Annotated in this window: 97 protein-coding genes, 2 tRNA genes and 3 pseudogenes (1 of these 102 cut by a window edge); 76 read left to right on the top strand and 26 right to left on the bottom strand. The window is 71.5% G+C overall.

All coding sequences use genetic code 11. The annotated features are described in order from the left end of the window. From IF09_RS45680 to galE, 22 genes are all read left to right on the top strand, one after another. A protein-coding gene (locus tag IF09_RS45680) for a hypothetical protein (protein ID WP_158710002.1) crosses the window boundary here: on the top strand, window positions 1-565 show its 3' portion. The gene continues 182 nt to the left of window position 1, outside the view; only the last 565 of its 747 coding nucleotides appear in the window; its start codon lies beyond the left edge, outside the window; it ends in the stop codon at window positions 563-565. A gap of 21 nt (window positions 566-586) precedes the next feature. Beyond that, window positions 587-2,035: a glycosyltransferase family 2 protein gene (locus IF09_RS0119125; protein ID WP_051832635.1), complete on the top strand. Its 1,449-nt coding sequence runs from the start codon at window positions 587-589 to the stop codon at window positions 2,033-2,035. Between the two features lie 17 nt (window positions 2,036-2,052). Next, entirely contained in the window at window positions 2,053-3,291 is a 1,239-nt protein-coding gene (locus IF09_RS0119120) for a glycoside hydrolase family 113 (protein WP_030297253.1), read from the top strand. Window positions 3,292-3,387: 96 nt separating this feature from the next. After that, window positions 3,388-4,536, top strand: coding sequence for a sensor histidine kinase (locus tag IF09_RS0119115; protein WP_030297251.1), 1,149 nt, complete (start codon window positions 3,388-3,390; stop codon window positions 4,534-4,536). A gap of 46 nt (window positions 4,537-4,582) precedes the next feature. Continuing rightward, a complete protein-coding gene (folC, locus tag IF09_RS0119110) occupies window positions 4,583-6,112 on the top strand; it encodes a bifunctional tetrahydrofolate synthase/dihydrofolate synthase (RefSeq protein ID WP_030297249.1) in 1,530 nt (509 codons plus the stop codon). A 3-nt stretch (window positions 6,113-6,115) separates the two neighbouring features. Then, window positions 6,116-6,460, top strand: a complete 345-nt coding sequence (locus IF09_RS0119105) for a DUF4233 domain-containing protein (protein WP_030297248.1) — start codon at window positions 6,116-6,118, stop codon at window positions 6,458-6,460. Between the two features lie 75 nt (window positions 6,461-6,535). Then, window positions 6,536-6,949, top strand: a complete 414-nt coding sequence (gene ndk / locus IF09_RS0119100; RefSeq protein ID WP_030297246.1) for a nucleoside-diphosphate kinase — start codon at window positions 6,536-6,538, stop codon at window positions 6,947-6,949. Between the two features lie 293 nt (window positions 6,950-7,242). Next, window positions 7,243-8,262, top strand: a complete 1,020-nt coding sequence (locus tag IF09_RS0119095; RefSeq protein ID WP_008738981.1) for a rod shape-determining protein — start codon at window positions 7,243-7,245, stop codon at window positions 8,260-8,262. A 127-nt stretch (window positions 8,263-8,389) separates the two neighbouring features. Further along, window positions 8,390-9,334, top strand: a complete 945-nt coding sequence (gene mreC / locus IF09_RS0119090) for a rod shape-determining protein MreC (protein ID WP_037635364.1) — start codon at window positions 8,390-8,392, stop codon at window positions 9,332-9,334. Window positions 9,335-9,346: 12 nt separating this feature from the next. Beyond that, a complete protein-coding gene (gene mreD, locus IF09_RS0119085) occupies window positions 9,347-10,051 on the top strand; it encodes a rod shape-determining protein MreD (protein WP_030297242.1) in 705 nt (234 codons plus the stop codon). Between the two features lie 13 nt (window positions 10,052-10,064). Continuing rightward, a complete protein-coding gene (gene mrdA / locus IF09_RS0119080) occupies window positions 10,065-12,242 on the top strand; it encodes a penicillin-binding protein 2 (protein WP_030297241.1) in 2,178 nt (725 codons plus the stop codon). A 14-nt stretch (window positions 12,243-12,256) separates the two neighbouring features. Continuing rightward, window positions 12,257-13,456, top strand: coding sequence for a rod shape-determining protein RodA (gene rodA, locus IF09_RS0119075; RefSeq protein WP_030297239.1), 1,200 nt, complete (start codon window positions 12,257-12,259; stop codon window positions 13,454-13,456). A gap of 83 nt (window positions 13,457-13,539) precedes the next feature. Continuing rightward, window positions 13,540-15,063 carry a CYTH and CHAD domain-containing protein gene (locus tag IF09_RS0119070; RefSeq protein WP_030297238.1) on the top strand — a complete coding sequence of 508 codons (1,524 nt, stop codon included), beginning with the start codon at window positions 13,540-13,542 and terminating at the stop codon, window positions 15,061-15,063. 80 nt (window positions 15,064-15,143) lie between these two features. Beyond that, entirely contained in the window at window positions 15,144-17,069 is a 1,926-nt protein-coding gene (locus IF09_RS0119065; RefSeq protein WP_030297236.1) for a TIGR03960 family B12-binding radical SAM protein, read from the top strand. Between the two features lie 117 nt (window positions 17,070-17,186). Beyond that, a complete protein-coding gene (locus IF09_RS0119060; protein ID WP_051832634.1) occupies window positions 17,187-18,119 on the top strand; it encodes a hypothetical protein in 933 nt (310 codons plus the stop codon). A 127-nt stretch (window positions 18,120-18,246) separates the two neighbouring features. Beyond that, complete coding sequence (locus tag IF09_RS0119055) at window positions 18,247-19,026, top strand: TIGR03936 family radical SAM-associated protein (protein ID WP_030297232.1); 780 nt, start codon at window positions 18,247-18,249, stop codon at window positions 19,024-19,026. A 234-nt stretch (window positions 19,027-19,260) separates the two neighbouring features. Beyond that, a complete protein-coding gene (locus IF09_RS0119050) occupies window positions 19,261-23,325 on the top strand; it encodes an Rne/Rng family ribonuclease (RefSeq protein ID WP_030297230.1) in 4,065 nt (1,354 codons plus the stop codon). A 269-nt stretch (window positions 23,326-23,594) separates the two neighbouring features. Then, complete coding sequence (rplU, locus tag IF09_RS0119045) at window positions 23,595-23,915, top strand: 50S ribosomal protein L21 (RefSeq protein ID WP_030159347.1); 321 nt, start codon at window positions 23,595-23,597, stop codon at window positions 23,913-23,915. 13 nt (window positions 23,916-23,928) lie between these two features. After that, window positions 23,929-24,183, top strand: a complete 255-nt coding sequence (gene rpmA / locus IF09_RS0119040; RefSeq protein WP_008738950.1) for a 50S ribosomal protein L27 — start codon at window positions 23,929-23,931, stop codon at window positions 24,181-24,183. Between the two features lie 177 nt (window positions 24,184-24,360). Beyond that, complete coding sequence (gene obgE / locus IF09_RS0119035; protein ID WP_030297228.1) at window positions 24,361-25,806, top strand: GTPase ObgE; 1,446 nt, start codon at window positions 24,361-24,363, stop codon at window positions 25,804-25,806. A gap of 77 nt (window positions 25,807-25,883) precedes the next feature. Then, the gene (locus IF09_RS0119030) at window positions 25,884-27,503 is read left to right on the top strand and encodes a glycosyltransferase family 2 protein (RefSeq protein WP_037635361.1); all 1,620 of its coding nucleotides are present in this window, start codon (window positions 25,884-25,886) and stop codon (window positions 27,501-27,503) included. A 79-nt stretch (window positions 27,504-27,582) separates the two neighbouring features. Continuing rightward, entirely contained in the window at window positions 27,583-28,584 is a 1,002-nt protein-coding gene (gene galE, locus IF09_RS0119025) for a UDP-glucose 4-epimerase GalE (protein ID WP_030297225.1), read from the top strand. 98 nt (window positions 28,585-28,682) lie between these two features. Here galE and IF09_RS0119020 read toward each other — a convergent pair whose 3' ends face one another. After that, window positions 28,683-29,876 (bottom strand): glycosyltransferase, encoded by a 1,194-nt coding sequence (locus tag IF09_RS0119020; RefSeq protein ID WP_030297223.1) that lies wholly within the window; start codon window positions 29,874-29,876, stop codon window positions 28,683-28,685. Continuing rightward, window positions 29,873-32,761, bottom strand: a complete 2,889-nt coding sequence (locus tag IF09_RS0119015) for a bifunctional glycosyltransferase/CDP-glycerol:glycerophosphate glycerophosphotransferase (protein WP_030297221.1) — start codon at window positions 32,759-32,761, stop codon at window positions 29,873-29,875. The genes IF09_RS0119020 and IF09_RS0119015 overlap by 4 nt, the downstream gene beginning before the upstream one ends. A gap of 158 nt (window positions 32,762-32,919) precedes the next feature. Between IF09_RS0119015 and IF09_RS0119010 the strand changes: the two genes are divergently transcribed. The 7 genes from IF09_RS0119010 (at window position 32,920) to IF09_RS0118980 (ending at window position 39,368) form a co-directional block, all read left to right on the top strand. After that, window positions 32,920-33,948: a glycosyltransferase family 2 protein gene (locus IF09_RS0119010; RefSeq protein WP_051832633.1), complete on the top strand. Its 1,029-nt coding sequence runs from the start codon at window positions 32,920-32,922 to the stop codon at window positions 33,946-33,948. A gap of 3 nt (window positions 33,949-33,951) precedes the next feature. After that, entirely contained in the window at window positions 33,952-34,374 is a 423-nt protein-coding gene (locus IF09_RS0119005; RefSeq protein ID WP_037635357.1) for a GtrA family protein, read from the top strand. An 89-nt stretch (window positions 34,375-34,463) separates the two neighbouring features. Beyond that, window positions 34,464-35,591, top strand: coding sequence for a glutamate 5-kinase (gene proB / locus IF09_RS0119000; RefSeq protein WP_030297215.1), 1,128 nt, complete (start codon window positions 34,464-34,466; stop codon window positions 35,589-35,591). A gap of 61 nt (window positions 35,592-35,652) precedes the next feature. Then, window positions 35,653-36,072, top strand: coding sequence for a hypothetical protein (locus tag IF09_RS0118995; protein WP_078613336.1), 420 nt, complete (start codon window positions 35,653-35,655; stop codon window positions 36,070-36,072). 176 nt (window positions 36,073-36,248) lie between these two features. Then, entirely contained in the window at window positions 36,249-37,526 is a 1,278-nt protein-coding gene (locus IF09_RS0118990) for a glutamate-5-semialdehyde dehydrogenase (protein ID WP_030297212.1), read from the top strand. A 76-nt stretch (window positions 37,527-37,602) separates the two neighbouring features. Next, window positions 37,603-38,151 (top strand): hypothetical protein, encoded by a 549-nt coding sequence (locus IF09_RS0118985; RefSeq protein ID WP_030297210.1) that lies wholly within the window; start codon window positions 37,603-37,605, stop codon window positions 38,149-38,151. 68 nt (window positions 38,152-38,219) lie between these two features. Beyond that, window positions 38,220-39,368 carry a hypothetical protein gene (locus IF09_RS0118980; RefSeq protein WP_030297208.1) on the top strand — a complete coding sequence of 383 codons (1,149 nt, stop codon included), beginning with the start codon at window positions 38,220-38,222 and terminating at the stop codon, window positions 39,366-39,368. Here the strand turns inward: IF09_RS0118980 and IF09_RS0118975 are convergent. Then, a complete protein-coding gene (locus tag IF09_RS0118975) occupies window positions 39,352-40,443 on the bottom strand; it encodes a M48 family metallopeptidase (protein WP_030297206.1) in 1,092 nt (363 codons plus the stop codon). The two genes, IF09_RS0118980 and IF09_RS0118975, sit on opposite strands and share 17 nt — an antisense overlap. A gap of 141 nt (window positions 40,444-40,584) precedes the next feature. Between IF09_RS0118975 and IF09_RS46370 the strand changes: the two genes are divergently transcribed. The 14 genes and pseudogenes from IF09_RS46370 (at window position 40,585) to IF09_RS0118900 (ending at window position 54,737) form a co-directional block, all read left to right on the top strand. Beyond that, window positions 40,585-40,752 (top strand): hypothetical protein, encoded by a 168-nt coding sequence (locus IF09_RS46370; RefSeq protein WP_037635354.1) that lies wholly within the window; start codon window positions 40,585-40,587, stop codon window positions 40,750-40,752. A gap of 68 nt (window positions 40,753-40,820) precedes the next feature. Beyond that, window positions 40,821-41,438, top strand: coding sequence for a nicotinate-nucleotide adenylyltransferase (gene nadD, locus IF09_RS0118965; protein ID WP_030297205.1), 618 nt, complete (start codon window positions 40,821-40,823; stop codon window positions 41,436-41,438). A gap of 24 nt (window positions 41,439-41,462) precedes the next feature. Beyond that, window positions 41,463-43,139 carry an LCP family protein gene (locus IF09_RS0118960; protein WP_030297203.1) on the top strand — a complete coding sequence of 559 codons (1,677 nt, stop codon included), beginning with the start codon at window positions 41,463-41,465 and terminating at the stop codon, window positions 43,137-43,139. A 120-nt stretch (window positions 43,140-43,259) separates the two neighbouring features. Beyond that, complete coding sequence (rsfS, locus tag IF09_RS0118955; RefSeq protein ID WP_030297201.1) at window positions 43,260-43,706, top strand: ribosome silencing factor; 447 nt, start codon at window positions 43,260-43,262, stop codon at window positions 43,704-43,706. After that, window positions 43,703-44,359 (top strand): histidine phosphatase family protein, encoded by a 657-nt coding sequence (locus tag IF09_RS0118950; RefSeq protein ID WP_030297199.1) that lies wholly within the window; start codon window positions 43,703-43,705, stop codon window positions 44,357-44,359. The genes rsfS and IF09_RS0118950 overlap by 4 nt, the downstream gene beginning before the upstream one ends. 112 nt (window positions 44,360-44,471) lie before the next feature. Then, a tRNA-Ala gene (locus IF09_RS0118945) sits at window positions 44,472-44,544 on the top strand. Window positions 44,545-44,687: 143 nt separating this feature from the next. Further along, window positions 44,688-44,921 (top strand): hypothetical protein, encoded by a 234-nt coding sequence (locus tag IF09_RS0118940; protein WP_008738908.1) that lies wholly within the window; start codon window positions 44,688-44,690, stop codon window positions 44,919-44,921. Window positions 44,922-45,093: 172 nt separating this feature from the next. Further along, window positions 45,094-45,166: transfer RNA gene (locus IF09_RS0118935), tRNA-Ala, on the top strand. A 248-nt stretch (window positions 45,167-45,414) separates the two neighbouring features. Continuing rightward, entirely contained in the window at window positions 45,415-48,285 is a 2,871-nt protein-coding gene (gene leuS / locus IF09_RS0118930) for a leucine--tRNA ligase (RefSeq protein WP_030297197.1), read from the top strand. A 132-nt stretch (window positions 48,286-48,417) separates the two neighbouring features. Next, window positions 48,418-49,173: a hypothetical protein gene (locus IF09_RS0118925; protein ID WP_030297196.1), complete on the top strand. Its 756-nt coding sequence runs from the start codon at window positions 48,418-48,420 to the stop codon at window positions 49,171-49,173. Between the two features lie 258 nt (window positions 49,174-49,431). Further along, window positions 49,432-50,277, top strand: a complete 846-nt coding sequence (locus IF09_RS0118920; RefSeq protein WP_030297194.1) for a DegV family protein — start codon at window positions 49,432-49,434, stop codon at window positions 50,275-50,277. A gap of 98 nt (window positions 50,278-50,375) precedes the next feature. Continuing rightward, a complete protein-coding gene (locus tag IF09_RS40370) occupies window positions 50,376-51,350 on the top strand; it encodes a ComEA family DNA-binding protein (protein ID WP_030297193.1) in 975 nt (324 codons plus the stop codon). Beyond that, window positions 51,317-53,719: pseudogene (locus tag IF09_RS43105) on the top strand (ComEC/Rec2 family competence protein); the annotation flags it as partial. The gene IF09_RS40370 and the pseudogene IF09_RS43105, both read left to right, overlap by 34 nt. Before the next feature lie 136 nt (window positions 53,720-53,855). Then, window positions 53,856-54,737: a YceI family protein gene (locus IF09_RS0118900; RefSeq protein ID WP_078613335.1), complete on the top strand. Its 882-nt coding sequence runs from the start codon at window positions 53,856-53,858 to the stop codon at window positions 54,735-54,737. Between the two features lie 38 nt (window positions 54,738-54,775). Here IF09_RS0118900 and IF09_RS0118895 read toward each other — a convergent pair whose 3' ends face one another. After that, on the bottom strand, window positions 54,776-55,018 hold the full coding sequence (locus IF09_RS0118895) for a hypothetical protein (protein ID WP_037635347.1): 243 nt from the start codon (window positions 55,016-55,018) through the stop codon (window positions 54,776-54,778). 76 nt (window positions 55,019-55,094) lie between these two features. Between IF09_RS0118895 and holA the strand changes: the two genes are divergently transcribed. Next, a complete protein-coding gene (holA, locus tag IF09_RS0118890; protein ID WP_030297185.1) occupies window positions 55,095-56,087 on the top strand; it encodes a DNA polymerase III subunit delta in 993 nt (330 codons plus the stop codon). Window positions 56,088-56,744: 657 nt separating this feature from the next. On the opposite strand, the gene rpsT is transcribed toward holA, so the two are convergent. Continuing rightward, window positions 56,745-57,011, bottom strand: a complete 267-nt coding sequence (gene rpsT, locus IF09_RS0118885) for a 30S ribosomal protein S20 (protein ID WP_030297183.1) — start codon at window positions 57,009-57,011, stop codon at window positions 56,745-56,747. Between the two features lie 211 nt (window positions 57,012-57,222). Between rpsT and lepA the strand changes: the two genes are divergently transcribed. The 4 genes from lepA (at window position 57,223) to IF09_RS0118865 (ending at window position 63,206) form a co-directional block, all read left to right on the top strand. After that, window positions 57,223-59,088 carry a translation elongation factor 4 gene (lepA, locus tag IF09_RS0118880; RefSeq protein ID WP_030297181.1) on the top strand — a complete coding sequence of 622 codons (1,866 nt, stop codon included), beginning with the start codon at window positions 57,223-57,225 and terminating at the stop codon, window positions 59,086-59,088. A gap of 249 nt (window positions 59,089-59,337) precedes the next feature. Further along, window positions 59,338-61,227: an AMP-dependent synthetase/ligase gene (locus tag IF09_RS0118875; protein ID WP_030297179.1), complete on the top strand. Its 1,890-nt coding sequence runs from the start codon at window positions 59,338-59,340 to the stop codon at window positions 61,225-61,227. Window positions 61,228-61,318: 91 nt separating this feature from the next. Beyond that, complete coding sequence (gene hemW / locus IF09_RS0118870) at window positions 61,319-62,551, top strand: radical SAM family heme chaperone HemW (RefSeq protein WP_030297177.1); 1,233 nt, start codon at window positions 61,319-61,321, stop codon at window positions 62,549-62,551. A gap of 100 nt (window positions 62,552-62,651) precedes the next feature. Beyond that, on the top strand, window positions 62,652-63,206 hold the full coding sequence (locus IF09_RS0118865) for a Uma2 family endonuclease (RefSeq protein ID WP_030297175.1): 555 nt from the start codon (window positions 62,652-62,654) through the stop codon (window positions 63,204-63,206). A 6-nt stretch (window positions 63,207-63,212) separates the two neighbouring features. On the opposite strand, the gene IF09_RS0118860 is transcribed toward IF09_RS0118865, so the two are convergent. Together IF09_RS0118860 and IF09_RS0118855 are read right to left on the bottom strand one after the other, a co-directional pair. After that, the gene (locus IF09_RS0118860) at window positions 63,213-64,013 is read right to left on the bottom strand and encodes a DUF3097 domain-containing protein (protein ID WP_030297174.1); all 801 of its coding nucleotides are present in this window, start codon (window positions 64,011-64,013) and stop codon (window positions 63,213-63,215) included. A 28-nt stretch (window positions 64,014-64,041) separates the two neighbouring features. Beyond that, the gene (locus tag IF09_RS0118855) at window positions 64,042-64,767 is read right to left on the bottom strand and encodes an MBL fold metallo-hydrolase (protein WP_030297172.1); all 726 of its coding nucleotides are present in this window, start codon (window positions 64,765-64,767) and stop codon (window positions 64,042-64,044) included. Window positions 64,768-64,915: 148 nt separating this feature from the next. Between IF09_RS0118855 and hrcA the strand changes: the two genes are divergently transcribed. From hrcA to IF09_RS0118825, 6 genes are all read left to right on the top strand, one after another. Beyond that, complete coding sequence (gene hrcA / locus IF09_RS0118850; protein ID WP_030297170.1) at window positions 64,916-65,932, top strand: heat-inducible transcriptional repressor HrcA; 1,017 nt, start codon at window positions 64,916-64,918, stop codon at window positions 65,930-65,932. After that, on the top strand, window positions 65,933-67,072 hold the full coding sequence (gene dnaJ / locus IF09_RS0118845) for a molecular chaperone DnaJ (protein WP_030297168.1): 1,140 nt from the start codon (window positions 65,933-65,935) through the stop codon (window positions 67,070-67,072). Between the two features lie 147 nt (window positions 67,073-67,219). After that, entirely contained in the window at window positions 67,220-68,311 is a 1,092-nt protein-coding gene (locus IF09_RS0118840) for a nitronate monooxygenase (protein ID WP_030297167.1), read from the top strand. Next, window positions 68,308-69,054: a 16S rRNA (uracil(1498)-N(3))-methyltransferase gene (locus tag IF09_RS0118835; RefSeq protein ID WP_030297165.1), complete on the top strand. Its 747-nt coding sequence runs from the start codon at window positions 68,308-68,310 to the stop codon at window positions 69,052-69,054. Before IF09_RS0118840 ends, IF09_RS0118835 begins: the two co-directional genes overlap by 4 nt. Window positions 69,055-69,154: 100 nt before the next feature. Continuing rightward, entirely contained in the window at window positions 69,155-69,514 is a 360-nt protein-coding gene (locus tag IF09_RS0118830; protein ID WP_030297163.1) for a histidine triad nucleotide-binding protein, read from the top strand. 3 nt (window positions 69,515-69,517) lie between these two features. Then, a complete protein-coding gene (locus IF09_RS0118825; RefSeq protein ID WP_030297161.1) occupies window positions 69,518-70,423 on the top strand; it encodes a ribonuclease Z in 906 nt (301 codons plus the stop codon). A gap of 156 nt (window positions 70,424-70,579) precedes the next feature. On the opposite strand, the gene IF09_RS0118820 is transcribed toward IF09_RS0118825, so the two are convergent. Further along, entirely contained in the window at window positions 70,580-71,893 is a 1,314-nt protein-coding gene (locus IF09_RS0118820; protein ID WP_051832632.1) for a hypothetical protein, read from the bottom strand. Between the two features lie 211 nt (window positions 71,894-72,104). On the opposite strand from IF09_RS0118820, the gene IF09_RS0118815 reads away from it, so the two are divergent. The 6 genes and pseudogenes from IF09_RS0118815 to IF09_RS47080 form a co-directional block, all read left to right on the top strand. After that, window positions 72,105-73,202: a carbohydrate kinase family protein gene (locus tag IF09_RS0118815; protein ID WP_030297157.1), complete on the top strand. Its 1,098-nt coding sequence runs from the start codon at window positions 72,105-72,107 to the stop codon at window positions 73,200-73,202. 150 nt (window positions 73,203-73,352) lie between these two features. Further along, entirely contained in the window at window positions 73,353-74,399 is a 1,047-nt protein-coding gene (locus IF09_RS0118810) for a PhoH family protein (RefSeq protein ID WP_078613334.1), read from the top strand. Window positions 74,400-74,412: 13 nt separating this feature from the next. Beyond that, the gene (gene ybeY, locus IF09_RS0118805; RefSeq protein ID WP_030297153.1) at window positions 74,413-74,910 is read left to right on the top strand and encodes an rRNA maturation RNase YbeY; all 498 of its coding nucleotides are present in this window, start codon (window positions 74,413-74,415) and stop codon (window positions 74,908-74,910) included. Continuing rightward, window positions 74,907-76,211, top strand: a complete 1,305-nt coding sequence (locus IF09_RS0118800; RefSeq protein ID WP_030297152.1) for a hemolysin family protein — start codon at window positions 74,907-74,909, stop codon at window positions 76,209-76,211. Before ybeY ends, IF09_RS0118800 begins: the two co-directional genes overlap by 4 nt. Continuing rightward, complete coding sequence (locus IF09_RS0118795) at window positions 76,208-76,561, top strand: MmcQ/YjbR family DNA-binding protein (protein ID WP_030297150.1); 354 nt, start codon at window positions 76,208-76,210, stop codon at window positions 76,559-76,561. Before IF09_RS0118800 ends, IF09_RS0118795 begins: the two co-directional genes overlap by 4 nt. 186 nt (window positions 76,562-76,747) lie before the next feature. After that, window positions 76,748-77,038, top strand: a pseudogene (locus tag IF09_RS47080) (cytidine deaminase); the annotation flags it as partial. 90 nt (window positions 77,039-77,128) lie between these two features. Here the strand turns inward: IF09_RS47080 and IF09_RS0118790 are convergent. Next, window positions 77,129-78,439 (bottom strand): MFS transporter, encoded by a 1,311-nt coding sequence (locus tag IF09_RS0118790; protein WP_030297148.1) that lies wholly within the window; start codon window positions 78,437-78,439, stop codon window positions 77,129-77,131. Window positions 78,440-78,510: 71 nt separating this feature from the next. Here IF09_RS0118790 and IF09_RS0118785 point away from each other — a divergent pair, with 71 nt between their 5' ends. The 4 genes and pseudogenes from IF09_RS0118785 (at window position 78,511) to era (ending at window position 82,857) form a co-directional block, all read left to right on the top strand. Beyond that, complete coding sequence (locus IF09_RS0118785; RefSeq protein ID WP_051832631.1) at window positions 78,511-79,515, top strand: GlxA family transcriptional regulator; 1,005 nt, start codon at window positions 78,511-78,513, stop codon at window positions 79,513-79,515. A 142-nt stretch (window positions 79,516-79,657) separates the two neighbouring features. Continuing rightward, entirely contained in the window at window positions 79,658-80,959 is a 1,302-nt protein-coding gene (locus IF09_RS0118780) for a beta-xylosidase (protein ID WP_037635341.1), read from the top strand. Continuing rightward, a pseudogene (locus tag IF09_RS48225) lies at window positions 80,956-81,411 on the top strand (WxL protein peptidoglycan domain-containing protein); the annotation flags it as partial. The gene IF09_RS0118780 and the pseudogene IF09_RS48225, both read left to right, overlap by 4 nt. Before the next feature lie 495 nt (window positions 81,412-81,906). After that, complete coding sequence (gene era / locus IF09_RS47070) at window positions 81,907-82,857, top strand: GTPase Era (protein ID WP_037635384.1); 951 nt, start codon at window positions 81,907-81,909, stop codon at window positions 82,855-82,857. Window positions 82,858-82,942: 85 nt separating this feature from the next. Here era and IF09_RS0118770 read toward each other — a convergent pair whose 3' ends face one another. From IF09_RS0118770 to IF09_RS0118760, 3 genes are all read right to left on the bottom strand, one after another. Beyond that, window positions 82,943-83,614, bottom strand: coding sequence for an SAM-dependent methyltransferase (locus tag IF09_RS0118770; protein ID WP_037635338.1), 672 nt, complete (start codon window positions 83,612-83,614; stop codon window positions 82,943-82,945). Between the two features lie 154 nt (window positions 83,615-83,768). Next, window positions 83,769-84,038: a protealysin inhibitor emfourin gene (locus IF09_RS0118765; protein ID WP_030297142.1), complete on the bottom strand. Its 270-nt coding sequence runs from the start codon at window positions 84,036-84,038 to the stop codon at window positions 83,769-83,771. A 28-nt stretch (window positions 84,039-84,066) separates the two neighbouring features. After that, window positions 84,067-85,131, bottom strand: a complete 1,065-nt coding sequence (locus tag IF09_RS0118760) for a M4 family metallopeptidase (RefSeq protein ID WP_030297140.1) — start codon at window positions 85,129-85,131, stop codon at window positions 84,067-84,069. Between the two features lie 365 nt (window positions 85,132-85,496). Here IF09_RS0118760 and leuA point away from each other — a divergent pair, with 365 nt between their 5' ends. Continuing rightward, on the top strand, window positions 85,497-87,260 hold the full coding sequence (gene leuA, locus IF09_RS0118755; RefSeq protein ID WP_030297139.1) for a 2-isopropylmalate synthase: 1,764 nt from the start codon (window positions 85,497-85,499) through the stop codon (window positions 87,258-87,260). Window positions 87,261-87,319: 59 nt separating this feature from the next. On the opposite strand, the gene IF09_RS40360 is transcribed toward leuA, so the two are convergent. Then, the gene (locus IF09_RS40360) at window positions 87,320-88,021 is read right to left on the bottom strand and encodes an SDR family NAD(P)-dependent oxidoreductase (RefSeq protein ID WP_234321063.1); all 702 of its coding nucleotides are present in this window, start codon (window positions 88,019-88,021) and stop codon (window positions 87,320-87,322) included. Between the two features lie 287 nt (window positions 88,022-88,308). Between IF09_RS40360 and IF09_RS0118745 the strand changes: the two genes are divergently transcribed. The 4 genes from IF09_RS0118745 (at window position 88,309) to IF09_RS0118730 (ending at window position 92,729) form a co-directional block, all read left to right on the top strand. Then, window positions 88,309-89,004 (top strand): TerB family tellurite resistance protein, encoded by a 696-nt coding sequence (locus tag IF09_RS0118745; protein ID WP_030297137.1) that lies wholly within the window; start codon window positions 88,309-88,311, stop codon window positions 89,002-89,004. A 476-nt stretch (window positions 89,005-89,480) separates the two neighbouring features. Next, entirely contained in the window at window positions 89,481-91,061 is a 1,581-nt protein-coding gene (locus tag IF09_RS0118740) for a nucleobase:cation symporter-2 family protein (RefSeq protein WP_234321062.1), read from the top strand. A gap of 85 nt (window positions 91,062-91,146) precedes the next feature. Beyond that, a complete protein-coding gene (gene recO / locus IF09_RS0118735) occupies window positions 91,147-91,893 on the top strand; it encodes a DNA repair protein RecO (protein WP_030162779.1) in 747 nt (248 codons plus the stop codon). Between the two features lie 11 nt (window positions 91,894-91,904). Further along, on the top strand, window positions 91,905-92,729 hold the full coding sequence (locus tag IF09_RS0118730) for an isoprenyl transferase (RefSeq protein ID WP_030297131.1): 825 nt from the start codon (window positions 91,905-91,907) through the stop codon (window positions 92,727-92,729). 77 nt (window positions 92,730-92,806) lie between these two features. Here IF09_RS0118730 and IF09_RS0118725 read toward each other — a convergent pair whose 3' ends face one another. The 4 genes from IF09_RS0118725 to IF09_RS0118710 are packed head-to-tail and all read right to left on the bottom strand — an operon-like array spanning window position 92,807 to window position 95,950. Beyond that, window positions 92,807-93,241 (bottom strand): Fur family transcriptional regulator, encoded by a 435-nt coding sequence (locus tag IF09_RS0118725; protein ID WP_078613332.1) that lies wholly within the window; start codon window positions 93,239-93,241, stop codon window positions 92,807-92,809. A gap of 50 nt (window positions 93,242-93,291) precedes the next feature. Further along, the gene (locus tag IF09_RS0118720) at window positions 93,292-94,155 is read right to left on the bottom strand and encodes a metal ABC transporter permease (RefSeq protein ID WP_030297128.1); all 864 of its coding nucleotides are present in this window, start codon (window positions 94,153-94,155) and stop codon (window positions 93,292-93,294) included. Continuing rightward, on the bottom strand, window positions 94,155-94,946 hold the full coding sequence (locus tag IF09_RS0118715) for a metal ABC transporter ATP-binding protein (RefSeq protein WP_030297126.1): 792 nt from the start codon (window positions 94,944-94,946) through the stop codon (window positions 94,155-94,157). The genes IF09_RS0118720 and IF09_RS0118715 overlap by 1 nt, the downstream gene beginning before the upstream one ends. Window positions 94,947-94,975: 29 nt before the next feature. Further along, window positions 94,976-95,950: a metal ABC transporter substrate-binding protein gene (locus IF09_RS0118710; RefSeq protein WP_030297124.1), complete on the bottom strand. Its 975-nt coding sequence runs from the start codon at window positions 95,948-95,950 to the stop codon at window positions 94,976-94,978. A 155-nt stretch (window positions 95,951-96,105) separates the two neighbouring features. On the opposite strand from IF09_RS0118710, the gene IF09_RS0118705 reads away from it, so the two are divergent. Next, complete coding sequence (locus tag IF09_RS0118705) at window positions 96,106-97,488, top strand: glycine--tRNA ligase (protein ID WP_030297123.1); 1,383 nt, start codon at window positions 96,106-96,108, stop codon at window positions 97,486-97,488. Between the two features lie 84 nt (window positions 97,489-97,572). Here IF09_RS0118705 and IF09_RS0118700 read toward each other — a convergent pair whose 3' ends face one another. From IF09_RS0118700 to IF09_RS0118685, 4 genes are all read right to left on the bottom strand, one after another. Continuing rightward, window positions 97,573-98,202 carry a VC0807 family protein gene (locus IF09_RS0118700; RefSeq protein WP_234321061.1) on the bottom strand — a complete coding sequence of 210 codons (630 nt, stop codon included), beginning with the start codon at window positions 98,200-98,202 and terminating at the stop codon, window positions 97,573-97,575. 246 nt (window positions 98,203-98,448) lie between these two features. Continuing rightward, a complete protein-coding gene (locus tag IF09_RS0118695; RefSeq protein WP_030297121.1) occupies window positions 98,449-99,042 on the bottom strand; it encodes a TetR family transcriptional regulator in 594 nt (197 codons plus the stop codon). A gap of 21 nt (window positions 99,043-99,063) precedes the next feature. Further along, on the bottom strand, window positions 99,064-100,092 hold the full coding sequence (locus IF09_RS0118690; protein WP_030297120.1) for an aldo/keto reductase: 1,029 nt from the start codon (window positions 100,090-100,092) through the stop codon (window positions 99,064-99,066). 58 nt (window positions 100,093-100,150) lie between these two features. Next, on the bottom strand, window positions 100,151-100,507 hold the full coding sequence (locus IF09_RS0118685) for a DoxX family protein (protein ID WP_418953058.1): 357 nt from the start codon (window positions 100,505-100,507) through the stop codon (window positions 100,151-100,153). A gap of 79 nt (window positions 100,508-100,586) precedes the next feature. Between IF09_RS0118685 and IF09_RS0118680 the strand changes: the two genes are divergently transcribed. Next, window positions 100,587-101,042: a MarR family winged helix-turn-helix transcriptional regulator gene (locus IF09_RS0118680; RefSeq protein ID WP_234321059.1), complete on the top strand. Its 456-nt coding sequence runs from the start codon at window positions 100,587-100,589 to the stop codon at window positions 101,040-101,042. 22 nt (window positions 101,043-101,064) lie between these two features. Here IF09_RS0118680 and IF09_RS0118675 read toward each other — a convergent pair whose 3' ends face one another. Then, complete coding sequence (locus tag IF09_RS0118675) at window positions 101,065-102,516, bottom strand: MFS transporter (RefSeq protein ID WP_030297117.1); 1,452 nt, start codon at window positions 102,514-102,516, stop codon at window positions 101,065-101,067. 64 nt (window positions 102,517-102,580) lie between these two features. Here IF09_RS0118675 and dusB point away from each other — a divergent pair, with 64 nt between their 5' ends. The 3 genes from dusB (at window position 102,581) to IF09_RS0118660 (ending at window position 108,251) form a co-directional block, all read left to right on the top strand. Beyond that, entirely contained in the window at window positions 102,581-103,723 is a 1,143-nt protein-coding gene (dusB, locus tag IF09_RS0118670; protein ID WP_030297116.1) for a tRNA dihydrouridine synthase DusB, read from the top strand. Between the two features lie 376 nt (window positions 103,724-104,099). Further along, window positions 104,100-106,808 carry a pyruvate, phosphate dikinase gene (ppdK, locus tag IF09_RS0118665; protein ID WP_030297115.1) on the top strand — a complete coding sequence of 903 codons (2,709 nt, stop codon included), beginning with the start codon at window positions 104,100-104,102 and terminating at the stop codon, window positions 106,806-106,808. A 390-nt stretch (window positions 106,809-107,198) separates the two neighbouring features. Then, window positions 107,199-108,251: an ArsR/SmtB family transcription factor gene (locus IF09_RS0118660; RefSeq protein WP_030297114.1), complete on the top strand. Its 1,053-nt coding sequence runs from the start codon at window positions 107,199-107,201 to the stop codon at window positions 108,249-108,251. Between the two features lie 55 nt (window positions 108,252-108,306). Here IF09_RS0118660 and IF09_RS0118655 read toward each other — a convergent pair whose 3' ends face one another. Further along, the gene (locus tag IF09_RS0118655) at window positions 108,307-109,467 is read right to left on the bottom strand and encodes an alkaline phosphatase PhoX (protein ID WP_030297112.1); all 1,161 of its coding nucleotides are present in this window, start codon (window positions 109,465-109,467) and stop codon (window positions 108,307-108,309) included. 218 nt (window positions 109,468-109,685) lie between these two features. Between IF09_RS0118655 and IF09_RS0118650 the strand changes: the two genes are divergently transcribed. Continuing rightward, window positions 109,686-110,150, top strand: a complete 465-nt coding sequence (locus IF09_RS0118650) for a group III truncated hemoglobin (RefSeq protein WP_030297110.1) — start codon at window positions 109,686-109,688, stop codon at window positions 110,148-110,150. Window positions 110,151-110,281: 131 nt separating this feature from the next. Next, window positions 110,282-110,686: a VOC family protein gene (locus IF09_RS0118645; RefSeq protein WP_030297108.1), complete on the top strand. Its 405-nt coding sequence runs from the start codon at window positions 110,282-110,284 to the stop codon at window positions 110,684-110,686. 21 nt (window positions 110,687-110,707) lie between these two features. On the opposite strand, the gene nirD is transcribed toward IF09_RS0118645, so the two are convergent. The 3 genes from nirD to IF09_RS0118630 are packed head-to-tail and all read right to left on the bottom strand — an operon-like array spanning window position 110,708 to window position 114,902. Continuing rightward, on the bottom strand, window positions 110,708-111,052 hold the full coding sequence (gene nirD / locus IF09_RS0118640) for a nitrite reductase small subunit NirD (RefSeq protein WP_030297106.1): 345 nt from the start codon (window positions 111,050-111,052) through the stop codon (window positions 110,708-110,710). After that, window positions 111,049-113,601: a nitrite reductase large subunit NirB gene (nirB, locus tag IF09_RS0118635; RefSeq protein WP_030297104.1), complete on the bottom strand. Its 2,553-nt coding sequence runs from the start codon at window positions 113,599-113,601 to the stop codon at window positions 111,049-111,051. Before nirB ends, nirD begins: the two co-directional genes overlap by 4 nt. Window positions 113,602-113,603: 2 nt before the next feature. Further along, complete coding sequence (locus IF09_RS0118630) at window positions 113,604-114,902, bottom strand: NAD(P)/FAD-dependent oxidoreductase (RefSeq protein ID WP_030297103.1); 1,299 nt, start codon at window positions 114,900-114,902, stop codon at window positions 113,604-113,606. Between the last annotated feature and the right edge of the window lie 209 nt (window positions 114,903-115,111).

Genomic DNA, 115,111 nt, shown 5'->3' with positions numbered 1-115,111 from the left:
GAACACCCTCGGGCGCGGCATCATCATCGGCGGCGCCGCCATCGAGGGCTACAACCGGGTGCGCAGCCTGACGGGCGCGCTGTTCGACGAGAAGCAGACCGACTACTTCACCTCGACCCTCCAGGGCGGGCTGAAGCTGGCGACCTTCGCCGTCGGCGTTCTCGTGACCGGCGCCCTCATCGTCCTGCTGCTGCGGGACTTCGCCGCGTACGAGCCCTGGCAGCCACCGGTGAACCCCTGGACCCAGCAGGCCCACGAGGCGCGGCAGGCCCACGAGCAGGCCCAGCGCGCGGCCGCCCAGCAGGTGCAGCAGCCGCAGTTCCCTCAGCAGCAGGTGCCGCAGGCGCCTCAACCGCCCCAGCAGCAGCACGGATTCGGGCCCGCGCCGTCCTACCCGGCGCAGCCCGGGTCCCAGGTGCCGCAGACGGGCTACGCCCAGCCGCAGCCCCAGCAGCCGCAGCCCCAGCAGCCGCAGCCCGGTTACGGGCCCGGTCCGTACGGCGGTCAGCCCGCCTGGCCCCAGCAGCCCCAGCAGCCCCAACAGTCCCCTCCGCACCAGCAGTAGGAACCCCGAAGGACCCTTCCCATGACCCTCGCCCCCTTACAAGAGGTCGTGACGACATCCCGTCGCGATGCGAAACTGGTGCAGCGCCATGCCGACTGGAAGCCCAGCGTGCTGGCCTTCCTGCTGCCCTTCCTGGTCCTCGTCAGCTTCGGCCTGTGGGTGTTCGAGCCGAACCCGACCCCGCTGGGCTGGACGCTGTCGGTGATCTGGTCGCTGCCCGCCATCGGCGTCATGGTCGGCTTCCAGGGCGTGCTGCTGATCCGCCGCCGCCTGCGCAAGGCGCACGAGATGGTCCCGCCGGCGCCGGTGGAGGAGGACTTCCTCATCGTGCTCGTGCCGACCATCGGCCGCCACGACACGTACCCGGCGCTGGAGCGGTCGGTCCTCAGCTACGTGGAGCACCTCCCGCCGTACTTCCCGTACATGCGGGTCGACGTGCTCACGGAGGAGGGCTGCGAGGCGGCCGGGCGGATCGACGACCTGGCCGCGATGAACCCCCTGATCCGCGTGGTCACCGTGCCCAAGGTGTACGAGACGGCGAACGGGACCCGCTTCAAGGCCCGCGCCAACCACTACGCGCACGAGCTGCGGATCGACGAGGGCGAGGCCCTCGACGACGTCTGGGTGCTGCACATGGACGACGACACCGGGGTCGGCCCCGACACCGCCGCGTCCATGGCCCAGTTCGTCAACCGCCAGCGCCGGGCCGGCGATGAGGGCAAGCACATGGCGCAGGGCATCCTCGCCTACCCGCGCGAGAACGCCGTGAACCGCTTCACCTGGCTCGCCGACGCGGTCCGCCCCGCCGACGACATAGCCCGCTTCCGGGCCTTCACCGGTCTCGGCACCCCCGTCGCCGGCGTGCACGGCGAACTGCTGCTGCTCCGCGCCTCCATCGAGGCGACGATCGGCTGGGACTTCGGCCCCAAGGCCATCGTCGAGGACGCCCAGCTGGCGCTGACGTTCTGCCGCAAGTACCCGGGCCGCAGCGACTGGTTCAACGGCCGCTGCTACGGCGCCTCCCCGGCCACCACCAGGGACTTCATCAAGCAGCGCGAGCGCTGGGCGTGGGGGCTGGTCGCGCTCTGCTTCAACCGCACGGTGCCGTTCAGGTACCGCTGGTTCCTGATGCTGTGCATGGTCAGCTGGGTCCTCGGCCCGCTCCAGCACGTCGCGACCGTGCTCCTCGTGGCGTGGTTCATCGGCGATTTCAACACCTCGCCCGTGACCCAGTCCGTCGTGATCATGTGGTCGCTCAGCTTCGCGTACGTCATCTGGACCTACTGGGAGGGGCTGCGGCTCAACGCCCTGGTCTCGGCGAACGGCAAGCGCCGTTGGTGGGAGCCGTTCGCGGTGCTCGGCCTCATCCCGCTGTTCTCCGTACTGGAAGGACTCGGCGGCCTGCGCGGGCTGATCAAGTTCATCAAGCGCGAGGAGAACAAGTTCGTCGTCATCGCCAAGCCCGCCTGAGAAACCGAGAGCCCCTCGTGACGAAGCGTTCCAAGGTCCCCCTGCTCGCGATCCTCCCTGTGACCGTGACCTCCCTGGTCCTCGGCCTGCCCTTCCTGATCGGCGACCACCCCCTGCGCTGGAGGTCCGGCTCCGCCAAGCCGATCCTGGTCCTGCACGACTCCGTCCCCGCCCAGGGGCACGGCGACGGCACCGTCCTCGCCGGCGGGGGCGGCGGACCGGCCGGGCAGCCGGAGCCCGCCGGGCCCCCGCCGAAGGTGGACAAGCCCTGGAAGGCGGGGATGCCCGAGTGGGGCGTCCAGATCTTCTGGGAGGACAAGAAGGAGCACAGCGACGCGTACGTCGAGAAGAAGGCGCGCGAGCAGGCCGACTACCTCGTCGGGCTGAAGGCCAATGCGGTCGCCGTCTCCTTCCCCTTCTACACGGAGGGCCGCACCTCGACGAAGCTCGCGGCCGGCAAGAACACCCCGACGCCCGAGCACCTCGAGACGGTGCTGCGGGTCTTCCGCGAGGCCGGACTGCGCACCACCGTCCGCCCGACGCTGGACGAGGCGGCGCTCGTCCCGCCGGAGGGCTGGCGCGGCAACATCAAGCCGACCGACAAGGAGGCCTGGTTCGATTCGTACGAGGCCCTGCTCGGCCCGTACCTCGACGCGGCGCAGCGGCAGCAGGCGGCGACGTTCGTGATCGGCACCGAGCTGAACTCGATGGAGGGCCACCCGGGCTGGAAGGGCCTGATCGCTGCGGCCGGGAAGCGGTTCAAGGGCGAGGTGTCCTACGACGCGAACTGGGACAACTACGTGGGCGGCCACATCGACGTGCCCGTCAAGCGGCTCGGGGTCGACGCCTACTTCCCCGTGAAGGTCGCCGACGACGCTCCCGTCGACCAGCTCGTCGACGGCTGGAGCACCTGGCTCGACAAGAAGAGCAAGGGCCCGCTGCCGCGGATCGTGCTCGCCGAGGCGGGCATCAGCGCCATGGACGGCGCCTTCCACGCCCCCGGGGACTTCTACGCGAAGCGGAGGCTGAACCCCGCGGTGCAGGCCAATTGGTACAAGGCGGTCTGCCAGGTCGTCCGGGAGCGGAAGATGGCGGGCGTCTACTGGTGGTCGGTCTACTTCGACTCCGACCCCAAGGCCGCCCCCAAGGAGGAGGAGTCCCGGCTCAACTTCGCAGGGCGCCCGGACACCGAGCGGGAGATCCGGTCCTGCTTCGGCTCCGACTACGCGGGTCCCGGCACCGATCCCGCGCCCTGATGGGTTGTGCCCCGAGTTGTCCGGAGTATCGGACATCACGTTCTCGGACCGATCGGCTGATCCGATCGCCCTCGGCGGGCACGGATGATGGAAGGCATGCACGTCCTGCCCGTCGCCCCGGCGCTCCGCCGGGCCGCGGCCACCGGCCGCCGGTTCGCCGAGAGCTGGGCCGGGTCTCCCCGGGCGCTTGACGTGCTCACCGCACTCAGCTGCCTCGCCCTGATGGCACTGGACTTGCCGGGCCTGGCCGCCGCCGACAACTCGCTCAGCGGTCCGATGGCGGCCGCCGTGCTCGCCGCCGGGTGCTCGAGCCTGGTGGTGCGCCGCCGGACGCCCTGGGCCGCGTACCTCACCGCGCTGCTCTTCATCGGCTGGCTGCACGAGCTGACGCTGATCCAGTTCGCGCTCTACTCGGTCGGCCGCTACCGGGGGCGCCGGCCCGCGGTCCTCGCCACCCTGGGGTACATCGCCTTCGCGCTGATCGTCTTCAGCGTCCCGGGCTGGCCCGAACCGCAGGCCCGGTCGCTCAGTTCGTTCCTCAGCCTGGTCGTGCCGATCGGGGTGCTCGCCTCGGCCGTCGGCATCGCCGCCTACCGGCACGACCTGGTGCGCGAGCCGGCCGCCCGGCGGGCCGAATCGGCCGTCCTGCAGGCGGTCCAGCAGGAGCGCACCTCGGTCGCCCGCGACGTCCACGACTTCGTCGGCCGGGAGCTGACGCTGCTGACGGTGCGCTCCGAGGTGCTGTCGGTGCGGGCGCGCGAGTCGTCGCACGCCAAGGACTTCGAGGAGCTGGCCGACACCGCGCGCCGGGCCCATCTGGTGCTCAACGAGATCATCGTGCAGCGCAGGGCGCGGGCCGCGACCCCGGGGGTGGACGGGCTGCCGGCCCTCGCGGAGGAGAGCGGGCGGGCCGGTTCGCCCGTACGGCTGGCCCTGGATCCGCAGGTGCACGGGCTGTCGCCGCTGCGGCAGGCCGCGGTGTACCGGGTGGTGCAGGAGTGCCTGACCAACGCGGCCAAGCACGCCTGCGGGGAGACCGTCGACGTGTCGATCGCGGCGGACGGGCCGCAGCTGCGGATCGCGGTCAGCAACGGCCTGCCCGCCCGTACGCCGACGCGCGCCCCCGTCTCGGCCGGCTCGGGCACTGCGAGCATGTCCGAGCGCGTGCGCAGCCTGGGCGGAACCCTGACGGCGACGCGCACGGACGACTCGTACACGGTGGTGGCCACCTTCCCGCGCGGATAGCCGGGGACGGCCGCGGTCCCGGGCCCCCCGTCCGTAGACTGGCCCCGTGAGTGAGCAGCAGCCCCAGAGCAACGGACCCGACGACCGCGACGAGACCTCCGATCTCTTCGAACGGATCGTGGCCGAAGAGTCCGACCGCGACCCCGACCTGGCGGTGATCGAGGCCGGCAGCCGCACCCTGCGTGCCCAGGCCGGTCCGCCCCAGGGCGACCAGGTGTCCGCGCGCCCCCTCGACCCGGAGGTGGCGAGGGCACTGCAGGAGGTGGAGCAGGAGCTCGCCACCCGCTGGGGCGAGACCAAGCTGGAGCCTTCCGTCACCCGGATCGCCGCGCTGATGGACGTCCTCGGCGAACCGCAGCGCGCGTACCCCTCCATCCACGTCACCGGCACCAACGGCAAGACCAGCACCGCCCGCATGATCGAGGCCCTGCTGAACGCCTTCGAGCTGCGCACCGGCCGCTACACCAGCCCGCACGTGCAGTCGGTCACCGAGCGGATCAGCCTGGACGGGGCGCCGATCAGCGCCGAGCGCTTCATCGAGACGTACTACGACATCAAGCCGTACGTGGAGATGGTCGACGCCGCCGAGGAGTTCCGGCTGTCCTTCTTCGAGGTGCTCACCGGCATGGCGTACGCGGCCTTCGCGGACGCCCCGGTCGACGCGGCCGTCGTCGAGGTCGGGATGGGCGGCACCTGGGACGCGACCAACGTGATCGACGGCTCGGTCGCGGTGATCACCCCGATCAGCCTGGACCACACGGACCGCCTCGGCGCCACGCCCGGCGAGATCGCCCAGGAGAAGGGCGGCGTCATCAAGCAGGACGCCACCGTGATCCTGGCGCAGCAGCCGGTGGACGCGGCGCAGGTGCTGCTGAAGAAGGCCGTCGAGGTAGACGCGACGGTGGCCCGCGAGGGCATGGAGTTCGGCGTCGTCGCGCGCGAGGTGGCGGTCGGCGGGCAGATGCTGACGCTGCGCGGCGTGGGCGGCGAGTACGACGGCATCTTCCTGCCGCTGTACGGGGCGCACATGGCGCACAACGCGGCGGTCGCGCTGGCGGCGGTCGAGGCCTTCTTCGGCGTCGGCGCGGAGCAGTCGCGGGAGCTGGACCTCGAGACCGTCCGCAGGGCCTTCGCCTCGGTGACCTCACCGGGCCGGATGGAGGTCGTGCGGCGCAGCCCGACGGTGGTCCTGGACGCGGCGCACAACCCGGCGGGCGCGCAGGTCACGGCGGAAGCGGTGACCGAGGCCTTCGGCTTCAGCCGGCTGATCGGCGTCGTGGCCGCGAGCGGCGGCAAGGACGTCAAGGGGGTCCTGGAGGCCTTCGAGCCGATCTTCGCGGAGGTCGTCGTCACGGAGAACTCCAGCCACCGGGCGATGTCCGCGGACGAGCTGGCGGCGGTCGCGGTCGAGGTCTTCGGGCCGGACCGGGTGCAGGTGGAGCCGCGGCTGGACGACGCCCTGGAGGCGGCGATCACCCTCGCGGAGGAAGAGGCCGAATACGGAGGGGCCGGGGTCCTGGTGACCGGTTCCGTGATCACGGTGGGCGAGGCCCGCCTGCTGCTGAAGAGGGGCTGAGGGATGCGCACGCTGTGTGCTTCGACGCTGATCGGCGAGTTCTTCGTGATCGGTTTCGCGGGGCTGGTCGCCATGAAGAACCCGGATCTGACCCAGGCCACGGTCTGGACGGTGTGCGGGGTCGCCATGCTGCTGTCGGTGCTGCTCTGCGGGATGCTGTCGCGCCCGGGCGCGGTGCAGATCGGCTGGGCCCTGCAGATCGGCCTGATCCTGAGCGGGTTCGTCGTCCCGATGATGTTCTTCCTCGGTGCGGTGTTCGCGGGGCTGTGGTGGTGCTCGGTGCACTACGGCGGCAAGATCGATGCGATCAAGGCCCGCTGGGCCGCGCAGAGCGAGGCGCAGGCCTGACGGGCCCGTGCGGCCGCCGTGCCCGGCCCCTGTAGCCTCGGGTAACCGCACCCGTTTGCCGCAAGGAGTTACAACATGACCCAGCGCACGCTCGTCCTGCTCAAGCCGGACGCGGTCAGGCGTGGCCTGGTGGGCGAGATCATCGGCCGCATCGAGCGCAAGGCCGGCTGGAGCATCCCGGCGCTGGAGCTGCGTACGCTCGACCGGAGCATCCTGGAGCAGCACTACGCCGAGCACGTGGGTCGCCCGTTCTACGAGCCCCTCATGGGCTTCATGGCGAGCGGCCCGGTCGTGGTCCTCGTGGTGGAAGGGGAACGCGTGATCGAGGGTGTCCGCCAGCTGGCCGGACCCACCGACCCGATCGCCGCGGCGCCCGGCTCCATCCGGGGGGACTTCGGCACCATCACCCGGGAGAACCTCATCCACGCCTCGGACTCCGAGGAGTCCGCCGAGCGCGAGCTGAAGCTGTTCTTCCCCGCCCTCGGATGAGTCCTTCCTGACGTAACATCAGCCGAATAGCGCTCATGACCTGGGGCGACCGAAGTAATTTCGGTCGCCCTTCGGTATTGCCGGGCAGTTGCGGGAACGCATGGGCAGGACACGTCGTCACCACTAAGGGGGCGGGTTTCCGTTCCGGCGGGATTGCCGGAGTCCCGTCGCGCGGTGTTCATACTTGCGGCACTACGATGGGGCCTCCACCCACACACCCACCTCGCCGACCTGACAGCAGCCGCTATCAACTGGAAGGCCAGACGCTCCTCATGGGGAACAAGGGGAACAACATGTCGTTCATCGGCCGTGACATGGCGATCGACCTCGGGACCGCCAACACGCTGGTGTACGTGAGGGGCCGGGGGATCGTCCTGAACGAGCCGTCCGTGGTCGCCATCAACACGAACACCGGCGGCATCCTGGCGGTCGGCTCCGAGGCGAAGAAGATGATCGGCCGGACGCCCGGCAACATCGTCGCCGTCAGGCCCCTCAAGGACGGCGTGATCGCCGACTTCGAGATCACCGAGCGTATGCTCCGGTACTTCATCCTCAAGATCCACAAGCGCCGCTACCTGGCCCGTCCGCGCGTCGTGGTCTGCGTTCCCTCCGGCATCACGGGAGTGGAGCGGCGCGCCGTCATCGAGGCGTCCACGCAGGCCGGCGCCCGCCAGGTGCACATCATCGAGGAGCCCATGGCCGCCGCCATCGGCTCGGGCCTGCCCGTCCACGAGGCCACTGGCAACATGGTCGTGGACATCGGCGGCGGCACCACCGAGGTCGCCGTCATCTCCCTCGGCGGAATCGTCACGGCCCAGTCCATCCGGGTGGCCGGCGACGAGCTCGACAACGCGATCATCCAGCACATCAAGAAGGAGTACTCCCTCCTCCTCGGTGAGCGGACCGCGGAGCAGATCAAGATCACCATCGGGTCGGCCTACGACCTCGACAAGGACGAGCACACCGAAATCCGCGGCCGGGACCTGGTCTCCGGACTCCCCAAGACGGTCGTGATCTCCGCGGCCGAGGTCCGCAAGGCCATCGAGGAGCCGGTCAACGCCATTGTCGACGCGGTCAAGACGACCCTGGACAAGTGCCCGCCGGAGCTCTCCGGCGACATCATGGACCGCGGCATCGTCCTGACCGGCGGCGGCGCCCTGCTGCGCGGGCTCGACGAGCGGCTGCGCCGCGAGACGGGCATGCCGATCCACATCGCCGAGGACCCGCTCGACTCCGTCGCGCTCGGCTCCGGCAAGTGCGTGGAGGAGTTCGAGGCGCTCCAGCAGGTCCTGGACGCCCAGCCCCGGCGCTGATACAGACCCCCGTCCGGGGGCCATGCGGAACACAAGGATCCGCCGTACGGGTGCTGCCGCGCCCGTGCGGCGGATCGTTGATATACAGACGAAGAACAATCCGACGAGGAAGGCACGGCCGCCGCACGTGAGGGACACACGAGAAAGCCGGCTGCTCCTGGTGCTCCTGATCGCCATCGCGTTCGCATTGATCACGGTGGACATCAGGGCAGGCGAGGAGTCACCGGTCGACGGCGCCCGGCAGGCCGCCGCAGCGGTCTTCGGCCCGGTCGAGGAGGGCGTCGCGACCGCGGTCGACCCGGTCGCCAACGCCATAGGGGCGGTACGGGACTCCGGCGAGCGCCACAACCGCATCGCCGCGCTGGAGCGCGAGAACGCGGCGCTGAAGGCCAAGCTGGGCAGCGACGACCAGACCCGCAGCCGCATCCGCGAGCTCGACGAGATGCTCAAGCGGGCCGGCGCCGGTCAGTACGGCATCAAGGGCGCCGAGGTCATCGCCATAGGAGCGGCCCAGGGCTTCTCCTGGACCGTCACCATCGACGCCGGCAGCAAGGACGGCATCGAACGCGACATGACCGTCCTCAACGGGGACGGGCTCGTCGGCCGGGTCGCCACCGTCGGCCCCGACACCGCCACCGTCGTCCTCGCCAACGACCCCGACTTCACCGTGGGCACCCGCCTGGAGAAGACCGGCGAACTGGGCTTCGCCACCGGCCAGGGCGACCGCTCCCTGTCCGTGCAGATGCTCAACGGCAAGGCCAAGGTCAGCCCCGGCGACCGGCTCGTCACGTTCGGCTCCCGCGGCAACAAGCCGTTCGTGCCCGGCGTCCCGATCGGCGAGGTGGTCAAGGTCGACCCCTCGCGCGGCGACCTGACCCGCACCGTCTGGGTGCGCCCGTTCGTGGGCTTCTCGCGCCTCGACATCGTCGGCGTCGTCGTCATGCCGCCGCGCGAGGACCCGCGCGACGCCGTCCTGCCCCCCAAGCCCGAGGTGAAACCCACCCCGACGGTCACCGTCACGGTCACCCCGTCACCGTCCGCCAGTGTGCCCGGCAAGCCGGACGACGAGTAGGAGCTGACCCTCATGCGCTTCAACCGGATCCTGCTCTCGGCCACGCTCGTCGTGGTCGCCCTCGTCGTCCAGGTCTCCGTCCTGGGCCGGCTGCAACTGCCCGGCGCCGTACCCGACCTGGTCCTGCTCACCGTCGTCGCCCTGGCCCTCGTGTACGGACACCTCAGCGGCGCGCTCATCGGCTTCGCCGCCGGACTCCTCGCCGACCTGGCCCCGCCCGCCGACCACGCCGCCGGGCGGTACGCGCTCGTCCTGTGCGTCATCGGGTACGCCGCCGGCCTGGTCCGCCCCGACTCCGGGCGGTTCCGCTCCGCCTGGGGCCCGATGCTGACCGTCGTCGCCGCCGCGATCGGCTCCACCTTGCTCTACGCGAGCGTGGGCGCCCTCGTCGGCGACACCGCCGCCCGCCACGTGGGCCTGACCGGGCTGCTGTTCACGGCGACCCTCTACGACCTGCTGCTCGCCCCGTTCACCGTGCCGTTCATCATGGCGCTCGCCCGGCGCGCCGAGAACGACCCGATGGCCGTCGAGGCGAACGGCGGACAGGCCAAGACCGCCGACGTGTCCTCCGGCTGGCTCTCCGGCGGCACCGGCCTGCGCATCGGCAGCCAGCGCGGCGGCCTGCGGCTGAAGACGGCCCGCAGCCGTGCCAACAAGGCCGGCCGGATAAAGGGCGTCAAGCCGGTCAAGGGTGTGAAGAGCATCAAGAAGCTGTGAGGGAGGAGCAGGCGTGACCAACAATCCGGAGACCGGCCGCACCTCGCGGGTGCACATCCGGCTGATGATGATCCAGGTCCTCGTCTTCTCCACGCTGTTCACCCTCGGCGGCCGGCTCTGGTTCCTCCAGATCCGCGACGGCGCGGAGTACTACCACGAAGCGAAGAGCAACCACGTCCAGCGGGTCGTCCAGCCGGCCGTGCGCGGCTCGATCCTCGACGCCCGCGGGGTCCCGCTCGCCGACAACGAGACCCGCCTGGTCGTCTCCGCCAGCCGCACCAAGCTCATGAAGATGAAGGACAAGGGCAAGGGCGTCATGACCCGTCTCGCCGACGTCCTGGACATGAGCCCCAAGGAGGTCATGGAAAAGGTCCGGCTCTGCGACTCCCAGACCCCCGCGCCCTGCTGGAACGGCTCCCCGTACCAGCCGATTCCGGTCACGCTCGAAGCCACCACGCAGCAGGCGCTGCAGCTGCGCGAACGCCCCGAGGAGTTCCCCGGCATCACCGCGGAGCCCACCGCCGTCCGCCGCTACCCGGCCCCCGGCGGGGCCCGCACCGCGCAGGTGCTGGGCTACCTCTCGCCGGTCACCGACGACGAGATCCAGAAGGCCAAGGACACCGACTCGCCGCACCTGCGCTCCGACCAGGTCGGCCGCTCCGGGATCGAACGCACCTACGACAAGCAGTTGCGCGGCAAGGCGGAAGTCACCTCGTACGAAGTCGACAACCTCGGCCGGGTCATGGGCCAGACCAAGTCCGACCCGGGCGTGGCCGGGGCCACCCTCGTCACCAGCATCGACGCCCGGGTCCAGGCCGTCGCCGAGTACGAGCTCCAGCAGGCGATGAAGACGGTCCGCAACGAGACCGACAACATCACCGGCCGCAAGTACGAGGCCGACTCGGGCGCCGTCGTCGTCATGGAGGCCAAGACCGGCCGGGTCGTCGCGATGGCCTCCCAGCCCGACTACGACCCCAACGCCTGGGTCGGCGGCATTTCCGGCAAGGACTACGCCAGGCTCACCAGCAAGAACTCCAACTACCCGCTGCTGAACCGGGCCATCCAGGGCCAGGCCCCCGCCGGCTCCATCTTCAAGGTGGTGTCGGCGAGCGCCGCCGTGCGGGCCGGCTACGACTTCGACGGCAAGTACAACTGCAGCGCCTCCTACAACATGGGCGGCCGGAGCTTCGCGAACTTCGAGTCCAAGGGGCACGGCCCCATCACCCTGGGCGAAGCCCTCAAGTTCTCGTGCAACACCGTCTTCTACGCCCTCGGGCACAAGGAGTGGCAGCGCGACGGCGGCCTCACGCCCAAGAAGGACGCCCACGACTGGTTCTACCGGACCGCCCGGGAGTTCGGACTCGGCGCCGAGACCGGCGTCGACCTGCCGAACGAGGTCACCGGCCGTATCCCCGACCGCAGGTGGAAGCAGAGCTTCTGGAAGGCCAACAAGGACTCCTGGTGCAAGCAGGGCAAGAAGGGCGGCACCTACGTCGAGCAGATCGCCTACGAGAGCTGCCTCGAAGGCAATCAGCTGAAGGCCTACGACAGCATCAACTTCGCCATCGGGCAGGGCGACGTACTCGTCACACCCATTCAGATGGCCACCATCTACTCCGCGATCAGCAACGGGGGCACCCTTTACGACCCCACGGTCGGCAAGGCCGTGATCAGCCCCGACGGCAAGCGCGTGGAGATGATCAAGCCGCGGGCGCACGGGAGGCTGCCGATCGACGCCAAGACCATCGGCAACCTGGACAAGGGCCTGCGCATGGTCGTCGAGCCCGGCGGCACCGCTGCCTGGCGGTTCACGGGCTGGCCGATGGACAAGATCCCGATGCACGCCAAGACCGGCACCGCCCAGGTCTACGGCAAGCAGACCACGTCCTGGCTGGCGACCTACACCAAGGACTTCACGATCGTCATGACGATCTCCCAGGGCGGCACCGGCTCCGGAGCCTCCGGCCCCGCCGTCCGCAACCTCTACAACGCCCTCTACGGTCTCGACATGGAGGGCAAGCAGGACCTGAAGAAGGCCCTGCTGCTGGGACCGGAGACCAAACTGCCCAAGATCGACCCCGACGGCTCCATCGAATCCCCCGAGATCCGGCCGTACGTGCCGCCGTCGCCGGAAGAGCCGGCCCCCGCGCTCGCCGGGCCGCCCGCCGCGTCCCCCGCACGGCACGACTGAGGACCGAAACCGACATGCAGACCGCCAACAAGTTCTCCGTATCCCGGTACGCGCCCGAGCGCGGCGCGATGGCCAAACTGACCTCGCGCGACTCGGTGCTGCGCCGGCTCGACTGGCCGATACTCCTGTCGGCACTCGCCCTGTCCTTCATCGGCGCCCTGCTGGTGTGGTCGGCGACCCGCAACCGCACCCAGCTCAACCAGGGAGACCCGTACTACTTCCTGGTCCGGCACGCCCTGAACACCGGCATCGGGCTCGTCCTGATGATCGGCACCGTCTGGCTCGGCCACCGCACCCTGCGCGGCGCCGTGCCGATCCTGTACGGGCTCTCCCTCGTGCTCATCCTCGCCGTGCTGACCCCGCTCGGCGCCACCATCAACGGCGCCCACGCGTGGATCGTGATCGGCGGCGGCTTCTCGCTCCAGCCCTCCGAGTTCGTGAAGATCACGATCATCCTGGTCATGGCCATGCTGCTGGCCACCCGGGTGGACGCGGGCGACCTCGCCCACCCCGACCACCGCACCGTGGTCAAGGCGCTGTGCCTGGCCGCCGCGCCGATGGGCATCGTCATGCTGATGCCCGACCTCGGCTCCGTCATGGTCATGGTCATCATCGTGCTCGGCGTCCTGCTCGCCTCCGGCGCCTCCAACCGCTGGGTGCTGGGGCTGATGGGCTCCGGCGCGGCCGGGGCCATCCTGATCTGGCAGCTCGGCGTGCTCGACGAGTACCAGATCAACCGCTTCGCGGCCTTCGCCAACCCCGACCTCGACCCCGCGGGCGTCGGCTACAACACCAACCAGGCGCGCATCGCCATCGGCTCCGGCGGGCTGACCGGCTCCGGGCTCTTCAAGGGCTCGCAGACCACCGGCCAGTTCGTGCCGGAGCAGCAGACCGACTTCGTCTTCACCGTTGCGGGGGAGGAGCTGGGCTTCGTCGGCGCCGGGCTGATCCTGGTCCTGCTCGGCATCATCCTCTGGCGGGCCTGCATGATCGCCCGCGAGACCACCGAGCTGTACGGGACGATCGTGTCCGCCGGGATCATCGCCTGGTTCGCCTTCCAGGCGTTCGAGAACATCGGGATGACCCTCGGGATCATGCCGGTGGCGGGGCTGCCGCTGCCGTTCGTCTCCTACGGAGGCTCGTCCATGTTCGCGGTGTGGGTCGCGGTCGGACTACTCCAGTCGATCAGGGTGCAACGGCCGATGTCGGCCTAGCGGGGACCGGTCTTCGGCCGCATTGCGCCGTCGATTCGCCGTTCACCCTGCCGTCGTGATCCGTTCAGGACTAAATTCGATGCATGGCGGACACGAAACGCGAGATCGAGCGCAAATTCGAGTTCACGACGAGCAAGGCCGCGCGCCGCGGAGTCCCGGACCTGACCGGCACGGCCGCGATCGCGGCCGTCGCCGAACAGGGCACCGTCGACCTCGACGCGGTCTACTACGACACACCCGACCAGCGGCTCGCCGCCGACGGCCTCACCCTCAGACGGCGCACCGGCGGCGCCGACGCCGGCTGGCACCTCAAACTGCCCGTCTCCCCGGGCGTCCGCGACGAGGTCGCCGCCCCCCTCAGCGACACCGTCCCCCGCTCCCTCGCCGCCCTCGTCCGCTCCCGCGTCCGCGACACCCCGCTGGAACCCCAGGTCCGGCTGCTCTCCTCGCGCCGCGTCACCCACCTCCTCGACGCCGACGGCGCCCTCCTCGCCGAACTCTCCACCGACGACGTCCGCGCCGAGCGCGACGAGGCCGCCGCATCCTGGACCGAGGTCGAGGTCGAACTCGCCGACGGCGTCGACCCCGCCCTCCTCGACGCCGTCGAGAAGACGTTCCGCAAGGCCGGACTCCACGTCTCCGACGCCCCCTCCAAACTCGCCCGCGCCCTCACCGAGACCGGCACCGAGCCGCCTCCCCGGCCCGAGCCCGGCCCCGCCGAGGACACCGCGGGCGCGCATGTCCTCGCGTACCTGCGCGAACAGCGCGACGCCCTCGTCGCCCAGGACCCCGCCGTCCGCCGCAACCTGCCCGACTCCGTCCACCAGATGCGCGTCGCCTGCCGCCGCATGCGCAGCGCCCTTAAGACCCACCGCAAGGTCCTCGACCGCACCGCCACCGACCCCCTCGGCGAAGAGCTGCGCTGGCTGGCCGCCGAGCTCGGCCTCGACCGCGACCAGGAAGTCCTCTTCGAGCGGCTCCAGAGCCACATCGGCGAACTGCCCCGCACCCTCCTGCTCGGACCCGTCCGCGCCCGCCTGCGGGCCTGGAACAACGCCCGCCGCTCGGGAACCCGGCGCCGGGCCCTCGCCGCACTCGACGCCAAGCGGTACGAGGCCCTGCTCGACGCCCTCGACGCCCTGCTGGCCGACCCGCCCCTGCTCCCCGGAGCGGCCAAGCCCGCCGCCAAGGCCCTGCCCAAGGCCGTCCTGCGCGACTACGAGCGGCTCGCCACCCGTGTCTCGGCCGCCCTCCGCCTGGAACCGGGCCACGAGCGCGACGTGGCCCTCCACGAGGCCCGCAAGGCCGCCAAACGCGCCCGCTACGCGGCGGAAGCGGCCCGTCCTGCCCTCGGCAAACCGGCAAAACGGCTGGCCAAGGCCGTCAAGTCGGTCCAGAGCCTGCTCGGCGACCACCAGGACAGCGTCGTCGCCCGTGACGCCCTGCACGGCCTCGGCGTACAAGCGGCCGGAGCCGGAGAATCCGCCTTCACCTGGGGCGTGCTCTACGCCCGCGAGGAGGCCCTCGCCGAGCGGGGAGAACGGGACCTCCCGGACGTATGGGCCAAGGCCTCCGACCCCGTGCTCCGGACGGACCTCGGCACCTAGCCGGTGATCTTGGCGGCAGGTGGCGGCTGCGCCTCGGGTTACGCTTGAGAGTCGCCCCCTGCCCGCTTCACGAAAGTCGCGTGATGTCCGAGTCGGTCTTCCCACAGCTCGAAGCTCTGCTCCCGCATGTGCAGAAGCCCATCCAGTACGTCGGCGGTGAGCTCAACTCCACCGTCAAGCCGTGGGATTCGTGTGACGTCCGCTGGGCGCTCATGTACCCGGACGCGTACGAGGTCGGTCTGCCCAACCAGGGCGTCATGATCCTGTACGAGGTGCTGAACGAGCGCGAGGGCGTGCTGGCGGAGCGCACGTACAGCGTGTGGCCCGACCTCGAAGAGCTGATGCGCGAGCACAAGGTGCCGCAGTTCACCGTGGACAGCCACCGCCCCGTGGGTGCCTTCGACGTGTTCGGCCTGTCCTTCTCCACGGAGCTGGGCTACACGAACATGCTCACGGCCCTGGACCTGGCGGGCATCCCGCTCGAGGCCCGGAACCGTACGGTCGACCACCCCATCGTCCTCGCGGGCGGCCACGCGGCCTTCAACCCCGAGCCGATCGCGGAATTCATCGACTGCGCGGTCATCGGCGACGGTGAGCAGGCCGTTCTCGACATGACCGAGATCATCCGCACGTGGAAGGCGGAGGGCCGTCCGGGCGGGCGCGAAGAGGTCCTCTTCCGCCTGGCCAAGACCGGTCAGGTCTACGTGCCCGGCTTCTACGACGTCGACTACCTGCCCGACGGCCGCATCGCGCGCGTCGCCCCGAACAAGTCGGGCGTCCCGTACCGCGTGTCCAAGCACACGGTCATGGACCTCGACGAGTGGCCGTACCCCAAGCAGCCGCTCGTCCCCCTCGCCGAGACCGTCCACGAGCGGATGTCCGTCGAGATCTTCCGCGGCTGCACCCGCGGCTGTCGTTTCTGCCAGGCCGGCATGATCACGCGCCCCGTGCGGGAGCGAAGCATCACCGGCATCGGCGAGATGGTCGAGAAGGGTCTGAAGGCGACCGGCTTCGAGGAGGTCGGCCTCCTGTCGCTCTCCTCGGCGGACCACAGCGAGATCGCGGACATCGCCAAGGGCCTCGCGGACCGCTACACGGACGACAAGGTGGGCCTGTCCCTGCCGTCGACCCGCGTGGACGCGTTCAACGTGGACCTGGCGAACGAGCTGACCCGCAACGGGCGCCGCTCCGGACTGACCTTCGCCCCCGAGGGCGGCTCCGAGCGCATGCGCAAGGTCATCAACAAGATGGTCTCGGAAGAGGACCTGATCCGGACGGTGGCCACCGCGTACGGCAACGGCTGGCGCCAGGTGAAGCTGTACTTCATGTGCGGCCTGCCGACCGAGACCGACGAGGACGTGCTCCAGATCGGCGACATGGCGGTCAACGTCATCGCCAAGGGCCGCGAGGTCTCCGGCCAGAACGACATCCGCTGCACGGTCTCGATCGGCGGGTTCGTGCCGAAGCCGCACACCCCGTTCCAGTGGGCGCCGCAGCTGTCGGCCGAGGAGACGGACGCCCGCCTGGGCAAGCTCCGCGACAAGATCCGCGCCGACAAGAAGTACGGCCGCTCCATCGGCTTCCGCTACCACGACGGCAAGCCGGGCATCGTCGAGGGCCTGCTCTCGCGCGGCGACCGCCGCATCGGCGACGTGATTCGCGCCGTGTACGAGTCGGGCGGCCGCTTCGACGGCTGGCGCGAGCACTTCTCGTACGACCGCTGGATGGAGGCCGCGGAGAAGACGCTGCCGGCCCACGGCGTGGACGTGGCCTGGTACACGACGCGCGAGCGCACGTACGAGGAGGTCCTCCCCTGGGACCACCTGGACTCCGGGCTCGACAAGGACTGGCTCTGGGAGGACTGGCAGGACGCCCTCGACGAGACCGAGGTCGACGACTGCCGCTGGACCCCGTGCTTCGACTGCGGTGTGTGCCCGCAGATGGACACTCACATCCAGATCGGCCCCACGGGCAAGAAGCTCCTTCCCCTGACGGTCGTGAAGTGAGAAGTAACCCTTGAGTCACGAGAGGCCCCCACCCGCAACGGGTGGGGGCCTCACTCGTGTCCTACGGGTATGGAACTCGACAAGCGACCTCCCGGTGACAATGGCGAAGGATGCCTGGTGGGCGTCATCCGGGTGCCCGTCAAGATCGTGGCGTTGATCGTCGTACTGCCCGTACGGGTGGTTTGGGATCTGCTCGTCGCGTTCGGGCAGGCCGCTGCGCGGCACGTGCTGGGGCCCTTCTCCGTGTACGTGCTGCAGCCGCTGCTGCGCGGGATCGGCTGGGTGCTGACCGTGCTGCTCAAGCTGGTGTTCGTCTGGCCGTGGGTCGGGCTGTGGCGGTACCTGCTCCAGCCCGTGCACGCGTATCTGCTCGCTCCCGTAGGCCGGGGGCTGTACGCGTACCTCCTGCGTCCGCTCGGTGAGGCACTGGCCTGGGTCGGGCGCGGCGGGATGCGGTACCTGCTCGCCCCGCTCGCCAAGGGCGTGATGTGGCTCGTGTGGGCGGTCTGCATGACCCTGTTCGTCTGGCCGTGGGTGGGGCTGTGGCGGTACCTGCTCGCGCCCGTCGGGCGGGGGCTGCTGTGGGTGGGCGCTGGTTTCCACCGGTACGTGCTCACCCCCCTCGGGCACGGGCTGGCCGTGGTGGGCTCCGTGCTCTACCGGTATCTCCTGCGGCCCCTCGGGGTCGGGGTGTACCGGTACGTGCTGGTGCCCCTCTGGCAGGTGCTCGTCTGGGCCTGGCACGTCGCCGGGCGGATCGTCCGGGCGGTGTGGCGGGGAGTCCGGCTGGTCGGGTGGGTGCTCGTCGGGTGGCCCGCGGCGCAGGTGTACCGGCACGTACTGACACCGGTCGGACATGTCGTACGGGATGTGTGGCGCACCGTCCGCGCCACCGTCCGTGAGGTCCGGGCCGATGTACGAAGGGTGCTGTTCGGGGGCCCCGGCCGGGAACCGGTGAGGTCACGGGCGCGTACTCTGGGTAGTACGACAGCCGCAGGCAAAAACACGCCCGCCCCCGAGATCTCCCTGCACGAACAGAAGCAGGGGTGAGCCGGAGGGCACGGTGTGGCCGGCAGGCTCACCAGACCTCAGGGCGACGCGCGAGCCGCGGAGCCCCGCACAAGGAGAAGAACCACTGGGCAAGCGACAGCCCGAAGGCCCGCCCCCCGCACCGGTGGTGCAGCGCATCCGACTGCGCTACACCAAGCGCGGCCGCCTCCGGTTCACCAGCCACCGAGACTTCCAGCGCGCGTTCGAGCGGGCCCTGCGCCGCGCCGAGGTGCCCATGGCGTACTCGGCCGGCTTCACCCCGCACCCGCGCGTCTCGTACGCGAACGCCGCGCCGACCGGCACCGGCAGCGAGGCCGAGTACCTCGAGATCGCCCTCGCCGAGCCCCGCGACCCCGAGAAGCTCCGCGAGCTGCTCGACGAGTCGATGCCGGTCGGGCTCGACATCATCGACGCCGTCGAGGCCCGTACCTCCGGGCTCGCCGACCGGCTGACGGCCTCCGTCTGGGAGCTGCGGCTGGAAGGCGTGGACGTCGCCGACGCCGAGCGCGCGGTCGGGGCCTTCCTCGCCGCCGAGGAGGTGGAAGTACAGCGCCGCACCAAAAACGGCATGCGCAGCTTCGACACCCGGGGCGCCGTAGTGAGCCTCGAGGCGGTTCCTGCCCCGGCTGATAGGCCGCTGGACAATGCCTGTGCGATACTGCGGCTGGTTGTTCGGCATCTGACACCTGCCGTGCGACCCGACGACGTCCTGTCCGGTCTCCGAGCTGTGGCCGACCTGGCGCCGCCGGTCCCCGCAGCGGTGACCAGGCTGGCGCAGGGGCTCTTCGACGAGGAGTCCGGCACGGTGACCGACCCGCTCGCGCCCGACCGCGAGGCTGTCACGGCCGCCCCACCCACGGCCGCCGTAGCCGCCGACGCGAAGGCGCCGGAAGGTCCCGCCGCGTAGGGATCGTCGTCGTCGCGCAGCCCTGGCACTCGGGAGCCACCTGGGTCGGGCCGCGCACTGACCTGAAGACTTCCGCCAGGCCGTACGGACCATACGTACGGAACCGGCGGCCATGGACTACAGCTCCCGTGTGGCGAACGCGCCCCGGAGGCCGGTTCCGCGCTGATCGCGCGGGGCCGTGCCGGACCGGAAGTCAGCCGCGGCGCCCGGGAGCGTGACGGGAGAACCGCCCGCATGCTCAACAACGAAACCAACAACACCACCGGTGGCGCCGACAGCGGCAGCCCGAGCGACAACCTGCCTCCGCGCAGGCGTCGCCGTGCCGCGTCGCGCCCCGCCGGGCCGCCCGGTGCGACCGTGACCCCGGCCGCCGAGGTGACCGAGGCCGCTCCGGCCGCCCCCGTCGCCCCCGTCGAGGAGGCCGCTCCGGCCGCCGCCCCGGCCCGTACCCGCCGCCGCGCGACCCGCGCCGTGGCCGCCGCCGAGGCCCCTGCCGCCGAGACCGTGGTCGAGGCCGCTGCTCCGGCTGCTCCGGCTGTCGAGGAGGCTGCTGCTCCGGCGCCGCGTGCCCGTCGCCGTGCGACCCGTGCCGTGGCCGCGCCGGAGACCCCCGCTGCAGAGGCCGTCGTCGAGGCTGCCCCGGCTGCTCCGGCCGCGGAGGAGGCTGCTGCTCCGGCGCCGCGTGCCCGTCGCCGTGCCACCCGAGCCGTGACCGCTCCGGAGGCGCCCGCCGCCGAGGCCGTCGTCGAGGCCGCTCCGGCTGCTCCGGCTGTCGAGGAGGCTGCTGCTCCGGCACCGCGTGTCCGGCGTCGTGCGACCCGTGCCGTGGCCGCACCGGAGACCGCCGCCGAGGCCGTCGTCGAGGCCGCTCCGGCCGCTCCGGCTGCTCCGGCTGTCGAGGAGGCTGCTGCTCCGGCGCCGCGTGCCCGTCGCCGTGCCACCCGAGCCGTGACCGCTCCCGAGGCGCCCGCCGCCGAGGCCGTCGTGGAGGAGGCCGCTCCCAAGGCCACCGTCACCGTCGCCGACGCCGTGGACTCCCCGAAGCGCGGCGGCCGCCGCCGCGCCACCCGCTCCGCGGCCTCCGCCGCTCCGGCCGCCCAGGCCGCCGCTCCGGTGGAGCCCGCCGCCGAGGAAGAGCCCGCCGCCCCGGCGCGTGGCCGCCGCGCCGCGCGCCCTGCCGTGGCCGTGTTCCAGGCCCCGGTCTTCACCGAGCCGATGTTCCAGACCCCGGAGACCGCCGCCATGGCCGCCGCGGCCGCCGCCGCGGCCGTCGAGGCGGAAGAGGTCGAGGAGGAGGACGAGCTCGAGGCCGAGACCGCCCAGGCCCCCGCCCCGCAGCCGGCCGGCCGTCGCCGCCGGCGTGGCCGCGGTGCGGTCGAGGCCGCCCCTGCCGCCGAGTCCGCGCCGGTGTCGCTTTCCGACGTCGAGCTCATGGAGGAGGAGGCCAAGGCCGAGGCCGCCGAGCTCGACGAAGAGGCTGCCGAGTTCGAAGAGGGTGACGAGACGGGCGAGCGCCCGTCCCGCCGCCGTCGCCGTGGCGGCCGCCGCCGTCGCCGCGGTGAGGCCGCCGACCTCGACGAGTCCGCCGAGGAAGAGGCCGAGGCCGAGGCCGGCGACCAAGAGGCGGAAGAGGAAGAGGCCGACGAGGACGAGGAGACCGGCGCCCTGGGCTCCAGCTCCAGCCGTCGCCGCCGTCGCCGTCGCCGCCGCAGCGGTGACACCGGTGCCGAGGGCGAAGCGGGCGAGGAGGACGGCGTACGCACCGTCGTCAAGGTCCGCGAGCCGCGCCCGGCACGCGAGAAGGCCGAGCCGTCCGACGAGGTCCAGTCCATCAAGGGCTCGACCCGTCTGGAGGCGAAGAAGCAGCGCCGCCGCGAGGGCCGCGAGCAGGGCCGCCGCCGCGTGCCGATCATCACCGAGGCCGAGTTCCTGGCCCGCCGTGAGGCCGTCGAGCGCGTCATGGTCGTCCGCCAGGCCGGCGAGCGCACCCAGATCGGCGTCCTCGAGGACAACGTGCTCGTCGAGCACTACGTCAACAAGGAAGAAGCCACCTCGTACGTCGGCAACGTCTACCTGGGCAAGGTCCAGAACGTGCTGCCGTCGATGGAGGCCGCCTTCATCGACATCGGCAAGGGCCGCAACGCCGTCCTGTACGCCGGCGAGGTCAACTTCGAGGCGCTCGGCATGGCCAACGGGCCGCGCCGCATCGAGTCCGCCCTCAAGTCCGGCCAGTCGGTCCTGGTGCAGGTCACCAAGGACCCGATCGGCCACAAGGGTGCCCGCCTGACCAGCCAGGTCTCGCTGCCCGGCCGCTACCTCGTCTACGTGCCCGAGGGCTCGATGACCGGTATCAGCCGCAAGCTGCCCGACACCGAGCGCGCGCGCCTGAAGACCATCCTCAAGAAGATCGTCCCCGAGGACGCGGGCGTCATCGTGCGCACCGCCGCCGAGGGTGCGAGCGAGGACGAGCTGCGCCGCGACGTCGAGCGCCTGCAGGCCCAGTGGGAGGACATCCAGAAGAAGTCGAAGCAGATCTCGACCTCTTCGCCGAGCCTGCTGTACGGCGAGCCGGACATGACCGTCCGCGTCGTGCGCGACATCTTCAACGAGGACTTCTCGAAGGTCATCGTCAGCGGTGACAGCGCCTGGGAGACCATCCACGGCTACGTCTCGCACGTGGCCCCGGACCTGGCCGACCGGCTGTCGCGCTGGACCTCCGAGGTCGACGTCTTCGCGACGTACCGGATCGACGAGCAGCTCGCCAAGGCGCTCGACCGCAAGGTGTGGCTGCCCTCGGGCGGTTCCCTCGTGATCGACAAGACCGAGGCGATGATCGTCATCGACGTCAACACCGGCAAGTTCACCGGTCAGGGCGGCAACCTCGAGGAGACCGTCACCAGGAACAACCTGGAGGCGGCCGAGGAGATCGTGCGCCAGCTGCGGCTGCGCGACCTCGGCGGCATCGTCGTCATCGACTTCATCGACATGGTCCTGGAGTCGAACCGCGACCTGGTCCTGCGGCGCATGCTGGAGTGCCTGGGCCGCGACCGTACGAAGCACCAGGTCGCCGAGGTGACCTCGCTGGGCCTGGTCCAGATGACCCGCAAGCGGGTGGGCCAGGGCCTGCTGGAGTCCTTCTCCGAGACCTGTGTCCACTGCAACGGGCGCGGTGTGATCGTGCACATGGAGACGCCGACCGCGATCGGCGGCGGTGGCAACGGCAAGCGCGCGAAGCGTCGCGGCGGCCGTGGCCACGAGCACGACCACGAGATCGAGGGCGCTGCGACCGTCGAGCACGAGGTGCTCGAGGCCGAGACCGAGGCCGAGGTGGCCGCCGAGCTCGCGGCGCCGGTGGCGCTGCCCGAGCCGGCGTTCGCCGCGGACGAGGAGCTCTACGGCAGCCCGGCGGAGGCGGAGGCCGCGGCCGGCCTGAGCGGCCGTCGCAACCGCCGCCGTGCCACCCGCAAGGCGACCGCTCCGGCGGGCGCCCCGCGCGGTGCCGCCGCCCAGGCTGCTCCGGCTGTCCCGGCTCCGGCCCCCGTGGCCGAGGCCGAGCCCGTCGCCGCTCCGGCGGCGGAGCCGGTCGTCGAGGCCGAGCCGGTCGTCGAGGCCGAGCCGGTCGTCGAGGCCGAGCCGGTGACCGAGGCTGCCGACACGGTGCTCGAGCCGGCCTCCGAGGTCGTCGTCGAGGCCGTGGAAGCGGCCGAGACGGTCGAGGCCGCGCCCAAGGGCCGCACGCGTCGCCGTGCCACCCGCAAGGCCACGGCCCCGGCGGGCGCTCCGGCTGCTGCGGCCGAGGCAGCTCCGGAGCCCGAGCCGGCCGCCCCGGCCGCCCCGGAGCCCGTCGTGGCAGCGGAGCCCGAGCCCGTCGCCCCGATCGCCGAGGCGCCGGCCGCGGAGGCCGCCGTGGCGGAGGCCGCACCGGCCCGTCCGCGTCGGCGTGCCACCCGTAAGGCCACTGCACCGGCCGGTTCCCCGGCAGGCGCGGCGGAGGCTGCCGTACTGGTCGTCGAGACCCCCGCCGCCGAGCCCGAGGCCGCCCAGGCCCCGGCCGGGGCAGCGGAGGGCGCAGAGGCCGAGGAGGCCGCCCCGGCGGCCAAGAAGGCGGTCCGCAAGACGGCCGCCAAGAAGGCCCCGGCGAAGAAGGCCACCGCCGCCAAGAAGGCGACGGCGGCCAAGAAGACCGTCGCGAAGAAGGCGACGACGGCCAAGAAGACCGTGGCCAAGCGGGCGACGAAGAAGACCGCGGCGGCCGAGCAGCAGTCGCAGCCGTCCGTCTCGGCTCCGGCCGAAGCCTGATCCGCCGCACGACCGTGGGCCCTGCCGAGAGGCGGGGCCCACGGCCGCGCGGGGCCCGGTTTGACCCTCCGGAACCGGCCCCGTAACCTAGACCGTCGGCATGTCCTAGATGATTTACGTCTAGTGCGCGTCGCGCTCCTGAGCACCTTCCTCCGGCCGGGCACCGCCCGCGGGAGAGGCCGCTCGTCCAATCCGGATCCGTACGGGCCCCAGGCCCGTCTGAGCGGCTGGCTTCAGGAGCATCCGTCCCGAGTGAGAGAGAGATCCGCGTGTACGCCATCGTGCGCAGCGGTGGTCGCCAGCACAAGGTTGCTGTTGGTGACATCGTTGAGGTTGACAAGATTTCCACTGCCAAGGTTGGCGACACGGTCGAGCTCTCGACCCTGCTCGTTGTCGACGGCGACGCCGTGACCAGCGACCCGTGGGTGCTGGCCGGGATCAAGGTCCAGGCCGAGATCGTGGACCACCACAAGGGCGCCAAGATCGACATCCTGCGCTACAAGAACAAGACCGGCTACCGCCGTCGCCAGGGTCACCGTCAGCAGTACACGGCGATCAAGGTCACCGGTATCCCCACGGCTGCGAAGTAAGAGGGACTGAGACATGGCACACAAGAAGGGCGCATCGTCCACCCGGAACGGGCGCGACTCCAATGCCCAGCGGCTCGGCGTGAAGCGCTTCGGCGGTCAGGTCGTTTCCGCTGGTGAGATCCTCGTCCGCCAGCGCGGCACGCACTTCCACCCGGGCGCGGGCGTCGGCCGTGGCGGCGACGACACGCTGTTCGCGCTGCAGGCGGGTGCCGTTCAGTTCGGCACGCACCGTGGCCGCAAGGTCGTCAACATCGTTCCGGCCGCCTGATCCAGCTCCTGCTGATCAGCGGTACGTAACTTCCCGAGGGCGGATCTCAGCTCTTCCCGGCGCAAGCCGGGAAGAGAGGTCCGCCCTCGGCGCGTTGGCACATAGGCACGCTTAGGCACGTTTAATGGGCAGCAAGGCCTGCCTGGGACATTCCCGTATGTATCTGGAGGAACAACCATGACCACCTTCGTGGACCGCGTCGAGCTGCATGTCGCCGCGGGTAACGGGGGCCACGGCTGCGCCTCCGTTCACCGGGAGAAGTTCAAGCCGCTGGGCGGCCCCGACGGCGGCAACGGCGGCCGTGGCGGCGACGTGATCCTGGTGGTCGAGCAGGCGGTCACCACCCTGCTGGACTACCACCACAGCCCCCACCGCAAGGCCACCAACGGCAAGCCCGGCGAGGGCGGCAACCGCTCCGGCAAGGACGGCCAGGACCTGGTCCTGCCCGTGCCGGACGGCACCGTCGTCCTCGACAAGGAGGGCAACGTCCTCGCCGACCTCGTCGGCCAGGGGACCACGTACGTGGCCGCCGAGGGCGGCCGCGGCGGCCTCGGCAACGCCGCCCTGTCCTCCGCCCGCCGCAAGGCCCCCGGCTTCGCGCTCCTCGGCGTCCCCGGCACCACGGGCGACATCGTCCTGGAGCTCAAGACCGTCGCCGACGTGGCCCTAGTGGGCTTCCCGAGTGCCGGCAAGTCCTCGCTGATCTCGGTGCTCTCCGCAGCCAAGCCGAAGATCGCCGACTACCCCTTCACCACCCTGGTCCCGAACCTGGGCGTCGTCACGGCCGGCTCGACCGTCTACACGATCGCCGACGTTCCCGGCCTGATCCCGGGCGCCAGCCAGGGCAAGGGCCTCGGCCTGGAGTTCCTGCGCCACGTCGAGCGCTGCTCGGTGCTCGTGCACGTCCTGGACACCGCCACCCTGGAGTCCGACCGCGACCCCGTCTCCGACCTCGACGTCATCGAGGAGGAGCTCAAGCAGTACGGCGGCGGCCTGGAGACCCGGCCGCGCCTCGTCGTCCTCAACAAGGTCGACATCCCGGACGGCCAGGACCTCGCCGACATGATCCGCCCCGACCTCGAGGCGCGCGGCTACAAGGTCTTCGAGGTCTCCGCGGTCGCCCGGACCGGCCTCAAGGAGCTCTCCTACTTCCTGGCCGAGGTCGTCGCCAAGGCGCGCGCCCGCAAGCCGAAGCAGGAGGCGACCCGTATCGTCATCCGCCCGAAGGCCGTGGACGACGCCGGCTTCACCGTCACGTACGACGAGGTCGAGGACGTCTACACCGTGCGCGGCGAGAAGCCGGAGCGCTGGGTCCGCCAGACCGACTTCAACAACGACGAGGCCGTGGGCTACCTGGCCGACCGCCTCAACCGTCTCGGTGTCGAGGACGCGCTGAAGAAGGCCGGCGCGCGCGCCGGCGACGGCGTCGCCATCGGCTCCGACGAGAACGCGGTCGTCTTCGACTGGGAGCCGACCATGATGGCCGGCGCCGAGATGCTGGGCCGCCGCGGTGAGGACCACCGCATGGAGGCCCCGCGTCCGGCGACGCAGCGCCGCAAGGAGAAGGAAGCCAAGCGCGGGGACGTGGCGCAGCAGGAGTACGACGAATTCCGGCCCTTCTGATCTGCTGCTTTGCCGTTCTTTTGCCCCGGACGGCGGAGTTGAAGTGATGTTTACCCCGGTCGCCTAGGATCCACCGGGTGAGCAGCACCAACACTCCCAGCGTTTCCGTCGTGGTGATCGCGTACAACGACGCCGTGCTCGTGGGCGAGGCCGTTGCCTCGGCTCTCGCCCAGGGCCCGGTCGTCGCCGAGGTGATCGCCGTGAACGACGCCTCGGCCGACGGCACCGCGCGCGTCCTGGACGAGCTGGCCGCAGCCCATCCCCGCCTGAAGGTCGTGCACCGCACGGAGAACAGCGGCGGATGCGGTACCCCGCGCAACGACGGGATCGCACGCGCGACCTCGCCGTACGTCCTCTTCCTCGACAGCGACGACGTCCTGCCCCCGGGGGCGGCCGACGCCCTCGTACGCGCCGCCGAGGAGCACCGCGCGCCCGTGACCGTCGGCGCGTGCGTACGCCGCGAGCTGCCGCAGTACCACGACGTGCCCTGGATGCCCGGGCTGTACACCGCGGGCGATGTGATCGAGCGGCCCGCGGACCGGCCCGAGCTGGTCCGCGACACCCTCTGCGTCAACAAGCTGTACGACCGGTCCTTCCTGGAAAAGCACGCGATCCGCTTTCCCGACGGCCGGTTCGTCTACGAGGACTTCGTCTTCACCGCGCGCGTGCTGGCCGCCGCGCCCCGCATCGCCGTCATCGGCGACCTCGTCTACGTCTGGCACGTGCGCCGCGATGCCGCCCAGGTGTCGATCTCCCTGGACCGCAAGGACGTCGGCAACTGGCGCTCCCGGATCGAGGCCCACCGCGAGGCCTGCCGGATCATCACCGAGTCCTCGCCGCAGCTGGGCCTCGCCTGCCAGGTGAAGTTCCTGGAGTACGACCTGCGCATGTACCTGCGCGAGCTCGGCAAGGACCCCGGGTACCAGGCCGCCTGGTGGACGCTGACCCGCGACTACCTCGCCGGGTTCGACGAGGCCGCGGTCGAGGCCGCCGGGGCGCACGCCCGCTGGATCGTCCGGCTGCTGCGGGCAGCCCCGGCCCCGCCCGCCGACGTGGAGCGGCTCACCCGCTTCGCCGCCGAGCCGCCGCGGCTGCTGCCCCCGTACGCGACCGGCCCGGACGGGCTGCCCGTGTGGAGCGAGGAGCTCCCGGTGGTCCTGGACGGGCTGGAAGGGCTGCCGGTGGCCGATCTGCCCGTCAGCATCGACGCCGAACCGGTCGGCGCCGGCCGGCTCCGGATCCGGGTGCGCGACCTGTACGGGCGCCTCGCCGAGGCCGGACCGCGCACCGCCCGGCTGCGCTTCGTACCCCGCTCGGGCGGCGAGCCGGTCCTCGACCGGCCGGTCGAGCTGCGCCCCGCCGCCGACGGCGACGGCTGGACCGCCGCGCTGCCGTTCCGGCTGACCGGCGTGGCCTCCGCCGGGCGCCGCCAGGGCCGCCGCGGCATGCAGGCGTGGGGCGTCCAGGTGGGCGTGGAGTTCGCCGACGGGAGCTCCCTGGTCACCTCCCCGCGCCCCCTCGACGCCCTCCTCCACCGCCGGGCCCTGCCCAGCAGCAGGTACGGTGTTCTGCTGGCGCAGCCGTTCCGCACGGGCGGAGGTTCACTGGCCCTGCGGCTCGCGCCGGGTGCCGCGGGCGCGCTGAGCCTCGTACGCAACCGGCTCCACCGGGCCCGGGCAGGCCGCGGATCGGAGTGAAGACAGGCGGCGGCCGCAAGGCCGCCCGAGATTTCGGACAGGACCCCGGACCCGGTCCGGGGACCCCAGGGAGACACGCATGACTTTTCTGATCACTGGTGGCGCCGGCTACATCGGCTCCCACGTCGTCCGCGCGATGCTCGCCGCAGGTGAGAAGGTCGTCGTCTTCGACGACCTGTCCACGGGCAACGAGGACCGCGTCCCGGAGGGCGTCCCGCTGGTGATCGGGTCGGTCCTGGACCGGCTGAACCTGGACGAGACCCTCCGGAACTACAAGATCACCGGCGTGGTGCACCTGGCGGGCAAGAAGCAGGTCGGCGAGTCCGTCGAGAAGCCGCTGTTCTACTACCACGAGAACGTGGAGGGCCTTCAGGTCCTGCTGGGGGCGGTGGCCGCCGCCGGCGTCCGCAACTTCCTCTTCTCCTCCTCCGCCTCCGTGTACGGCATGCCCGACGTGGAGCTCGTCACCGAGGAGACCCCGTGCGCGCCGCTGAGCCCGTACGGCGAGACGAAGCTGGCCGGCGAGTGGCTGGTCCGCGCCGCCGGCAAGGCGCACGGCATCTCCACCGCCTGCCTGCGCTACTTCAACGTGGCGGGCGCGGCCGCCCCCGAGCTCGCGGACACCGGGGTCTTCAACCTGGTCCCGATGGTCTTCGAGCGCTTCGACAAGGGTGAGGGCGCCCGCATCTTCGGTGACGACTACCCGACCCCGGACGGCACCTGCATCCGTGACTACATCCACGTCGAGGACCTCGCCGAGGCCCACGTGGTGGCGGCCCGCAAGCTCGTCGAGTGGGGTGCGACCGGGGACTACAAGGACCTCACCGTCAACATCGGCCGAGGCGAGGGCGTCTCCGTACGGGAGATGGCGCAGCTGCTGAACGAGGGCACCGGGCACACGTACGAGCCCGTCGTCGTCCCGCGGCGCCCCGGCGACCCGGCGAAGGTCGTGGCCTCGGCCGACAAGATCGCCGCGGAGCTGGGCTGGAAGGCCAAGCACGACGTCCGCGAGATGATCACCTCGGCCTGGGCGGGCTGGGAGGCCAACCGCAAGGGTGAACTGCCGCACGTCGCACGCTGAGCCCGTACGCCGCGGCGCACAGGACGAAGCCGCCCGCCCCGGATGCGTTCCGGGGCGGGCGGCTTCGTCCTGCGTACGCGGGCTCAGCGCTCCAGGGCTCAGCGCTCCAAGAACGTGAAGAGCTCTTCCCAGCGGTCGGTGATCTCGGCGCTGGAGTAGCGCTGCACACTGCGGAAGGCGTTGTCGCCGAGCCGGTCGCGCAGCCCGCGGTCCGACATCAGCACGTCGAGGTGCCCGGCCAGCTCCATCGTGTTGCCGAGCCGGGCCAGCAGACCGTCCTCGCCGTGCTCGACGATCTCCCGTACGCCGGGCGCGCAGTCGAAGGCGGCCACCGGCAGGCCGGCCGCCATCGCTTCCAGCAGGGTGATCGGGAAGCCCTCGGCCCGCGAGGCCTGCGCGAAGACCGAGGCCCCGCGCAGCGCGCCCAGCACGTCGTCGGTGCTGCCCATCCACTCCACGGAGTCGTCCAGGCCGAGCGTGGTCGCGTGCGCCCGCAGCGCCGGCTCCTCCACGCCCGCCCCGTAGATCCGCAGGACCCAGTCGGGGCGCTGGGGGGCGGCTTCCGCCCACGCGTCGAGCAGCAGGTCCACGCCCTTCTCGAAGGCGAGGCGGCCGACGCTGGCGACGACCTTCTCCGTGCGGGGGGCGGGGGAGTCCGGCATGAACGGCAGCGGGTTCGGCATGCTGCCCACGTTCTCCATGCCGGCCCGGATCCACAGGTCCGCGTCCTCGGGGGTCAGCACCAGCAGCCGGTCGACCTCGGAGTAGAACCGGCGGACCCGCTCGCCGCGGGTGGACTTCTGGCTGGCCTCGAACGACTCGTGGCTCATGCCGATGACGCCGAGCCCCTTGGTGTCGGCGAGCGCCACCCACTCCATCGCCCAGACCTGCGTGACGATCACGACGGCCCCGGGGCGGGCGGCGCGGAACAGCTCGTTCAGCGTCTCCGCCTTCGCCCGCATCTTCGCCCGCCGGGCCGCCTGGCGGCGCCGCTCGGGGGCGTTCAGCCGGCCCTTGATCCCGCGCAGGCGCCGGGCCTTCGGCGGGTGGGTGTCGTACAGGGTGGTCATCGCGTACGGCAGGTCCTGCGGCAGCTTCTGCCGGATCTCCTCGGCGACCGGGGCGATGCCGACGATGTGGACCCGGTGACCGCGGTCGGTGAACAGCCGGGCCATCTGGTGCGACCAGGTCGTCACGCCGCCGAGCTCGTCGACGCTGTTGGAGACGATGAAGACGTCACGGCCGCCAGGCTGTTCGTCGCGCGCGCCGGACTCGGCGGTCTGCTGGCTCACTTGCCGCTCCTGGTGAAGAACTTCTCGACGATCTGGCGGGCCGCGTCCCCGCGGTCGTACTCGCCGAACTCGGTGAGGAAGCGCTGCCGCGCCTCCGCGTACTTGGCGTCCGCCTCGTCGAAGGCGCAGAGGGCCTGGAGGAGTTCGTCGGCCGTGGCCACCACCGGGCCGGGGGCCTTCTCCTTCAGGTCGAAGTACGTGCCGCGGATGTCGGTCGCGTACTTCTCGTAGTCGTACGCGAAGAACAGCATCGGCCGGTCCAGCACCGCGTAGTCGAACATCACGGACGAGTAGTCGGTGATCAGCCCGTCGGCGAGCGCCAGCAGCGGGGTGATGTCGTGGTGCCGGGACACGTCGATCACCCGGCCCTCGACCGACGGCGGCAGCGAGACGCTGTTGAGGTAGTGGGTGCGCACCAGCAGCGTGAAACGGTCGCCGAGCCGCTCGGCGAACTCCTCCACGTCGAACGGGAACTCGAAGCCCTCCACCGCACCGTCCGCGCTCGCCCGGAAGGTCGGCGCGTACAGCAGCACCTTCTTCCCCGGGTCGATGCCCAGCTCGGCGGCGAGCGGACCGCGCACCCGCTCCCCGCTCTGCGCCTCGGCCCGTTGCGCCTCGACGAGGGCGTCGTTGCGCGGGTAACCCGTGCGCAGCAGCACCTCGTCGCGCAGCCGGAAGGCCTTGGCGAGGGTGCGGGTGTCGTGCTCGGAGCGGATCAGGAAGTGGTCGAAGCGGTTGACGGCCGCCTGGAAGCGGTCCTGGCCGGCCTTGCCCTGCGCCTTGGTGCGGGGCTCGTGGAAGCCCATGCGCTTGAGCGCGGAGCCGTGCCAGGTCTGGATGTAGGTGGTTCCGTCGCGCTTGGCCAGGGCCAGGGGGAAGCCCTGGTTGTCGACCCAGAACTCGGCCTGCGCCAGCGCGCGCAGGTACGGCCAGCTCCAGCGGCGCACCAGGGTGGCTTCCTTGGGGAAGCCGGTGGGCTTGCCGCCCGCGTACGACCAGATCGCCTCGAACGGGACGCCCTGGCGGACCATCTCCTCGTAGATCGCCTTCGGGCTGTCGCTGTACTGCTTGCCCATGTGGCTCTCGAAGACGACCGTGCCCTTCTTGACCGGCAGCTTCGAGAAGACCTCGTGGTAGACCTTCACCTTCTGCTCGCCCGAGCCGAGGTTGCGGCGGGCCCGCAGCGCCTTGCGCAGGCCCCGCTTGACCACGCCGGCGGCCTTGCCGTGCATCGCGCTGCTGATCAGCGTCTGGGTGCGGACGGCGGCGGCGCTCTCGGCGGTCAGGACGTAGGAGAGGTTCCCCTTCTTGGTCACCTCCGGCTCGAAACGGTCGGAGACCAGCCGCGTCAGCCGCGGGCGCACGCGCAGCCGGGCCGCCGACTCCAGGTCGACCCCGCCGACGGAGACACGGGTGGTGAGGCGCTCGCCGCCGGCGGTCAGCTTCAGACGGACGTCCCAGACGGCGTCGATGATGCCGAGGGGGCGGACGGTGCCGGCGATGTCGGCCGTGGCGGTCCACTCGATCGTGTCACCGGCATGGCGCACGGTTGCCACCGGGAAGCTGAAAGAGCGCACGCCGATCTGCCGGCGGGCCCGGAACTCCAGGGTGGCCCCCAGTTCCGCTTCCGGGCTGATCCGGCCCAGCGGGTTCACCACGGCGCCCGAGAGCGTGACGGTGCCGCGCCCGTCGTCCTCGTACGAGGTGAGGCGGTTGCCCAGCGAGAGGGAGGTGAGCGGGGTGGTGTGGAAGCCCTGCCCGGTGACGTCCAGTATCCGGCGGGCCTCGGCGGCCACGGCGCCGTCGGGGTCGTCGATGTGCTGCCCGCACCAGTAGATGCGCCCGTCGCGCTCCGCGAGCGGCGAGGACAGCCGGCCCTTGTTGGTCATGGCGTCGGCGGCCGGCAGCAGGTTGTCCCAGTCCTCCTTGCCCAGGAGGTAGGCACAGATCGCCTGGAGGTACGTGACGTGCTCGTACGCCGCCGGGTCGATGCCGGCCAGGTAGCCGTTGGCGAGGCGGGCGAACTCCTGGCGGTACGCATCGCCCAGCAGGGGCAGGTCGCGCAGGTGCAGCACCAGGTCGTGCTTGAGGAACTTGGCGTCCTTCGCGGACTTGATGTCCGTGTGGCCCTTGGAGGCCAGCAGCTCGTCGACCCGGCGGTGGATCTCCATCCGGTGGACGAAGTTCGCGATCTCGTGGCGCCGGTTGCTGATCGACTTGGCCGCTGCCTTCTCGACCACGTTCCAGTAGTAGACGTGGTTCGGGATCAGCGTGATGCGGCGGGCGGCGACATAGGCCTGCGCGGAGAACAGCAGGTCCTCGTAGTGGATGCCGACCGGGAACTCCAGGCCCTGCTCCAGCAGGAACGCGCGCCGGTAGCACTTGTTCGTGGAGAGGGTGTCGTAGACCAGCAGGTCGGGGTCCTCGGTGATCGACTCGAGCGTGCGGGTGCGGGAGTAGATCCAGGGGTACCACTCGGTGGTCTTGCCCCACCGGTTGTCGAGGTGCACGCGCACGCACATGCCGGAGACCAGGTCGGAGCCGGTCCGCTCGGCCGCCGCCAGCATGTTCCGGCAGGCGTTTCGTTCCAGCACGTCGTCGCTGTCCAGGAACATGACGTACGTGCCGGTGGCCTGCTGGATGCCGTGGTTGCGCGGGGCGCCGCAGCCGCCGCTGTTCTCAGGCAGCCGGAAGGCGCGCACTCTGCCCGGGTGCGCAGCTTCGAGCTCCTGGGCGACCGCATACGACCGGTCCTTGCTGCAGTCGTCGACGATCACGACTTCGACCCCGTGCAGGGTCTGGTCCAAAACCGACTGGACGGCTGTCGGCAGACGCTCTGCGTCGTTGTAGACGATGACGACCACGGAGACGTCAGGCACGTGCACCTCGATCCCTTCGTTCCATTCCGCTTAACCCGTCAAAGCTACCGTGTGCCGCGCTCGGATCCGGCAGGCCGACCCTCGGCGTGCATACTTCTTAGGAAGAGGTGTGTGGCGGGTCCGGTCGCCGACAATCACCCGTTCGGACCCAGCAGGAAGTGTTCATGACGAAGTTGTCCGTAGTCGTCCCTTGCTACAACGAAGAAGCCGTGATCGACAGCTTCGACGTGGAGATCCGCAGGGTCCTGGACTCCCTGCCCGTCGAGTACGAGGTCTGCTACGTCGACGACGGAAGCCGCGACGGGACCCTCGCCAAGCTGCGCAAGATCGCCGTCGAACACGGCGACCGTACCCGGTACGTCTCCTTCAGCCGCAACTTCGGCAAGGAGGCCGGCATGCTCGCCGGGCTGCGCGAGGCCACCGGCGACGCCGTGGTGATCATGGACGCCGACCTCCAGCACCCGCCGGAGCTCATCGCCACCATGCTCGACTACTACCGGCAGGGCCACGACCAGATCATCGCCCGCCGCACCCGTGAGGGCGACAAGAAGGTCCGCTCCGCGCTCAGCCGCCTCTACTACCGGGGCGTCAACCGCTGGGTCGACGTCGAGCTCACCGACGGCGTCGGCGACTTCCGCCTGCTGTCCCGGCCGGCCGTGGACGCGCTGCTGTCGCTGCCGGAGTACAACCGCTTCTCCAAGGGCCTCTTCTCCTGGATCGGCTTCGACACCGTCCACTTCGACTACCGCAACGCCCAGCGCGAGGCCGGCGAGACGAAGTGGAAGTTCGGCTCCCTGCTGAACTACGCCATGGACGGGCTGATCTCCTTCAACAACCGGCCGCTGCGCATGGGCATCTGGGCCGGCGTGTCGCTGGTGGCGCTGACCGCCCTGTACGCCCTGTACATCGCAGTCATGGCCATGACCAACGGGGTCGACGCGCCCGGTTACGTCACCCTCGTCGCGATCATCGTCGGTATCGGCGGCGTTCAGATGATCATGCTGGGTCTGATCGGCGAGTACATCGGCCGCATCTACTACGAGACCAAGCGCCGCCCGCACTTCCTGGTCAAGGAGGCGCACGGAGCGGACCGGCAGGCCCGGCCCGACACCACCCGGGTTCAGGCGGAACGCGAACGCGGCGGCCTGTCCGCCGCGCACCTGACGGTCTCCGCCGAGCACGAGGTGCGCTGAGGCATGCGATCCCAGCTGGGCCAGATCCTCCGCTTCGGCCTCGTCGGCGCGGTCAACACCGGCACCTTCTTCGTCATCTACCTGCTGCTGCACCCGTGGATGCCGTACTTCCTCGCCTACACCCTCGCCTTCCTGCTGGCGATGGTCGGCTCGTTCTTCATGAACACCTACTTCACCTACCGGACCAAGCCCACCTGGAAGAAGTTCCTCCTCTTCCCCCTGACGAACGTCACGAACTACGTGATCCAGTCCGCCGGGCTCTACGCCCTGGTGACCTGGGCCGGGCTCGACACCCGCATCGCCCCGCTCGTCGCCGCCGTCGTGGCCATCCCGTTCACCTACCTGCTGTCCCGCAAGATCCTGGTCCCGGGCGCCTCCGCACAGACCGAGGACCCGGAGCCGGCCCGCAGCGGATCCACGGGCTGAGTCCACCGTCTGAAACCCCTGAGCGGCCGCTCGGGGACACCCCGTAGATTGAGGTGGCAGACGTACCGGCAAGGGGCAAGGGGACAGACGTGTCAGCGGCTAGGCAAGGTGTCGTGGACGCCCGCAGGATCGTGGTCAAGGTCGGATCCTCCTCCTTGACCACCGCGGCCGGCGGACTCGACGCCGATCGCGTGGACGCCCTGGTCGACGTACTGGCCAAGGCCCGCAGCGGCGGCGAGAAGGAGATCGTCCTCGTCTCCAGCGGAGCCATCGCCGCCGGGCTCGCCCCGCTCGGCCTGCGCCGCCGCCCCACCGACCTGGCCCGGCAGCAGGCCGCCGCCAGCGTCGGGCAGGGGCTGCTGGTCGCCCGGTACACCGCCTCCTTCGCCCGGTACGGAGTCCGCGTCGGCCAGGTCCTGCTGACCAGCGACGACACGAGCCGGCGCGCCCACTACCGCAACGCGTACCGGACCCTGGACCAGCTCCTGGCCATGGGTGCCCTGCCGGTGGTCAACGAGAACGACACCGTCGCCACGGACGAGATCCGCTTCGGCGACAACGACCGGCTCGCGGCCCTCGTCGCCCACCTGGTCCGCGCCGATCTCCTCGTCCTCCTGTCCGACGTGGACGGCCTGTACGACGGCGACCCGTCGCTGCCCGGCACCACCCGCATCGACGAGGTGCGCGGCCCCGAGGACATCGCGCACGTCTCCATCGGCAGCGCCGGCAAGGCGGGCGTGGGCACCGGCGGCATGGTCACCAAGGTCGAGGCGGCGCGGATCGCGGCGGCGGCCGGCATCCCGGTCGTCCTCACCTCGGCGAGCCAGGCGGCCGACGCCCTGGCAGGGCGTCCGACCGGCACGCACTTCCACGCCACCGGCCGCCGCTCGGCGGACCGGCTGCTGTGGCTCCAGCACGCATCGACCCCGCAGGGACACCTGGTCCTCGACGAGGGCGCCGTACGCGCGGTGACCGAGCGCGGCAGCTCCCTGCTGCCCGCCGGGATCGCCGCCGTCGAGGGCGAGTTCGTCGCGGGCGACCCGGTGGAACTGCGCGCGCCCGACGGCCGCGCCGTGGCCCGCGGGCTGGTCAACTTCGACGCCAAGGAACTCCCGCAGCTCCTCGGCCGCTCCACCCGGGAGCTGGCGAAGGAACTCGGCCCGGAGTACGAGCGCGAGGTCGTACACCGCGACGATCTGGTCCTGCTGCAGGGCTGAGGTTCGGTAAAACCGCCGCGCGGCGGGCCGGGGACTGGTCAACTGTGAGGGGCGGACAGGCATGGCGCAGACAGGAGGCGGGCTGGTGAGACGAGCGCTGACCAGCATCAGCGGCGGCGGGGACGGCGAGCAGGACGAAGCCTCCCGCCTCTGGCACGTCACCCTGAGCGTCTCGGGCAAGCCGGCGCCGCTGTCGGAGGTCCGGCGCGGGCTGGAACAGCTGGCCCACGACCACCCGTTCCTCCTCACCAGCCGGTACGCCGACGACCATGCGGAGATCCGGTACTGGGAGGAGGCCCGCGACCTCCACGACGCCGCGGCCGTCGCCCTGCGCCTGTGGGGCGAACACCGCTCCTCGGCGCAGCTCCCGCCGTGGGAGATCGTCGGCCTGGAGGTCATCGACCGGGCGACGTACCACCTCCGGGTGGCGGAAGGCTACGGCCCGCCCCCGGCCCACCCGGTCGGGGTCCATCCGTACTAGCTCTGTCCGGCCCACCCCAGCCCGCCGGCATTTGAGGCGCGGGGTCCGGGGCGGAGCCCCCGGGAACGAGGGAAGGGCGGGGCGGGGAGAGGCTCCGCGCGGCGGACCCCGCGGCCGCCATCTCGCGGGATGGAATCCCGTCGGCAGGGGCCCGGGCGGGGACTACCCTGGGCGGCATGACCTCGCTCGACGCCCCCGTCTCGCCCGTGATCGCCACCGCGCAGGCGGCCCGCACCGCCGCCGCAGCCATCGCCCCACTCCCGCGGTCCGCCAAGGACACCGCGCTGCTGGCCATCGCGGACGCCCTGGAGGCCCGTACGGCCGAGATCGTCGCCGCCAACGCCGTCGACACCGGCAAGGCGCGCGCCGCCGGCACCAGCGAGACCGTCATCGACCGCCTCACCCTCACCCCGGAGCGCGTCCGCGCCATCGCCTCCGACGTGCGCGACGTCGCCGCGCTCCCCGACCCCGTCGGCGAGGTCGTCCGCGGCTCGACCCTTCCCAACGGGATCGACCTGCGCCAGATCCGCGTCCCGCTGGGCGTCGTCGGCATCATCTACGAGGCCCGCCCCAACGTCACCGTCGACGCCGCCGCCCTCTGCCTCAAGTCCGGCAACGCGGTCCTGCTGCGCGGCAGCTCCTCCGCCTACGCCTCCAACACCGCCCTCGTCGGAATCCTCCGCGACGCCATCACGGGGGCGGGCCTCCCCGCCGACGCGATCCAGCTGGTCCCCGGCGAGTCCCGCGACTCCGTGCGCGAGCTGATGCGCGCCCGCGGGCTCGTCGACGTACTCATCCCGCGCGGCGGGGCTTCCCTCATCAAGACCGTCGTCGAGGAGTCCATCGTCCCGGTCATCGAGACCGGCACCGGCAACTGCCACGTCTACGTGGACGCCCAGGCCGACCTCGACATGGCCGTGGACATCCTCATCAACTCCAAGGCGCAGCGTCCTTCCGTCTGCAACTCCGCCGAGACCCTCCTCGTCCACCGCGACATCGCCGACGCCTTCCTGCCGCGCGCCCTCGACGCCCTCGCCGACGCCGGCGTCACCGTCCACGGCGACGCCCGGGTCCTCGCGGCCGCCGAGGACTCCAAGGCCACCGCGCTCCCCGCCACCGACGAGGACTGGGCCGCCGAGTACCTCTCCTACGACATCGCCGCCGGCGTCGTGGACTCCCTCGACGACGCCGTCGCGCACATCCGCCGCTGGACCTCCGGGCACACCGAGGCGATCGTCACCACCTCGCAGGCCGCCGCCCGCCGCTTCACCCAGCTGGTCGACTCGACCACGGTCGCCGTAAATGCCTCCACCCGGTTCACCGACGGTGGCCAGTTCGGTTTCGGCGCCGAGATCGGAATCTCCACGCAGAAGCTGCACGCCCGCGGCCCGATGGGCCTCCCGGAGCTCACCTCCACGAAGTACATCGTCACCGGCGACGGTCACGTTCGGTAGTCGGGGCGCGGACACCGGGTGGCCGGATTCGGCGGACACCCTGCCCAAAGCAGCCCCCCAGGTCTAGGCTGTTGCTGTGCCGGACGACGTGGGGGGCAAGTTCCCGGACGACGGGGACCCCGACAACGACGACCGCGGAGGCGCGGATCAGGACTTCGCCTCCGTGGTGTTCGACGAGGACTTCGTCCGGAACGCCGAGATCCATGAACCGAGCGCCGCGGAACGCCAGCGGGCCGCCGACCGGGCGCGCGCCGAGGCGGAAGCCGCCCGCGCCGTGGCCGGCGGCTGGACGTCCGATGACGACTACGACGGGTACGGCTACGGCCGTCCCGACGGGTACGGCATCGACGAACCCGGCTGGGAACACGGCTCCAGCTACACGGAAGGCCCGTACGGGGCCTACGGCGGCTCCCTGCGTCCCTACCGGGGCCGCTCGCCCTGGCTGCGCCCCGTCGCCTGGGTGCTCGCCTTCGTGATGGGCCTCGGCATGGTCGCGCTCGCCTTCAGCGCCGTCTACCGCAGCGCCTCGAGCGACGCGGACCACGCTCCCGCGCCCGCCAGCACCCCGCTGACGGAAGTCAGCGGCGCCGGAGCGTTTATGTACCCCGTCGGCCGCCAACCCTGAAGGTACGACCCCACTCGCGTCAGTCGGAGCTGGGGGCTTCTCTGAAGCGGGGACAGCGGGGAGAAGCAATGGCCGTGCCAGGAGATCCACCCGACGGCACCCCCGACGGCATCGGCGGGGGCGACGAGGAGTTCCGGTCGGACGAGTACCGATCGGTTGTGTTCGACGAGGACTTCGTCCGGGCTGCCCGGCTCCAGGAGTTCTCCGCCCAGGAGCGGATGGGCGAGCACGCACGAGCCGTACGCAGCCGGTCCATCTGGTCCGGCGGCGGCTCCTCCCGGCCGCGGACCAGCACGCCCGGCCGGGGAGCCCGCCAGGGCATGCTGCTGGTGCTGCTCATCGCCGTGGCATTCGCCGCGGCCGTCTACATGGGCCTGAGCAATCCGACCGCCCCCCTGTCCACCGGCCGGACCGATCCGCTGAGCAGCACGGTCGTGCCCCTCGCCCCGAGCACCACCGTGCCCGGCGGGCGGCCCGTCGACCTGTACGCCAAGAGCCCGGCGGCCGATTACCGCGTGGGGGCGGCCGGGATCACCCTGCCGGCCGTGCGCCGCACCCACCACTTCACCGAGGGGCAGGTCGTCACCGCCCTGTCCATCGCCAAGGACTACCTGGTGCAGTCCTCGCTCGACCCCGACGTACTGGCCGGAGCCGCGACCCGGCCCGTGCGCGTCCTGCTCGACCCCGACCAGCTCGCGCAGTTCGACCGCAGCATGACCTCGCCCTCCGGCGACGGGCGGCACGCGGCCACAGGCTGGCTGGTCCGCTTCGACCCGGGCACGGCCGCCGTGGCCGACACCCGGGTCCGGGTCAGCGGAACCCTGGCCTTCGACGAGGTCTCGGCGGACATCCTCGAGGTGATCACCGACCACACCTTCGTGTACGCCGTGCGCCCCGCCACCGGATCTCCGGCCGCGGCCGACGGCGCCTCGCTCTTCACCGTTCGGCGCGAGCTGCGGCTGCGCTTCGACCGGGAAGACCTGGCGGCCCGGCGGGCGGAGCTGGTCCAGGCCTACGTGGTGGCCGGTCCGCAGGACTGCTCCTCCGACCCAGCCGAGGGCTTCCGCCCGGTCCTGGCCGGGGCGGGACCGACCACGGTCGGCCCGGCCGCGAGCGACCCTTACGCCAGCGGCAGCCCGCGGCGCACCGCCGGGCTGTGCGGGGTACTGGCGCCGCCCACGGCCGCCGGGACCGCCTCCGTCAGCCCTGCTCCGTAGCGGGGCCGCCCTTGTTCTCGGAGCTCGCGCCCGAGCCCGTACCGGCGCCGCCGGCCGCGCCCGTGAACCTGTCGCGCAGCTTGCCGCCGACATCGGCCGCGCCGCCCGCGATGTCGCCGACGAGCTTGAACAGCGGGTCCTTGCTGCTGCGCACCGCGTCCGCGTAGTGCGTGGCCGACTCCCGGAAGGAGTCCCTGACCGAGGTGTCCTTGTCCTCGTCCCGCCGCGGGTAGTGGCCGTCCATGATCCGCTGGTAGTCCCTGCTCTGCGACCACTTCTTCAGCTCGGCCGCCCGCACCGTGGCGAAGGGATGCGTCCGCGGCAGCATGTTGAGGATCTTCAGCACGGAGTCGCGGAGATCACCGCTCGACTCGTACTCCTCGGCCTGGGCCAGGAACGCGTCCACATTCATCTCGTGGAGGTGGTTGCCGCCCGCGAGCTTCATCAGGCCCCGCATCGAGGCCTGGAGGTCCTGTCCGACCAGAAGCCCCGCCCGGTCCGCCGACAGCTCCGACTTGCGGAACCACTCCCGCAGCGCCGACACGATCGCCATGATCGCCACATTGCCCAGCGGGATCCACGCCACCTTCAGCGCCAGGTTCGTCAGGAACAGCAGGATCGTGCGGTACACCGCGTGCCCCGACAGCGCATGGCCCACCTCGTGGCCCACGACCGCCCGCATCTCCTCCTCGTCGAGCAGCTCGACCAGGCCCGTCGTCACCACGATGATCGGCTCGTCGAGCCCGATGCACATGGCGTTCGGCTTGGGGTCCTGCTGCACGTACATCTGCGGGACCGTCTCCAGGTCCAGGATGTAACAGGCGTCGCGCAGCATCTCGTACAGGTGCGGGAACTGCGTCGCGCCCACCCGCACCGAGTCCGACAGGAAGAGCAGGCGCAGGCTCCGCTCCGGAAGCAGCCCGCTCAGGGCCTTGAACACGGTGTCGAACCCGCTCAGCTTGCGCAGCGCCACCAATGCCGAGCGGTCCGCCGGGTGCTCGTACGCGCGCGAGGAAATTCCGGGAAACCTCCTGCGGTCCCGCGCCGGAACCTTCTCGAACCCGGTCTCCGTCATAACGCCCTCCCCCTTGATCGGCCTGTGCGCTTGTGCGTCTATCCTCTCCAACGCCTGAGTCGGCGTGAGCGTGCCCCAGGCCCCCGCATACGATGTGAGCGAAGTCTCCGCTCGCTCCCCGACTCGATAGGTATCTGCCTGATGAGCCTCTCCACCACCGCCCACAACCTGGTCGTTCTCGCGTCGGAGGGCGCCGAGCAGCACGGCGGCAACCACGACAGCCTGAACCCGTACCTGACCGGTGGCGGCGCGCTGTTCATCCTGCTGCTGATGCTCTGGGTGACCACGCGCCTGAACCGCGACCGCTGAACCCGCGCTCGCGCACACGCTCGAATGCGGGTCCGCACCGCTCCGCCGGGCCAGTAGGCTCTGCGCTCATGGGAGAGCAGGAGATGCCTACCGGCCCGGTCAAGCGCCGGCTCGGCGTGATGGGCGGGACATTCGACCCGATCCACCACGGACACCTGGTGGCCGCCAGCGAAGTGGCCGCCCTGTTCCACCTCGACGAGGTGGTGTTCGTACCGACCGGCCAGCCGTGGCAGAAGTCGCAGCGCGCCGTGTCCCCCGCCGAGGACCGCTATCTGATGACGGTCATCGCGACGGCCTCGAACCCCCAGTTCTCGGTGAGCCGCATCGACATCGACCGCGGCGGGCCGACGTACACGATCGACACCCTGCGTGATCTGAGCGCGCTCAACGAGGACGCCGACCTCTTCTTCATCACCGGCGCCGACGCCCTCGCCCAGATCCTGACCTGGCGGAACGCCGACGAGCTCTTCTCGCTCGCCCATTTCATCGGGGTGACCCGGCCGGGCCACGTGCTCACCGACGACGGGCTCCCCGAGGACGGCGTCTCCCTGGTGCAGGTGCCCGCGCTGGCGATTTCGTCCACGGACTGCCGCGCACGGGTCGCCCAGGGGGATCCTGTCTGGTATTTGGTGCCCGACGGTGTGGTGCGCTACATCGACAAGCGTGAGCTGTACCGGGGAGCCTGAGCTTCCGGAGAGAGGGGCCCCGCGGTGAACGACCGACAGGATCCGTACGACCCGTACGCCACCCATGAGCAGCAGCTCATCGGCTACGACGCGTACGGGCGGCCGGTGTACGGCCAGGTGCCCGCGCAGCCCGCCCAGTACGAGCAGGCGTACGAGCAGCAGTACGGCTACGACCAGGGCTACGGCCAGCAGGCGTACTACCCGCAGCAGCAGCCGCAGCAGCAGCCGGCCGCCCCGGACTACGGGCAGCAGGAGTACCCCCGGACCCCCGGCTACGGGTACGACACCCAGCACACGCAGCAGAGCCAGCAGTGGATCCCGCAGCAGGCCGCCCCCGCGCCCCCCGCCCCGGCCCCCGCGGCCGAGCCGCAGCCCCCGCGCCCCGCCCAGGTCCCCGAACCGCGCCGGACCGAGGAGGACGGGCAGGACGCCCCCGACTACCGCACCGAGCAGTTCGCGTTCATCGACCAGCCGGACGAGGACTCCGAGGACGTCATCGACTGGCTCAAGTTCACCGAGAGCCGGACCGAGCGCCGCGAGGAGGCCCGCCGCCGCGGCCGCAACCGCGTGGTCGCGCTGATCGTCGTCCTCGCCCTCTTCGTCGTCGGCGGCGCCGGCTACCTCTGGTACGCGGGCAAGCTGCCGTTCCTCGACGGACCCGGGCAGAAGAAGGACACCGCGGCCGCGGCCGGACCGCAGAAGCGCGACATGATCGTCGTCCACCTGCACAACACCAAGAAGGGCGGCACGTCCACGGCGCTGCTCGTCGACAACGTCACCACCAAGAAGGGCGCCACCGTCCTGCTGCCGAACACGCTCGGCGTCCCCAAGGACGACGGCACCGCCGCCGCCCTCGGCAAGGCGGTCGAGGACGGCGGCGTGGGCGTACGGGACTCCCTCGACTCGGTGCTCGGCACCCGCATCGGCGGCACCTGGCGCCTGGACACCCCGTTCCTGGAGAACCTGGTCGAGCTGGTCGGCGGCATCGAGACCGACACCGACGTCGCGGTCCCGGCCGACGACGCAGCCAAGATCCCGGCCGTGGGGCAGGGCCCGAAGCAGCACCTCAGCGGAGCGATGGCCGTCGCGTACGCCACGTACCGCGGCCAGGGCGAGCCTGAGGCCAAGCAGCTCGACCGGCTCGGCAAGGTGCTCTACGGGGTGCTGCGCAAGGTCCCCGGCGACGCGAAGTCGGCGACCGTCACCGTCGAGAGCATGGGCCAGATCCTCGACCCCTCCCTGAACGCCCAAGCCCTCGGCGCCCTGCTCGCCAGGCTCGGCGAGCACGCCAAGGAGGGAACCGACGCGTACCGCACGGACGTCCTCGCGGTGAAGCCGGACGGCACGCTCACCGACGACGCCAACAAGAACGTCGTCAAGGAAGTGCTCGGCGGCAGCTTCACGGCGGCCCAGGCCGGCACCGCGCCGCGCGTCGGCCTCAAGGACGCCACCGGCGACGACCGGACGCAGGTCGCTGCGAAGGCCGCCCTGCTCAACGGCGGCTACACCTTCGTGGACGGGGGCAAGGCCGACAAGACCCAGCCCGCCACCCAGATCACGTACCAGGACGACGCGCAGCGGGCCAAGGCGGTCGAGGTCGCCAAGACGCTGGGCCTGCCGGAGACCGCGGTGAAGAAGGGCGAGAACGCCGTGAACGCCGACGTCGTGGTCACCCTGGGCAAGGACTACAAACCGTCCTGACCCGGGCCTGACCCGGCCCACGGGCAGTGCCCCGGCCCGCGCGGGACGCTGCGCGCGGGCGGGGTCGGCGGTACATGAGACCCTTGTAAGGATCTGCCCGCCAACCCGAAAGCATGGCCAGTGACCGCCACGGACCGCTCCATCGAGCTCATCACCGCCGCCGCCCAGGCCGCGGCCGACCGGCTCGCGCACGACATCATCGCGTACGACGTCAGCGACGTGCTGTCGATCACCGATGCCTTCCTGCTCGCCTCGGCGCCCAACGACCGCCAGGTCAAGTCGATCGTCGACGAGATCGAGGAGCGCCTGCTCAAGGAGCTCGGCGCCAAGCCGGTGCGCCGCGAGGGCGACCGCGACGCCCGCTGGATCCTGCTCGACTACATCGACATCGTCGTCCACGTGCAGCACAGCGAGGAGCGGGTGTTCTACGCGCTGGAGCGCCTGTGGAAGGACTGCCCCGAGATCGAGCTGCCCGAGGACGCCAAGCTCACCAAGGGCAAGGCGGAGGAGCACGCCAAGCTGCGCGAGGCGGCGGGCGACGACGAGCTGGACGGTGATCTGTTCTGAGCACGACCGCCACCCGGAAGACCGGCCGGAAGATCGTCCTCTGGCGACACGGCCAGACCTCGTGGAACCTGGAGCGCCGCTTCCAGGGCTCCACGGACATCGAGCTGACCGAGACGGGTGTGGCGCAGGCGCGCCGCGCCGCCCGGCTGCTCGCCTCGCTGCAGCCGGACGCCATCGTGGCCTCCGACCTGAAGCGGGCCGCCGCCACGGCAGCCGAGCTGGCCGCCGTCACGGGCCTGGCCGTGACCCGCGACGCCGCGCTGCGCGAGACGTACGCCGGTGAGTGGCAGGGCCTCACGCACGACGAGATCATCGAGAAGTACGGCGAGCAGTACGCGGCGTGGAAGCGCGGCGAGCCCGTGCGCCGCGGCGGCGGCGAGCTGGAGACCGAGGTCGCCGACCGGGCGGCGCCGGTGGTGCTGGAGCACGCCGACCGGCTGCCGGAGGGCGGCACGCTCGTCGTGGTCAGCCACGGCGGGACCATCCGTACGACCATCGGCCGGCTGCTGGGCCTGGCGGCGTATGACTGGGAGGGTCTGGGCGGGCTCTCCAACTGCTGCTGGTCCGTCCTCGGCGAGGGCGCGCGCGGCTGGCGTCTGATGGAGCACAACGCCGGCACGCTGCCGGAACCGGTGCTCGGCGACGACGACTGAGCCCGCCTCAGGGCGGCTCCCACCCGGATTTCACTTTCCGGCTGGTCGCAGGCTAGAGTTCTTCTTGTTCGCAGCGCAGAACACCGGAAACGGGGGGAGCGCAGCGGAGAGCGGGGCTATAGCTCAGTTGGTAGAGCGCCTGCATGGCATGCAGGAGGTCAGGAGTTCAATTCTCCTTAGCTCCACAATCAGGATCCCGTCCCCAACAGGGGGCGGGATCCTTCCGTTTGTTCCTTCGGTGCCTGCTGACCTGCCCCGTACCCGCGTGGCAGAATCGGAGCGCCGGAGGGGGAGTCGACGGCCCGATGCGGGAGGGAGTCGCTGACGGATGGGTGCACACCGGCGGCGGTGCGACTGGTGCAACAACGGCACGCCGATCGTGCGGGACATGGACCCGGTCAACCCCGACTACCAGTACTGGTGCGAGGAATGCGCGCGGGCGCTGATCATAAAAGGCGACCCGATCGAGACCTACCGCGAGCTGGAGGGGGAGCCGATCTACGGACGGCTGCTCGACGAGCACTGCACGCTCAAACGGTTCTACCAGTTCGCCAGAGCCTAGGGCCGCGGCGCGGAACGGGGATGAGGCGCGGGTCCGGAACCGGACGAACCGGGCAAAACCGAACGCCCGGAAATCGATTTTTGGACCTGGGCCATGACCGTGTAATGTTCTCGATGTCGCCAGGGGGAACCGGCAAGGGAAACCGAGCAGGGACCCGGCGGCAGAGAAGTAAGGGGCTATAGCTCAGTTGGTAGAGCGCCTGCATGGCATGCAGGAGGTCAGGAGTTCAATTCTCCTTAGCTCCACAGAAGAAAAACGGACCACCCGGATCGGGTGGTCCGTTTCTCGTTGTACGGAACGGTCGAGCGGCCGCCGGACCCGCTGCGGTACCCTGGCGCCATGCGTGCCGTACGCCTTCTGCTTACCGAGCCGCGCTGATGAGTGCCGACCCTTAGAGACGGTCGGCATCGGCGCGGCGCCCCCTCCTGTGCGAGGGGTTTTTTCGTTTGGGCAGGCAGAGACGGCAGAGACGATCGATGGAGCTTCAGAAATCATGAGCGAGACGAACACCCCGGCCCCCGAGGCGGCCGAGGGGCACCGTTACACGGCTGCCATGGCCGCCGACATCGAGGCACGCTGGCAGGACGTATGGGACGCGCAGGGCACCTACGAGGCCCCGAACCCGACCGGTGACCTGGCCGGGGACGCCGCGGTCGTCGCGCGGCCCAAGAAGTTCATCATGGACATGTTCCCGTACCCGTCCGGTGCGGGCCTGCACGTCGGTCACCCGCTGGGGTACATCGCCACCGACGTCTTCGCCCGCCACCAGCGGATGACCGGCCACAACGTCCTGCACACCCTGGGGTTCGACGCCTTCGGCCTGCCGGCCGAGCAGTACGCCGTGCAGACCGGCACGCACCCGCGCGTGTCCACCGAGGCGAACATCGAGAACATGAAGCTCCAGCTGCGCCGGCTGGGCCTGGGCCACGACAAGCGCCGCTCGTTCGCGACGATCGACCCGGACTACTACAAGTGGACCCAGTGGATCTTCCTGCAGGTCTACAACTCCTGGTACGACGCGGACGCGGCGAAGGCCCGCCCGATCGCCGAGCTGGTCGCCGCCTTCGAGGACGGCTCCCGTGAGGTCCCCGGGGGCCGCGCCTGGGCCGAGCTGACCGCGGGCGAGCGCGCCGGCGTGCTGAACGAGTACCGGCTGGCGTACGCCTCGGACGCGCCCGTGAACTGGTGCCCCGGGCTGGGCACCGTCCTGGCCAACGAGGAGGTCACCGCGGACGGCCGCTCCGAGCGCGGCAACTTCCCGGTCTTCAAGGCCAAGCTGAGCCAGTGGAACATGCGGATCACCGCGTACGCCGACCGGCTGCTGGACGACCTGGACGCGCTGGACTGGCCCGAGGCCATCAAGCTGCAGCAGCGGAACTGGATCGGCCGCAGCGAGGGCGCGCGTGTCGACTTCGCGGTCGGCGACGACGCCGTCACGGTGTTCACCACGCGTCCCGACACCCTGTTCGGCGCCACCTACATGGTGCTGGCGCCCGAGCACGGGCTGGTCGAGAAGATCGTCCCGGCCGAGTGGCCCGAGGGCACCCGCCAGGTGTGGACCGGCGGCGCCGCGACCCCCGGCGAGGCCGTCGACGCGTACCGCAAGCAGGCCGCCGGGAAGTCGGACGTCGAGCGCCAGGCCGAGGCCAAGGACAAGACCGGTGTCTTCACCGGCGCGTACGCGATCAACCCGGTCAGCGGCGACCAGGTCCCCGTCTTCATCGCGGACTACGTACTGATGGGCTACGGCACCGGCGCGATCATGGCCGTCCCGGCGCACGACAGCCGCGACTTCGAGTTCGCGCGCGCCTTCGAGCTGCCGGTGCGCTGCGTCGTGGAGCCCTCGGACGACCGCGACGCCGACCCGGCCGAGTGGGACGACGCGTTCTCCTCGTACGACGGCACCATCGTGAACTCGACGGGCGAGGGCGTCTCCCTGGACGGCCTGGGCGTCGTCGAGGCGAAGGCCGCCATCACCGCGTGGCTGGCCGAGCAGGGCATCGGCGAGGGCACCGTCAACTTCCGCCTGCGCGACTGGCTGTTCAGCCGCCAGCGCTACTGGGGCGAGCCCTTCCCGATCGTCTACGACGAGGACGGCGTCGCACACCCGCTGCCCGAGTCGATGCTGCCGCTGGAACTGCCCGAGGTCGAGGACTACTCGCCGCGCACGTTCGAGCCGGACGACGCCACCTCCAAGCCGGAGACCCCGCTCTCGCGGAACGCAGAGTGGGTGAACGTCGAGCTGGACCTGGGGGACGGCCGCGGCGTGCGTTCGTACCGCCGCGAGACCAACACCATGCCCAACTGGGCCGGTTCCTGCTGGTACGAGCTGCGCTACCTGGACCCGCACAACGGGTCCGCGCTGGTCGACCCGGAGATCGAGCAGTACTGGATGGGTCCGCGAGAGGGCGCGCCGCACGGCGGTGTCGACCTGTACGTCGGCGGCGCCGAGCACGCGGTGCTGCACCTGCTGTACGCCCGCTTCTGGTCGAAGGTGCTGTTCGACCTGGGCCACGTCTCGTCGGCCGAGCCGTTCCACAAGCTGTTCAACCAGGGCATGATCCAGGCGTACGCGTACACCGACGCGCGCGGCGTGTACGTGCCGGCGGCCGAGGTCGAGGAGCGCGACGGCGGCTGGTTCCACAACGGCGAGCCGGTCCGGCGCGAGCACGGCAAGATGGGCAAGTCCCTGAAGAACGCCGTCACCCCGGACGAGATCTGCGAGGAGTACGGCGCGGACACCCTGCGCCTGTACGAGATGGCGATGGGCCCGCTGGACGTCTCGCGTCCGTGGGACACCCGGGCCGTGGTCGGCCAGTACCGGCTGCTGCAGCGCCTGTGGCGCAACATCGTGGACGAGGAGTCCGGCGCGGTCACCGTCGTGGACGGCGAGCCGGGCGAGGACACCCTGCGTGCGCTGCACAAGGCGATCGACGGGGCCGGCGCGGACATGGCGGGGCTGCGCTTCAACACCGCCATCGCGAAGATCACCGAGCTGAACAACGCGCTGACCAAGGCGGGGCGCCCGCTGGAGCGCTCGGTCGCGGAGCGGCTGGTCCTGCTGATCGCCCCGCTGGCCCCGCACATCGCGGAGGAGCTGTGGCACCGGCTGGGGCACAGCGACTCGGTGGTCCACCAGGACTTCCCGGTCGCTGACCCGGCGTACGTGGTGGACGAGAGCGTGACCTGCGTCGTCCAGATCAAGGGCAAGGTCAAGGCCCGCCTGGAGGTGCCGCCGACGATCTCCGAGGCTGACCTGGAGCAGCTGGCGCTGGCCGACGCGGCGGTCGTGGCTGCGCTGGGCGGGGCCGAGATCCGCAAGGTGATCGTGCGCGCGCCGAAGCTGGTGAACATCGTCGTCTGAGGCGCCGTGCCCCTGATCCGGTGATCTAGGGGTATTCCCGTACGGGCAGGTTGGGGGTTCGTTTGGAACCCCCGGCCTGCCCGTGGCGTTTACGGTGGAGGGGACGGTATCGGCAGGGGAAGGGAGCCTCTCATGGAGGCGGGCGCGTTGATCATCATCTTTGCCCTGTTGGTGCTGTTCGCCTTCCTGGGGCTGGGTGCCTGGGCCACGGTGAAGGTGGTGGGCGCGGCGAAACGCGGCGTGGACCGCACTCTTACGCAGGCCCGCCGGACCGTGGAGGACACCGCGCTGAAGGCGAAGAGCTTCGGACAAGTGGGCGTGGCGGGGGCGCTGGCGCAGCTGCGGCTGGACCTGCGGACGTCGATGCGGGCCACGCAGCAGGCGCTGTACCAGGGGGTTCAGACGGATGCCTCGCTGAAGGAGTCGATCGGCCTGTTCGAGCGGCTGAGCGCGCACGGGCACGAGCTGGACGACGAGCTGAAGCGGCTGGAGCAGGAGCCGGACCGGGGGCGGATCAGCGGGATGCTGCCGGAGCTGAAGGAGCGGACCGCCAAGGTCACGCAGGCCGCGGACTCGCTGCGGTGGGCGGCCCGCGACCGGGCCCGGCGCTTCGCGGAGGACGACCTGTCGACGCTGTCGGCGCAGATCGAGGTCGAGTCGGGCGCGCTGCGGGACTGGTCGCGCGAATCGGTGGACGACCTCGCGGCGGCGGCAGCGGCGTGGGACGCCCAGCAGCCGCCGACGGGGCCCGCGGGGCGAGCCGCGGAACCCCCGGCGGGGCACCCGGGGCGCACTGAGGACCCACAGCAGCCGGCCGCTCTGAACCCGTCGGCCCCGCCGACCCGCCACCCGTGGCAGAAGACCCCGCGACCGGAAGCGACGACCTGAGCCGCGGGCACCGAGCGGGGCGGGCGCCCTGCGGCAGGTCTGCCGGGCGCACGGTGGTGCAGACGCCGATGGTGCTGACGCGGCGACGGACCTGAGGCGGCGACGGAGCCGCCTCCCGTCCGCTCCTCGAACGCCTGGGCGGGTGGGATCTCGGCCCGCGCGCAGCACGGGGCAAAAGCAGCGGCGCAGCAGCCCCCGTGCACCGCGGCCAGGGGCCTGGGCTGCCGTCCCGGCCCCACTGGCGGTAACCTCCGGCTCATGTCCCGCCATGTCGCGATCGTCACCGATTCCACGGCCTACCTGCCCCAACCGGCCATGTCGCGGCACGGGATCACCTCCGTCCCGCTGACCGTGGTGCTCGGCGACGAGGCCCTCGAGGAGGGCACCGAGATCTCGGCCCGCAGCCTCGCCCTGGCCCTGCAGAAGCGTCGGCCGGTCACCACCTCCCGCCCCAGCCCGGAGGAGTTCGTACGGGCCTACCGGGCGGCCGCTGAGGCCGGCGCGACCGGCATCGTCAGCCTGCACCTGTCCGCCGAGTTCTCCGGCACCTACGACGCCGCCGTCGTCGCGGCCAAGACCGCCCCGGTGCCCGTCCGCGTCGTCGACACCGGCATGGTCGCGATGGCCCTCGGGTTCTGCGCGCTCGCCGCCGCCGAGACGGCCGAAGCGGGCGGTTCCGTGGACGAGGCCGTGGCCGCAGCCGAGAAGCGGGCCGCGGACATGTCGGCGTACTTCTACGTGGACACCCTCGACTACCTGCGCCGCGGCGGCCGTATCGGGGCCGCCCAGGCCCTGCTGGGCTCGGCCCTCGCCGTCAAGCCGCTGCTGACGCTGGAGGGCGGGCGGATCGAGATGCTGGAGAAGGTGCGTACGGCCTCCAAGGCCATCGCCCGCCTGGAGGAGCTGGCCGTCGAGCGGGCCGGGGCGGGCAGCGTCGACGTGGCCGTGCACCACCTCGCGGCGCCCGAGCGGGCCGAGAAGCTCGCGCAGCGACTCCGGGAGCGCATTCCCGGCCTGGTCGAGCTGCACGTCAGCGAGGTCGGTGCGGTGATCGGCGCGCACACGGGGCCGGGGCTGCTGGCGGCGGTCGTCTCACCCCGCTGATCACCGGAAGGAGCGGCCCGGTTATCCACAACGACCGGGATATCCACCGGAATTGATAAATCCGGACCGCGGCCGGGAATCGTCCTTACCGTCGTGGCATGACTCTTCGCACACGTACCTCGCATCCCTCCGGAGCCACCAGCGGACCCGGCCGTCCCCGCTTCTCCGACGGGCGGCTGCGTCACCGCCGGGGCCGCGCCCGCCCGCAGCACCCCGAGCCCGCGGCGGTGCGCCGCCGAGCCGAAGCCCTGCTCGGCGGCAGCGGCCCGCCGCAGTTGCCGCCGCCGGAGGCGGCGGGACGGGAGGCCTCGTCATCGGAGGTGCCGCCGCCGGAGGCGGCGTCGAATCCGGGGGCCGGGATCCGGTCCGTGGCCGATCCGCCGCCCCAGGAGATCCCGCTGTCCGGCGCAGTGGCGTTCCGGCTCGCCGTGCGGGAGCGGCTGCCGCTGTGGCTGCAGGCCCGGTGCGGGGTGGAGCCGCGCACGGTGGCCGCCGTGGCGGTGGTGCTGGCCGCCGCGGTCGCTTTCGGTGCGCAGCAGTACTGGTCGGCCCGGCCTCAGCCGGTGACCGCGCCCCCGGTGGTCACCCCGGCACCGGCGCCGAGTCCCGGACCTCCCGTCACCGCCGGAGGTGCCGGCTCGCGGATCGTGGTGGACGTCAGCGGCAAGGTCCGCGACCCCGGAGTGCGGCGGCTGCCCGCCGGTTCGCGGGTCGAGGACGCCCTGGCCGCCGCCGGGGGAGTGCGGCCCGGTACGGACACCACCGGGCTCAACCGGGCCCGGGTCCTGCTCGACGGCGAGCAGGTGGTGGTGGGTGCCCCGGCGCAGCCTGCCCTGGGCGGGCCGGGTTCCGGAGCCGGGCAGGGCGTCGGTTCCGCTGCCGGTCCGCTGAGCCTCGGCACGGCCACGGTGGAGCAGCTGGACGGCCTGCCCGGGGTCGGCCCGGTCCTGGCGCAGCACATCGTGGAGTTCCGGACCGCCCGCGGCGGCTTCCGCTCGGTGGAGGAGCTCCGGCAGGTCGACGGCATCGGCGAGCGGCGATTCGCCGACCTGCGCAAGCTGGTCAGGCCGTGAACCGGCCCGAGGGCGCCGGCCCGCTGGATCTGCGCCTCGCGGTACCGGCTCTGGCCGCCTGGGCGGGGGCAGCCCTCGCCCTCGGTGCGCCCTCCGGCTGGACCGCCGCCGGGGCCGGGCTCGCGGTCCTCGGCGCGGGGCTGCTGCTCCTGGTCGGGTGCCGGCGTCCGGAGTCGCTGTGGCGGGTCGGCACGGCCGCGGCCGCCGTCCTGCTCTGCGCGGCCGCGGGCGCCGGTGTGGCGGGCCTCCAGCGGGCCGAGGAGCGGGCCGGGCCGGTCGTGGGACTGGCCGGGGAGCACGCCCGGGTCCTCGCCGAACTCACCGTCGGCTCCGACCCGCGGACCGCGCGCAGCGGGAGCGGGCCGCCCGTGGTCGTCCTGGATGCGGTGATGACCCGGGTGACCGGGCCCGAGGGGAAGCAGACCCGCGTCGAGACCCCCGTACGGGTGCTGGCCGGGCACCCGCAATGGGCCCGGCTGCAGCCTTCGGCCCGGGTCTCGGCCGTCGCCCGGCTGGCCCCGGGCCGGGGCGGCGAGCGGGCCGTGGCGCTGCTGCGGCCCGCCGGTGACACCCCGCCCCGGGTGACCGGTGGCCCCGACACCGTCCAGCGGCTCGCCGGGAGGCTGCGGACCGGGCTGCGCGCGGCCACCGACGGACTCGCACCGGACGCCCGGGCCCTGCTGCCGGGGCTGGTGGTCGGGGACACCTCCCGGGTGCCGCCCGACCTGGAGGCGGCGTTCCGTTCCACCGACCTGCTGCACCTGCTGGCCGTGTCCGGGTCCAACCTGACCGTCGTGCTGTTCCTGCTCATCGGCCCGGCCGCCTCCGCACAGCGCGCCGAGCGGGGAGGGCTCGCACCCCGCCTCGGGCTGTCCCTGCGGGCGACGGCCCTGTGCGGGACGGCGCTGACGCTGGCGTTCGTGGTGGTGTGCCGGCCGGAGCCGAGCGTGCTGCGGGCCGCGGCCTGCGGGACGATCACCCTGCTGGCCCTCGCCACCGGGCGGCGCAGATCCCTGATCCCCGCCCTGGCGGCCGCTGTTCTGCTGCTGGTGCTCTACGACCCGTGGCTGGCCCGCAGTCCCGGCTTCCTGCTCTCGGTCCTGGCCACCGGGTCCCTGCTCACGCTCGGCCCGCGCTGGAGCGATGCCCTGCAGCGGCGCGGGATGCGGCCCCGGTTCGCCGATGCGCTGGGCGCCGCCGCGGCAGCGCAGGCGGTCTGTGCACCGGTGGTCGCCGTGCTCTCGGCCCGGGTGAGCCTGGTGGCGGTGCCCTGCAATCTGCTCGCCGAGCTCGCGGCGGGGCCGGCGACCGTCCTCGGCTTCGCGGCGCTCGCGGCGGCGCCGCTGTCCCCGCCCCTCGCGGAGCTGCTCGCCCGCTGCGCGGGGGTACCGGCCGGGTGGATCGCCGGCGTGGCGCGGGCCGGAGCGCGGCTGCCGGGCGCGGAGCTGGCCTGGCCGGGCGGGTCCACGGGCGGACTGCTGCTGGCCGCCGCCACCCTGGCCGTCGTAGGGCTCGGCGCACGGATCCGGCACCGGCCGTGGGTGTGCTCCGCCTTGGCCGTGCTGCTGCTCCTGGTCGTCCTGCGGCCGCCGCAGCTCACCCGTACGCTCACCCGCTGGCCGCCGCCCGACTGGAGCTACGTCCAGTGCGCGGTGGGCCAGGGCGACGCTGCCGTGCTCGCCGCCGGGCCGGGCACGGCGGTGGTGGTGGACGCCGGTCCCGAACCGGGCCCGGTGGACGCATGCCTGCGCGCCCTTGGGGTGAGCCGCGTGCCGCTGCTCCTGCTGACGCACTTTCACGCCGACCACGTCGGCGGGCTGTCCGGGGTGCTGCGGGGGCGGGCCGTGGGTGTGATTCAGACCACCACGCTGGAAGAGCCGACCGGTCAGGCCGAGTTCGTCCGGCGGACCGCGGCCGCCGCCCGCGTACCCGTCGTACCGGCCGCGGCAGGGGAGCGGCGCCGGGCCGGACCTCTGGAGTGGGAGGTCCTCTGGCCCCCGCCCGACGGCCCGCGGCCGGAGGGGCCCAACGACGCCAGCGTCGCCCTGCTGGTCCGTGGCACCGGTCTGACCCTCCTCCTGCTCGGAGATCTGGAACCGCCCTCGCAGCAGGGACTTCTGACGGCCCATCCGGAACTGGGGCCGGTCGACGTCCTCAAGGTCGCCCACCACGGCTCCGCACACCAGGACCCCGGCCTGCAGTCGAAGGTCCGGCCCCGGCTCGCGATCGTCCCCGTCGGTGCGGGCAACCGCTACGGACATCCCGCACCCGGTACGCTCGCCCACCTGCGGACCCTGGGCGCGACCGTACTGCGCACCGACATCGACGGCTCGATCGCCGTCGCCGGGAACGGCCCGCGGATACGGGCTTTCACCTCCCGACGGAGGCGGCGCCGACACGGGCATACCGGACACCGTCCTTCTGTTTGCCCACAACCCGACAGCATGATCGAATGCGTCTTCGCCAGAGCGGTACGAGTCCATACAGCACGGGGGTGCACCAACCATGTTCGGTCGCCGAAGAGGGACGGAGGCGGCAGGAAGTGCCGTTCCGCACACATCCGCAACACTGACGCTGCCTCATGCGGCGCGACTGCTCAGCTGCCGTGTCCTCGACACCGTCCACCAGCCAGTCAGGCAGGCCAAGTTCGAGGTCACGGACCCGATCGGCCGGCGCATCGTGAGCGGCGAGACCGACCCGTACGGCGGGTTCACCGCGGCCGTGCCGGAAGGCGAGTACCGGCTCTCCGTCACCGCCGAGGGCTACGCGCCCTTCCACGGGGCGACGCTGGTGGGGGACGCGACGCAGCCCGGCACCGGGGAGATCGTCCTCGACGCCGTGGAACCGCCGCTGCTGCCGGCGCCCGGGCACTGGGAACTCGACCCGACGCATTCGTCCATCGCGTTCACGGCCCAGCACATCGGTTTCGCCCGGATCCGCGGCCGGTTCAACACGTTCGCCGGGGCGGTACGGATAGCCGACCGCATGGAGGACTCCTCCATGCACGTGATCATCGACGCGGCGAGCATCGACACCGGTGTGCGGTTGCGGGACGACCACCTGCGGTCCGGCGACTTCCTGGACGCGGCACGGCATTCGACGGTCGAGTTCTACAGCGAGCGGTTCATCCACCGCAGCGGCAGCCGCTGGACCGTCGCGGGCGCCCTGACCCTGCACGGGGTCAGCCGCTCGGTGACCTTGGACACCGAGTACCTGGGCCTCGGCACCGGGCTGGAGGGCGAACCGCGTGCGGCCTGCCGGGCCACCACCGAGCTGCACCGCGAGGACTTCACCCTCAACTGGCAGTCCGTGCTGGCCCACGGGATAGCGGCGATCGGCTCGAGCGTGGAAGTGGCGCTGGACATCCAGATCGTGCACAAGGCCTAGCCGGACATCGCGGACATCGTGCGTGGGCCCGCGGGGCGTTACGGGGTCTCGAGCCAGCCCTCGTACTCGGCGGCGAGGCCGTCCAGCACCGTGGCGTCGAGCCGTTCCTGCGGGTCCTCGACGACCACCAGCCACTGGGCGTCCTCGGCGTCGTCCTCGCCGGCCAGCGCGTCGCGGAACAGCTGCGGTTCCTCGGGGAGGCCGAAGCGGTCGACGGCCTCCTGGGCCACCTCCTCGGCGGCGTCGCGGTCGGGCAGCACCAGTACATGTCGCACGTTCACGCGGCCATTCTCGGATACGGGGCGAGGGGGCCCGCGGTGCGGGGGGCTGTCAGTGCGGCGTGGGATGCTGGACGCGATGGCCACCAGGAAGAACCCCACCGACGATCCGCTCGCCCCGCTCACCCTCGCGGTGGGGCAGGAGGAGCTGCTGCTCGACCGCGCCGTACGGGAGGTGGTGGCGGCCGCCCGGGCCGCCGACGCCGACACGGACGTGCGGGACCTCGCGCCCGAGCAGCTCCAGCCCGGCACGCTCGCCGAGCTGACCAGCCCGTCGCTCTTCTCCGAGCGCAAGGTGCTGGTCGTACGCAATGCGCAGGACCTGTCCGCGGACTCGGTCAAAGAGGTCAAGGCGTATCTCGCGGCGCCGTTCGAGGAAATCATCCTCGTGCTCCTCCACGCGGGCGGCGTCAAGGGCAAGGGGCTGCTGGACGCGGCCCGCAAGGCCGGGGCCCGGGAGATCGCCTGCCCGAAGATGACGAAGGCGGCGGACCGGCTGGCGTTCGTGCGGGGAGAGTTCCGCACGCTGGGCCGGTCGGCGACCCCGGAGGCGTGCCAGACGCTGGTGGACGCGATCGGGAGCGATCTGCGGGAGCTGGCGAGTGCGGCCGCGCAGCTGTGCGCGGACGTCGAGGGCACGATCGACGAGGCCGTTGTCGGCAGGTACTACACCGGCCGGGCCGAGGCCTCCAGCTTCACGGTCGCCGACCGGGCGGTCGAGGGGCGGGCGGCGGATGCCCTCGAGGCGCTGCGGTGGTCGCTGTCCACGGGGGTGGCGCCGGTGCTGATCACGAGCGCGCTGGCGCAGGCGGTGCGGGCGATCGGCAAGCTCGCCTCCGCGCCGCGGGGGGCGCGGCCGGGGGATCTGGCGCGGGATCTGGGCATGCCGCCGTGGAAGATCGACCGGGTGCGCCAGCAGATGCGGGGCTGGTCTGCGGACGGGGTCTCGGAGGCGCTGCGTGCTGTGGCTGCGGCCGATGCCGGGGTCAAGGGCGGGGGCGATGATCCCGAGTACGCGCTCGAGAAGGCGGTCGTGGCCGTGGCCAGGGCTGCGCGGCCGCAGCGCCGCTAGCCTCCGGCGGGCGGTTCTTTCGGCTTCCGGCCCGGCCGGTCGGGCTTGCCTCGGCGTGTGCCGCCGCCGTGATCCCGACGGGCCGTCGGGGCCCGGAGCCGGAGCCGGGGCGGGTGCCGCTGCGCGGGCGTGCCCCTCCCCGCCCTTCGCCCGTTCCCCGGCGCTCCGCCCCGGCCCCCGCGCGTCCCGCCGCTGTCGGGGGCGCTGCCCCCGGACCCCCGTGCCTCGAACGCCGGCGGGGCTGGGGTGGGGGCTCCGCCCCGGACCCCGTCCCTCGAACGCCGGCGGGGCTGGGGGTGCTGCCCCCGGCCCTCGCGCGTCCCGCCGCTGTCGGGGGCGCTGCCCCCGAGCCCCCGCGCCTCAAACGCCGGCGGGGCTGGGGTGGGGGCTCCGCCCCGGACCCCGCGCGTTCCGCCGCTGTCGGGGGTGCTGCCCCCGGACCCCCGTGCCTCGAACGCCGGCGGGGCTGGATGGGCCAGCGGGCCGGTGGGGAAAGCGAAGGCCCCGGGGCCGCCCTGGGGAAGGGAGGCGCCGGGGCCTTCGGTGTTGCTTGTGCACCGCACCCGCGTGGCGAACGCTTCGTGTGCGGCACGGGGGGCCGGTCAGGAGCGGGAGAGAGGGCCCGCTGGATCCCTTCCGGCGATCACATCAGGGAGCTCAGCCCTGAAGGGAGGCAACCTTGGACGCCAGCGCGGACTTCTTGTTGGCGGCGGCGTTCTTGTGGATGACACCCTTCGAGACAGCCTTGTCGAGCGCGCGCGAGGCGGCGCGAGAAGCCACGGTGGCCTTCTCGACGTCACCCGCGGCCACGGCCTCACGGGCCTTGCGGATCGCGGTCTTGAGCGAAGACTTGACGGCCTTGTTGCGCAGGCGCGCCTTCTCGTTCGTCTTGTTCCGCTTGATCTGGGACTTGATGTTCGCCACGAAAGAGCCTTTTCAGGTTCAGAGTTTGATCTTCGGATTGTGTCCCGACAGCTGAGAGGGCATACGAGACACAGCTGCCCAGGCTACCAGGCACGCTCCGACCGGCCCAAACCGAGCGCATCGCCCCGTCCATGGGACCATGGGAACCTGCGTACAGATCCGACGAGAGCCGGAAACGCTTCCGACTGCGACCCGAGAATCAGGACACTGCGTGCCCGCGATCCCCAGCCACGTGCCCGAGCCGAGCCGTACCGACCCGGCGCTGATCCGCAATTTCTGCATCATCGCGCACATCGACCACGGCAAGTCGACGCTTGCCGACCGGATGCTCCAGCTCACCGGCGTCGTCGACCAGCGGCAGATGCGCGCCCAGTACCTCGACCGCATGGACATCGAGCGTGAGCGCGGTATCACGATCAAGTCCCAGGCCGTCCGGCTGCCGTGGGCGCCGACCGAGGGCGAGGGTCAGGGCAAGACCCACATCCTCAACATGATCGACACCCCCGGGCACGTCGACTTCACCTACGAGGTCTCGCGCTCCCTCGCCGCCTGCGAGGGCACGGTCCTCCTGGTGGACGCCGCCCAGGGCATCGAGGCCCAGACCCTCGCCAACCTGTACCTGGCGATGGAGAACGACCTCGCGATCGTCCCGGTCCTGAACAAGATCGACCTGCCGGCCGCCCAGCCGGAGAAGTTCGCCGAGGAGCTGGCGAACCTGGTCGGCTGCCAGCCCGAGGACGTCCTGCGGGTCTCCGCGAAGACCGGTCTCGGCGTCGACGCCCTGCTCAACAAGGTCGTCGCCACCGTCCCGGCCCCGGTCGGCGTCAAGGACGCCCCCGCCCGAGCGATGATCTTCGACTCGGTCTACGACTCGTACCGCGGCGTCGTGACCTACGTCCGTGTGGTCGACGGTCAGCTCAACAAGCGCGAGCGCATCCGGATGATGTCCACCGGCGCCACCCACGAGCTGCTGGAGATCGGCGTCTCCTCCCCGGAGATGACCCCGGCCGACGGCATCGGCGTCGGCGAGGTGGGCTACATCATCACCGGCGTGAAGGACGTCCGTCAGTCCAAGGTCGGTGACACCATCACCAGCCTGAACAACGGTGCGACCGAGGCCCTCGGCGGCTACAAGGACCCGAAGCCGATGGTCTTCTCGGGCCTGTACCCGCTCGACGGTTCCGACTACCCGGACCTGCGCGAGGCCCTGGACAAGCTCCAGCTCAACGACGCCGCGCTCGTCTACGAGCCGGAGACCTCGGCGGCGCTGGGCTTCGGCTTCCGCGTCGGATTCCTCGGCCTGCTGCACCTGGACGTGGTCCGCGAGCGCCTCGAGCGCGAGTTCGGCCTCGACCTGATCGCCACCGCGCCGAACGTGGTCTACCGGGTGGTGCTGGAGGACGGCAAGGAAGTCACCGTCACCAACCCGAGCGAGTTCCCCGAAGGCAAGATCAAGGACGTCTTCGAGCCGGTCGTGCGGGCCACCGTGCTCGCGCCCACCGAGTTCATCGGCGCGATCATGGAGCTCTGCCAGACCCGCCGCGGCACCCTGCTCGGCATGGACTACCTCTCCGAGGACCGGGTCGAGATCCGCTACACCCTCCCCCTCGCGGAGATCGTCTTCGACTTCTTCGACCAGCTGAAGTCCAAGACGCGCGGTTACGCCTCCCTCGACTACGAGCCCACCGGCGAGCAGGCCTCCAGCCTGGTCAAGGTCGACATCCTGCTGCACGGCGACAAGGTCGACGCCTTCTCCGCCGTCTGCCACAAGGACGCCGCGTACGCCTACGGCGTGCGCCTGGTCGCCAAGCTGCGCGAGCTCATCCCGCGGCAGGCCTTCGAGGTGCCGATCCAGGCGGCCGTCGGCTCGCGCGTCATCGCCCGCGAGACCATCCGCGCCATCCGCAAGGACGTCCTCGCCAAGTGCTACGGCGGTGACATCTCCCGTAAGCGGAAGCTGCTGGAGAAGCAGAAGGAAGGCAAGAAGCGCATGAAGATGGTCGGCTCGGTGGAGGTGCCCCAGGAGGCCTTCATCGCCGTCCTCTCCAGCGACGAGTCCGGCGGCAAGAAGAAGTAGCCCCCGGGCCGTCAACGGCCTCGAACCGCCTTGATCCGTATACGGAACTGGTCCCCGTGCAGTCGCGCGGGGGCCTGTTTCGTTATGAATCGGCGTCTCAAGGGCTCTTACGCGCCAGGCGGAGGGCCCCTAGTCTGATCACTGCCCGTTGGTTACTCGCCAGTTACAAGCCCTGGTTGCAAGCCCTGTTGGAAGCCGTCATTCACCGCCTTGGATGACAGGCCCTGCCGCGTGGTCCGGAGGACGTCCGTGAGCGACACACAGACCTTGATCGAGAACCGCCCGCCCACCGTGGCGGCCCTCTTCCTTGAGCGTGTGGCAGCCACGCCGAACGCCGAGGCCTACCGGTTCCCGGTGCCCGCGGCCGACGGCGCAGGCCCCGACGACTGGAAGTCGCTGAGCTGGGGCCAGGCGGCCGAGCGGGTCTTCGGTATCGCCGCGGGCCTGCTGGACCTCGGCCTGCAGCCCGAGGAGAGGGTCGCGCTCGCCTCCAACACCCGCGTCGAGTGGATCCTCTCCGACCTTGGCGTCATGTGCGCCGGCGGCGCCGTGACCACGATCTACCCGAGCACCAACGCCGAGGAGTCGGCGTTCATCCTCGCCGACTCGGCCAGCCGCGTGCTGATCGCCGAGGACGCGGCCCAGCTGGCCAAGGCCCGCGAGCGCCGCGCCGACCTGCCCGAGCTCGCCCACGTGGTGGTCCTGGAGTCCGCCGACGCGGTACCGGCCGCCGGTGACCCGGAGGGCTGGGTGCTCTCCCTCGCCGACCTGGAAGCGCGCGGCAAGGAGTACCTCGCCAAGCACCCCGAGGCGATCAAGGAGCGGATCGCGGCCATCACCGCCGACCAGCTCGCCACGCTGATCTACACCTCCGGCACCACCGGCCGCCCCAAGGGCGTACGGCTCCCGCACGACAACTGGTCGTACATGGCCAAGGCCACCGTCGCCACCGGCATGATCCACAGCGACGACGTCCAGTACCTGTGGCTGCCGCTCGCGCACGTCTTCGGCAAGGTCCTGACCTCCGGCCAGATCGAGGTCGGCCACGTCACCGCCGTCGACGGCCGGATCGACAAGATCATCGAGAATCTGCCGGTCGTCCAGCCCACCTACATGGCGGCCGTCCCGCGCATCTTCGAGAAGGTCTACAACGGGGTCGCGGCCAAGGCCCGGGCCGGCGGCGGCGCCAAGTACAAGATCTTCCAGTGGTCGGTCGGCGTGGCCCGCGAGTACGCCAAGGTCACCCAGGACAACTACCGGCGCACCGGCAGCGCCACGGCCCCCTTCGGCCTCGCCACCAAGCACAAGATCGCCGACACACTCGTCTACTCCAAGCTCCGCGAGGCCTTCGGCGGCCGGCTGCGCGCCGCCGTCTCCGGCGCCTCCGCCCTGGCCCCCGACATCGGCTACTTCTTCGCCGGCGCCGGCATCCACATCCTCGAGGGCTACGGCCTCACCGAGTCCAGCGCCGCCTCCTTCGTCAACCCCGGCGAGGCCTACCGCACCGGCACCGTCGGCAAGCCGCTCCCCGGCACCGAGGTCCGCATCGCCGACGACGGCGAGATCCTGCTGCGCGGCCCCGGCATCATGCAGGGCTACCACCTGCAGCCGGAGAAGACCACCGAGGTGCTGGAGGAGGACGGCTGGCTGCACACGGGCGACATCGGCGAGCTCTCGCCCGACGGCTACCTGCGCATCACGGACCGCAAGAAGGACCTGATCAAGACCTCGAACGGCAAGTACGTCGCCCCGGCCGAGATCGAGGGCCGGTTCAAGGCGATCTGCCCGTACGTGTCGAGCATCGTCGTGCACGGCGCCGACCGGAACTTCTGCGCCGCCCTGGTCGCGCTCGACGAGCCGTCGATCATGGGCTGGGCCGCCGAGAACGGGCTCGAGGGCAGGACGTACGGCGAGGTCCTGGCCGCGCCGGAGACGAACCGGCTGATCGAGACGTACGTGCAGACCCTCAACGAGGGCCTGCAGCGCTGGCAGACGGTCAAGAAGTTCCGCATCCTGCCCCGCGACCTCGACGTCGAGCACGGCGACCTCACGCCCAGCCTGAAGCTGAAGCGGCCGGCCGTCGAGCGTGAGTTCAAGCACCTGATCGACGAGATGTACGAGGGCTCGCGCGAGGCGTAGCGCGAGGTGTGGCCCCTGCCAGGGCGCCCGCCGCGGTCTCGCACGATGCGAGCCGGGGCGGGCGCGGCGGCGGGTGCGGGACAATGGGTGCATGCCTTCCGCACTGCCCGACGGTGAACCCATGCCCGAAGACGGCTCGCTGCCGTCGCATGCCCTGGCGGGTGCCGGGGACCGGCCGCTCGGGTTCTACCTGCACGTCCCGTACTGCGCCACGCGCTGCGGGTACTGCGACTTCAACACGTACACCGCGACCGAGCTGCGCGGCACCGGCGGCGTGCTCGCCTCCCGGGAGAACTACGCGGACACCCTGATCGACGAGGTCCGCCTCGCCCGCAAGGTGCTCGGCGACGACCCGCGGCCCGTCCGGACGGTGTTCGTGGGCGGCGGTACGCCGACGCTGTTGCCGGCCGCGGACCTCGTACGGATGCTCGCGGCGATCCGCGACGAATTCGGCCTGGCCGAGGACGCCGAGATCACCACGGAGGCCAATCCGGAGTCGGTGGACCCGGAGTACCTGGCGGAGCTGCGGGCCGGCGGCTTCAACCGGATCTCCTTCGGCATGCAGAGCGCGAAGCAGCACGTCCTGAAGGTGCTCGACCGCACGCACACCCCCGGGCGACCGGAGGCGTGCGTCGCGGAGGCGCGGGCGGCGGGCTTCGAGCACGTGAACCTGGACCTGATCTACGGGACCCCGGGTGAGTCGGACGAGGACTGGCGGGCCTCCCTGGCCGCCGCCCTCGGCGCCGGGCCGGACCACATCAGCGCGTACGCGCTGATCGTCGAGGAGGGCACGCAGCTGGCCCGCCGGATCCGGCGGGGCGAGGTCCCGATGACGGACGACGACGTCCACGCCGACCGGTACCTGATCGCGGACTCGGTGATGGCCGGGGCCGGGTACTCCTGGTACGAGGTCTCGAACTGGGCCACCTCGGAGGCGGGCCGCTGCCTGCACAACGAGCTGTACTGGCGCGGCGCCGACTGGTGGGGCGCCGGGCCCGGCGCGCACTCGCACGTGGGCGGGGTCCGCTGGTGGAACGTGAAGCACCCGGGCGCCTACGCAGCGGCGCTGGCCGAGGGCCGCTCCCCGGGCGCGGGCCGGGAGCTCCTCTCCGAGGAGGACCGCCGGGTCGAGCGGATCCTGCTGGAGCTGCGCCTGGTGGACGGCGTCCCGCTGTCCCTGCTGGCCCCGGCAGGCCTCGCGGCCTCCCGCCGGGCCCTGGCCGACGGGCTCCTGGAGGCCGCTCCGTACGAGGCGGGCCGCGCCGTCCTGACCCTGCGCGGGCGGCTGCTGGCCGACGCGGTGGTCCGCGACCTGGTGGACTGACCACTCGGAGTAGTGAATCGATGCGGATACGGGCGGGTGCGGCCTAGCCTGTTCGTAGCCTTCTGTCGCATACCCGGCGACAGAAGTGGAGGGCACGGAGATGACCGCTGTGGACGATCGCCGGATGACCGAGTACTTCGAGAGCCTCGAGGCTCCCGAGGGGGTCAAGGTCGAGCTCCTCAGGGGGGAAATCGTGATGATGGCGGGGCCGGACGTGGTCCACAACCTGATCGTCATGTTCGTCCAGCGGCAGATCCCCATGGGGCGCTGGTATCCGCTCCAGACGCAGGACGTGGACATTCCGGCGGAGTCGTCCGAGCCGCAGCCCGATCTCGTGGTCCTGCCGGTCGAGGCGGTTCCGGAGTCGGGTCGTCTGCTGCCCGCCCGAACCCTGGCGATGGCGGTCGAGGTCGTCTCCAAGACCAGCAAGCTGCGCGACTACGTGACGAAGCGCTCCATCTACGCGGCGGGTGGCATCCCCACGTATCTGATCATCGACCCCTTCCAGGCCAAGTGCGTCGTGCTCACCGAACCTTTCGGTGCTGGAGAAGAGGCCGACTACCGGACCGAGCGGACCAGCAAGTTCGGTGAGCCGGTGCCGCTCGACGCCCTCGGCGTCACGCTCGACACCATGGAGTTCGGCACCCTGCCGTAGCGCGGGTCAGGGCGCCGTGACGAAGTCGATCAGCTCCTCCACACGGCCCAGCAGGACCGGCTCCAGGTCCTTGTAGGACGTCACGCGGGACAGGATGTGCTGCCAGGCGGCCCCGGTGTTCTGCGGCCAGCCCAGCGCCCTGCAGACGCCCGTCTTCCAGTCCTGGCCGCGCGGGACCACCGGCCACGCCGGGATGCCGAGCGCGGACGGCTTCACCGCCTGCCAGACGTCCACGTACGGGTGGCCGACGATCAGGACGTCCGCAGAGGTCACCGACGCCGCGATGCGGGACTCCTTCGAGCCCGGGACCAGGTGGTCCACCAGGATCCCCAGGCGGGCGTCCGGGGCCGGGGCGAAGTCCGCCACGATGGCGGGGAGGTCGTCGATGCCCTCCAGGTACTCCACCACCACGCCCTCGATCCGCAGGTCGTCGCCCCAGACCCGCTCCACCAGCTCGGCGTCGTGCCGGCCCTCCACGTAGATCCGGCCCGCGCGGGCCACCCGCGCCCGGGCGCCCGGGACCGCGATCGAGCCCGAGGCGGTACGGGCGGGCGCCGCCGGGCCCCGGGGCGGCCGGACCAGGGTGACCACCGCACCCTCCAGCAGGAACCCGCTCGGCTCCATCGGGAACACCCGCCGCTTGCCGAACCGGTCCTCCAGGGTCACCGTGCCCGCCTCGCAGGCCACCACCGCGCCGCAGAAGTCCGTACCGGCCACCTCGACCACCAGGTCCGGCTCGGCCGCCACCTCCGGTACGGCCTTGGGGCGCTTCCACTGCGGGGTCAGGTCGGGGGAGTACTCACGCATCCGGCCGACACTAGGAGAGGCGCGCCGATCATGCCTCCGACACGCCGAAACGGGCGGCCAGTGTGGCGCGTTGCGCACGCACGAAGGCCGCGTCGACCACCGCTCCGTGACCCGGCACGTACAGCGCGTCGTCCCCGCCCAGCGACAGCAGCCGGTCCAGCGCCGCCGGCCACTGCGCCGGAACCGCGTCGCTGCCCGCCTGCGGTTCGCCCGACTCCTCGACGAGGTCCCCGCAGAACACCGTCTCGCGCTCGCCCGGCACGAACACGGCCAGGTCGTACCGGGTGTGCCCGGGCCCGACATTGGCCAGCAGCACCTGCACCCCGCCCAGCTCCAGCGTCCATTCGCCCGACACCGAGTGCCGCGGCACCACCAGCAGGTCCGCCGCCTCGGCGGCCTCGGCCTCCGCCAGCCCCTGCCGGACCGCGTCGTCGCGCAGCTCCTCGCGGCCGGCCGAGAGCTCCGCGTCCAGCCCGACCGCCCCGTACACCTCGGCCCCGGCGAACGCGGCCACGCCCAGAACGTGATCGAAATGGCCGTGCGTGAATGCGATATGCGTCACGCGCCGGCCGGTCAGCCGCTCCGCCTCGGCCCGCAGCTGTGCGCCTTCGCGTACGCACGAGCCCGGATCGACCAGGAGCACCGACTCGTCCCCCACCACCAGTCCCACCGTGCAGTCCCACACCGGGAGCCGTCGCCGTCCGCTCCGCCCGGTCAGCCGCTCCCAGCCCGCCTCTTCCCAACGCACGTCCATGCCGCGACGCTACCCTGGCGGGCCTCCCTTGCCAGGGTCTTACTACCCGGCCGTACACTGAGCGGGGGATCTCTGGCACTCGAACGATCAGAGTGCCAATGACGCCAACGACCGAAGACAACGGACCAGAGCTGGAGGTGTGCGCGCGATGCTCAGCGAACGCAGACTCGAAGTGCTGCGCGCCATCGTCCAGGATTACGTCGGGACGGAGGAGCCGGTCGGCTCCAAGGCGCTCACCGAGCGGCACCGGCTCGGCGTCTCGCCCGCCACCGTGCGCAACGACATGGCCGTGCTGGAGGAGGAGGGCTACATCGCGCAGCCCCACACCAGCGCCGGCCGGATCCCCACGGACAAGGGCTACCGGCTCTTCGTCGACAAGCTGGCGGGGGTCAAGCCGCTGTCGACGCCCGAGCGCCGGGCCATCCAGAACTTCCTCGACGGCGCCGTCGACCTCGACGACGTGGTCGGCCGTACGGTGCGGCTGCTCGCGCAGCTCACCCGGCAGGTCGCCGTCGTCCAGTACCCGAGCCTGACCCGGTCCACGGTCCGGCACGTCGAGCTGCTGTCGCTCGCTCCGGCCCGGCTCATGCTCGTGCTGATCACCGATACAGGACGGGTCGAGCAGCGGCTCGTCGACTGCCAGACCCCGTTCGGCGAGACCTCGCTCGCAGATCTGCGGGCACGGCTCAACAGCAGGGTCGTCGGCCGCCGGTTCACCGACGTGCCGCAGCTCGTGCAGGACCTGCCGGAGTCGTTCGACCCGGATGACCGCAGCACGGTGTCGACCGTGCTCGCGACCCTGCTGGAGACGCTGGTCGAGGAGGCCGAGGAGCGGTTGATGATCGGTGGAACCGCCAATCTCACGCGCTTCGGACATGATTTTCCCCTGACGATCAGGCCGGTGCTCGAGGCGCTGGAGGAGCAGGTCGTGCTCCTCAAGCTGCTCGGCGAGGCCAACGAGTCGGGAATGGCCGTACGGATCGGGCATGAGAATGCCTACGAGGGACTGAACTCCACGTCCGTCGTCTCGGTCGGCTACGGTTCGGGCGGCGAAACAGTCGCCAAACTCGGCGTGGTCGGACCGACCCGCATGGACTACCCCGGAACGATGGGAGCGGTACGCGCAGTGGCACGTTACGTCGGACAGATCCTGGCGGAGTCGTAAGTGGCCACGGACTACTACGCCGTTCTCGGCGTGCGCCGCGACGCATCGCAGGACGAGATCAAGAAGGCCTTCCGCCGCCTCGCGCGCGAACTCCACCCGGATGTGAATCCGGACCCGAAGACGCAGGAGCGCTTCAAGGAGATCAACGCGGCGTACGAGGTGCTCTCGGACCCGCAGAAGAAGCAGGTCTACGACCTCGGCGGCGACCCGCTGTCCTCCTCGGGCGGCGGCGGTGGCGCCGGCGGCTTCGGAGCGGGCGGCTTCGGCAACTTCTCCGACATCATGGACGCCTTCTTCGGCCAGGCCTCGCAGCGTGGACCGCGCTCGCGGACCCGCCGCGGCCAGGACGCCATGATCCGCCTCGACCTGGAGCTGGACGAGGCGGCCTTCGGCACGACCAAGGACATCCAGGTCGACACCGCCGTCGTGTGCACCACCTGCTCCGGTGAGGGTGCCGCCCCCGGCACCTCGGCGCAGACGTGTGACATGTGCCGTGGCCGCGGTGAGGTGTCGCAGGTCACCCGGTCCTTCCTGGGCCAGGTCATGACCTCGCGCCCCTGCCCCCAGTGCCAGGGCTTCGGCACCGTGGTCCCCACCCCGTGCCCCGAGTGCGCGGGCGACGGCCGGGTCCGCTCCCGCCGCAGCCTCACGGTCAAGATCCCGGCCGGTGTCGAGAACGGCACCCGGATCCAGCTCGCGGGCGAGGGAGAGGTCGGCCCCGGCGGCGGCCCCGCCGGCGACCTGTACGTGGAGATCCACGAGCTGTCGCACCCGACCTTCCAGCGGCGTGGGGACGACCTGCACTGCACGGTGACCATCCCCATGACGGCCGCGGCCCTCGGCACCAAGTGCCCGCTGGAGACGCTGGACGGCATGGAGGAGATCGACATCCGCCCCGGCACCGGCTCGGGCCAGTCGATCCCGCTGCACGGGCGCGGCGTCACGCACCTGCGCGGCGGCGGCCGCGGCGACCTGATCGTCCACGTCGAGGTCACCACCCCGGGCAAGCTGGACGCCCAGCAGGAGGAGCTGCTGCGCCAGCTCGCCAAGCTGCGCGGCGAGGAGCGGCCCATGGGCCAGTTCGCGCCGGGTCAGCAGGGCCTGTTCAGCCGCCTGAAGGACGCCTTCAACGGCCGCTGACCGGCCTGTCGGCACATGTACGAGCCCGGTCCGGGGATGCCCCGGACCGGGCTCGCCGCATCGATCCGGACGCCGCCGGTGAAGCGGACTATGCCAGGCGAATGCCGTGATTCGGCCCGGTGAGCGGGACATGGCACGATGCAGTGCATGTCCTCCGCACCGAACGGTCTCTCCCCGTACCCGATCGTGCAGGCTCCCATGGCGGGCGGCGCCTCCTGTCCGCCGCTCGCCGCCGCCGTGAGCGAGGCGGGCGGGCTGGGCTTCCTGGCCGGCGGCTACAAGACCGCCGACGGCATGTACCAGGAGATCAAACGGCTGCGCGCGCTCACCCGGCGCCCGTTCGGCGTGAACCTCTTCATGCCGCAGACCGGCTACGTGGACCCGGCCGCCGTGGAGGCGTACCGCGGGCAGCTGGCCGGCGAGGCCAGCTGGTACGAGATCTCCCTGGCCGACGAGGACATCATCGGCACCAGCGACGACGGCTACGACGCCAAGCTCGCGATCCTCCTCGAAGATCCCGTTCCCGTCGTCTCGTTCACCTTCGGCTGTCCCACGCCCGTGGTCCTCGCCTCCCTGCGCAAAGCGGGCACGTACTCGGTCGTCACCGTCACCTCGGTCGACGAGGCCCGCGCCGCACAGGCCGCGGGCGCCGACTCCGTCTGCGTCCAGGGCGTGGAGGCGGGCGGGCACCAGGGCACCCACCGCGACGACCCGCAGGCGGACGGCACGGCGGGCGTGGGCCTGCTCGCGCTGGTGGCGCAGGTACGCGAGGCCGTGGGCCTCCCGATCATCGCGGCAGGCGGTCTGATGCGCGGCTCGCAGATCGCGGCGCTGCTGGCGGCGGGCGCGGAGGCGGCCCAGCTCGGCACCGCGTTCCTCACCTGCCCCGAATCGGGTGCGCACCCGCTGCACAAGAAGGCGCTGACAGACCCCCTGTTCGCCCACACGGAGCTGACCAGGGCGTTCTCGGGGCGGCCGGCCCGGGGCCTGGTGAACCGTTTCATGCGGGAGCACGGGCCGTACGCCCCGGCCGCGTACCCGCAGATCCACCACATGACCGCCGGGCTGCGCAAGGCGGCCGCCGCGGCCGGGGACCCGCAGGGCATGGCCCTGTGGGCGGGCCAGGGGCACCGGCTGGCGCGGGCGCTGCCCGCGGGCGAGCTGGTGGAGGTGCTGGCGGCCGAACTGGCCGAGGCCCAGAGCGCGTTGAAGGCAATGCAGAAGAGGAGTCCGTCATGACCGCCCCCGTGTTCGTGGTCGAGGAGGTCCCCGCGGGGCCGGAGTTCGTGCTCGACGGCCCGGAGGGCCGGCACGCGGTCTCCGTGAAACGGTTGAACCCTGGTGAGGACGTGGTCCTCACCGACGGGCGCGGCCACTGGTCGCAGGGCGTGGTCAAGGCCGCCGAGGGCAAGGACCGGCTGGTCGTCACGGACCTGCACGCCGTCGAGGAGGAGCCGGAGCCGGCCGTCCGGATCACGGTCGTCCAGGCCCTGCCCAAGGGGGACCGCGGCGAGCTCGCCGTCGAGACCATGACCGAGACCGGCGTGGACGCGATCGTCCCCTGGCAGGCCTCGCGCTGCATCACCCAGTGGCGCGGCGACCGCGGAGCCAAGTCCCTGGCCAAGTGGCGGGCCACGGCCCGGGAGGCGGGCAAGCAGTCCCGCCGGGTCCGCTTCCCGGAGGTGGCGGAGGCCATGTCCACGAAGCAGGTCGCGGCGCTGCTGGCGGGCGCCGACCTGGCGATGGTCCTCCACGAGGACCGGGACGCGCCCTCGGGGGCACTGGCCACGGCCGAGCTCCCGGCCGGGGGCTCCATCGTCCTGGTCGTCGGACCGGAGGGCGGGGTCTCCCCGGAGGAGCTGGCCGTCTTCGCGGAGGCCGGCGCCCGCCCCTACCGCCTGGGGTCCTCGGTCCTGCGCACCTCCACCGCCGGCACCGCGGCGACGGCGGTCCTGCTGGCGCGCACCGGCCGCTGGTCCTGAAAACGCGTACGAGGCCGCCGACGGCGCCGGTTACGATGCCGGAGCTGATCAACGTCGGCGTCGACGGCCCGTCAACGCCACTGTCACGGAAGGCGGAGCAATGGCCGGGGAACCGCAGGCGGACTGCCTGTTCTGCAAGATCGTCGCGGGGAACATCCCGGCGACCGTGGTCCGGGAGACCGAGACGACCTTCGCCTTCCGGGACATCAACCCGCAGGCGCCCACGCACGTCCTCGTGATCCCGCGCGTGCACTACCCGGACGCCGCCTCGCTCGCCGCCGCCGAGCCGGCCATCACCGCCGACCTGCTGCGCGTGGCCGGCGAGATCGCCGCCGAGGAGAAGATCGACGACCACGGCTACCGGATCGTGTTCAACACGGGCGCGGGCGCCGGCCAGACCGTCTTCCACGCGCACGCGCACGTCCTCGGCGGGCGCGGCCTGCAGTGGCCCCCCGGATAAACCGTGTCCGTACGAGAGTTCGTGGTGCTGGGCACCGCCAGCCAGGTGCCCACCCGCCACCGCAACCACAACGGCTACCTCCTGCGCTGGGACGGCGAGGGCATCCTCTTCGACCCGGGCGAGGGGACCCAGCGCCAGATGCTCCGAGCCGGGGTGGCCGCGCACGACATCAACCGGATCTGCATCACCCACTTCCACGGTGACCACAGCCTCGGCCTCGCGGGCGTGATCCAGCGCATCAACCTGGACCGGGTCCCGCACCCCGTCACCGCGCACTACCCGGCCTCCGGGCAGAAGTTCTTCGAGCGGCTCCGGTACGCCACCGCCTACCGGGAGACCGTCCTGCTCCGCGAGGAACCCGTGGCCGCGGACGGGACGCTGGCCCAGGGGCCCTCGTACGCCCTCGAGGCCCGCCGGCTCTCTCACCCGGTCGAGTCCTTCGGCTACCGGCTGACCGAGCCCGACGGGCGCCGGATGGTGCCCGAACTGCTCGCGCAGCACGGGATCAAGGGGCCGGACGTGGGCCGGATCCAGCGCGAGGGGCAGCTGGGCGGGGTCACGCTCGACGACGTCAGCGAGCACAAGCCGGGGCAGAGCTTCGCCTTCGTCATGGACACCCGGCTGTGTCCCGGCGTGGACGCGCTCGCCGCGGGCTGCGACATGCTGGTGATCGAGTCCACGTTCCTCGACGAGGACGAGGCGCTGGCCACCGACCACGGGCACCTCACCGCCGGCCAGGCGGCCCGGGTCGCCCGCGACGCGGGCGTACGGCACCTGGTGCTGACGCACTTCTCGCAGCGCTACGGGGACCCGCAGGAGTTCGAGCGCCAAGCCCGCGCGGCCAACTTCGAGGGCGAGCTGACGATCGCCGCCGACCTCGGTCGGGTCCCCCTGCCGAAGCGAGGCTAGGGGGTCCGGCGGATCCGGGCCGGGCCCGGCCCGCCCGGCACCGCGGCTTGCCGCGTTGTCGTCGGTCGTCAACGCTCCGCGTCGACTCCCTCCTCCGTCGTGCAGTCCACGGCACCAGCCGACCCGGCCCACCCGACCCTGGCGCGCCGGACACTCCTAGGAGACCTCGGAGGCCCCCGCCCGCTCCTGCTTCCGGGGCCGGCGGGCCGCCGGGGGAAGCAGCAGCACCCGGCGCGGGGTGCGGCGTACGCGGACGGGCGGTCCCGCCTCGGGGTCGGGCCGGACCGCCGTGACCGGGACAGCGCCGCGGCGGACCGGCGCCTCGGCCGGAAGCGGCCCGCGCCCGCCGGCGCGGAGCGCGACCGCGGTCATCGGCCCCGCCACCACCAGCAGCAGCGCACCCAGCACCAGCCCCATGCCCCGGAAGCCGAACCCCTCGGCGAGCAGGCTGCCGGCCACGGGCCCGCAGGCCGTGCCCAGCGAGGAGGCGGAGCCGGCGAGCACCGCCCAGCGGCCCCGCGCGTCCAGGGCCGCCGCGAGGCCGATCACGTACGAGAGGACGACGGGGTAGACCGCGTTCCACAGGATCTCCCCGGCGGCGAACCCGGCGAGCCCGTCCGCGGAGGAGGTCAGCACCACGCAGCTGGCGATGGCCGCGGTGCCCGCACCGATCGGGACCGCCCGCCCCAGCCGGGCCCCGAACGCGGAGGCGGCCGTGACCCCGAGCAGGCCCGCGCCCAGCGCCACCGCGAAGACGACGCCGAGCGTGGCCTCGGGCAGCCCCGCCTGCTCGGTGCCGATCCGGCCGCTGACGCCCCACAGCGCCTCCTGGGTCAGCGACCAGAGCAGCAGGCAGCCCGCCAGCACCGCCCCGGCGCGCGGGTACGGCAGCCGCCCGGAGCCCCGTACGGCGGGACCCGGGCGCGTGGGCCCGCCGAGGCGGCCGGTCGCGGGCCAGGCCAGGGCCGCGACCAGGGCGATGGCCGCGAACGGCAGTGCGTGCCCGCCGCCGAGGCGCGGCAGGGTCAGGTACAGGGCCCCCGCGGTCGCCGAGACCGACAGCAGCCCGAGGGCGGAGACGCGGTGCGGATCTCGCTGCCCGGCGATCCCGGACGCGGCCACGGCGGTGGCCGTACCGGAACCGAAGCCGCCGACCACCACGCCCGCGACCACCAGCGGGAGCAGCGTGGTCGCGGCCGCCGTGCCGTAGCCGAGGGCGGCGAGCAGCAGGCCGAGCCGGGCCAGCGGGCGCTGCCCGTGGCGGGGGATGCGGGAGGCCAGGGTGAGTCCGGCCGTGGCGGAGCCGAGCAGCAGGGCGGTGCCGACGAGCCCCGCCTGCGCAGGAGTCAGGGGGAGATGGGCGTCGAGCCGTCCGACGACGGTGGGAAGCAGGTACGGGGCCACGTAGCCGGCCGTGAAGAGGGCCACCAGGGGCCGGGCGGCGGGCGGCGCTGAGGTGCTGTCGGACACGGCTGTTCCCGGTGGTGCGCAGGTGCGGCGAGAGGATCCGCGGAGCCGCGGCGCCTTTGTCTATCAAGTGGTTCGCGATGCGGAGAAGAGCGCCCCGATCGTGATCTGCGACACACTGTGTTTTGGGCGTGCCGGGGGAGGGCAAGATTGGCAGTTTCCCAGCGCATGCCCGCGCGCAGAAACGGCCCTTCGCACCAACGGGGAGTACACCGTGACCAGTCGGGACAGCACCACCAGTCTCACCCCGGCCGTGGACCCGCTCGGTCCGCTGCGGGACCCGCAGGAGCCGTGGTGCGACGTGTTCCTGACCGGCACGGTCTTCCTCGACATCATCTTCACCGGCCTCGACTCGGCCCCGGTCCGCGGTACGGAGTCCTGGGCGCGCGGCATGGGATCCAGCCCGGGGGGCGTGGCCAACATGGCCACCGCGCTGGCCCGGCTCGGCCTGCGCACCTCGCTGGCCGCGGCGTTCGGTGACGACCACTACGGCGAGTACTGCTGGGACGCGCTCGAGCAGGGCGAGGGCATCGACCTGTCGATGTCGCGGACCATCCCCGGCTGGCACAGCCCGGTCACGGTCTCGATGGCGTACGAGGGCGAGCGCACGATGGTCTCGCACGGCCACGAGGCCCCGCCGCCTGCGGCCCCCGCGCCCTTCCCGCAGTGCCCGCCGCGCACCCGTGCGGCCGTGGCCTCGCTGGCCCCGGGGCGGACGGACCCGTGGATCGCGGAGGCGGCGCGGCGCGGGTCGCGGATCTTCGCGGACGTGGGGTGGGACGAGAGCGGGCGCTGGGACCTGGGGGACCTCGGGGATCTGGAGCACTGCGAGGCCTTCCTGCCGAACGCGGGGGAGGCCATGCGGTACACGCGCACCGAATGCCCGAGGGCGGCGGCGCGGGCGCTGGCGAAGAAGGTGCCGCTCGCGGTGGTGACGATGGGCCCGGAAGGCGCGTACGCGGTGGACGGCCGGACCGGCGAGGAGGCGGAGGTCCCCGGGATCACGGTGGACGCGCTGGACCCGACGGGGGCGGGGGACGTCTTCGTGGCGGGTTTCGTCACCGGCACCCTGGCGGGCTGGCCGCTGGGGGACCGGCTGGCCTTCGCGGGCCTGACGGCGGCCCTGTCGGTCCAGGAGTTCGGCGGTTCGCTCTCGGCCCCGGGCTGGCCGGAGGTGGCCCACTGGTGGCGCGCGGCCCCCGCGGTGCTGAGACCGCGCTACGGCTTCCTGGACGAGCTGGTCCCGCCGGGCACGGAGCCGGCCTCCCGCCGCAGGGCCGTCCCGACCATCGGCTTCCGCCACCCGGCATAGGGGGAAGTCCCGGGGTGTCCGGGAGGGGCTCCGGGGGTGCCGGAAAACCCCTCGGGGATGGCGCGGCGGAGTCGTACCCTTGGTACTCCGGAGGTCGTCGATCGGCGCGGCCCCTCAGCGGGAGGTATGTGCAGGCCACAGTGCCGGCCCATGACTCAGACACCCACAGCCCAGACACCGGCGCCGGGGCAGGCGCGAGCCCACTTCACCGTTCCGGCCAGGCACCCGATGGTCGCGGTGCTCGGCTCTGGTGACGCCCTGTTGCGCGTGATCGAGAAGGCCTTCCCGAAGGCCGACATCCATGTTCGGGGCAATCAGGTCAGCGCGGTCGGCGATGCGACGGAAGTCGCCCTGATCCAGCGCCTGTTCGACGAGATGATGCTGGTGCTCCGCACCGGGCAGCCGATGACGGAGGACGCAGTGGAACGCTCGATCGCCATGCTCAAGGCGAGCGGCAACGGCAACGGGCCGGACGAGACGCCCGCAGAGGTGCTCACCCAGAACATCCTCTCCAGCCGCGGCCGCACCATCCGGCCCAAGACCCTCAACCAGAAGCGGTACGTCGACGCGATCGACAAGAACACGATCGTGTTCGGCATCGGCCCCGCCGGCACCGGCAAGACGTACCTCGCCATGGCCAAGGCGGTCCAGGCCCTGCAGTCCAAGCAGGTCAGCCGGATCATCCTGACCCGCCCCGCCGTCGAGGCCGGAGAGCGGCTCGGCTTCCTGCCCGGCACGCTCTTCGACAAGATCGACCCGTACCTGCGCCCGCTGTACGACGCGCTGCACGACATGATCGACCCGGACTCGATCCCGCGGCTCATGGCCGCCGGGACCATCGAGGTGGCCCCGCTGGCGTACATGCGCGGCCGGACGCTCAACGAGGCCTTCGTCGTCCTCGACGAGGCGCAGAACACGAGCCCGGAACAGATGAAGATGTTCCTGACCCGGCTCGGCTTCGATTCGAAGATCGTCATCACCGGTGACATCACGCAGGTCGACCTTCCCGGTGGCACCAAGTCGGGTCTGCGCCAGGTCCAGAAGATCCTCGAAGGGGTCCCCGACATCCACTTCTCGCGGCTCACGTCCGAGGATGTCGTCCGGCACAAGCTGGTCGGCCGTATCGTCGATGCGTACGAGAAGTACGACGACAGCCAGGACGCCCAGCAGTCCCGGAACGGCTACCAGCGGAAGTAGAACCCAGCGCACCATGTCGATCGACGTCAACAACGAGTCCGGAACCGAGGTCGACGAGCGGGCGATCCTCGACATCGCCCGCTACGCACTCACCCGGATGCGGATCCACCCGCTGTCCGAGCTCTCCGTCATCGTCATCGACGAGGACGCCATGGAGCAGCTCCACATCCAGTGGATGGACCTGCCCGGACCCACCGACGTCATGTCCTTCCCGATGGACGAGCTCCGTCCGCCGGCGAAGGACGACGAGGAGCCCCCGCAGGGGCTCCTCGGCGACATCGTGCTCTGCCCCGAGGTGGCCAAGAAGCAGGGCGAGGACGCCCCGACGCAGCACTCCATGGACGAGGAGCTCCAGCTCCTGACCGTCCACGGGGTGCTGCACCTGCTCGGGTACGACCACGAGGAGCCGGACGAGAAGGCCGAGATGTTCGGCCTCCAGGCGGCCATCGTCGACGGCTGGCGCGGTGAGCGCGGCATGACCGGTCCGTCCCCGGCCCCGACCGTCTCGTGACCGCCCCGCAGCTGATCACCGGCGCGGTGCTGCTGGTGGTGGTGGCCTGGTTCGCGGCGTGCGCCGAGTCCGGGATCGCCCGGATCTCGAGCTTCCGCGCCGAGCAGGCCGTTCGGGAGGGCCGGCGCGGCAGCGCGAAGCTCGCGCAGGTCGCCGCCGACCCCACCCGCTACCTCAACGTGGCGCTGCTCGTGCGGGTCACCTGCGAGATGGCGGCCGGCGTGCTCGTCACGTACGTCTGCCTCGACGAGTTCGGCGACAACTGGAAGGCGCTGCTCACCGCGATCGCGGTGATGGTGCTCGTGTCCTTCGTGGCCGTCGGCGTCTCCCCGCGCACCATCGGCCGCCAGCACCCCCTCAACACGGCGACGGCGGCCTCGTACGTCCTGGTCCCGCTCGCCCGCGTCATGGGGCCCATCCCGCAGCTGCTGATCCTCATCGGCAACGCGCTCACGCCCGGAAAGGGCTTCCGCAAGGGGCCGTTCGCCTCCGAGGCGGAACTGCGCGCGATGGTCGACCTGGCGGAGAAGGAGTCGCTGATCGAGGACGAGGAGCGCCGGATGGTGCACCAGGTCTTCGAGCTCGGCGACACCCTCGTGCGCGAGGTGATGGTGCCGCGCACCGACCTGGTCTGCATCGAGCGGTACAAGACGGTCCGTCAGGCGACGACGCTGGCGCTGCGTTCGGGTTTCTCGCGCATCCCGGTGACCGGCGAGAACGAGGACGACATCGTCGGCATCGTGTATCTGAAGGACCTGGTCCGCAAGACGCACATCAGCCGGGAGGCGGAGGCCGACCTGGTCACGACGGCGATGCGGCCGGCGGTGTTCGTACCGGACACCAAGAACGCGGGCGATCTGCTGCGGGAGATGCAGCAGGTGCGCAACCACGTGGCCGTGGTCATCGACGAGTACGGCGGCACGGCGGGCATCGTCACCATCGAGGACATCCTCGAAGAGATCGTCGGCGAGATCACCGACGAGTACGACCGCGAGCTCGCGCCCGTCGAGGACCTGGGCGAGGACCGCTACCGGGTGACGGCGCGGCTCGACATCACCGACCTCGGCGAGCTGTTCAAGGTCGAGGACTACGACGACGAGGACGTGGAGACGGTCGGCGGACTGCTGGCGAAGGCGCTCGGCCGGGTGCCGATCGCGGGCGCCTCGGCGGTGGTGGAGCTGCCGGACGGGCGGCCGCTGCGGCTCACGGCCGAGTCCCCGGCGGGCCGGCGGAACAAGATCGTGACGGTCCTGGTGGAGCCGGTGGGCCCGGCGGCGGGCGAGGGCGAGGAGGGCGAATGACGCCGGCGGAGCTGCGTGCGTTCTGCCTGGGTTTCAACGCGGCGGTGGAAGAGTTCCCCTTCACGCCCGAGACCTCGGTGTTCAAGGTGCTGGGGAAGATGTTCGCGCTGACCGCGCTGGACGGCGACCCGCTGAAGGTCAACCTCAAGTGCGAACCGGAGCTGGCGGTGCGGCTGCGGGAGGAGCATGAGGCGATCGCGCCGGGCTGGCACATGAACAAGCGGCACTGGAACACAGTGACGGTCGGCGGGCTGCCCGACGCGCTGGTGCGGGAGCTGATCGAGGACTCGTACGACCTGGTGGTCGCGGGCCTGCCGAGGGCGGAGCGGCTGCGGCTCGACCGCCCGTGAGAGCGCAGCGCGGACGGGACGAGGGTCCCGGGGCTCAGTGACCTCTGGTTCCCAGGATTTCCCCAGGGGGCGCTTGGGTTTGGTCCCGCGTGGCACGAGATTGCGGGGGAAAGCGGGGGCGGAGGGGAGAGCGTCTCGGCAGGGCCGTTGTGCGGCCCTGCCGAGACGCTCCATATGCTTTCGCCCATGACCGACACCACCGGGATCAACCCCGAGGACAGCAAGATCATCACGCTGGCGCGCAGCGCCCGGGCCCGCAACGGGGTGCCCGAGGGCGCTGCGGTGCGGGACGAGACGGGCCGTACGTACGTCGCCGGGACGGTGGAGCTCGACTCCCTGAAGCTGAGCGCGCTGCAGACGGCGGTCGCGATGGCGGTGGCGAGCGGGGCCGAGTCCCTGGAGGCCGCGGCCGTGGTCAGCTCGGCGCAGGCGGTGGCCGACGCCGACCGCGCGGCGGTCCGCGACCCCGCCCCGCCCCGCCCCGCCCCGCCCCGCCCCGCCCCGCCCCGCCCCGCCCGGGCCGGCCCCGGCTTCCGGTCTGCCGGGCGGGGCCCGCGCGGGCCCTGTCTACCCCGCGGCGGCGGGTGTGGCAGGGCGGCGGCGGATCACCATCGCCATCAGCGCGGCCATCGCGCAGAGCGCGCCCGAGGCGTACCAGACCAGGTCGTACGAGCCGAAGGCGTCGCGGGCCAGGCCGCCCAGGAAGGCCACCACCGCCGCGCCCACCTGGTGCGAGGCCAGGACCCAGCCGAAGACGATCGCGCTGTCCTCGCCGTAGTGCTCGCGGCAGAGCGCGATGGTCGGGGGGACGGTCGCGACCCAGTCCAGCCCGTAGAAGACGATGAAGAAGAGCATCGGCGGGTGCACGGACGGCGCCAGCAGCATCGGCAGGAACATCAGCGAGACACCGCGCAGCGCGTAGTACACCGCCAGCAGGCGGCGCGCCTCGAAGCGGTCGGTGAACCAGCCGGAGGCAATGGTGCCGACCACGTCGAACACGCCGATCACCGCGAGCAGTCCGGCGGCCGCCGTCACCGGCATGCCGTGGTCGTGCGCCGCCGGCACGAAGTGTGTCTTGACCAGCCCGTTGGTCGAGGCCCCGCAGATCGCGAAGGTGCCGGCCAGCAGCCAGAAGGGGCCGGTCCGGGCCGCCTTGAACAGCACCGTCACCGCGCGGCGCGCCGCTCCCGGGGCCGGTGCGGGCTTCTCGGCGTAGGTGCCCCCGTACGGCGCGAGCCCCACGTCGGCCGGGTGGTCGCGCAGCAGCAGCCAGACGAACGGGACGACCACCAGCGCCGCCAGCGCCACCGTCACGGCCGCCGGACGCCAGCCGTGGTGCACCACCAGCCAGGACAGCAGCGGCAGGAAGATCAGCTGACCGGAGGCCCCGGCCGCGGTCAGGATGCCGGTGACGAGCCCGCGCCGGGCGGTGAACCAGCGGTTGGTCACCGTAGCGGCGAAGGCCAGGGCCATGGAGCCGCTGCCCAGGCCCACCAGCACGCCCCAGAACAGCACCAGCTGCCAGGACGCCGTCATCCACAGGGTGGCCACCGTGCCGCCGGATATGACCAGCAGGGCCAGGGCCACCACCTTGCGGATGCCGAAGCGGTCCATCAGCGCGGCGGCGAAGGGTGCGGTGAGCCCGTACAGCGCGAGGTTCACCGAGACGGCGAAGCCGATCGTGCCGCGCGACCAGCCGAACTCCTCGTGCAGCGGCTCGATGAGCAGTCCGGGCAGGGAGGCGAAGGCGGCGGCGCCGATGATCGTCACGAAGGCGACGGCCGCGACGAACCAGGCGCGGTGGATGCGCCCGGGGGCGGTCGGCGCCGGGGCGGTGGAGGCGGGGGCGGGGGCGGGGTTGGGGGCTGTCTGCGTCACGCAGAAAGCTTCCGGCCCGGAGGGCCCCGTAGGACAGTGGCCTGACCGACACCCTTCGATACGATTGGGCCATGGCTCCTCACCGCGTCGTCGTCCTCGCGCTCACCGGGCTGCTGCCCTTCGAGCTCGGCATCCCGCACCGGATCTTCGGCCGCGCCAAGGATCCCGCCGGAGAGCCGCTGTACGAGATCCTCACCTGCGCCCTCGCCCCCGGGCCGGTGCGCACCGACGCCGATTTCGCGGTCCAGGTCGAGCACGGCCCGGAGCTGCTGGCCACGGCCGACACCGTGGTGGTGCCCGCCTCGTACGAGCTGGGCCCCGTGTACGAGGACGGCCGGCTGAGCGACGAGCTCGCCGCGGCGCTCGCGCACATCCGGGCCGGGACGCGGCTCGTCTCCATCTGCACGGGCGGATACGTGCTGGCCGCCGCCGGCTTCCTGGACGGCCGCCCGGCCACCACGCACTGGGCCCACGCCGAGCACTTCCAGCGGCTCTTCCCGGCCGTACGCGTCGACGCCGGCGTGCTCTACACCGACGACGGGGACGTGCTGACCTCGGCCGGGGTCGCCGCAGGCATCGACCTGTGCCTTCACATCCTGCGCCGCGACCACGGCGCGGCCGTCGCCAACGACGTGGCCCGGCGGACCGTCGTGCCGCCGCACCGGGACGGCGGGCAGGCCCAGTTCATCGACCGCCCGGTGCCGCAGCCGCATCTGGCCAGTACGGCGGCGGCCCGCGCATGGGTGCTGGACCGGCTGCACGAGCCGGTGCGGCTGGTCGACCTGGCCCGGCAGGAGGCCATGTCGGTCCGGACGTTCACGCGCCGGTTCCGGGAGGAGTCCGGCGTCAGCCCCGGCGAGTGGATCGTCGGCCAGCGGGTGGAGCGGGCCCGGCGGCTGCTGGAGCGGACGGACCTGCCGATGGAACGGGTGGCGCGGGAGGCGGGGTTCGGGACGGCGCAGTCGCTGCGCAAGCACGTGCAGGCGGCGCTGGGGGTGAGCCCGACGGCGTACCGGCGCACGTTCCGCGCGGCCGGTGGGCATGGGGAGCGCGCCGGGGAGTCTGCCGTCTCCTGATGGGCCATCAGTTGATGCCGGGTCCGTGCATTGACTTCTCCCGCCGCCCGCTCGTGAATGGCCCCCTGTCGGCGCGAGGGAACCCAGGGGGCGGGCCGTGCGAACACGGGCGGGCAGCAGGGGATGGTCGGCGGCCGTCGGCATGGCCGTGCTCGCGGCGACGACCGGGGGCGCGCTGAGCCCGCCCGCCGCGGCGCAAGGGGAGACGCCGTCCGGGCAGGTGGAGTTCCCGACGCACTGCCTGCCGCCGCAGGAGGCCGGACTCCCGCCCGCCGACGGGCCGACCACCGCCCGGATCACCGTCGACGACCCGGCGCCGAAGGTCGGCGACACGGTCACCGTGACGTACCAGGTGACCCGGACCCCCGCCGTGAACCCGCTCGGGGCCGAACTGCCGGCCGATGTGCTGACCCCGACCGGAAGGATCCTGCTGGGGGGTGCGCAGGGCGGTGAGGTCACCGTCGTGGGGCCGAAGCGGAACGATCCCGTCCAGGCGGGTGCGGGGCTGCCCGCCGTCACCATGACCGGCACGTTCACCGTGACCGCGCAGGGCGGGATCACCCTGGCCCCGGGCGGCTACACGCTGCACACCAGCCACCTGCTGGACCTGGACACCGCCTGCGCCGTCACCGGGGCGCCGGTGTCGGAACGGCTCACCGCGAGCCCTCCCCCGGCTACCGCTGGGGGGACCCCCACCCGGGCCAACCTGCGGTCGGTCACGCTGGGCGCGGCGTACGGGAACCCGGGCGCCAAGGTCAAGGTCACGGGCGCCGGCTTCGCCCCGGGCGCGGCCGTGACGGTGACCGGCCGGGCGGGCGCCGCCGAGACCGCGGACCGGGCGGCGGCCACGGCGGACGCGCGGGGCGAGGTCCTGGCGGAGCTGGCGGTCACGGACAGGGCGACGACGGCCGTGGTGGCGTACGAGGGGACGGCGTGGTCGGCGCAGGCGGGCTCGGGACCGGCGGCGTACACGGTCATCGCGGCCGCGCCTGTCGGTACGCAGCAGGTGACGGCCGTGGTGGAGCCGGGCGCACTGACGATGAGCCAGGCGGGCGCGTCGATCACGCTGGGAGCGGTCCCGTACGGGGAGGGCGGCGCGGCCCCCGGCCGGATCGGCACGGTCACGGTCAAGGACGCGCGGGGCGGACCGGCGGGGTGGTCGCTGACCGGCAAGGTCACGGACTTCACCGGCCCGGGCGGGGTCCGGATCCCGGGGGCCTCGCTGAGCTGGACCCCCTCCTGCACGGCCCTGGCAGGCGGCCCGAGCCGGTGCGTGGCGGGCAGCGCGGGGGCGGTGGGGCCGGAGGGGGCGGTGCTCGCGTCGGCGCCCGATGCGGAGCTGGCGGGCGGGACGTTCACGATCGACGCGAGGGTCACCCTCACGGTCCCCCCGTACACCCCGCCGGGCGCGTACACGGCAGTCCTGACCCTCACCCTCTCGTGAGACCCGCCCCCCGGTTCCCGCCCCGGTTCCCGCCCCGGTTCCCGTTCTCGCGGGGGCGGTCGTGGGTCCCGGTGCTCGGCGCCGTCCTGTTGCTGCTGCCCGGCGGGACGGCAGTGGCCGCCGACCACGGGCAGTGGGCCGTCACGCCCGCCGCCAACGCAGTGACCCGGCGGCCGTACTTCTACCTCGCCGCCGCCCCCGGCCAGGCCCTCATCGACGCCGTCACCGTCACCAACCGCACCGACCGCCCCCGCACCTTCCGGCTCTACGCCGCCGACGCGTACAACACCGCCCGCGACGGCGGTTTCGCGCTCCGCGGCCCCGACGAGCCGCGCCGCGCCACCGCCGCCTGGGCGCGGCTCGCGCAGGAGCGGGTCACCGTACCGGCCCGCGCAGCGGTGAGCGTCGGCTTCACCCTCACCGTCCCCGACCGGGCGGAACCGGGCGACCACCCCGGCGCCATCGTCGCCCTCGAGGAGAACGCGGACGGCGCCGCCGCCCCCGCCCGGGGCATCGGCGTCCAACAGGCCGTCGCCGCCCGGCTGTACCTGCGGGTGGCCGGCCCCACCGCCCCCGCGCTGGCCGTCGAGGACCTGCGGGCTTCCGGGACCGGGGTCTCGTACACGCTCCGCAACCTCGGCAACGTCACCCTGCGCCCCCGCGCCACCCTCTCCGCCTCCGGGACCCTCGGCCGGCACCTCCTCGGCCGCGAGCTCACCGGGCTGCCCGCCGAACTGCTGCCCGGCCAGGAAGTCCGGCTGAGCACCAGGTGGGAGCACCCGCCCGCCGTCGAATGGGCCGAGGTCACGGTGCGCGCCGAGGCCGGGGGAGCCGTCGCCCGGGCCGCCGCGTCCTACTGCGCCCGGCCCCCGCTGGCGGCCCTGCTCGCGGGCGCCCTGACCCTCGTCGCGGCAGCCTGGTCGGCGGTGGGACCCGCATCGGGGAGAATGGCCCGTATGAGCGATCGTTCCCCCGAGTCCACCAGCCCGCACCGTGCGGGCTTCGCCTGCTTCGTCGGCCGCCCCAACGCGGGGAAGTCGACCCTGACCAACGCACTCGTGGGCACCAAGGTCGCGATCACCTCCAACCGGCCGCAGACCACCCGCCACACCGTCCGCGGCATCGTGCACCGCCCCGACGCGCAGCTCGTACTGGTCGACACGCCCGGTCTCCACAAGCCGCGCACGCTCCTCGGTGAGCGGCTCAACGACGTCGTACGGACCACTTGGGCCGAGGTCGACGTCATCGGCTTCTGCCTGCCGGCCGACCAGAAGCTGGGTCCCGGTGACAAGTTCATCGCGAAGGAGCTCGCGGGGATCAAGAAGACCCCCAAGATCGCCATCGTGACGAAGACCGACCTCGTCGACTCCAAGGCCCTGGCCGAGCAGCTCCTCGCGATCCACCAGCTCGGCGCGGAGCTCGGCATCGAGTGGGCCGAGATCGTCCCCGTCTCGGCGGTCGGCGACACCCAGGTCCAGCTCCTGGCCGACCTGATCGCGCCGCTGCTGCCCGAGAGCCCGCCGCTGTACCCCGAGGGCGACCTCACCGACGAGCCCGAGATGGTGATGGTCGCGGAGCTGATCCGCGAGGCCGCGCTGGAGGGCGTACGGGACGAGCTCCCGCACTCCATCGCCGTGGTCGTCGAGGAGATGATCCCGCGGGAGAACCGCCCGGCGGACCGGCCGCTGCTGGACATCCACGCGAACGTCTACATCGAGCGGCCGAGCCAGAAGGGCATCATCATCGGCCCGAAGGGCTCCCGGCTGAAGGAGGTCGGGATGAAGTCGCGCAAGCACATCGAAGCGCTGCTCGGCACCCCGGTCTTCCTCGACCTGCACGTGAAGGTCGCGAAGGACTGGCAGCGCGACCCCAAGCAGCTGCGCAAGCTCGGCTTCTGATTCCGTCTTCTTCCTTCTTCACGCGCCGAACTCCGTCCGGCGTCCCGGCCCGGCACCCCGGCAGGGGGCCGGGCCGGACGAGCCGCTACGCCGGCCGGCGCATCCGCACCACGTTGTCCGTGCGGGTCCCGGGCGTGCCGTCGGGCTGGTTCTGGATCCGTTCTGTCTCCTCGGCCCGCAGGACCTCCCAGCCCGCCGTGACCGGCTCCAGCTGCGCGACCACCTCCTGCGGCGTCGGGAAGTGGGCCTCCTCCCGGTCCTGCTGCCAGGGCGCCCAGCCCGCGTGCCCGACGACCAGCAGCGTGCCGCCGGGGGCCACGGCCGCGGCGGCGCTGCGCAGGACGCGGTCACGGGGGAAGTCCCCGTAGTTGTGCAGGAAGCAGGCCGACACGAGGTCGAACTCCCCCTCCGGGAAGGACTCGGTCAGATCGTGCCGCTCCCAGGTCGCGCGGTCCGCGACCCCGGCGTCCGCGGCGTGCTCGGCGGCCCGGCCGAGGGCGACCCCGGAGATGTCGGTCCCGGTGACGGTCCATCCGCGGCGGGCCAGCCAGACGGCGTCGGCACCCTCCCCGCAGCCGAGGTCCAGGGCCCGCCCGGGGGCGAGGCCGGACACCTCGTGCACCAGCATGGCGTTGGCCTCGCCGCTCCAGATGCGGTCGCTCTCGCCGTAGCGGCCGTCCCAGAACTCCTCGCCCGCCGACGCCCCGGATGCGGGGGAGTGGTGGGAGTGCGTGTGTGCGTGCGCGTGCTCGGTCATGGCTTCCTCTTCCGGTACGGGTGCCGATGCGACCGATGCTGCGCGCGCCCCGCCCGCCGGGCAAACCTTGTTGCCGGTCCGGCAAACCGGGCGGAGCGTCCGTGACCGCGAAGGGCTGGATTCGGCCACCCGTCCGAAGGCGAAGGCGCCCGGCTCAGGCGCCTTCCTTCAGCAGCCGGGAGATCAGCGTCCGCTGCGCCCCCGACAGGTTCGGCTCCTGACAGGAGACCGTCCTTCCGTCGACGGTGATCTGGTACGAGAACCCGTCCCGTACCCGGTCCGACCCCGGCGCGGCCGGGACGGGCCGCAGCGCCAGCCGGGCCAGGGCCTGCCACTCGTCCTCGTCGGGCCGCCCCGAGGTGTCCACCTCGGCCCGGCGCTCGATGCCCGCGAAGCCGCCCGTCCGCACCACCAGAATCCGCATGCCCGCTTTTCTACCGCGGATGGGCCGGCTACCCCAGCCCGACCGTCGACCATGCCTTCTGCAGCGCCTGGTGCTCCGCGCCGCCGTCCCCGTACCGGGCCACCGCGGCGGCCACCGACAGCCGGGCGAAGTCCTTGAAGTCCGCGTCCGAGGCCAGCTCGCCGCCCGTGAGCGTGTCGTACCAGATCCGCCCGGCGCGCTCCCACGCCTTGCCGCCGAGTTCGGTGGCCACGAGGTAGAACGCGTGGTTCGGGATGCCGGAGTTGATGTGCACCCCGCCGTTGTCCCGCGCGGTGTCCACGTAGTCGTCCATCGTCGCCGGCTGCGGGTCCTTGCCGAGCTCGTCGTCGTCGTACGCCGTGCCCGGCGCCTTCATCGAGCGCAGCGCGACCCCGCTGACGTTCGGACCCAGCAGCCCGGCGCCGATCAGCCAGTCCGCGTCCTCGGCCGTCTGGCCGAGCGAGTACTGCTTGATCAGCGACCCGAAGACGTCGGACATCGACTCGTTCAGCGCACCCGACTGCCCGTGGTACTCCAGGTTCGCCGTGTACTGGGTGACCCCGTGGGCGAGCTCGTGGCCGATGACGTCCACCGCCACGGTGAAGTCGAGGAAGAGGTCCCCGTCCCCGTCGCCGAAGACCATCTGCTGCCCGTCCCAGAAGGCGTTGTTGTAGTCCTCGCCGTAGTGGACGCTCGCATCCAGGGCCAGCCCGGAATCGTCGATCGAGTGGCGGCCGAAACCCTTCAGGAACAGCTCGTACGTGGCGCCGAGCCCCGCGTAGGCGCGGTTGACGGTGGCGTCCTTGGACGCCGCCTCGCCCTCGCCGCGCACCTTCTTCCCGGGCAGCCGGGCGCGGTGCTGGGCGTCGTAGACCGTCCGGCGGGGCTCGTCGGAGACGGGCGCCGCCGACGCGGGGGCGATGCCGCGGACGGTGGTGACCCGGCGCCGGGTGCGCAGGAAGGAGTCCTGCTCGAGGGTGCGCTGGGCGGCGTCGGCGCGCCGGGTGTTCTCGGACCGGGCGATCTTGTCGAGCAGGTGGGGCGGGACCACCGTGCAGAAGACGGGGTGGCGGTGAGCGTGGGAGGCATCCATCCCGGCAATGTGGCAGTGGGTCATGACGCTGTCACTACCTGCAACCATGATTCATTCAGTTGTCTGAAAGCCGTTGCGCCGCGTTGACGGTTCGACCGGACCTGTAGCGGAGGAACGAGACTGACCTCACATTCGGTATAAATCGGACACCCAGGTCTTGCATACTGAAACGAGTCCTCGCGTTACGGGGCGGCTCGGTTAGGCTCGGCCCATCATGCGTTTCGGGCTGCTTCTCCTTAGCTGCCGCGGCGAGGGCCTGTAGTCGTAGGCCGACCCCCTCCCCGCGGAGTTTGGTGTTGCGGTTCTTACGACCGCCGTCGGCCGTCCCAGCGAACTACACGCGGACACGCGAGGAGCCCAACGCCATGAGCCAGCAGCCTTTTGTCGGTCGCCCCACGCCCATCACGAACGCGACGCACACCCAGAAGACCTCCGGGATGCCGATCCACAAGTACGGCCGGTACGAGCAGGTGGACATCCCGGACCGCACCTGGCCGGACGCCCGCGTCACCAAGGCCCCCCGCTGGCTCTCCACCGACCTGCGCGACGGCAACCAGTCGCTGATCGACCCGATGACCCCCGCCCGCAAGCGCGAGATGTTCGACCTGCTGGTGCGCATGGGCTACAAGGAGATCGAGGTCGGCTTCCCGTCCTCCGGCGAGACGGACTTCGCCTTCGTGCGCTCCATCATCGAAGAGGGCGCGATCCCGGACGACGTCACCATCTCCGTCCTGACCCAGGCCCGCGAGGACCTGATCGAGCGGACCGTCGAATCGCTGATCGGCGCCAAGCGCGCCACCGTGCACCTGTACAACGCGACCGCCCCGACCTTCCGCCGGGTCGTCTTCCGCGGCTCCAAGGAACAGATCAAGCAGATCGCCGTCGACGGCACCCGCCTGGTCATGGAGTACGCCGAGAAGCTGCTGGGCCCGGAGACCACCTTCGGCTACCAGTACAGCCCGGAGATCTTCACGGACACCGAGCTGGACTTCGCCCTGGAGGTCTGCGAGGCCGTCTGCGACGTGTGGCAGCCGTCCGAGGGCCGCGAGATCATCCTGAACCTGCCCGCCACCGTGGAGCGTTCGACGCCGTCCACGCACGCGGACCGCTTCGAGTGGATGGCCCGCAACCTGACCCGCCGCGAGCACATCTGCATCTCCGTGCACCCGCACAACGACCGCGGCACCGCCGTCGCCGCCGCCGAGCTGGCCCTGATGGCCGGCGCCGACCGCATCGAGGGCTGCCTGTTCGGGCAGGGCGAGCGCACCGGCAACGTCGACCTGATCACGCTGGGCATGAACCTGTTCTCCCAGGGCATCGACCCGCAGATCGACTTCTCGCAGATCGACGAGATCCGTCGCACCAGCGAGTACTGCAACCAGATGGAGGTCCACCCGCGCCACCCCTACGCGGGCGACCTGGTCTACACCGCCTTCTCCGGCTCCCACCAGGACGCCATCAAGAAGGGCTTCGACGCCATGGAGGCCGACGCGGCCGCCCAGGGCAAGACCGTCGACGACATCGAGTGGGCGGTCCCGTACCTGCCGATCGACCCGAAGGACGTCGGCCGCTCCTACGAGGCGGTCATCCGCGTCAACTCGCAGTCCGGCAAGGGCGGCATCGCGTACGTCCTGAAGAACGACCACAAGCTGGACCTGCCGCGCCGCATGCAGATCGAGTTCTCGCGGATCATCCAGGCCAAGACCGACGCCGAGGGCGGCGAGGTCACGCCCAAGGCGATCTGGGACGTCTTCTGCGACGAGTACCTGCCCAACCCCGAGAACCCGTGGGGCCGCATCCAGCTGCGCTCGGGCTCGACGGCCACCGACAAGGACGGTACGGACACGCTGACCGTCGAGGCGGTCGTGGACGGCGTGGAGGCGGTCCTGAACGGCACCGGCAACGGTCCGATCTCGGCCTTCTTCGACGCGCTGGCCGGCATCGGCGTCGACGCCCGCCTGCTGGACTACACCGAGCACACGATGAGCGAGGGCGCCTCCGCCGTCGCCGCCTCGTACATCGAGTGCGCGATCGACGGCCGCGTCCTGTGGGGCATCGGCATCGACGCCAACACCACCCGCGCCTCCCTGAAGGCGGTCATCTCCGCCGTCAACCGCGCGGGCCGCTGACCGCTCGTACGAGAACCCCGTCCTTCCCTGCGAGGGGCGGGGTTCCGCCGTTCCCGGACTCAGCGGGCCAGGTAGCCGCCGTCCGCCGGCAGGATCGCGCCCGTCACGAACGAGGCCGTGTCGGAGGCCAGGAAGGCGATGACCCGGGCCACCTCCTCCGGCTCGCCGAGCCGGCCCATGGGATGGGCCGCGGAGACCTCCGCCAGGTACTCCGGGCCGCCCGGCTCGTCCTTCAGGGCCGGCACCCGCTCCGTACGGATGGTGCCGGGGGCCACCGCATTGACCCGGATCCCGTGCGCCGCCCACTCCACCGCCAGGCGCTCGGTCAGCCCCGACGCCACGCACTTCGCCGGCCCGTACTCCCCCACAGCCTTCGGCGTGGGAGGTGCCCCACCCTGCCGGGCCTGTCCCGCCACCCCCGACACCGAGGACACGCAGACCAGCACCCCGCCCGGGTCCGGCTGCGCCAGCATCGCCTCGATGGCGTACTTGCAGGTCAGGAACATCCCCCGGCCCTCGATCGCCATGACCCGGTCCCGGTCGTCCGGGCCGGTCTCCCGTACATCCGAAAGAGGGAGCACTCCGGCGTTCGCCACGGCGACGTCGAGCCGTCCGTACGCCCCGAGCGGGGCCCCGACCATCGCGCGGTTGGCCTCCGGATCGGCGACGTCACCGGCCACGACCGTGATGTCATACCCCTCTTCGGCGAGTTCCGTACGCAGTTCCTCGACGCCGGAGCCATTGATGTCAGCCGCGGTCACGAGGGCCCGGAGCGGGCCAGCAGCCGGGCGGTGGCCGGCCGATCCCGCTCGCCGCGCCCGTGACCAGACAGGATGTGTTGTTCGCGCGGGCGAGCGCAGGGAAAACGCGACGTCCGCGGGCGCGGCGGCAGGGATGCAGACCGGCCAAGTGCGGTCGGCAGCGCATGTTGTCTTGTCACACGACTGACGCATCCTCACCGATGTGGCTAACATCACGCCAACCCGGCGAAGCTGCCGGGGTTCCCGCCCGTGCCCGCAGGGCCACGGGGGAGTGACGGAGGTGCGACGTGCTGCCAGTTCGGGGTGGGGACGGCCGGAAGCTGACGGTCTGGGGCATCCGTACCACCTGGAGCACCGTGGGCGACGGGGAGTTCTTCTGCCCCGACTGCGGTGGTGACCGCAACTACCGCAGGCGGACCGGGCGCCGCCGGTTCACCGTCCTCGGCGTCCCGCTGCTGCCGCGCGGAGCGGCCGGGCCCGTCATCGAGTGCCAGGGCTGCCGGGAGCGCTTCGAGACCGAGGTCCTCGACCACCTGACCACCACTCGCTTCTCGGCGCTGCTGCGCGACGCCGTGCACACCGTGACACTGGCCGTCCTCGCGGCGGGCGGAACCGCCTCGCGCGGCGCGCTGGAGGCCGCCGTGTCGGCCGTACGGACGGCGGGCTTCCAGGACTGCACGGAGGAGCAGCTCGAGTCCCTGGTGGAGGCGCTCGCCACCGACGAGGGCCGGCTCGGGCTGTACGACGGCCCCGAATGCTGTGGGGCCGCGCTGGCGATAGAGCTCCACGAGGCGCTGGAACCGCTGGCTCCGCACCTGGCCGCGCCCGGGCGGGAATCGATCCTGCTGCAGGGCGCCCGGATCGCCCTCGCGGACGGTCCGTACACCCCGGCCGAGCGCGAGGTGCTCGCCACGGTGGGCGCCGCGCTGCGGATGGGTTCCGACGAGGTGACCCGGCTGCTGTCGGCGGTCCGGGCGCCGTGACCCTGACCGAAACGGCCTCGGTACGGCATCGGTAAGGGCTCGGTACGCCTTCGCCGAGGTAACGATCCGGCCTCCCGTGACCGAATCCGCCCCCCTTCGCACTCTGTGTGGAGGGGGGATTCGTGCGTTCCGGCCTCGGCCGTCCACCCACTGGACACCCGGCCGGGGCCTTGACCTGCAGATATGGGCTCTGCTGCCGCGGGTCGTTACGCCCTTGCGGAGACATCCGCCACTGGAGATACCTACAGATCTGGCAGCCCCAGACGTCAACACTTTGTAGAAGTCCACGATATCTGTGAGCACCCCCACAGGCGTTCAATTCCGGTCACACGACGAGACGCCGCCAGTAACACAGCGGGGCTTCGATTCACGTGAACGCACTGACAACCCTGGCGAACCAACGGGATAGCGACCCACTTCGCCCAGGGACAACCAGATTCCTCTCGATCACCTACCTCTTGAAGGGCAAGGCAGAGATGGCACGTGTCGCCGCCCGGCTTTCCGGCAACGGAGAGCACAGCACGCACCCGGTCGACGAGGTGCTCCCCCTCCCCAAGCTCGCGCTGTACGGCTTCCAGCACGTACTCGCGTTCTACGCCGGTGCGGTGATCGTCCCGATCATCGTGGGCGGTGCCCTCGGCCTGACCACCGAGCAGCTGGTCTACCTGATCAACGCAGACCTGTTCACCTGCGGTATCGCCTCGATCCTCCAGGCGTGGGGCGTCGGCCGGATCGGTGCGCGACTGCCCCTGATCCAGGGCGTCACCTTCACCGCGGTGTCCCCGATGATCGCCATCGGGCTCGGAGCCGGCGGCGGGACGGCCGGCCTGCTCGTCATCTACGGCGCGGTCATCACGGCCGGCATCGCCACCTTCGCCTTCGCCTGGCTGCCGCCCAAGGCCTTCCGTACGATCATGAGGCTCTTCCCGCCGGTCGTCACCGGCACGGTGATCACCGTCCTCGGCATCGTGCTGATCCCCGTGGGCCTCAACGACGCCGCGGGCGGCCTCGGCAGCCCCGACTTCGGCGACCCCAAGCACTTCGCGTACGCCGGCGGCACGATGCTCTTCATCCTCGTCCTGATGAAGCTCGGCAAGCCCTTCCTCTCCAGCATCTCCATCCTGCTCGGCCTGGTCGGCGGCACCGCCGTGGCCTTCCTGCTGGGCGATGCCAAGTTCGGCGACGTGGGCCACTCGGACTGGATCGGCATCACCACCCCGTTCCACTACGGAGCACCGAAGTTCGCCTGGTTCCCGATCCTGCTGATGCTCATCGTCATGCTGATCACCATGGTCGAGACCACCGGTGACACGTACGCCGTCGGCGACATCGTCGGCAAGGAGATCGACAGCGAGACCGTGGCCCGCGCGCTGCGCGCCGACGGCGCCGCGACCGCCCTCGGCGGCGTCCTCAACTCCTTCCCGTACGTGGCGTTCGCCGAGAACGTCGGCCTGGTCCGCATGACCAAGGTCAAGAGCCGGTTCGTCGTGGTCGCCGCGGGCGTCTTCATGATCGTGCTCGGGCTGATCCCGAAGGCCGCCGCGATCGTCGCCGCGGTCCCGCACGGAGTGCTCGGCGGCGCGGCGACCGTGATGTTCGCGATGGTGGCCCTGGCGGGCATCCAGACCCTGGCCAAGGTCGACCTCAAGGAGGAGAAGAACGCGCTGGTCGTGGGCGTATCCCTGGCCTTCGCGCTGCTCCCGGCCACCGTTCCGGTGCTGTTCAAGGACCACATGGACGCGGACCTCTCCTCGCTCCTCAACAGCGGTGTGACGCTCGGTGCCACGGCCGCGATCGCGCTCAACCTGATCTTCAACGGGCTGGGCAAGGACGATGCGCACAGCGCCGTGGCGGCGGTGCCCGCCCAGGCGGTGGGTCCGGCCGACAGCGCGGCGGGCGCAGCGGACGAGGCGTCCGAGGCCCCCGCGGCCCCCGAGGCGAAGGCGGCGGACGAGGCCGAGACGGTGGCCGAGGCCACGGTCGGCGCCGCCGTGACCGCCGTCGCCGCCGGTGCACCGAAGCCGGACGCGGACGAGCAGGCCCCGGCCGCCTCCTGACCCTCCCAAGGGGCGACGGCCCTCCGTCCGGACCCGTGTCCGGGCGGAGGGCCGTCGCCGTCCCCGCACAGGCGACAATGGGCGCATGAGTCTGTTCCGCGACGACGGCATCGTGCTGCGCACCCAGAAGCTGGGTGAGGCGGACCGCATCATCACGCTGCTGACCCGCGGCCACGGACGGGTGCGGGCCGTCGCCCGCGGAGTACGGCGGACGAAGTCCAAGTTCGGCGCCGGGCTGGAACCTTTCTCCCACGCCGACGTGCAGTTCTTCGCCCGGGGCAGCGAGCTGATCGGCCGCAGCCTCCCGCTGTGCACCCAGACCGAGATCATCGCCCCGTACGGCAACGGCATCGTCACCGACTACGCCCGCTACACCGCCGGCACCGCGATGCTGGAGACCGCCGAGCGGTTCACCGAGAACGAGGGCGAGCCCGCCGTACAGCAGTACCTGCTGCTGATCGGCGCCCTGCGCACGCTCTCGCGCGGGGAGCACGAGCCGAACCTCATCCTCGACGCGTTCCTGCTGCGCTCGCTCGCCGTCAACGGCTACGCGCCCAGCTTCACGGACTGCGCGAAGTGCGGGATCCACGGCCCCAACCGGCACTTCTCCGTCGCCGCGGGCGGGGTCGTCTGCGGGGACTGCCGAGTGGCCGGCAGCGTCGTACCCTCGTCTGAGGCCATCGCCCTGCTCAGCGCGCTGCTGACGGGCGACTGGGGACATGCGGACGCCTGCGAGGCGCGGTACGTGCGGGAGGGCAGCGGGCTCGTCTCCGCCTATTTGCACTGGCATCTGGAGCGCGGGCTACGCTCCCTGCGATACGTCGAGAAATAGGAGCTGGGCACATGGCACGACGCGGGATTCTGGGACGCTCTCGCCGGGAGTACAAGGTTCCCGAGCCCCACCCGTCCGGTGAGCGCCCGCCGAGGATCCCCGGCGAGCTCGTCCCGAACCACGTCGCCGTGGTCATGGACGGCAACGGCCGCTGGGCCAAGGAGCGCGGCCTGCCGCGCACCGAGGGCCACAAGGTCGGCGAGGGCGTCGTGCTCGACGTGCTCAAGGGCTGCCTGGAGATGGGCGTCAAGAACCTCTCCCTGTACGCCTTCTCGACGGAGAACTGGAAGCGCTCGCCCGACGAGGTCCGCTTCCTGATGAACTTCAACCGCGACGTCATCCGGCGCCGCCGCGACGAGATGAACGAGCTGGGCATCCGCATCCGCTGGGTCGGCCGCATGCCGAAGATGTGGAAGTCGGTCGTCCAGGAGCTCCAGGTCGCCCAGGAGCAGACCGTCGACAACGACGCGATGACCTTGTACTTCTGCGTGAACTACGGCGGCCGCGCGGAGATCGCGGACGCGGCGCAGGCGATCGCGCGGGACGTGGCCGCGGGCAAGCTGGACCCGTCGAAGGTCAACGAGAAGACCTTCGCGAAGTACATGTACTACCCGGACATGCCGGACGTCGACCTGTTCCTGCGGCCGAGCGGCGAGCAGCGCACGTCCAACTACCTGATCTGGCAGAGCGCGTACGCCGAGATGGTCTTCCAGGACGTGCTGTGGCCGGACTTCGACCGCCGCAACCTGTGGGCGGCCTGCCTGGAGTACGCCCAGCGCGACCGCCGCTTCGGCGGCGCCGTCCCGAACCAGGCGGAGCCGGGCCACAAGGCCTGATCCCCCGGCCCTCGGTGCCATGACGAACCCGGCGGTGTGATCACCGCCGGGTTCGTCATGCGTGTCCTGGGCCCGGTCTAGGCGGAGGCGGAGGCCGCGCAGTCGGCGCAGGTGCCGAAGACCTCCACCGTGTGGGCGACGTTCACGAAGCCGTGCTCCGCCGCGATCGACTCCGCCCACTTCTCCACCGCCGGGCCCTCCACCTCGACCGCCTTGCCGCACTTGCGGCAGACCAGGTGATGGTGGTGGTCCCCGGTGGAACAGCGCCGGTAGACGGACTCGCCGTCGCTGGTGCGCAGCACGTCGACCTCGCCGGCGTCGGCGAGCGACTGGAGGGTGCGGTAGACGGTCGTCAGGCCCACGGAGTCACCGCGGTGCTTGAGCATGTCGTGCAGCTCCTGGGCGCTGCGGAACTCGTCCACCTCGTCCAGCGCCGCCGCCACGGCTGCCCGCTGCCGGGTGGATCGTCCTCGTACTGGCGCGGTATTCATCTCGCCAGGCGCAGTCGCCACCGGTTCCTCCTCGTATCGGCCTGTCGCCATTGTGCCAGGCGGCCGAGCCCCTAGACCTTCACGTCGTCCCGCGTGCACACCTCTTCGGCGGCGCGGGCCGCCCTCGCCCGGCGCCGGGCCAGGGGGGTGGAGAGGGCCGTCAGCACCATGAAGACGCCGATCGCGAGCAGCACGATCGTGGCGCCCGACGGGACGTCGATGTAGTACGTGGCCGCCGTGCCGGTCACGGCGATGGTGAGGCTGAGGGCGATGGCCAGGCCCAGTGTGGCGGCGAAACCGCGGGTGATCCGCTGGGCGGCCGCGACCGGGATCACCATCATGGCGCTGACCAGCAGCAGGCCCACGATGCGCATGGCGACGGTGACGGTGACCGCGGCGGTGACCGCGATCAGCAGGTTCAGGGCGCGTACGGGCAGGCCGGTGACCCGGGCGAACTCCTCGTCCTGGCAGACGGCGAAGAGCTGCCTGCGCAGGCCGATGGTCACGGCGAGGACGAAGGCGGCGAGGAACGCCATCGCGACGACGTCCTCGGAGGCGACGGCGGTGATCGAGCCGAACATGGCACTGAGGAGCCTGGCCGTGGAGCCGCCCCCCGCGCTGATGATCATCACGCCGCCGGCCAGGCCGCCGTAGAAGAGCATGGCGAGGGCGACGTCCCCGCTGGTCTTGCCGCGGGAGCGGATCAGCTCCATGCCGACGGCGCCGACGACGGCGACCAGCGTGGCCATCCACACCGGGCTGCTGTTGAGCACGAAACCGAGGGCGACACCGGTCATGGCGACGTGGCCGAGGCCGTCGCCCATGACGGCCTGGCGGCGCTGGACGAGGTACGTGCCGATGGCGGGAGCCGTGATGCCGACCAGTGCGGCGGCGATCAGGGCCCGCTGCATGAAGGCGAGGGTCAGGAGGTCCATCAGCTCAGCAGTCCCGTCCGCAGGGGCTCGGCGTCGTGCGCCGCGTGGGGGTGTACGTGGTCGTGGCCCGGCAGGGCGTGCTGGCCGACGGCCTCCGGGGGCGGGCCGTCGTGGACGACGCAGCCGTCGCGCAGGACGACGGCGCGGTCGATGAGCGGCTCCAGCGGTCCCAGCTCGTGCAGGACGAGGAGGACGGTGGAGCCGGCGGCGACCTGCTCGCGCAGGGCGTGCGCGAGGACCTCCTGATTGGCGAGGTCCACGCCGGCCATCGGCTCGTCCATGATCAGGAGTTCAGGCTCGACGGCGAGTGCCCGGGCTATGAGGACGCGCTGGTGCTGGCCGCCGGAGAGGGCGTTGACCGAGACGTCGGCGTGCGTGTCCATGTCGACCAGGGCCAGGGCCCGCTCCACGGCGGCCCTATCGGCCTTGCGCAGGACGCCGAAGCGGGTACGCGCCAGCCGGCCGGAGGAGACGACCTCGCGGACGGTGGCGGGGACGCCGCTGGCGGCGGTGGTGCGCTGCGGGACGTAGCCGATGCGCGCCCAGTCCCTGAAGCGCTTGAAGTCCGTTCCGAAGAGGGACAGGGCGCCGTCGGTGAGCGGGACCTGTCCGACGACGGCGCGGACGGCCGTGGACTTGCCGGAGCCGTTGGCACCGAGCAGGGCGACGACCTCACCCCGGCGGACGGTGAGGTCGATCCCGCGCAGCACGGGGCGCGAGCCGAGCGAGGCCGTGGCCCCGCGCAGGGATATGACGGGCTGCTCGTCAGCCTGTCGGGGCGTTGACTGCATGGCTCGCGCCTCCGTTGCTGCTACTGCCATCACTTGCTACCGAGTGCCTTCTGGAGGTTCTTCAGGTTGGACCGCATGACCTCGAAGTAGTCAGCGCCCTGGGACTTGTCGGTGATTCCCTCGAGCGGGTCGAGGACGTCGGTCTTGAGTCCGGTGTCCGCCGCGAGGGTCTTGGCCGTCTTGTCACTGGCCAGGGTCTCGAAGAACACCGTGGTGGCATTCTCCTTCTTCGCGATCTCCTGGATCTCCTTGATCCGGGCCGGGCTCGGCTCGGACTCGGGGTCGAGGCCGGCGATGCCCTCCTGGTCCAGGCCGTAGCGCTCGGCGAGGTACCCGAAGGCGGAGTGGGTGGTGATGAAGGTCTTGGTGGCCGTGTTCTGCAGGCCGTCCTTGAACTCGCTGTCCAGCCCGGTCAGCTTGCCGACCAGCGCGTCGGTGCTCTTCTTGTAGTCGGCGGCGTGGTCGGGATCGGCCTTCTCCAGGGCCGCGCCGACGCCCTTGGCGACCTCCGCGTACTTGGCGGGGTCGAGCCAGATGTGCGGGTCCGCGCCGGCCTCGCCCTCGTGGGCGTGGTCGTGTCCCTCCGCGTCTCCCGTCGTGGCCTCGCCCTCGTGGCCGGAGTCGCCGTGGACCTCCAGCTTGGTGAGGGCGCCGGCGTCGACGATGTTCTTCCCGCCGGACTGGGCGATGGCCTTGTCGACGGCGGGCTGGAGGTCCTTGAGGTAGAGGATCACGTCGGCCTTGCCCAGCTGGGCGGTCTGCTTCGGCGTGATCTCCAGGTCGTGCGGCTCGACACCGGGCTTGGTCAGGGCGTCGACCTTCACGTGGTCCTTGCCGATCTGCTCGGCGAGGAACTGCATCGGGTAGAACGAGGCCGTCACGGCGAGCTTGCCGTCCTTCCCACCCTCGGCGGCGGACCCGGAGCAGGCGGTCAGGGCCGTGGCGCCGAGGGCGACGGCTCCGGCGAGGGCGGTGGCGGGTATGAGGCGTCGTCGTACGTTCATGACATCCATTTTCATCAAAAATGGAAACGGTTGTCAAAAACCCTGGTGGGGGCCACGGGGGAGGGGCCGTGGAGGGGGTCCCGATTTGAAAGGGGGGGTGCGGGCGCCGGTAACCTTGAGTCTTCGCCGTTCGTCCTCGTAATGAAGAGAGCACCGTGGCCGCCGACAAGATCGAAACCATCGTCAGCCTGAGCAAGCGCCGTGGCTTCGTTTTCCCGTGCAGTGAGATCTACGGCGGCTCCAGGGCTGCCTGGGACTACGGCCCGCTCGGTGTCGAGCTCAAGGAGAACATCAAGCGCCAGTGGTGGAAGGCGATGGTCACCGGGCGTGAGGACATCGTCGGTATCGACTCGTCCGTGATCCTGGCCCCCGAGGTCTGGGTGGCCTCCGGCCACGTCGCGACCTTCTCGGACCCGCTGACCGAGTGCACCTCCTGCCACAAGCGCCACCGCGCGGACCACCTGGAAGAGGCGTACGAGGCCAAGCACGGCCGTCTGCCCGCCAACGGTCTCGCCGACATCAACTGCCCCAACTGCGGTGTGAAGGGCCAGTTCACCGAGCCGAAGCAGTTCTCCGGCATGCTGGAGACCCACCTCGGCCCGACCCAGGACACCGGCTCGAAGGCGTACCTGCGCCCCGAGACCGCCCAGGGCATCTTCACCAACTTCGCCCAGGTGCAGACCACCTCGCGCAAGAAGCCCCCGTTCGGCATCGCGCAGATGGGCAAGTCCTTCCGCAACGAGATCACGCCCGGCAACTTCATCTTCCGCACGCGCGAGTTCGAGCAGATGGAGATGGAGTTCTTCGTCAAGCCGGGCGAGGACGAGCAGTGGCAGGAGTACTGGATGGCCGAGCGGTGGAACTGGTACCGCGACCTCGGCATCCGCGAGGAGAACATCCGCTGGTTCGACCACCCGAAGGAGAAGCTGTCCCACTACTCGAAGCGCACCGCCGACATCGAGTACCGCTTCAACTTCGGTGGCAACGAGTTCTCCGAGCTCGAAGGCATTGCCAACCGCACCGACTTCGACCTCAAGGCCCACTCCGCCGCCTCGGGTCAGGACCTCACCTACTTCGACCAGGAAGCCGGTGAGCGCTACACCCCGTACGTCATCGAGCCGGCGGCCGGCGTCAACCGCGCCATGCTCGCCTTCATGCTCGACGCGTACAACGAGGACGAGGCCCCCAACGCCAAGGGCGTCATGGAGAAGCGCACCGTGATGCGCCTCGACCCGCGCCTGGCCCCGATCAAGGTCGCCGTCCTGCCGCTGTCCCGCAACGCGCAGCTGTCGCCGAAGGCCAAGGGCCTCGCCGCCGACCTGCGCAAGAACTGGAACATCGAGTTCGATGACGCGGGCGCCATCGGCCGCCGCTACCGCCGCCAGGACGAGATCGGTACGCCGTTCTGCGTCACCGTCGACTTCGACACCCTGGACGACAACGCGGTGACCGTGCGCGAGCGCGACACCATGAAGCAGGAGCGCGTCTCCCTGGACCAGATCCAGAGCTACCTCGGCAGCCGCCTGCTCGGCTGCTAGTTCCCGCCTGAAAGGCCGGTGGCCCGGTGCACGGATCGCGCACCGGGCCACCGGCCTTTTCTCCGTACGCAGCCGTCAGGGCGGTCAGGCTGTGAGGCCCTCGCCCTGCCCGTCCGCGGCGGCCGCCGCGGCGGCCCGCTTCGCACCCTCGGCCTTGGTGCGCTTGACGAAGCTGATCGTCCAGAGGGCCAGGCCGCCGAGCGTCCCGTAGATCATGAACGGGCTGAGGGCCACCATGGTGGAGGTGTCCAGGACGTACGACAGGACGATCCGGACCGCCGCCTCGATGAGGTAGGCAACGCCCCACACCAGGGTCATGCGGCGCTGGGCGTTGCGGAAACCCTCGAACCGCCACAGGTCGTTGTAGTACGCCACGCCCGCCGGGGTGCCGTCCGTGCCGAACTTCCGGCCGAAGTAGAACATCAGCGGCCGCGGCGCGAGCAGCGTGCCGAGGCACAGGAGCCCGAACAGGCCCGTCACGGCGGAGTCCTTGACCAGCAGGGCCTGCGTGGACTGGGCGCCCACGAGGGAGACCACGGCGGTGATCACCAGGAACACCAGGGTGACGATGGCGAACTCGTCCAGCTTGCGCCGCCAGGCCACCATGATGGCGCTGTCGAGTACCGGCCAGGCGCCGCTGGCCAGCAGTGCCGAGGCCTCGCTCCAGCCGTGGTCGTCGACGAGGGTGTTGTAAGTGACGATCGGAGCGACCACGTTGAGGACGATGGTAAGAATCAAGCCGATCGCCGCGGCGCCGCCGGAGCGGGCAGGAGGTGCGGGCTCGGCTGCCTGAGTGGGTTGAGCGGACAAGGTTCCCCCTGGAACGTGCCTGATGAAGTGCGGTAGGGGGACCGTATGGAGTTTGACGGGGGACAGACAAGCCAGACGCGCCCAAAATGATCATCAAGCTGTCCGGAGTGACCAGTTCCGGACGTCGCGTGGCGCGCGTTGCCGACGCGGTCAGGCGCGCAGGCCCCGGATCACGAGCGCGGTGACGGCCTGGAACTCCGTGATGATCGTGGGCGAGAGCCAGTCGGCCGCGTACTGCGGATCGTGAAAACGGCCGGTGGCGTCGAACACCGCCCGGGCGGCGGCCGGCACATCGGGTGCACTGAGCGAGCCCGCCTCGACGCCCTCGGAGATGATCCGGCCCAACTGGTCGATCAGCTGGCTCAGATGGTGGTCCACCACGCCGCTGCTCTCGGAGAGCAGCACCGTGTACGTAGCGAACAGCTCCGGGTCGTCACCCGCCTTGTGCCGCTTGGCCTCGAAGAGCGCTTCCAGCCAGGCCTCCAGCTTGGAGGGCGCAGCCGGGCCGGGGGCCGAGGCGATCTCCTCCAGGCGGACGACGCTCTTGGCGAGCCAGCGGTCCGTGACGGCCTCGCGCAGCGCCGCCTTCGACGGGAAATGCCGGTACACACTGCCGTGGCTGACGCCCAGGGCGCGGGCCACGTCCACCACGGTCGCCTTGGTGGGCCCGTAGCGGCGCAGCACCTCCTCGGTGGTCTCGAGGATGCGCTCGGGTGTCAGGGGCTCGGCAGCAGCGGGGGGCATGAGTACGACCGTACCGCCCGCTCAGTGCTCGCTGTCGAGGTGGGCCATCTGCGCTGCCGGGTACCGCTCGCCGGCCGCGGCTCCCGCCGGGACCGCCTCCTCGATGGCCGCCAGGTCCGCAGAGGTCAGCTCCACCTCCATGGCACCCAGCGCCTCGGACAGCCGGTCGCGGCGGCGGGCGCCCACCAGCGGCACGATGTCCTCGCCGCGCGAGAGCACCCAGGTGATGGCGGTCTGGGCGACACTGACCCCCTTGTCCTCCGCGACCTTGCGCAGGGCGTCGACCAGGTCGAGGTTGCGCTGCAGGTTCTCGCCCTGGAAACGGGGGCTCATTCCGCGGAAGTCGCCCGGCGCCAGCTCCCGGTCGCGGCTGAAGTGCCCGCTGATCAGACCGCGGCTCAGCACCCCGTACGCCGTGACGCCGATGCCCAGCTCGCGGGCGGTCGGCAGGATCTCCTCCTCGATGCCGCGGGAGATGAGCGAGTACTCGATCTGGAGGTCCGCGATCGGGGCGACGGCCGCGGCTCTGCGCAGGGTGTCCGCGCCGACCTCGGAGAGGCCGATGTGCCGCACGTGCCCGGCCTCGACGGCCTCGGCGATGGCGCCGACGGTCTCCTCGATCGGGACGGCCGGGTCGACACGGGCGATCCGGTAGACGTCGATGTGGTCCCGGCCGAGGCGCTGGAGCGAGTAGGCCAGGAAGTTCTTGACGGCCTCGGGGCGGCCGTCGTAGCCGGTGAAACCGCCCTCGACGGTGCGCAGGGCACCGAACTTCACGCTGACCAGGGCCTGCTCCCGGGCCGCGGCGGGCACGGCGCGCAGGGCCTCGCCGATGAGCATCTCGTTGTGCCCCATGCCGTAGAAGTCCCCGGTGTCGAGCAGCGCGTTCGTGCCGTCGGGGACGGCGTCCAGGTAGGCGTGGAGGGTCGCGATCGACTCGGTGCGGTCGGCCTCCCCGTACAGGGCGGACATGCCCATGCAGCCCAGCCCCAGCTTGAAGACGGAGGGGCCGGCGGAGCCGAGGGTGCGGGTGTTCTCGTTCTTGGTCATGGGAACAACCATGGCATGACGGGTGACAGATTTCAATATCTGTCACCCGTCAGGGTGGCTATGCCGCCACCCGCAGGGCGAGCGCCGCCGCCGCGACCAGAGCGAGGGTGGCTGCCGGGGCCAGTTCGAAGTCCTTCACGCGCAGGTGGCTGATGACCGCGCCGATGAAGTAGAGGGTCACGCCGACGGCGGCGGCCACGCCCAGCGGAGTCACCCACAGGCCCGCGACCAGGCCTGCCGCGCCGGCCGCCTTCAGGGCGGCCAGCCGGGGCAGCCAGCTGTCCGGAACCTGGACCTTCCGCATGCTCGCGACGATCGCCTCGTTCCGCTGGAGCGAGAACGCGGCGGACGCGGCCAGGACGAGTGCGAGCAGACCGGCGACGGCGGCGTACGCAATGAACATGATGAACTCCAACGATCGATTGTGTTGAATCATTGAATACCATCAACGATCGAGCATTGGCAACCATTCTTCAGTTGTTACGATGTCTGATATGACGGCATCTCAGGAGTCTCCGCACCCCCCGCAGCGGCTGGGCCTGCTGCTGGCCTGGCACGGCTCGATCACCGAGACCCGCATGAAGAAGGCGCTCAGCGCGGCCGGACTCACCCCGCGGCACGCGATGACGCTGATGCGCCTCGAGGACGGACCCGTCGGCCAGCGGGCGCTCGCCGAGGGGCTCGAGGTGGACCCGAGCGTGCTGGTCGGCATCCTCAACGACCTGGAGGGCGAGGGTCTCGCCCTCCGCCGCCGGGACCCGGCCGACCGCCGCCGCCACAACGTGGCCATCACAGAGGCCGGATCGGCCGCCCTCGCCAAGACGAACGCTGCGCTCGACGAGGTCGAACGCTCCCTGTTCGCCGCGCTCTCGCAGCAGGACCAGGACGCGCTGCGCAGCCTGCTGGCCCGGATCGACTCGAACGCCGACGACTTCAACTGCAGCGAGTAGGCCCCCAGGGGGAGTCCGCGCGTCAGCTGCGCGGCGGAGCTCCGGCCGACTGCGACGCCGTGGCGGTCCGCTCCAGCCTCCGGGCGGTCCGTGCCGCCGTCCCCATGGCCCACCGGCCACTGGTCGCGGCGCCCACGACGAGGGCGAGCAGCCCGCAGCCCGTGATGATCCACCAGGCCGGCCGGGTCGCCTCGATAAAATCGGCGCCGCCCGCCGTCCCGGCCGCCAGGACCGCGCCGATCACGGCCACGCCCAGCGTGCCGCCGGTCTGCCTGCTGGTGGAGGCCACCGCGGCCGCGACCCCCGCCTGGGACCGGGGCATCCCGGAGACCGCCGTGTTGGTGATGGGTGCGTTCACCATGCCGAAGCCCAGCCCGAACAGCACGTACGCCGTGAACAGCAGCGGTGTCGAGGTCTCCGCCGAGAAGGCGGCGAACAGCACTCCGCTCGCCGCCATTGCCGTCCCCGCGATCAGCAGTGAGGGCCGCGGCCCCCGATTGCCGACCAGACGGCCCGAGAGCGGGGCGCAGAGGAACGTCAGCAGGGCCATCGGCAGCATGTAGAGCCCGGCGTCGAGCGCGCTGAGCCCCCGTACGTCCTGCAGGTACAGGGTGTTCAGGAACAGGAACCCGGACAGCGCGGCAAAGGCGCTGATCGCTATCACCGTCGCGCCGCTGAACGGAGCGCTCCGGAAGAACCGCGGGTCGATCAGCGGCTCCGCCCGCCGCGGCTCGTGGAAGAGCAGCCCTGCCAGCGAGGCCACGGCCAGGGCCGTGCAGCCGAGGATGACCGGCGAGCTCCAGCCGGCGCTCGGCGCCTCGATGATCCCGTACGTCATGGATCCCAGCAGGGTCATGACCAGCAGCTGGCCCACCGGGTCCGGGCGGCGCGGGTGTCCGGCCCGCGACTCCGGGACGAACCGCAGGGTCAGCGCGAAGGCCAGCAGCCCGACCGGGAGGTTGATCCAGAAGATGGAGCGCCAGCCGACCGATTCCACGAGCAGCCCGCCGATCAGCGGGCCCACGGCCATGGAGATGCCGACCACCGCGCCCCAGACGCCGATGGCGCGGGCCCGCTCGCGCGGATCCGTGAAGGTGTTGGTGATGATCGACATGGCGACCGGGTTGAGCATCGAGCCGCCCACGGCCTGGACCATCCGGAAGGCGATCAGCCACTCCAGGGTCGGCGCCAGCGAGCAGAGCAGGGAACCCGCCGTGAAGAGGACGAGGCCCGCGGCGAAGACCCTGCGGCGCCCGATCCGGTCCGCCGTGGAGCCCGCCAGCATCAGCAGCGAGGCCAGGACCAGCGTGTACGCGTCGATCGTCCACTGCATGCCGGCGACGGAGGCGTCCAGCTCGCGGCGCATCGAGGGCAGGGCCACGTTGAGGACGGTCACGTCGAGGCTGACGATGAGCAGGCTCATGCAGCAGATCGCCAGGATCAGCATCCTCCGGCGGCGGCTCGACTCCGTCATGTTTACGATAGTACGTCTAACTAAAGAAATGCGTGTGGTGGTCCGCCTGGGCGACAATGGGGGGATGACCACGCTCCCTCCGCCGCTCGCGATCGGCCCGCACACCGTGCAGCCCCCCGTGGTGCTCGCCCCCATGGCCGGCATCACCAATGCCCCGTTCCGTACGCTCTGCCGCGAGTTCAGCGGCGGCAAGGGGCTGTTCGTGAGCGAGATGATCACGACCCGCGCCCTGGTCGAGCGCAACGAGAAGACCATGCAGCTGATCCACTTCGACGAGACCGAGAAGCCCCGCTCGATCCAGCTGTACGGAGTCGACCCGGCGACGGTCGGCAAGGCGGTCCGCATGATCGTCGAAGAGGACCGCGCCGACCACATCGACCTGAATTTCGGCTGCCCGGTCCCCAAGGTGACCCGCAAGGGCGGCGGCTCGGCCCTGCCGTACAAGCGGAACCTGTTGCGCGCGATCCTGCGCGAGGCCGTCGCGGGCGCCGGCGACCTGCCGGTCACCATGAAGATGCGCAAGGGCATCAATGACGACCACCTCACCTACCTGGACGCCGGCCGGATCGCCGTCGAGGAAGGCGTCACCGCCATCGCCCTGCACGGGCGCACCACCGCCCAGCATTACGGCGGCACCGCCGACTGGGACGCCATCGCGCGGCTCAAGGAGCACGTGCCGGAGATCCCCGTGCTCGGCAACGGCGACATCTGGTGCGCGGAGGACGCGCTGCGCATGGTCCGCGAGACCGGCTGTGACGGCGTGGTCGTCGGGCGGGGCTGCCTGGGGCGTCCGTGGCTGTTCAACGACCTGGTCGCGGCCTTCGAGGGGCGGCCCGAAGACTTCCACAAGCCGACGCTGCGCGAGGTCGCGGCGACCATGCACCGGCACGCCGAGCTGCTGGGGGAGTGGATCGGCGACGAGGCGCGCGGGGTGATCGACTTCCGTAAGCACGTGGCTTGGTACCTCAAGGGCTTCTCGGTGGGTTCCGAGATGCGGAAGAAGCTGGCCGTCACCTCTTCGCTGGCCGAGCTGGATGCTCATCTGAGCGAGCTCGACCTGGACCAGCCGTGGCCCGACAGCGCGGACGGTCCGCGCGGCCGGACGTCCGGAAACAACCGGGTTGTCCTGCCGGATGGCTGGCTGAAGGATCCCTATGACTGTGCCGGGGTGAGCGAGGACGCCGAACTGGACACGTCCGGAGGCTGAGAAACAGCTGACAAATTATGCCGTCGGCGGCGTGACATACGCCACGCATGGGTGGGGTTGCGCTCACATGAGCGCGAAAATCACGGGTAAGACTTCCAAAGGGTGGCACTGGGTGCCACCCTTTGTCTGTTCAAGACTTGAACGCAAATGTATCGATGATCGCTCATCCGAGCGGAAACAAGCCTCGAGAGGCCCTTGATCCTTCGGGAGGTGAACGCTCTTCGTAGGTTTTGGCTACTGCTCAGTTACTTTCGATCTGCTGGCGCACGAGTGGTTACAGCCGCATGACGACCAAGTGGACGTACCCAGAAGCCTTCGATCTGGGTATGTTCCTGGCCGTCAGGGCAGCCACCGAGTCCTCGAGGAGTCGAGACCCGTGTCGGAAAACAAAGATCAGAAGTTCGTCTACGACTTCACCGAGGGAAACCGCGACCTCAAGGACCTTCTCGGCGGCAAGGGGGCCAACCTCGCCGAGATGACCAACCTGGGTCTGCCGGTCCCTCCCGGCTTCACCATCACCACCGAGGCCTGCAAGGTCTACCTCGCCAGCGGTGAGGCCCCGGCCGCGCTGCGCGACGAGGTCAGCGCCCACCTGGCGGCCCTCGAGGCGAAGATGGGCAAGAAGCTCGGCCAGTCGGACGACCCGCTGCTGGTCTCCGTGCGCTCCGGTGCCAAGTTCTCCATGCCCGGCATGATGGACACGGTCCTCAACATCGGCCTCTCGGACGAGTCCGTCGCCGGCCTCGCCTCCCAGGCCGGCAACGAGCGCTTCGCGTGGGACTCGTACCGCCGCCTGATCCAGATGTTCGGCAAGACCGTCCTCGGCGTCGAGGGCGAGCTCTTCGAGGAAGCCCTCGACGAGGCCAAGGCCGCCAAGAAGGTCACCGTCGACACCGACCTCGACGCCGCCGACCTGAAGAAGCTGGTCACCCGCTTCAAGAAGATCGTCGCCAAGCAGGCCGGCCGCGAGTTCCCGCAGGACGCCCGCGAGCAGCTGGACCTCGCCGTCGAGGCGGTCTTCAACTCGTGGAACACCGACCGCGCCAAGCTCTACCGCCGCCAGGAGCGCATCCCGAGCGACCTGGGCACCGCGGTCAACATCTGCTCCATGGTCTTCGGCAACCTCGGCCCCGACTCCGGCACCGGCGTCGCGTTCACCCGCGACCCCGCCAGCGGCCACGCCGGCGTGTACGGCGACTACCTGCAGAACGCCCAGGGCGAGGACGTCGTCGCGGGTATCCGCAACACCGTCCCGCTGGCGGACCTGGAGTCGATCGACAAGACGTCGTACGACCAGCTCATGACGATCATGACGACGCTGGAGACCCACTACAAGGATCTCTGCGACATCGAGTTCACCATCGAGCGCGGCCAGCTGTGGATGCTCCAGACCCGCGTCGGCAAGCGCACCGCCGGCGCCGCCTTCCGCATCGCCACCCAGCTCGTGGACCAGGGCCTCATCGACGAGGCCGAGGCCCTCCAGCGCGTCAACGGCGCCCAGCTCGCGCAGCTGATGTTCCCCCGCTTCGACGAAGGCGCCAAGACCACGCTGCTGGGCCGCGGCATCGCCGCCTCCCCGGGCGCGGCCGTCGGCAAGGCCGTCTTCGACTCCTACACGGCCGTCAAGTGGTCCCGCTCGGGCGAGAAGGTCATCCTGATCCGCCGCGAGACCAACCCCGACGACCTGGACGGCATGATCGCCTCCGAGGGCATCCTGACCTCGCGCGGCGGCAAGACCTCGCACGCGGCGGTCGTCGCCCGCGGCATGGGCAAGACCTGCGTCTGCGGCGCCGAGGACCTCGAGGTCGACACCAAGCGCCGCCGCATGACGGTCGGCGGAACGGTCGTCGAAGAGGGCGACGTCGTCTCCATCGACGGCTCCACCGGCAAGGTCTACCTCGGTGAGGTACCCGTCGTACCGTCCCCGGTCGTCGAGTACTTCGAGGGCCGCATGCACGCCGGCGCCGACGACGCCGACGAGCTGGTCGCCGCCGTGCACCGGATCATGGCGTACGCGGACCGCGTCCGCCGGCTGCGGGTGCGCGCCAACGCCGACAACGCCGAGGACGCCCTGCGCGCCCGCCGCTTCGGCGCCCAGGGCATCGGCCTGTGCCGCACCGAGCACATGTTCCTCGGCGAGCGCCGCGAGCTGGTCGAGCACCTGATCCTCGCGGACACGGACAAGGAGCGCGAGGAGGCACTGAGTGCCCTCCTGCCGCTGCAGAAGAAGGACTTCGTCGAGCTGTTCGAGGCGATGGACGGCCTGCCCGTCACCGTCCGCCTCCTCGACCCGCCGCTGCACGAGTTCCTGCCCGACATCACCGAGCTGTCGGTGCGCGTCGCCCTCGCCGAGGCCCGCAAGGACGCCAACGAGAACGACCTGCGCCTGCTCCAGGCCGTGCACAAGCTGCACGAGCAGAACCCGATGCTGGGTCTGCGCGGTGTCCGCCTCGGCCTGGTCATCCCCGGCCTGTTCGCCATGCAGGTCCGGGCGATCGCCGAGGCCGCGGCCGAGCGCAAGAACGCCAAGGGCGACCCGCGCGCCGAGATCATGGTCCCGCTCGTCGGCACCGTCCAGGAGCTGGAGATCGTCCGCGAGGAGGCCGACGCGGTCATCGCCGAGGTCGAGGCCGCGACCGGCACCAGCCTCAAGCTGACCATCGGCACGATGATCGAGCTGCCCCGCGCCGCCCTCACGGCCGGGCAGATCGCCGAGGCCGCGCAGTTCTTCTCCTTCGGTACGAACGACCTGACCCAGACGGTGTGGGGCTTCTCCCGCGACGACGTCGAGGCCAGCTTCTTCACCGCGTACCTGGAGAAGGGCATCTTCGGGGTCTCGCCGTTCGAGACCATCGACAAGGACGGCGTCGGCTCGCTGGTCCGCAGCGCGGTCCAGGCCGGCCGGGCGACCCGCCCCGACCTCAAGCTCGGCGTCTGCGGCGAGCACGGCGGCGACCCGGAGTCCGTCCACTTCTTCCACGAGGTGGGTCTCGACTACGTCTCCTGCTCGCCCTTCCGGATTCCGGTGGCGCGCCTGGAGGCCGGCCGTGCGGCCGCCGAGGCGAAGGGCAGCGACAGCCGCTGACCCCTCCACGGCCCTGACAGGGCCCGCTGACTGCGCGTCCGCCCCCGGGTTCCCTGACCCCCGAGGGCGGACGCGCCCATTTTTTGTTGTTCAACAAATCTTTACGCCAGCAGGCGGTGGACGGATCCCCACCCGTCCACCGCCTGCTGTCAATCTGCCAGGCACGTCGGCGCTTCCCGGTGCGACCGACCGCCAGGCCCCGCAAAGCCCCCCACGGCCTTCGCGGAGCGTTTCGGTCGCACCGGAGTGTGCCTGGCGGAGTACAGGATTTCGGTTGTCACGCCCCCGCCGAAAGGGGTTTCAACTGTGGCCGAAAGGGCGTGGTGACGTCGTGTGACGGCGTGCATACTCATAGGGCGGGGGGATTGCGGTTGCACAGGTGGGGGTTCGGTGCTGCGTATCCATTTCACTGGAGTGGACCTGGCACGCGTACGGATGGCAGGGCGTCCCGATGCGTTGTGGGAAACGATTCTGAGTTTTCACCGCTTAAGAGACCGGCGCGATGCCCGGCTCTTCGGTGAATGGCGTACCGAAACCCGGAGCAGGTTGAATAGTGAAACACGTTTGCTTGGTGCGCTCATACCGAGTCGCGGGTATTTTCCCGATTTCCTGACCCCTGTGGAGGGGCAGTACGGGTGGGACGTGGGACTCGACGCCCTGCGCGGGATCCGCCCCGAGCGGATGCGGCGCGAGCTGGCGCTGTTGGGCGCGGGTACGGGCGTGGGGGCCGCGTTCGGCATGCCCTCGGCCGTGAGCGGAGGCGCCGACGCGCTGGTTCCGCGGCGGCTGCGGGACTTCATGGACGGCGGCACCAAGCACCTGCCGAGGCTGCTGGGTGAGCTGCGCGGCTACCACCGGGCGGCCGTGGAGCCGTACTGGACGCACATCCAGGCCCAGATCGAGGCCGAGCGGGCCGCGCGCGGCCGGGCCCTGCTCGACGGCGGCGCCGACGAGCTGCTGGCCTCCCTGCCGCCGATGCTGCGCTGGCGGGCTCCGGTGCTGGAGTGTGACTACCCCGTGGACCGGGACGTACGGCTGCGGGGGCGCGGGCTGCTGCTCCAGCCGTCGTTCTTCTGCCGGAAGACCGCGGTGACCCTGCACGACCCGGAGCTGCCCCCGGTGCTGGTCTACCCGGCCGCCGCGCAGCTGGCGTCGGCGCCGACCGGTGGCGAATCGATTCGGCCCCTGGAGGAGCAGCGCCAGCGCACGCTGGGCAAACTCGTCGGGCACACCCGCTCGGTGGTGCTGCGGGCCATCGGCGACGGCGCCACCACCAGCGAGCTGGCCCGCCGGGCCGGCGTCTCGCTGGCCTCCGCGAGCCAGCACGCGTGCGTGATGCGCGAGGCGGGCCTGGTCACCACCCTGCGCCGGGGCAACGCCGTCCTGCACACGGTGACCCCGCTGGGCGCCGCGCTCCTCAAGGGCGGCGCGGTGGCCTCGTAGCCGGCCACGCCCCGGACCGCGGAAGGCGGTCCGGGGCCCCGGGGGACCGCCGTCGTCAGACCCGGAAGGGCCCGGTCACCTCGTACGTGATGCCGTCGGAGGAGCTGCCCGTCGTACCGCGCTGGCTCGAGAAGTACAGCCGGGTGCCGTCGGGCGAGAAGGCCGGGCCGGTGATCTCCGAGGAGGACTGGCCCGTGATGCGCAGGAACGGGGCGACCACGTCGTCCGGGGTGATGACGCAGATCTCCATGTCACCGCCGTCCTCGGCCACGTACAGGTCCCCGTACGAGGACCCGGTGACGTTGTCAACGCCCGTCAGCGGGGCCGCGCCGCCGGGCACGAGCGAGTCGTCGTAGGCCAGTTCGTACGTGCCGCTCACCAGGTCGACCTGCCAGACCCGGTTGTCGCCCTTGGTGGTGAACCACACCGAGTCGCCGGCGTAGTGGCAGCCCTCGCCGCCGTTGAAGTGCTTGGCGCCGGAGACCTGGGTGCGGGTCGTGGTCGGCGAGCCGTCCGGGTCGGGCACGTTCGCCCAGGTGAACGAGCCGGAGGTGGCGGAGCCGGCCACGAGCACCTGGAGCGTTCCGGAGGACAGGTTGCCCCAGGTCGTGGGCAGGAAGCGGTAGAAGCAGCCGTTGGTCTCGTCCTCGGTCAGGTAGATCGCCTGGCGCACCGGGTCGGCGGCCGCCGCCTCGTGCTTGAAGCGGCCCAGCGCCGGACGCTGCACGGCCGCGTTCACGCCGTACGGGTCGGTCTCGTAGACGTAGCCCAGGCTGACCTCTTCGCAGGACAGCCAGGTGTTCCACGGGGTCTTGCCGCCCGCGCAGTTCTGCCGGGTGCCGGAGAGGATCCGGTAGGCGCCGGTGACCGCCCCGGTGGCACCGAACTTCACCGCGCTCGCGCCGCCGGACGGGTTGATCTCGGAGTTGGAGACGTAGATCCAGCCGGTGCCGTCCGCGAAACAGGCACCGCCGTCGGGGGCGCTGTGCCACTTGTAGCTCGTGGGACCGACGTTCTGGCCGGACCGGGCGATCACCCGGCTGCTGAAGCCGGCCGGCAGCCGGATCCCGTTCGCGTCGGCCGCACCGAGGGCCCCGTAGGGCCCGGTGCCGGGCTGGGCGGGCGCCGCATAAGCGGCTCCGTGCGTCAGCGTGCCGCCGAAGGCGGCGGCCGAGGAGCCGATCACGGCGCCGCGCAGGAAGGTACGACGTTCCACGGTCACTCCTGTGGGAGGAGGGGCTCCGCATCCGGTCGGACGCGGAGTCGCACGCGCAGAGGACTCTAGGAGCGCCGCATTGCCGCAGCCTCAACGCGGCGTGACGCGGGGGCGACCGGTTCGCGTGTGATCCGCACGATGTTTCGATCCGCACGATGTGACGAACCGCGGGACTTTCTGCCCTTGAGGGACGCCGCTTCGGCGAGGATGGTGAAGCAATGAACCAGTTCGCCGCGGACAACGACATATCCGGCCGCGCCGACCTCGCCGTCGTGCTGCGCCGCTTCTACACCGCCGCCTTCGCCGACCGGCGCATCGGGCCGTTCTTCACCGAGATCGCCGGGACGGACCTCGAGGTCCACCTGTCCCGGATCACCGACTTCTGGGAGCGGGCCCTGTTCCGCACGGCCGACTACGGGCGCGACGCGTTCGCCCCGCACGCCACCCTGCACGCGGCGCGGGCGCTGACCGCCGAGGACTTCGGGCGCTGGGTGCAGCTGTGGCACGCGACCGTCGACGGCCTGCACCGGGGGCCGAACGCGGAGCGGGCGAAGGCCACGGGCGAGCGGATCGCGCTGGCCCTGCACCGGAGGCTGGCCGGACCGGATCCCGCGCTGCTCCGCAGGGAGGATGCCTGCGGGTTTGTACCGCTGGCCGCGCTGGAGCTCCGCTCCACTGCCTGACCTGCGCAGACGGGCCTCGGCCGGCGGCTCCGCGGAGATCCTCGGAAAAATTTTCGCGGGAGCGATGAGTTTTCGCGCCGCCCCCGGTCCACCTCTCGAAAGCACACCACGCGAGAGAAAGAGGAACCGAGATGCCCACCATGATCTTCGTCAACCTGCCGGTCAAGGACATCGATGCCGCCAAGGCGTTCTGGGGCAAGCTCGGCTACTCCTTCAACCCCCGGTTCAGCGACGAGTCGACCGGCTGCCTCGTCATCAGCGACACCATCTTCGCGATGCTGATGACCGAGGCCCGGTTCAAGGACTTCGCCACCAAGGAGGTGGCGGACGCCACCAAGACCACCGAGGTCATGCTCGCCCTGAGCGCGGACAGCCGGGAGAAGGTCGACGAGGTGGTCGACGCCGCCCTCGCCGCGGGCGGCACCGAACCCCGCCCGGCCCAGGACCTCGGCTTCATGTACGGCCGCGCCTTCGAGGACCTGGAGGGTCACGTCTGGGAGTACGTCTGGATGGACCCGGCGGCCGTCCAGGGCTGACGGCCCCCGGCCACGCCCCCGCTACGCCACCGCGACGGAGGTCACGGCGGTCCGCACCGGATAGGTCCGGACCGCCGCCTCCTCGTCGTCCAGGCAGCGCCCCGTGGCGAGGTCGAAGCGCTGCTTGAGCAGCGGCGAGGCCACGAACGGCTTGCCGTCGATGCAGCCGACCAGCCCCCGCGAGAGCACGGCCGCCCCGGTGAACGGATCCCGGTTGTCGATGGCGTACATGCCGCCCGAGCGGCCGATGAACACCGCGGCCTGGCTCCCGTCGGGCAGCAGGACCGCCACCCCCCGCCCGGGGGTCAGGTCGGACAGCTCGCACACCGTCAGCCAGCCTTCGGCCACGTGCAGTTCCACGGTCATCGGGTGCCTCCCACGGCCTCCAGCGGCCGGATGTTGAGAATGGTCAGGTCGGGCTTGACCTGGTCGCGTTCGGGGACGAACTTCACGGTCGGGTCGGGGGCGCCGGGCGCGTTGACGAAGGACACGAACCGGCGCAGCCGCTCCGGGTCCTGGAGCGTCTGCGCCCACTCGTCGCGGTAGTGCGACACGTGGTCGGCCATCAGCGACTCCAGCTCCGCGCACAGCCCGAGCGAGTCGTGGACGACCACGTCCCGCAGGTGGTCCAGGCCGCCCTCCAGCCGGTCCAGCCAGGTCGAGGTGCGCTCCAGCCGGTCCGCCGTGCGGATGTAGAACATCAGGAACCGGTCGATGAGCCGGACCAGTTCGGTGTCGGACAGGTCCTGGGCCAGCAGGTCCGCGTGGCGCGGGGTGGCCCCGCCGTTCCCGCCGACGTACAAGTTCCAGCCATTCGCCGTCGCGATCACCCCGAAGTCCTTGCTCTGCGCCTCCGCACACTCGCGCGCGCAGCCGGACACCGCCGACTTGAGCTTGTGCGGCGCGCGCAGGCCCCGGTAGCGCAGCTCCAGGTCGATGGCCATCCGCACGCTGTCCTGGACCCCGTACCGGCACCAGGTCTGGCCGACGCAGGACTTCACCGTGCGCAGCGCCTTCCCGTACGCGTGGCCGGACTCGAACCCGGCCTCGACGAGGCGGGCCCAGATCCGCGGGAGCTGGTCGACGCTGGCGCCGAAGAGGTCGATGCGCTGGCCGCCGGTGATCTTCGTGTAGAGCCCGAAGTCGCGGGCGACCTCGCCGATCACGATGAGCTTGTCGGGGGTGATCTCACCGCCGGGGATGCGCGGGACGACCGAGTACGAGCCGTTGCGCTGGAGGTTCGCGAGGAAGTGGTCGTTGGTGTCCTGGAGGGCGGCCTGCTCCCCGTCGAGGACGTAACCGCTCGCGCCGAGGGTGGGGGCGAGCGAGGCGATGATCGAGCCGACGGTCGGCTTGCAGACCTCGCAGCCGTCGCCGCCGCGGGCCGCCTCCCGGCCGTGGCCGTCGAGGAGCTGCTCGTACGAGGTCAGCCGACGGGTACGGACGATCTCGTAGAGCTCGGCGCGGGTGAAGGGGAAGCAGTCGCACAGCCCTTTGTCGGCGGGCGCGGGCAGCAGCTGGCCGATCACCTTGAGGCAGCTGCCGCAGCCGGTGCCCGCCTTGGTGCACTGCTTGACCTCGGGGAGCGTCGCGCAGGCGGTGATCGCCTTCTTGGTGACGTTGTGGCAGGAGCAGATCACCGCGGAGTCGGGGAGCGCCGACGGGCCGAGCGCGACGGGCGCGCCGAGCCCGGCGGGCAGGACCAGCTGGTCGGGGCTGACGGGCGGGACGCTGCCGGTGAGCGGGCGCAGCAGGCCGTACGAGTCGGCGTCGCCGACCAGGACCCCGCCGAGCAGCACCCCGTCGGGGGAGACGACCAGCTTCTTGTAGACGCCGGAGCGGGAGTCGGAGTAGACGACGTCGAGGCTGCCCTGGGTGGCGCCGTGGGCGTCGCCGAAGGAGGCCACGTCCACGCCGAGCAGCTTGAGCTTGGTGGAGAGGTCGGCTCCGGTGAACTCCTTCTCGCGGCCCAGCAGGTCCTCGGCGGCGGTCTCGGCCATCTCGTAGCCGGGGGCGACCAGTCCGTAGACGCGGCCGTCGGTGGCCAGTGCGCACTCGCCGATCGCGTAGACGCGCGGGTCGGAGGTGCGGCAGCGGGCGTCGACGCCGATGCCGCCGCGCTCGCCGACGGTCAGGCCCGCGTCGCGGGCGAGCTGGTCGCGGGGGCGGACCCCGGCGGAGAAGACGACGAGGTCGGTGTCGACGGTGGAGCCGTCGGAGAGCCGCATTCCGCTGACGTGGCCGTCCTCTCCGGTGACGACCTCCTGGGTGCCGACGCCGGTGTGGACCGTCAGCCCCATCGACTCGATGGTGCGCAGCAGGGCCGCGCCGCCGCCGTCGTCGACCTGGACGGGCATCAGGCGCGGGGCGAACTCCACGATGCGGGTGCTGAGACCGAGGCCCTGGAGGGCGCCGGCCGCCTCGAGCCCGAGGAGGCCGCCGCCGACGACGGCTCCGCTGGTACGGGTCTTCGCGTACTCCTCGATCGCGAGCAGGTCCTCGATGGTGCGGTAGACGAAGCAGCCGGGGGCGTCCTTGCCCGGTACGGGCGGCACGAAGGGGTAGCTGCCGGTCGCCAGGACGAGCACGTCGTACGGGAACACCTGCCCGGAGCGGGAGGTGACCGTACGGGCGTCGCGGTCGATGGACTCGGCGGGGTCGCCGAGGTGCAGCTCGATCCCGTGCTCCTCCATGAACCCGGCGGGGGTGAGGGAGAGGTCCTCGGCGGTGCTTCCGGAGAAGTACGAGGTGAGGTGCACGCGGTCGTAGGCGGGCCGGGGCTCCTCGCAGAGCACGGTGATCCGGTGCGTGGCGGTGGCCCCGCGCTCGGCGAGTGCCTCGAGGTAGCGCTGGCCGACCATGCCGTGGCCGATGAGCACGATGGCGGGAGTGGGCGTGGGCGTGGCTGCGGCCATGATCAGGAGCCTCCGTCGTCGGTGAGCAGGTGGAACAGGTCGGTCAGGTCCTCCTCGTCCTCCCAGCTGCGGGCGAGGGCGCCCACGCTGGAGAGTTCGCCGAGGAGGACGCCGCCGACGAGGCGGTCGCCGCGGACGACGACCTTCCGGTAGGTCCGGCGGGTGGCGTCGGCGAGGCGGACCACGTCGTCGCCGGGGAGCGGGGTGGTCTCGCCGAAGGCGGCGAGATCGAGGGGGCCCGAGCCGGTGCCTCCGGCGGTGGTGAGGGTGAGGCGGGTGAGGGCGCGGGTTCCGGTGTATGCCGGGGCGGCGAGGGCGGTACCGGTGGTGCCGGTGAGGTACGCGGCGAGGGCGTCGGCCTGCTCCAGCGCGGGCCCCGCGAGGCCGTACACCCGGCCGGCGTGCTCGGCGCAGTCGCCGATGGCGTGGATGCGCGGGTCGCTGGTGCGGAGCCCGTCGTCCACGACGATCCCGGTGCGCACCTCGAGGCCGGCGGCGAGCGCGAGCCCGGTCCGGGGCCGCACACCGCAGGCGAGCACGACGACATCGGCGTCGAGCCGGTACCCGTCGGCGAACTCGACCCCGGTGACCTGCCGGCGGCCGGTGTCCTGCGTCGTCGTCAGGCCGCGGACCCGGCATTCCGTGTGGATCTCGATGCCGAGGGCGGTCAGGTGGGTGTGCAGCAGCGCCGAGGCGTCGGCGTCGAGCTGGCGTTCCATCAGCCGTTCGCCCTGCTGGGCCAGGACCACCTGGGCTCCGCGTTCGGCCAGGGCGCGAGCCGCGGAGACGCCGAGGAGGCCGCCGCCGATCACCACCGCGCGCACGCCTTCCCGTACGGCCACGGCAGCCGACAGCGCCAGGCAGTCGTCCATGGTGCGGAACGCGTGGACCCCGTCGGGCAGTTCCCGCCCCTCCGGTTCGAACAGCCCGCGCAGCGGCGGGAGGACCGCGTTGGAGCCCGTGGCCAGGACCAGCGTGTCGTACCGCTCGGTGCTGCCGTCGTCGCAGTGGACCGTCCGGTCGGCGCGGTCGATGCGGACCGCCCGGACACCGCGCCGCAGCACCGGCCCGGGGGCCGGGAGGGCGGTCACCTCCGGTGCGTACCGGCCCGCCAGCACGTCCGCCAGCAGGACCCGGTTGTACGGGACGTGCGACTCCTCGCCGAGGACCGTCACCTCCGGACCCACCGCGGCACCACCGGCACCGGCACCGGCATCCGCACCCGCGCCCAGCCGCGCAGCGAGCCGCAGGCCCGCGAGGCCGCCGCCGATCACCACCACACGCTGCTGCTCCGATGTCATGGCATGAGCGTGCGCGGCCGCTGTTTCCCCGCCGCATCGCCTCTGTTACCCGGTGGGAACGCGCACCTCAGCGCCCGGGCTAAGGGTCGGTGAGGCGTCCCTCAAGGGCGGCTTAAGGCAGCGGTAAGCAGGGCCTCAGGAAGGGGGCCTGCGGAGCCCTTCCACCCCAAGGCCTCTGGCTCCCCACCGTCCAGGTCAGTCCAGGAGAA

Source organism: Streptomyces katrae, assembly GCF_000717655.1.
GTDB lineage: Bacteria > Actinomycetota > Actinomycetes > Streptomycetales > Streptomycetaceae > Streptomyces > Streptomyces katrae_B.
This window is presented reverse-complemented; position numbering and strand designations above follow the sequence as displayed.

What these genes read in the sequence shown, in the direction of transcription:
- IF09_RS0119125 (WP_051832635.1), top strand. Translation starts at nt 587, where the DNA reads ATGACCCTCGCCCCCTTACAAGAGGTCGTGACGACATCCCGTCGCGAT.
- IF09_RS0119115 (WP_030297251.1), top strand. Translation starts at nt 3,388, where the DNA reads ATGCACGTCCTGCCCGTCGCCCCGGCGCTCCGCCGGGCCGCGGCCACC.
- IF09_RS0119105 (WP_030297248.1), top strand. Translation starts at nt 6,116, where the DNA reads ATGCGCACGCTGTGTGCTTCGACGCTGATCGGCGAGTTCTTCGTGATC.
- ndk (WP_030297246.1), top strand. Translation starts at nt 6,536, where the DNA reads ATGACCCAGCGCACGCTCGTCCTGCTCAAGCCGGACGCGGTCAGGCGT.
- IF09_RS0119095 (WP_008738981.1), top strand. Translation starts at nt 7,243, where the DNA reads ATGTCGTTCATCGGCCGTGACATGGCGATCGACCTCGGGACCGCCAAC.
- mreD (WP_030297242.1), top strand. Translation starts at nt 9,347, where the DNA reads ATGCGCTTCAACCGGATCCTGCTCTCGGCCACGCTCGTCGTGGTCGCC.
- rodA (WP_030297239.1), top strand. Translation starts at nt 12,257, where the DNA reads ATGCAGACCGCCAACAAGTTCTCCGTATCCCGGTACGCGCCCGAGCGC.
- IF09_RS0119070 (WP_030297238.1), top strand. Translation starts at nt 13,540, where the DNA reads ATGGCGGACACGAAACGCGAGATCGAGCGCAAATTCGAGTTCACGACG.
- IF09_RS0119050 (WP_030297230.1), top strand. Translation starts at nt 19,261, where the DNA reads ATGCTCAACAACGAAACCAACAACACCACCGGTGGCGCCGACAGCGGC.
- rpmA (WP_008738950.1), top strand. Translation starts at nt 23,929, where the DNA reads ATGGCACACAAGAAGGGCGCATCGTCCACCCGGAACGGGCGCGACTCC.
- obgE (WP_030297228.1), top strand. Translation starts at nt 24,361, where the DNA reads ATGACCACCTTCGTGGACCGCGTCGAGCTGCATGTCGCCGCGGGTAAC.
- galE (WP_030297225.1), top strand. Translation starts at nt 27,583, where the DNA reads ATGACTTTTCTGATCACTGGTGGCGCCGGCTACATCGGCTCCCACGTC.
- IF09_RS0119010 (WP_051832633.1), top strand. Translation starts at nt 32,920, where the DNA reads ATGACGAAGTTGTCCGTAGTCGTCCCTTGCTACAACGAAGAAGCCGTG.
- IF09_RS0119005 (WP_037635357.1), top strand. Translation starts at nt 33,952, where the DNA reads ATGCGATCCCAGCTGGGCCAGATCCTCCGCTTCGGCCTCGTCGGCGCG.
- IF09_RS0118995 (WP_078613336.1), top strand. Translation starts at nt 35,653, where the DNA reads ATGGCGCAGACAGGAGGCGGGCTGGTGAGACGAGCGCTGACCAGCATC.
- IF09_RS0118990 (WP_030297212.1), top strand. Translation starts at nt 36,249, where the DNA reads ATGACCTCGCTCGACGCCCCCGTCTCGCCCGTGATCGCCACCGCGCAG.
- IF09_RS0118980 (WP_030297208.1), top strand. Translation starts at nt 38,220, where the DNA reads ATGGCCGTGCCAGGAGATCCACCCGACGGCACCCCCGACGGCATCGGC.
- IF09_RS0118975 (WP_030297206.1), bottom strand. Translation starts at nt 40,443, where the DNA reads ATGACGGAGACCGGGTTCGAGAAGGTTCCGGCGCGGGACCGCAGGAGG.
- IF09_RS46370 (WP_037635354.1), top strand. Translation starts at nt 40,585, where the DNA reads ATGAGCCTCTCCACCACCGCCCACAACCTGGTCGTTCTCGCGTCGGAG.
- nadD (WP_030297205.1), top strand. Translation starts at nt 40,821, where the DNA reads ATGGGAGAGCAGGAGATGCCTACCGGCCCGGTCAAGCGCCGGCTCGGC.
- IF09_RS0118940 (WP_008738908.1), top strand. Translation starts at nt 44,688, where the DNA reads ATGGGTGCACACCGGCGGCGGTGCGACTGGTGCAACAACGGCACGCCG.
- leuS (WP_030297197.1), top strand. Translation starts at nt 45,415, where the DNA reads ATGAGCGAGACGAACACCCCGGCCCCCGAGGCGGCCGAGGGGCACCGT.
- IF09_RS0118925 (WP_030297196.1), top strand. Translation starts at nt 48,418, where the DNA reads ATGGAGGCGGGCGCGTTGATCATCATCTTTGCCCTGTTGGTGCTGTTC.
- IF09_RS0118920 (WP_030297194.1), top strand. Translation starts at nt 49,432, where the DNA reads ATGTCCCGCCATGTCGCGATCGTCACCGATTCCACGGCCTACCTGCCC.
- IF09_RS40370 (WP_030297193.1), top strand. Translation starts at nt 50,376, where the DNA reads ATGACTCTTCGCACACGTACCTCGCATCCCTCCGGAGCCACCAGCGGA.
- IF09_RS0118900 (WP_078613335.1), top strand. Translation starts at nt 53,856, where the DNA reads ATGTTCGGTCGCCGAAGAGGGACGGAGGCGGCAGGAAGTGCCGTTCCG.
- holA (WP_030297185.1), top strand. Translation starts at nt 55,095, where the DNA reads ATGGCCACCAGGAAGAACCCCACCGACGATCCGCTCGCCCCGCTCACC.
- hemW (WP_030297177.1), top strand. Translation starts at nt 61,319, where the DNA reads ATGCCTTCCGCACTGCCCGACGGTGAACCCATGCCCGAAGACGGCTCG.
- IF09_RS0118865 (WP_030297175.1), top strand. Translation starts at nt 62,652, where the DNA reads ATGACCGCTGTGGACGATCGCCGGATGACCGAGTACTTCGAGAGCCTC.
- IF09_RS0118860 (WP_030297174.1), bottom strand. Translation starts at nt 64,013, where the DNA reads ATGCGTGAGTACTCCCCCGACCTGACCCCGCAGTGGAAGCGCCCCAAG.
- IF09_RS0118855 (WP_030297172.1), bottom strand. Translation starts at nt 64,767, where the DNA reads ATGGACGTGCGTTGGGAAGAGGCGGGCTGGGAGCGGCTGACCGGGCGG.
- hrcA (WP_030297170.1), top strand. Translation starts at nt 64,916, where the DNA reads ATGCTCAGCGAACGCAGACTCGAAGTGCTGCGCGCCATCGTCCAGGAT.
- IF09_RS0118840 (WP_030297167.1), top strand. Translation starts at nt 67,220, where the DNA reads ATGTCCTCCGCACCGAACGGTCTCTCCCCGTACCCGATCGTGCAGGCT.
- IF09_RS0118835 (WP_030297165.1), top strand. Translation starts at nt 68,308, where the DNA reads ATGACCGCCCCCGTGTTCGTGGTCGAGGAGGTCCCCGCGGGGCCGGAG.
- IF09_RS0118830 (WP_030297163.1), top strand. Translation starts at nt 69,155, where the DNA reads ATGGCCGGGGAACCGCAGGCGGACTGCCTGTTCTGCAAGATCGTCGCG.
- IF09_RS0118810 (WP_078613334.1), top strand. Translation starts at nt 73,353, where the DNA reads ATGACTCAGACACCCACAGCCCAGACACCGGCGCCGGGGCAGGCGCGA.
- ybeY (WP_030297153.1), top strand. Translation starts at nt 74,413, where the DNA reads ATGTCGATCGACGTCAACAACGAGTCCGGAACCGAGGTCGACGAGCGG.
- IF09_RS0118795 (WP_030297150.1), top strand. Translation starts at nt 76,208, where the DNA reads ATGACGCCGGCGGAGCTGCGTGCGTTCTGCCTGGGTTTCAACGCGGCG.
- IF09_RS0118785 (WP_051832631.1), top strand. Translation starts at nt 78,511, where the DNA reads ATGGCTCCTCACCGCGTCGTCGTCCTCGCGCTCACCGGGCTGCTGCCC.
- IF09_RS0118780 (WP_037635341.1), top strand. Translation starts at nt 79,658, where the DNA reads ATGGCCGTGCTCGCGGCGACGACCGGGGGCGCGCTGAGCCCGCCCGCC.
- era (WP_037635384.1), top strand. Translation starts at nt 81,907, where the DNA reads ATGGCCCGTATGAGCGATCGTTCCCCCGAGTCCACCAGCCCGCACCGT.
- IF09_RS0118770 (WP_037635338.1), bottom strand. Translation starts at nt 83,614, where the DNA reads ATGACCGAGCACGCGCACGCACACACGCACTCCCACCACTCCCCCGCA.
- IF09_RS0118765 (WP_030297142.1), bottom strand. Translation starts at nt 84,038, where the DNA reads ATGCGGATTCTGGTGGTGCGGACGGGCGGCTTCGCGGGCATCGAGCGC.
- IF09_RS0118760 (WP_030297140.1), bottom strand. Translation starts at nt 85,131, where the DNA reads ATGGATGCCTCCCACGCTCACCGCCACCCCGTCTTCTGCACGGTGGTC.
- leuA (WP_030297139.1), top strand. Translation starts at nt 85,497, where the DNA reads ATGAGCCAGCAGCCTTTTGTCGGTCGCCCCACGCCCATCACGAACGCG.
- IF09_RS0118740 (WP_234321062.1), top strand. Translation starts at nt 89,481, where the DNA reads ATGGCACGTGTCGCCGCCCGGCTTTCCGGCAACGGAGAGCACAGCACG.
- recO (WP_030162779.1), top strand. Translation starts at nt 91,147, where the DNA reads ATGAGTCTGTTCCGCGACGACGGCATCGTGCTGCGCACCCAGAAGCTG.
- IF09_RS0118730 (WP_030297131.1), top strand. Translation starts at nt 91,905, where the DNA reads ATGGCACGACGCGGGATTCTGGGACGCTCTCGCCGGGAGTACAAGGTT.
- IF09_RS0118720 (WP_030297128.1), bottom strand. Translation starts at nt 94,155, where the DNA reads ATGGACCTCCTGACCCTCGCCTTCATGCAGCGGGCCCTGATCGCCGCC.
- IF09_RS0118715 (WP_030297126.1), bottom strand. Translation starts at nt 94,946, where the DNA reads ATGCAGTCAACGCCCCGACAGGCTGACGAGCAGCCCGTCATATCCCTG.
- IF09_RS0118710 (WP_030297124.1), bottom strand. Translation starts at nt 95,950, where the DNA reads ATGAACGTACGACGACGCCTCATACCCGCCACCGCCCTCGCCGGAGCC.
- IF09_RS0118695 (WP_030297121.1), bottom strand. Translation starts at nt 99,042, where the DNA reads ATGCCCCCCGCTGCTGCCGAGCCCCTGACACCCGAGCGCATCCTCGAG.
- IF09_RS0118690 (WP_030297120.1), bottom strand. Translation starts at nt 100,092, where the DNA reads ATGACCAAGAACGAGAACACCCGCACCCTCGGCTCCGCCGGCCCCTCC.
- IF09_RS0118680 (WP_234321059.1), top strand. Translation starts at nt 100,587, where the DNA reads ATGACGGCATCTCAGGAGTCTCCGCACCCCCCGCAGCGGCTGGGCCTG.
- IF09_RS0118675 (WP_030297117.1), bottom strand. Translation starts at nt 102,516, where the DNA reads ATGACGGAGTCGAGCCGCCGCCGGAGGATGCTGATCCTGGCGATCTGC.
- dusB (WP_030297116.1), top strand. Translation starts at nt 102,581, where the DNA reads ATGACCACGCTCCCTCCGCCGCTCGCGATCGGCCCGCACACCGTGCAG.
- IF09_RS0118650 (WP_030297110.1), top strand. Translation starts at nt 109,686, where the DNA reads ATGAACCAGTTCGCCGCGGACAACGACATATCCGGCCGCGCCGACCTC.
- IF09_RS0118645 (WP_030297108.1), top strand. Translation starts at nt 110,282, where the DNA reads ATGCCCACCATGATCTTCGTCAACCTGCCGGTCAAGGACATCGATGCC.
- nirD (WP_030297106.1), bottom strand. Translation starts at nt 111,052, where the DNA reads ATGACCGTGGAACTGCACGTGGCCGAAGGCTGGCTGACGGTGTGCGAG.
- nirB (WP_030297104.1), bottom strand. Translation starts at nt 113,601, where the DNA reads ATGGCCGCAGCCACGCCCACGCCCACTCCCGCCATCGTGCTCATCGGC.
- IF09_RS0118630 (WP_030297103.1), bottom strand. Translation starts at nt 114,902, where the DNA reads ATGACATCGGAGCAGCAGCGTGTGGTGGTGATCGGCGGCGGCCTCGCG.